The sequence below is a fragment of the Pseudoclavibacter sp. RFBI5 genome (assembly GCF_002931395.1).
GTDB lineage: Bacteria > Actinomycetota > Actinomycetes > Actinomycetales > Microbacteriaceae > Pseudoclavibacter.
In genome coordinates, this window is sequence record NZ_PSYA01000004.1 from 55,816 (window position 1) to 170,134 (window position 114,319).

97 protein-coding genes and 2 tRNA genes (1 of these 99 cut by a window edge) are annotated in these 114,319 nt (G+C 68.9%); 52 read left to right on the forward strand and 47 right to left on the reverse strand.

Translation table 11 applies throughout. From position 1 onward, the window contains the following. Positions 1-302 precede the first annotated feature (302 nt). The 5 genes from C5E06_RS03195 (at position 303) to C5E06_RS03220 (ending at position 8,883) form a co-directional block, all read left to right on the forward strand. Positions 303-3,239 (forward strand): DNA polymerase III subunit gamma and tau, encoded by a 2,937-nt coding sequence (locus tag C5E06_RS03195; RefSeq protein ID WP_104305974.1) that lies wholly within the window; start codon positions 303-305, stop codon positions 3,237-3,239. Between the two features lie 42 nt (positions 3,240-3,281). Continuing rightward, positions 3,282-3,878: a recombination mediator RecR gene (gene recR / locus C5E06_RS03200; RefSeq protein WP_068476612.1), complete on the forward strand. Its 597-nt coding sequence runs from the start codon at positions 3,282-3,284 to the stop codon at positions 3,876-3,878. 974 nt (positions 3,879-4,852) lie between these two features. Beyond that, complete coding sequence (locus C5E06_RS03210; RefSeq protein ID WP_104305975.1) at positions 4,853-6,124, forward strand: aspartate kinase; 1,272 nt, start codon at positions 4,853-4,855, stop codon at positions 6,122-6,124. A gap of 25 nt (positions 6,125-6,149) precedes the next feature. Then, entirely contained in the window at positions 6,150-7,202 is a 1,053-nt protein-coding gene (locus C5E06_RS03215; RefSeq protein ID WP_104305976.1) for an aspartate-semialdehyde dehydrogenase, read from the forward strand. Between the two features lie 190 nt (positions 7,203-7,392). After that, entirely contained in the window at positions 7,393-8,883 is a 1,491-nt protein-coding gene (locus C5E06_RS03220) for a malate:quinone oxidoreductase (RefSeq protein ID WP_104305977.1), read from the forward strand. Between the two features lie 79 nt (positions 8,884-8,962). On the opposite strand, the gene C5E06_RS03225 is transcribed toward C5E06_RS03220, so the two are convergent. Then, on the reverse strand, positions 8,963-10,207 hold the full coding sequence (locus C5E06_RS03225) for an APC family permease (protein WP_104305978.1): 1,245 nt from the start codon (positions 10,205-10,207) through the stop codon (positions 8,963-8,965). Positions 10,208-10,306: 99 nt separating this feature from the next. On the opposite strand from C5E06_RS03225, the gene C5E06_RS03230 reads away from it, so the two are divergent. Then, positions 10,307-10,816, forward strand: a complete 510-nt coding sequence (locus C5E06_RS03230; RefSeq protein WP_104305979.1) for a GNAT family N-acetyltransferase — start codon at positions 10,307-10,309, stop codon at positions 10,814-10,816. Between the two features lie 92 nt (positions 10,817-10,908). Further along, entirely contained in the window at positions 10,909-11,511 is a 603-nt protein-coding gene (locus C5E06_RS03235; protein WP_104305980.1) for a thymidine kinase, read from the forward strand. Between the two features lie 53 nt (positions 11,512-11,564). On the opposite strand, the gene C5E06_RS03240 is transcribed toward C5E06_RS03235, so the two are convergent. Together C5E06_RS03240 and C5E06_RS03245 are read right to left on the reverse strand one after the other, a co-directional pair. Next, entirely contained in the window at positions 11,565-12,590 is a 1,026-nt protein-coding gene (locus C5E06_RS03240; protein ID WP_104305981.1) for a methionine synthase, read from the reverse strand. A 19-nt stretch (positions 12,591-12,609) separates the two neighbouring features. After that, the gene (locus tag C5E06_RS03245; RefSeq protein WP_104305982.1) at positions 12,610-13,602 is read right to left on the reverse strand and encodes a DUF1852 domain-containing protein; all 993 of its coding nucleotides are present in this window, start codon (positions 13,600-13,602) and stop codon (positions 12,610-12,612) included. Positions 13,603-13,723: 121 nt separating this feature from the next. On the opposite strand from C5E06_RS03245, the gene C5E06_RS03250 reads away from it, so the two are divergent. The 3 genes from C5E06_RS03250 to C5E06_RS03260 all read left to right on the forward strand — a co-directional run bounded on the left by C5E06_RS03250 (position 13,724) and on the right by C5E06_RS03260 (position 15,275). Further along, a complete protein-coding gene (locus C5E06_RS03250) occupies positions 13,724-14,665 on the forward strand; it encodes a LysR family transcriptional regulator (RefSeq protein WP_104243205.1) in 942 nt (313 codons plus the stop codon). Positions 14,666-14,757: 92 nt separating this feature from the next. Further along, entirely contained in the window at positions 14,758-15,021 is a 264-nt protein-coding gene (locus C5E06_RS03255; RefSeq protein WP_104243203.1) for a type II toxin-antitoxin system Phd/YefM family antitoxin, read from the forward strand. Then, positions 15,018-15,275 carry a type II toxin-antitoxin system RelE/ParE family toxin gene (locus C5E06_RS03260; RefSeq protein WP_104299731.1) on the forward strand — a complete coding sequence of 86 codons (258 nt, stop codon included), beginning with the start codon at positions 15,018-15,020 and terminating at the stop codon, positions 15,273-15,275. The genes C5E06_RS03255 and C5E06_RS03260 overlap by 4 nt, the downstream gene beginning before the upstream one ends. 107 nt (positions 15,276-15,382) lie before the next feature. On the opposite strand, the gene C5E06_RS03265 is transcribed toward C5E06_RS03260, so the two are convergent. Both C5E06_RS03265 and C5E06_RS03270 read right to left on the reverse strand, forming a co-directional pair. Continuing rightward, positions 15,383-17,017: an amidohydrolase gene (locus C5E06_RS03265; protein ID WP_104305983.1), complete on the reverse strand. Its 1,635-nt coding sequence runs from the start codon at positions 17,015-17,017 to the stop codon at positions 15,383-15,385. Continuing rightward, positions 17,014-18,276 (reverse strand): MFS transporter, encoded by a 1,263-nt coding sequence (locus tag C5E06_RS03270; protein ID WP_146081289.1) that lies wholly within the window; start codon positions 18,274-18,276, stop codon positions 17,014-17,016. The genes C5E06_RS03265 and C5E06_RS03270 overlap by 4 nt, the downstream gene beginning before the upstream one ends. A gap of 207 nt (positions 18,277-18,483) precedes the next feature. Here C5E06_RS03270 and C5E06_RS03275 point away from each other — a divergent pair, with 207 nt between their 5' ends. The 3 genes from C5E06_RS03275 (at position 18,484) to C5E06_RS03285 (ending at position 21,559) form a co-directional block, all read left to right on the forward strand. Then, positions 18,484-19,095: a TetR/AcrR family transcriptional regulator gene (locus C5E06_RS03275; RefSeq protein ID WP_181062876.1), complete on the forward strand. Its 612-nt coding sequence runs from the start codon at positions 18,484-18,486 to the stop codon at positions 19,093-19,095. Positions 19,096-19,229: 134 nt separating this feature from the next. After that, entirely contained in the window at positions 19,230-19,892 is a 663-nt protein-coding gene (locus C5E06_RS03280) for a hypothetical protein (protein ID WP_104305986.1), read from the forward strand. A 47-nt stretch (positions 19,893-19,939) separates the two neighbouring features. Then, positions 19,940-21,559: a polysaccharide deacetylase family protein gene (locus tag C5E06_RS03285; RefSeq protein ID WP_104305987.1), complete on the forward strand. Its 1,620-nt coding sequence runs from the start codon at positions 19,940-19,942 to the stop codon at positions 21,557-21,559. A 52-nt stretch (positions 21,560-21,611) separates the two neighbouring features. On the opposite strand, the gene C5E06_RS03290 is transcribed toward C5E06_RS03285, so the two are convergent. Together C5E06_RS03290 and C5E06_RS03295 are read right to left on the reverse strand one after the other, a co-directional pair. Then, a complete protein-coding gene (locus tag C5E06_RS03290) occupies positions 21,612-22,004 on the reverse strand; it encodes a DUF1801 domain-containing protein (protein ID WP_104305988.1) in 393 nt (130 codons plus the stop codon). Between the two features lie 68 nt (positions 22,005-22,072). Then, positions 22,073-22,855 (reverse strand): glucose 1-dehydrogenase, encoded by a 783-nt coding sequence (locus C5E06_RS03295; protein ID WP_104305989.1) that lies wholly within the window; start codon positions 22,853-22,855, stop codon positions 22,073-22,075. Positions 22,856-23,004: 149 nt separating this feature from the next. Here C5E06_RS03295 and C5E06_RS03300 point away from each other — a divergent pair, with 149 nt between their 5' ends. Continuing rightward, positions 23,005-24,096 carry a glutathione S-transferase family protein gene (locus C5E06_RS03300; protein ID WP_104305990.1) on the forward strand — a complete coding sequence of 364 codons (1,092 nt, stop codon included), beginning with the start codon at positions 23,005-23,007 and terminating at the stop codon, positions 24,094-24,096. Next, the gene (locus C5E06_RS03305) at positions 24,093-24,605 is read left to right on the forward strand and encodes a DinB family protein (protein ID WP_104305991.1); all 513 of its coding nucleotides are present in this window, start codon (positions 24,093-24,095) and stop codon (positions 24,603-24,605) included. Before C5E06_RS03300 ends, C5E06_RS03305 begins: the two co-directional genes overlap by 4 nt. Before the next feature lie 24 nt (positions 24,606-24,629). Here the strand turns inward: C5E06_RS03305 and C5E06_RS03310 are convergent, their stop codons facing one another. The 8 genes from C5E06_RS03310 to C5E06_RS03345 all read right to left on the reverse strand — a co-directional run bounded on the left by C5E06_RS03310 (position 24,630) and on the right by C5E06_RS03345 (position 35,385). After that, the gene (locus C5E06_RS03310) at positions 24,630-26,024 is read right to left on the reverse strand and encodes a sodium/glutamate symporter (protein ID WP_258067474.1); all 1,395 of its coding nucleotides are present in this window, start codon (positions 26,022-26,024) and stop codon (positions 24,630-24,632) included. 67 nt (positions 26,025-26,091) lie between these two features. After that, complete coding sequence (locus C5E06_RS03315) at positions 26,092-26,994, reverse strand: LysR family transcriptional regulator (protein WP_104243181.1); 903 nt, start codon at positions 26,992-26,994, stop codon at positions 26,092-26,094. Continuing rightward, entirely contained in the window at positions 26,991-28,112 is a 1,122-nt protein-coding gene (gene solA / locus C5E06_RS03320) for an N-methyl-L-tryptophan oxidase (RefSeq protein ID WP_104305992.1), read from the reverse strand. The genes C5E06_RS03315 and solA overlap by 4 nt, the downstream gene beginning before the upstream one ends. Positions 28,113-28,205: 93 nt before the next feature. Further along, complete coding sequence (locus tag C5E06_RS03325; protein WP_181062877.1) at positions 28,206-29,093, reverse strand: aminoglycoside phosphotransferase family protein; 888 nt, start codon at positions 29,091-29,093, stop codon at positions 28,206-28,208. 147 nt (positions 29,094-29,240) lie between these two features. After that, positions 29,241-29,314 (reverse strand) — tRNA-Pro (locus C5E06_RS03330). An 85-nt stretch (positions 29,315-29,399) separates the two neighbouring features. Further along, positions 29,400-31,928: a transglycosylase domain-containing protein gene (locus tag C5E06_RS03335; RefSeq protein ID WP_181059513.1), complete on the reverse strand. Its 2,529-nt coding sequence runs from the start codon at positions 31,926-31,928 to the stop codon at positions 29,400-29,402. Positions 31,929-31,933: 5 nt separating this feature from the next. Then, positions 31,934-32,896 (reverse strand): metallophosphoesterase, encoded by a 963-nt coding sequence (locus tag C5E06_RS03340; RefSeq protein ID WP_104305995.1) that lies wholly within the window; start codon positions 32,894-32,896, stop codon positions 31,934-31,936. A gap of 32 nt (positions 32,897-32,928) precedes the next feature. Next, complete coding sequence (locus tag C5E06_RS03345) at positions 32,929-35,385, reverse strand: transglycosylase domain-containing protein (RefSeq protein ID WP_181062878.1); 2,457 nt, start codon at positions 35,383-35,385, stop codon at positions 32,929-32,931. Positions 35,386-35,549: 164 nt separating this feature from the next. Between C5E06_RS03345 and C5E06_RS19170 the strand changes: the two genes are divergently transcribed. Further along, complete coding sequence (locus tag C5E06_RS19170; RefSeq protein WP_181058021.1) at positions 35,550-35,708, forward strand: hypothetical protein; 159 nt, start codon at positions 35,550-35,552, stop codon at positions 35,706-35,708. Between the two features lie 2 nt (positions 35,709-35,710). Beyond that, entirely contained in the window at positions 35,711-36,172 is a 462-nt protein-coding gene (locus tag C5E06_RS03350; RefSeq protein WP_104243168.1) for a RidA family protein, read from the forward strand. A gap of 94 nt (positions 36,173-36,266) precedes the next feature. Here the strand turns inward: C5E06_RS03350 and acs are convergent, their stop codons facing one another. Beyond that, positions 36,267-38,234 (reverse strand): acetate--CoA ligase, encoded by a 1,968-nt coding sequence (acs, locus tag C5E06_RS03355; RefSeq protein WP_104306060.1) that lies wholly within the window; start codon positions 38,232-38,234, stop codon positions 36,267-36,269. Positions 38,235-38,786: 552 nt separating this feature from the next. Between acs and C5E06_RS03360 the strand changes: the two genes are divergently transcribed. From C5E06_RS03360 to C5E06_RS03425, 14 genes are all read left to right on the forward strand, one after another. Further along, positions 38,787-39,971 carry a TadA family conjugal transfer-associated ATPase gene (locus C5E06_RS03360; RefSeq protein ID WP_104305997.1) on the forward strand — a complete coding sequence of 395 codons (1,185 nt, stop codon included), beginning with the start codon at positions 38,787-38,789 and terminating at the stop codon, positions 39,969-39,971. Continuing rightward, the gene (locus tag C5E06_RS03365; RefSeq protein ID WP_104305998.1) at positions 39,968-41,017 is read left to right on the forward strand and encodes a type II secretion system F family protein; all 1,050 of its coding nucleotides are present in this window, start codon (positions 39,968-39,970) and stop codon (positions 41,015-41,017) included. The genes C5E06_RS03360 and C5E06_RS03365 overlap by 4 nt, the downstream gene beginning before the upstream one ends. A 109-nt stretch (positions 41,018-41,126) precedes the next feature. Beyond that, complete coding sequence (locus tag C5E06_RS03370) at positions 41,127-41,345, forward strand: DUF4244 domain-containing protein (protein ID WP_181058019.1); 219 nt, start codon at positions 41,127-41,129, stop codon at positions 41,343-41,345. After that, positions 41,342-41,710 carry a TadE family type IV pilus minor pilin gene (locus C5E06_RS03375; RefSeq protein WP_258063373.1) on the forward strand — a complete coding sequence of 123 codons (369 nt, stop codon included), beginning with the start codon at positions 41,342-41,344 and terminating at the stop codon, positions 41,708-41,710. The genes C5E06_RS03370 and C5E06_RS03375 overlap by 4 nt, the downstream gene beginning before the upstream one ends. Then, a complete protein-coding gene (locus tag C5E06_RS19775; RefSeq protein ID WP_181058017.1) occupies positions 41,707-42,276 on the forward strand; it encodes an Rv3654c family TadE-like protein in 570 nt (189 codons plus the stop codon). Before C5E06_RS03375 ends, C5E06_RS19775 begins: the two co-directional genes overlap by 4 nt. Continuing rightward, positions 42,228-45,122 (forward strand): type I DNA topoisomerase, encoded by a 2,895-nt coding sequence (gene topA / locus C5E06_RS03385; protein WP_104243158.1) that lies wholly within the window; start codon positions 42,228-42,230, stop codon positions 45,120-45,122. Before C5E06_RS19775 ends, topA begins: the two co-directional genes overlap by 49 nt. After that, on the forward strand, positions 45,119-45,757 hold the full coding sequence (tmk, locus tag C5E06_RS03390) for a dTMP kinase (protein WP_104306000.1): 639 nt from the start codon (positions 45,119-45,121) through the stop codon (positions 45,755-45,757). The genes topA and tmk overlap by 4 nt, the downstream gene beginning before the upstream one ends. Before the next feature lie 2 nt (positions 45,758-45,759). After that, on the forward strand, positions 45,760-46,929 hold the full coding sequence (locus tag C5E06_RS03395) for a DNA polymerase III subunit delta' (RefSeq protein WP_104243154.1): 1,170 nt from the start codon (positions 45,760-45,762) through the stop codon (positions 46,927-46,929). After that, positions 46,926-48,524 carry an alpha/beta hydrolase gene (locus C5E06_RS03400; RefSeq protein ID WP_104243152.1) on the forward strand — a complete coding sequence of 533 codons (1,599 nt, stop codon included), beginning with the start codon at positions 46,926-46,928 and terminating at the stop codon, positions 48,522-48,524. The genes C5E06_RS03395 and C5E06_RS03400 overlap by 4 nt, the downstream gene beginning before the upstream one ends. An 87-nt stretch (positions 48,525-48,611) precedes the next feature. Beyond that, a tRNA-Thr gene (locus C5E06_RS03405) sits at positions 48,612-48,687 on the forward strand. 95 nt (positions 48,688-48,782) lie between these two features. After that, positions 48,783-49,712 carry a dihydropteroate synthase gene (gene folP, locus C5E06_RS03410; protein WP_104299712.1) on the forward strand — a complete coding sequence of 310 codons (930 nt, stop codon included), beginning with the start codon at positions 48,783-48,785 and terminating at the stop codon, positions 49,710-49,712. Between the two features lie 63 nt (positions 49,713-49,775). Next, positions 49,776-50,558 carry a dihydrofolate reductase family protein gene (locus C5E06_RS03415; RefSeq protein WP_104306001.1) on the forward strand — a complete coding sequence of 261 codons (783 nt, stop codon included), beginning with the start codon at positions 49,776-49,778 and terminating at the stop codon, positions 50,556-50,558. Between the two features lie 156 nt (positions 50,559-50,714). After that, the gene (gene dacB / locus C5E06_RS03420) at positions 50,715-52,121 is read left to right on the forward strand and encodes a D-alanyl-D-alanine carboxypeptidase/D-alanyl-D-alanine-endopeptidase (RefSeq protein WP_104306002.1); all 1,407 of its coding nucleotides are present in this window, start codon (positions 50,715-50,717) and stop codon (positions 52,119-52,121) included. A 64-nt stretch (positions 52,122-52,185) separates the two neighbouring features. Next, the gene (locus C5E06_RS03425) at positions 52,186-52,752 is read left to right on the forward strand and encodes an isochorismatase family protein (protein WP_104306003.1); all 567 of its coding nucleotides are present in this window, start codon (positions 52,186-52,188) and stop codon (positions 52,750-52,752) included. A gap of 33 nt (positions 52,753-52,785) precedes the next feature. Here C5E06_RS03425 and C5E06_RS03430 read toward each other — a convergent pair whose 3' ends face one another. The 7 genes from C5E06_RS03430 to C5E06_RS03460 all read right to left on the reverse strand — a co-directional run bounded on the left by C5E06_RS03430 (position 52,786) and on the right by C5E06_RS03460 (position 61,241). Continuing rightward, positions 52,786-54,807 carry an ABC transporter ATP-binding protein gene (locus C5E06_RS03430; protein WP_228497213.1) on the reverse strand — a complete coding sequence of 674 codons (2,022 nt, stop codon included), beginning with the start codon at positions 54,805-54,807 and terminating at the stop codon, positions 52,786-52,788. 190 nt (positions 54,808-54,997) lie between these two features. Then, positions 54,998-56,407 carry an MFS transporter gene (locus C5E06_RS03435; protein ID WP_104306005.1) on the reverse strand — a complete coding sequence of 470 codons (1,410 nt, stop codon included), beginning with the start codon at positions 56,405-56,407 and terminating at the stop codon, positions 54,998-55,000. Positions 56,408-56,646: 239 nt separating this feature from the next. Further along, on the reverse strand, positions 56,647-57,282 hold the full coding sequence (ribA, locus tag C5E06_RS03440; protein ID WP_104243138.1) for a GTP cyclohydrolase II: 636 nt from the start codon (positions 57,280-57,282) through the stop codon (positions 56,647-56,649). 14 nt (positions 57,283-57,296) lie between these two features. After that, positions 57,297-58,034 (reverse strand): polyprenol monophosphomannose synthase, encoded by a 738-nt coding sequence (locus C5E06_RS03445; RefSeq protein ID WP_104243135.1) that lies wholly within the window; start codon positions 58,032-58,034, stop codon positions 57,297-57,299. Positions 58,035-58,125: 91 nt separating this feature from the next. Further along, complete coding sequence (trpS, locus tag C5E06_RS03450; protein WP_181059507.1) at positions 58,126-59,133, reverse strand: tryptophan--tRNA ligase; 1,008 nt, start codon at positions 59,131-59,133, stop codon at positions 58,126-58,128. Positions 59,134-59,215: 82 nt separating this feature from the next. Then, a complete protein-coding gene (locus tag C5E06_RS03455; protein WP_104306006.1) occupies positions 59,216-60,064 on the reverse strand; it encodes an exodeoxyribonuclease III in 849 nt (282 codons plus the stop codon). 88 nt (positions 60,065-60,152) lie between these two features. Further along, complete coding sequence (locus C5E06_RS03460) at positions 60,153-61,241, reverse strand: YihY/virulence factor BrkB family protein (protein ID WP_104243129.1); 1,089 nt, start codon at positions 61,239-61,241, stop codon at positions 60,153-60,155. A gap of 154 nt (positions 61,242-61,395) precedes the next feature. On the opposite strand from C5E06_RS03460, the gene ptsP reads away from it, so the two are divergent. From ptsP to C5E06_RS03480, 4 genes are all read left to right on the forward strand, one after another. Further along, complete coding sequence (gene ptsP / locus C5E06_RS03465; protein ID WP_104243127.1) at positions 61,396-63,087, forward strand: phosphoenolpyruvate--protein phosphotransferase; 1,692 nt, start codon at positions 61,396-61,398, stop codon at positions 63,085-63,087. Positions 63,088-63,249: 162 nt separating this feature from the next. Further along, complete coding sequence (locus C5E06_RS03470) at positions 63,250-63,990, forward strand: methionine ABC transporter ATP-binding protein (RefSeq protein ID WP_104306007.1); 741 nt, start codon at positions 63,250-63,252, stop codon at positions 63,988-63,990. Then, positions 63,990-64,670, forward strand: a complete 681-nt coding sequence (locus C5E06_RS03475; protein ID WP_104306008.1) for a methionine ABC transporter permease — start codon at positions 63,990-63,992, stop codon at positions 64,668-64,670. The genes C5E06_RS03470 and C5E06_RS03475 overlap by 1 nt, the downstream gene beginning before the upstream one ends. A 58-nt stretch (positions 64,671-64,728) precedes the next feature. Then, positions 64,729-65,538 carry a MetQ/NlpA family ABC transporter substrate-binding protein gene (locus tag C5E06_RS03480; protein WP_104306009.1) on the forward strand — a complete coding sequence of 270 codons (810 nt, stop codon included), beginning with the start codon at positions 64,729-64,731 and terminating at the stop codon, positions 65,536-65,538. Here the strand turns inward: C5E06_RS03480 and C5E06_RS03485 are convergent. The 3 genes from C5E06_RS03485 to C5E06_RS03495 all read right to left on the reverse strand — a co-directional run bounded on the left by C5E06_RS03485 (position 65,535) and on the right by C5E06_RS03495 (position 70,068). Beyond that, positions 65,535-66,800: a beta-ketoacyl synthase gene (locus C5E06_RS03485; RefSeq protein WP_104306010.1), complete on the reverse strand. Its 1,266-nt coding sequence runs from the start codon at positions 66,798-66,800 to the stop codon at positions 65,535-65,537. The genes C5E06_RS03480 and C5E06_RS03485 overlap by 4 nt on opposite strands. After that, a complete protein-coding gene (locus C5E06_RS03490; RefSeq protein ID WP_104306011.1) occupies positions 66,797-68,335 on the reverse strand; it encodes a class I adenylate-forming enzyme family protein in 1,539 nt (512 codons plus the stop codon). Before C5E06_RS03490 ends, C5E06_RS03485 begins: the two co-directional genes overlap by 4 nt. 68 nt (positions 68,336-68,403) lie before the next feature. After that, positions 68,404-70,068 (reverse strand): glycerol-3-phosphate dehydrogenase/oxidase, encoded by a 1,665-nt coding sequence (locus C5E06_RS03495; RefSeq protein ID WP_104306012.1) that lies wholly within the window; start codon positions 70,066-70,068, stop codon positions 68,404-68,406. Positions 70,069-70,207: 139 nt separating this feature from the next. On the opposite strand from C5E06_RS03495, the gene C5E06_RS03500 reads away from it, so the two are divergent. Both C5E06_RS03500 and C5E06_RS03505 read left to right on the forward strand, forming a co-directional pair. Beyond that, positions 70,208-71,011, forward strand: coding sequence for a triose-phosphate isomerase family protein (locus C5E06_RS03500; RefSeq protein ID WP_104306013.1), 804 nt, complete (start codon positions 70,208-70,210; stop codon positions 71,009-71,011). A 180-nt stretch (positions 71,012-71,191) separates the two neighbouring features. Further along, the gene (locus C5E06_RS03505) at positions 71,192-72,361 is read left to right on the forward strand and encodes a Cmx/CmrA family chloramphenicol efflux MFS transporter (RefSeq protein ID WP_104306014.1); all 1,170 of its coding nucleotides are present in this window, start codon (positions 71,192-71,194) and stop codon (positions 72,359-72,361) included. Positions 72,362-72,410: 49 nt separating this feature from the next. Here C5E06_RS03505 and C5E06_RS03510 read toward each other — a convergent pair whose 3' ends face one another. Genes C5E06_RS03510 through C5E06_RS03520 form a run of 3 tightly spaced genes read right to left on the reverse strand, consistent with a single transcriptional unit; the run spans position 72,411 to position 76,312 of the window. Then, complete coding sequence (locus tag C5E06_RS03510) at positions 72,411-73,223, reverse strand: maleylpyruvate isomerase family mycothiol-dependent enzyme (RefSeq protein ID WP_104306015.1); 813 nt, start codon at positions 73,221-73,223, stop codon at positions 72,411-72,413. Continuing rightward, complete coding sequence (locus tag C5E06_RS03515; protein ID WP_104306016.1) at positions 73,220-74,926, reverse strand: amidohydrolase; 1,707 nt, start codon at positions 74,924-74,926, stop codon at positions 73,220-73,222. Before C5E06_RS03515 ends, C5E06_RS03510 begins: the two co-directional genes overlap by 4 nt. Before the next feature lie 54 nt (positions 74,927-74,980). Then, complete coding sequence (locus C5E06_RS03520) at positions 74,981-76,312, reverse strand: MFS transporter (RefSeq protein WP_104243106.1); 1,332 nt, start codon at positions 76,310-76,312, stop codon at positions 74,981-74,983. Between the two features lie 143 nt (positions 76,313-76,455). Here C5E06_RS03520 and C5E06_RS03525 point away from each other — a divergent pair, with 143 nt between their 5' ends. Then, positions 76,456-77,631: a CdaR family transcriptional regulator gene (locus C5E06_RS03525; protein WP_104243104.1), complete on the forward strand. Its 1,176-nt coding sequence runs from the start codon at positions 76,456-76,458 to the stop codon at positions 77,629-77,631. A gap of 62 nt (positions 77,632-77,693) precedes the next feature. Here C5E06_RS03525 and C5E06_RS03530 read toward each other — a convergent pair whose 3' ends face one another. The 3 genes from C5E06_RS03530 to C5E06_RS03540 form a co-directional block, all read right to left on the reverse strand. Next, on the reverse strand, positions 77,694-78,965 hold the full coding sequence (locus C5E06_RS03530; RefSeq protein ID WP_104306017.1) for a RuBisCO large subunit C-terminal-like domain-containing protein: 1,272 nt from the start codon (positions 78,963-78,965) through the stop codon (positions 77,694-77,696). Next, positions 78,965-79,834 carry an HAD family hydrolase gene (locus C5E06_RS03535; protein WP_104341834.1) on the reverse strand — a complete coding sequence of 290 codons (870 nt, stop codon included), beginning with the start codon at positions 79,832-79,834 and terminating at the stop codon, positions 78,965-78,967. Before C5E06_RS03535 ends, C5E06_RS03530 begins: the two co-directional genes overlap by 1 nt. Positions 79,835-79,940: 106 nt before the next feature. Beyond that, the gene (locus C5E06_RS03540) at positions 79,941-80,885 is read right to left on the reverse strand and encodes a hypothetical protein (protein ID WP_104306019.1); all 945 of its coding nucleotides are present in this window, start codon (positions 80,883-80,885) and stop codon (positions 79,941-79,943) included. A gap of 158 nt (positions 80,886-81,043) precedes the next feature. Between C5E06_RS03540 and C5E06_RS03545 the strand changes: the two genes are divergently transcribed. Together C5E06_RS03545 and C5E06_RS03550 are read left to right on the forward strand one after the other, a co-directional pair. Further along, positions 81,044-82,537, forward strand: a complete 1,494-nt coding sequence (locus C5E06_RS03545) for a glycerol kinase GlpK (protein WP_104243095.1) — start codon at positions 81,044-81,046, stop codon at positions 82,535-82,537. 333 nt (positions 82,538-82,870) lie between these two features. Then, a complete protein-coding gene (locus C5E06_RS03550) occupies positions 82,871-83,557 on the forward strand; it encodes a hypothetical protein (RefSeq protein WP_146081292.1) in 687 nt (228 codons plus the stop codon). Between the two features lie 69 nt (positions 83,558-83,626). Here C5E06_RS03550 and C5E06_RS03555 read toward each other — a convergent pair whose 3' ends face one another. The 3 genes from C5E06_RS03555 to C5E06_RS03565 form a co-directional block, all read right to left on the reverse strand. After that, positions 83,627-84,136, reverse strand: a complete 510-nt coding sequence (locus C5E06_RS03555) for a hypothetical protein (protein WP_104243091.1) — start codon at positions 84,134-84,136, stop codon at positions 83,627-83,629. 180 nt (positions 84,137-84,316) lie between these two features. Further along, entirely contained in the window at positions 84,317-85,258 is a 942-nt protein-coding gene (locus tag C5E06_RS03560) for a helix-turn-helix domain-containing protein (protein WP_104243089.1), read from the reverse strand. Positions 85,259-85,439: 181 nt separating this feature from the next. Then, on the reverse strand, positions 85,440-86,471 hold the full coding sequence (locus C5E06_RS03565; RefSeq protein WP_181062879.1) for a zinc-binding dehydrogenase: 1,032 nt from the start codon (positions 86,469-86,471) through the stop codon (positions 85,440-85,442). Between the two features lie 135 nt (positions 86,472-86,606). Here C5E06_RS03565 and C5E06_RS03570 point away from each other — a divergent pair, with 135 nt between their 5' ends. Genes C5E06_RS03570 through C5E06_RS03580 form a run of 3 tightly spaced genes read left to right on the forward strand, consistent with a single transcriptional unit; the run spans position 86,607 to position 90,342 of the window. Continuing rightward, the gene (locus C5E06_RS03570; protein WP_104341829.1) at positions 86,607-88,151 is read left to right on the forward strand and encodes an FGGY-family carbohydrate kinase; all 1,545 of its coding nucleotides are present in this window, start codon (positions 86,607-86,609) and stop codon (positions 88,149-88,151) included. Continuing rightward, positions 88,148-89,011 (forward strand): HAD-IIA family hydrolase, encoded by an 864-nt coding sequence (locus C5E06_RS03575; RefSeq protein WP_104243083.1) that lies wholly within the window; start codon positions 88,148-88,150, stop codon positions 89,009-89,011. The genes C5E06_RS03570 and C5E06_RS03575 overlap by 4 nt, the downstream gene beginning before the upstream one ends. Further along, positions 89,008-90,342, forward strand: coding sequence for an iron-containing alcohol dehydrogenase (locus C5E06_RS03580; RefSeq protein WP_104306022.1), 1,335 nt, complete (start codon positions 89,008-89,010; stop codon positions 90,340-90,342). Before C5E06_RS03575 ends, C5E06_RS03580 begins: the two co-directional genes overlap by 4 nt. 271 nt (positions 90,343-90,613) lie before the next feature. On the opposite strand, the gene C5E06_RS03585 is transcribed toward C5E06_RS03580, so the two are convergent. Both C5E06_RS03585 and C5E06_RS03590 read right to left on the reverse strand, forming a co-directional pair. Further along, positions 90,614-92,002, reverse strand: coding sequence for a dihydrolipoamide acetyltransferase family protein (locus tag C5E06_RS03585; protein ID WP_104306023.1), 1,389 nt, complete (start codon positions 92,000-92,002; stop codon positions 90,614-90,616). Positions 92,003-92,021: 19 nt separating this feature from the next. Continuing rightward, positions 92,022-94,190 (reverse strand): thiamine pyrophosphate-dependent enzyme, encoded by a 2,169-nt coding sequence (locus C5E06_RS03590; RefSeq protein ID WP_104306024.1) that lies wholly within the window; start codon positions 94,188-94,190, stop codon positions 92,022-92,024. A gap of 194 nt (positions 94,191-94,384) precedes the next feature. Here C5E06_RS03590 and C5E06_RS03595 point away from each other — a divergent pair, with 194 nt between their 5' ends. After that, positions 94,385-95,137, forward strand: a complete 753-nt coding sequence (locus C5E06_RS03595) for a GntR family transcriptional regulator (protein WP_219819519.1) — start codon at positions 94,385-94,387, stop codon at positions 95,135-95,137. 146 nt (positions 95,138-95,283) lie between these two features. Here C5E06_RS03595 and C5E06_RS03600 read toward each other — a convergent pair whose 3' ends face one another. The 10 genes from C5E06_RS03600 to C5E06_RS03645 form a co-directional block, all read right to left on the reverse strand. Continuing rightward, positions 95,284-96,048, reverse strand: a complete 765-nt coding sequence (locus tag C5E06_RS03600; RefSeq protein ID WP_104299683.1) for an HAD-IA family hydrolase — start codon at positions 96,046-96,048, stop codon at positions 95,284-95,286. Further along, entirely contained in the window at positions 96,045-96,917 is an 873-nt protein-coding gene (locus C5E06_RS03605; RefSeq protein ID WP_104243070.1) for a class II fructose-bisphosphate aldolase, read from the reverse strand. Before C5E06_RS03605 ends, C5E06_RS03600 begins: the two co-directional genes overlap by 4 nt. 108 nt (positions 96,918-97,025) lie before the next feature. After that, a complete protein-coding gene (dhaL, locus tag C5E06_RS03610) occupies positions 97,026-97,664 on the reverse strand; it encodes a dihydroxyacetone kinase subunit DhaL (protein WP_104243383.1) in 639 nt (212 codons plus the stop codon). Further along, entirely contained in the window at positions 97,661-98,662 is a 1,002-nt protein-coding gene (gene dhaK, locus C5E06_RS03615) for a dihydroxyacetone kinase subunit DhaK (protein WP_104306025.1), read from the reverse strand. The genes dhaL and dhaK overlap by 4 nt, the downstream gene beginning before the upstream one ends. A gap of 178 nt (positions 98,663-98,840) precedes the next feature. Continuing rightward, a complete protein-coding gene (locus tag C5E06_RS03620) occupies positions 98,841-99,902 on the reverse strand; it encodes a YihY/virulence factor BrkB family protein (protein ID WP_104243066.1) in 1,062 nt (353 codons plus the stop codon). Positions 99,903-100,024: 122 nt separating this feature from the next. Beyond that, entirely contained in the window at positions 100,025-100,786 is a 762-nt protein-coding gene (locus C5E06_RS03625) for a succinate dehydrogenase iron-sulfur subunit (protein WP_104243064.1), read from the reverse strand. A 15-nt stretch (positions 100,787-100,801) separates the two neighbouring features. Further along, the gene (sdhA, locus tag C5E06_RS03630) at positions 100,802-102,604 is read right to left on the reverse strand and encodes a succinate dehydrogenase flavoprotein subunit (RefSeq protein ID WP_104243062.1); all 1,803 of its coding nucleotides are present in this window, start codon (positions 102,602-102,604) and stop codon (positions 100,802-100,804) included. 55 nt (positions 102,605-102,659) lie between these two features. Continuing rightward, positions 102,660-103,103, reverse strand: coding sequence for a succinate dehydrogenase, hydrophobic membrane anchor protein (gene sdhD / locus C5E06_RS03635; RefSeq protein ID WP_181058009.1), 444 nt, complete (start codon positions 103,101-103,103; stop codon positions 102,660-102,662). A 12-nt stretch (positions 103,104-103,115) separates the two neighbouring features. Beyond that, a complete protein-coding gene (gene sdhC, locus C5E06_RS03640) occupies positions 103,116-103,448 on the reverse strand; it encodes a succinate dehydrogenase, cytochrome b556 subunit (protein WP_104252310.1) in 333 nt (110 codons plus the stop codon). 303 nt (positions 103,449-103,751) lie between these two features. Further along, complete coding sequence (locus tag C5E06_RS03645) at positions 103,752-104,897, reverse strand: glycosyltransferase family 1 protein (protein ID WP_104306026.1); 1,146 nt, start codon at positions 104,895-104,897, stop codon at positions 103,752-103,754. A 124-nt stretch (positions 104,898-105,021) separates the two neighbouring features. Here C5E06_RS03645 and C5E06_RS03650 point away from each other — a divergent pair, with 124 nt between their 5' ends. The 8 genes from C5E06_RS03650 to C5E06_RS03685 form a co-directional block, all read left to right on the forward strand. Beyond that, positions 105,022-106,134 carry a mannose-1-phosphate guanylyltransferase gene (locus C5E06_RS03650; protein ID WP_104243055.1) on the forward strand — a complete coding sequence of 371 codons (1,113 nt, stop codon included), beginning with the start codon at positions 105,022-105,024 and terminating at the stop codon, positions 106,132-106,134. A gap of 95 nt (positions 106,135-106,229) precedes the next feature. Next, the gene (locus C5E06_RS03655; protein WP_104243053.1) at positions 106,230-107,315 is read left to right on the forward strand and encodes a BMP family protein; all 1,086 of its coding nucleotides are present in this window, start codon (positions 106,230-106,232) and stop codon (positions 107,313-107,315) included. Positions 107,316-107,555: 240 nt separating this feature from the next. After that, positions 107,556-108,641: a BMP family protein gene (locus tag C5E06_RS03660; protein WP_258063371.1), complete on the forward strand. Its 1,086-nt coding sequence runs from the start codon at positions 107,556-107,558 to the stop codon at positions 108,639-108,641. 185 nt (positions 108,642-108,826) lie between these two features. After that, positions 108,827-110,326, forward strand: a complete 1,500-nt coding sequence (locus C5E06_RS03665) for an ABC transporter ATP-binding protein (protein ID WP_104243049.1) — start codon at positions 108,827-108,829, stop codon at positions 110,324-110,326. Continuing rightward, positions 110,323-111,627: an ABC transporter permease gene (locus tag C5E06_RS03670; RefSeq protein ID WP_104243047.1), complete on the forward strand. Its 1,305-nt coding sequence runs from the start codon at positions 110,323-110,325 to the stop codon at positions 111,625-111,627. Before C5E06_RS03665 ends, C5E06_RS03670 begins: the two co-directional genes overlap by 4 nt. Further along, positions 111,624-112,934 (forward strand): ABC transporter permease, encoded by a 1,311-nt coding sequence (locus tag C5E06_RS03675; RefSeq protein ID WP_104243044.1) that lies wholly within the window; start codon positions 111,624-111,626, stop codon positions 112,932-112,934. Before C5E06_RS03670 ends, C5E06_RS03675 begins: the two co-directional genes overlap by 4 nt. A gap of 2 nt (positions 112,935-112,936) precedes the next feature. Continuing rightward, the gene (locus tag C5E06_RS03680) at positions 112,937-113,356 is read left to right on the forward strand and encodes a cytidine deaminase (protein ID WP_104243042.1); all 420 of its coding nucleotides are present in this window, start codon (positions 112,937-112,939) and stop codon (positions 113,354-113,356) included. After that, positions 113,353-114,319, forward strand: the 5' portion of a protein-coding gene (locus C5E06_RS03685; RefSeq protein ID WP_104306027.1) for a thymidine phosphorylase. 356 nt of this gene lie beyond the right edge of the window; the window shows 967 of its 1,323 coding nt (coding positions 1-967); its start codon is at positions 113,353-113,355; its stop codon lies off the right edge, out of view. Before C5E06_RS03680 ends, C5E06_RS03685 begins: the two co-directional genes overlap by 4 nt.

Sequence of the window (114,319 nt, forward strand, 5' to 3'; positions counted from 1 at the left end):
CTTGCCCTTGCCTCGGCCGATCACGGCTTTCCGCATCCGCATCCGCATCCGCATTTCGCGCCCTGCCTCCCACGCCCCCGCGTCGTCGGAGAGTGATCGCTGCCCGCCGATTTGCCGCTGAAGGGTGCCTCTGAAGGGTGCCTCTGAAGGGTCATTTGGCTGGCAGCGATTTCGGCAGGGGCGCTGCTTCGGGGCCACTTGGCTGGGAGGGAGAGAGTCTGCGCGCGCTGTGAGCCCCACGGTGCGGATAGGGACGGTCCGCGGCGCGCCCGATGTCGGTGGTGGCGTCTACGATGGTGCGCATGGCCACAGCCCTGTACCGCCGCTATCGGCCTGAGAACTTCGCCGAGATGATCGGGCAGTCGCAGGTCACCGAACCCCTCATGACCGCGCTGCGCACCGGTCGTGTCAATCACGCCTACCTGTTCTCCGGCCCGCGAGGGTGCGGGAAGACGAGCTCCGCGCGCATCCTCGCCCGCTGCCTGAACTGCGCGGAGGGGCCGACCGACACGCCATGCGGTGTCTGCCAGTCGTGCGTCGAGCTCGCGCGCGACGGCGGAGGCTCGCTCGACGTGTTCGAGATCGACGCCGCCAGTCACGGTGGCGTGGAAGACGCTCGCGAGCTGCGGGAGCGCGCCATCCTCGCGCCGAGCCGCGACCGCTACAAGATCTTCATCATCGACGAGGCGCACATGGTGACCTCGGCCGGCTTCAACGCCCTGCTCAAGGTCGTCGAGGAGCCGCCGGAGCACGTGCGCTTCGTGTTCGCGACGACCGAGCCCGAGAAGGTCATCGGCACGATCCGCTCGCGCACGCACCACTACCCGTTCCGGCTCATCCCGCCGGCCCTCATGCTCGAGTACGTCGAAGAGCTCTGCACCAGCGAGGGCGTCACCGCCGAGCCCGGCGTGCTGCCCCTCGTCGTGCGTGCCGGTGGCGGTTCTGCCCGAGACACGCTCTCGCTGCTCGACCAGATCATCGCTGGCTCCGAGACGGGTCTCCTCGGCTACCAGCGCGCCGCTGCCCTCCTCGGCTTCACCGGCCAGGAGCTGCTCGACGAGTCGATCGATGCCTTCGCCGACGCCGACCCTGCCGCTGCCTACACGGCGGTCGACCGCGTCATCCAGTCCGGCCAAGACCCTCGCCGCTACGTCGAGGACCTGCTCGAGCGCTTGCGTGACCTCATCGTCGCCAAGGCCACGGGTCCCGGTGCCGGCGCAGTGCTTCGCGGGCTCGGAGCGGACGAGGTCGAGGCGCTTCGCGTCCAGGCCGGTCGATTCTCGCCTGCCGCACTCACGGGCATCGCCGACCTCGTCAACGAGACCCTCACCGACATGAGCGGGGTGACCTCGCCGAAGCTGCACCTGGAGCTGCTCGTCGCGCGGATCCTCGTCGCGTCGCGGGCCGACTTCATCGACAGCGGCACGTTGCTCGCCGTCGCGGATGCGCCGGGCACGTCGCCGAAGCGTCTCGCCGCCCCTGCCGCCTCGGGTGCCACCGCGCCGGCCGCTGGTTCCGCCGCGTCGGCGCCAGCGGATGCGCCTGCCGCAGCTCCGCAGGCGGGCGCGCCTGCCTCAAGGTCCGAACCAGCCGCAGCCCACGCGACGCAGCCGTCGCAGTCGCAGTCGCTTGCCGACCGTGCGCCGAACGAGGCCGTGGTGCCACCGGTTCCCGCTGCCGCGCCTGCCGCCGGGGAGCCCGACACGGCGTCTGCGGCGCGTCTCGCCGCCGCGTCCTGGGCCGCCGCGACCCCAGGGTCTGGGGCGACCTCGAGCTCCGGCGCTCCCGCAGCCTCGGCAACGACTCCGGCGGAAGCTTCGGCCTCGCCGGCTCCAGCGGCGTCCGCACCTACACCTGCATCGGCTCCGGCTCCGGTGGTGCTGCCGCCGACCGAGCCCTCGGCCGAACCGGCCGTGGACGCGGGGCCTCCCTCCGCGCCCATCGAGGAGCAGACCACGCCGGCCCCCGTCGGTGAAGCGAGCAAGGACTCCGAGCCCGAGCCCGAGCCCGACGCGGGTCGCACGGCCGAGGCCGAAGCGCCCTTCGACGGCCAAGCGCCGGCGGACGCCGACGCCCCTGCCGAGGACGAGCCACCCGCTCCGCCCGTCGCGGAGTCTGCGCCTGAACCCGAGTCTGCGCCTGAAGCCCAAGCCGAGTCCACGCCGGCCCCCGTCTCCACGCCGGCCCCCGTCTCTGCACCGGACCTCACCGCCGCGCGGGAACCCGCACCCGGCGAGGCCCGCGAGCCGGCTCCGGTCCCGCACGCCACGGCCGCGCGAGCATCCGCTGAGCCGCCCGTATTCGCGCAACTGCGTGACGCCTGGCCGACGCTGCTCGAGCGCATGCGCGACCTCGGTGGCACACACGCCTGGAGCGTCGCCCAGTCGGTGCACCCGCGCGATCTCGTCGGCGACCTCCTGGTCTTCGAGGTGCCGTCGCGCGCCGTGCTCGATCAGTTCCGCGGCGAACGAGGCGCAGCCGACGCGCCGAGCGCCGTGCTGCGCACCGCCATCCAGGAGATGTTCGGCATCACCGTCAAGTTCCAGCCGCAGCGACCAGGCGGAGCGGGCGGCGCCGGCGCGCCAGGAGGAGGCCAGGCTCCCAGCCGCGGCGACGAGCCGGCGCCGGCACCAGCGGAGCCCGACCCGGCACCGGCTGCAGCTCCAGCCAAAGCTCGAGCGGCGGACACTCGCACCGCCGGCACCTCGCGAGAGCAGTCCACGGCTGCACCGACCGCGACAGCGACCGCAACGACCTCCGAGCGCTCATCCACGACCCCTCCGGCGAAGGCCTCGTCCTCGCCGAGCGGCCTCAACTGGACCGTCGCGAAGATCCCCGGGCAGGAGTCGGTTCCCGACGACGGCCCCGGTTCCGGATGGGCTACCGCGGCCATCCCCGGGTCTGGCCCTGCCTCGGGCGCGAGCTCGACGCCTCGCGTGCCCGCAGCATCCGCCCCGGGTGCGGTGGCGACCACGAGCGCAGCACCCGCGGTGCAGGCGGCACCTGTGGACGACGAGGTGTCAGCTCCCGTGGCAGCGCCAGCCCCGAAGCGCACCCAGCGCGTCGCGAGCGCACCCGTGATTCCCGGCGTCGAGCGCTACGGTGAGGCCATCGTTCGCGAGCGCCTCGGCGCACGCTTCATCGGCGAGGACATCATCGTGCCCGAACCCGAGGCCGCCGAGCTGCCGCCTGAGGACGACTTCTCCGCACCACCACCACCTGAAGACGGGGGCTATTGAGCCGTGCGTGCACCATCATCCGAAGGTCGGAGCAACTGAGCCATGTATGAAGGCATCATCCAGGACCTCATCGACGAGCTCGGGCGCCTGCCGGGCGTCGGTCCCAAGTCCGCGCAGCGCATCGCGTTCCACATCGTGCAGACGCAGTCCTTCGACGTGTCGCGGCTCGCGCAGATCCTCGCCACCGTTCGTGAGCGAGTGCAGTTCTGCACCGTCTGCGGCAACGTCAGCGAGGGGCCCGAGTGCAACGTGTGTCGCGACCCGCGTCGCGACCGCACCGTCATCTGCGTCGTCGAGGAGCCGAAGGACGTGGCCGCCATCGAGCGCACCCGCGAGTTCAGCGGCCTCTTCCACGTGCTGGGCGGCGCCATCAATCCGATGGAGGGCATCGGTCCGGATGACCTGAACATCCGCACCCTCCTGGCCAGGCTCGAATCGGGGGAGGTCAAGGAGGTCATCGTCGCGACCGACCCGAACCTCGAGGGAGACGCCACGGCGTCGTACCTGAGCCGGCTCCTCACAAGCATCGGCGTGCCCGTCTCCCGGCTCGCCTCCGGCCTCCCCGTCGGAGGAGACCTCGAGTACGCCGACGAGATCACCCTCGGTCGCGCCTTCTCCGGCCGCCGCGCCATCGACTGACCGTCGCGCGGCGGACTGGCGAGTTCCGCCGGTCCCGCCGTCAGTCGCGTCAGCGCCGGCCGCGCCGCCTGCTCCGCCGCTGATTGCCACCCCGCTCCGCCGCGCCCCTCCGCTTCGCCCTGCTGGCCTCACTTCTGCCGCCCCTGAACCTGCCACCTCCACCCGGGTGGCGCAGAGTTGTGGGCTGGTGCGGTTGCGCGCGTTGTCGAGCGCATCTGCCCACAACTCTCTCGAGGGGATGAGCGGGTGAGTGGGTCGGCGGGTCTGCGGGTCTGCGGGTGAGCGGACGAGTGGGTCGGCGGGTCGGTGGGGCCCTGCGTGGGGCGGTGCGACTCCGCGCGGCGCAGAGTTGTGGGTGGGTGCGGTTGCGCGTGTTGTTGACCGCATCCGCCCACAACTCTGTCGAGGGGATGGGTGGGTGAGTTGGTGAGCGGGTGAGTGGGTCTGCGGGTGACCGGGCGATTGGGTCTGCGGGTCGGTGGGGCCCTGAGTGGGGCGGTGCGACGCCGCGCGGTGAGGAGTTGTGGGTGGGTGCGGTTGCGCGTGTTGCTGACCGCATCTGCCCACAACTCTCTCGAGGGGATGGGTGGGTGAGTGGGTCTGCGGGTCTGCGGGTGAGCGGACGAGTGGGTCTGCGGGTCGGTGGGGCCCTGAGCGGGTCGGTGCGACTCCGCGCGGCGCAGAGTTGTGGGTAGGTGCGGTTGCGCGCGTTGTTGACCGCATCCGCCCACAACTCTCTCGACGGGATGAGCGGGCGAGTGGGTCGGCGGGTCTGTGGGTCCCTGAGCAGGTCGGCGCGACCGCGCGGCGCCAGCGACTTGCGCGAGCAGTGTCGTCAGTCGGTCACCGCCCCGCAATCAACGGAAACGAACGGCACCCGCGCTAGGAACCGCATGCCCCCGCCGGATAGGATGGGAGCTTGTGGCGCGCGAGCGAGGCTCGACGCGCATCCCGAACCGGAGGAGACACGACACGTGAGTCTGATCGTCCAGAAGTACGGCGGATCATCGGTCGCCGATGCCGAGAGCATCAAGCGAGTGGCCCGTCGAGTCGTCGAGACCCGCCGAGCAGGGAACGACGTCGTCGTGGCTGTCTCCGCCATGGGCGACACGACGGACGACCTCATCGACCTCGCCCACCAGATCGCGACGATCCCGGATGCGCGCGAGTTCGACATGCTCGTCACGACCGGAGAGCGCGTCTCGATGGCACTCCTCGCGATGGCGATCAAGGACCTCGGCATGGACGCCAGGAGCTACACGGGCAGCCAGGCGGGCATGATCACCGACTCCACGCACGGCGATGCCCGCATCGTCGACGTCACCCCGGTGCGCGTGCGCGAGGCGCTCGACGAGGGCGCCATCGCGATCGTCGCCGGTTTCCAGGGCTTCAACCGCGACTCCAAGGACATCACCACGCTCGGGCGCGGAGGATCGGACACGACCGCCGTCGCCCTCGCCGCGGCGCTCGGCGCCGACGTCTGCGAGATCTACACCGACGTCGACGGGGTCTTCTCCGCCGACCCGCGGATCGTGCCCAAGGCGCACAAGCTGAGCTACATCTCGAGCGAGGAGATGCTGGAGCTCGCCGCCTCGGGTGCGAAGGTCCTTCACATCCGCGCGGTCGAGTACGCACGCCGACAGGGAGTCACGCTCCACGTCCGCTCGTCGTTCTCCGACCACGAGGGCACCATCGTCTACAACCCAGACCGGGAAGAGGAGTACGAAGTGGAAGCAGCAATGATCGCGGGTGTCGCCCACGACCTGAGCCAGGCCAAGATCACCATCGCGGGGGTTCCGGATGTGCCAGGCAAGGCGGCTGCGATCTTCACGATCGTCGCCGAGCAGGGCGCGAACATCGACATGATCGTGCAGAACGTGTCCGAGCAGGACACGAAGGTCACCGACATCTCCTTCACGCTCCCCAAGGCCGACGCGCAGCGCGTGCTCGACGCCGTCGCCGCGGAGGGCGAGCAGATCGGCTACGCGTCGCTGCGTCTCACGGAGGACATCGGGAAGATCTCGCTGGTCGGATCCGGCATGCGCACCAACATCGGCGTGACGGCGAAGCTCTTCACGGCGCTGAAGGATGCTGGCATCAACATCGACATGATCTCCACGTCCGAGATCCGCATCTCGATCATCACGCAGGCCGACCTCGTCACCGAGGCCACCCGCGTCATCCACACCGCCTTCGACCTCGACGGCGACGCCGAGGCTGTCGTCTACGCAGGCACCGGCCGCTGACGCGGCTGAGCAGAAAAGAGCACTCATGAGCACCAAGTTGAACGTCGCCGTCGTCGGTGCGACCGGCCAGGTCGGCGCCGTCATGCGCACCCTCCTCGAGGAGCGCGACTTCCCCGTCGCGAGCATCCGCTTCTTCGCCTCCGCCCGCTCGGCGGGAACGACCCTCCCGTTCCGCGGCGAGGACATCACGGTCGAAGACGTCGCCGTCGCCGACGTGAGCGGCATCGACATCGCGCTCTTCTCCGCGGGGGCGACCACGTCGCGCGCGCAGGCCGAGCGCTTCGCCGCCGCCGGCGCGGTTGTCATCGACAACTCGAGCGCGTGGCGCCGCGACCCCAAGGTGCCGCTGGTCGTCTCCGAGGTCAACCCGGAGGCCATCGTCGCGCCGCCGAAGGGCATCATCGCGAACCCCAACTGCACGACCATGGCCGCGATGCCCGTCCTCAAGGTGCTGCACGAGGCGGCCGGTCTCGAGCGCCTCGTCGTCTCGACCTACCAGGCCACGTCTGGCTCCGGCCTCGCGGGTGCCCGTGAGCTGTCCGGCCAGGCCGTCGCCGCGGTCTCGCAGGGCGAGGAAGCGCTCCTCGGGCTCGTGCACGACGGTTCGTCCGTCGAGTTCCCGGCTCCGGACAAGTACGTCGCCCCCATCGCCTTCAACGTGATCCCCCTCGCCGGGTCGGTCGTCGACGACGGATCCGAGGAAACGGACGAAGAGCAGAAGCTGCGCAACGAGAGCCGCAAGATCCTCGGCCTCCCCGAGCTTCGCGTGAGCGGAACGTGCGTTCGCGTCCCCGTCTTCACGGGCCACTCGCTGTCGATCAACGCCGAGTTCGCCGACGCGCTCACGCCTGACCGTGCGCGCGAGCTGCTCGCTGCGGCGCCGGGCGTCGCGCTGGTGGACGTGCCCACGCCGCAGCAGGCTGCCGGCGCCGACCCGAGCCTCGTCGGCCGCATCCGCCAGGACCAGTCGGTCGACGGCAACCGCGGTCTCGCGCTGTTCATCTCGAACGACAACCTCCGCAAGGGCGCAGCGCTCAACGCGGTGCAGATCGCCGAGCTCGTCGCCGCCAAGGCCTGACGACCGCCTCTTCCGCACAGAACGGACGCCCTCTCGGGGGCGTCCGTTCTTGCGTCTGGCGCCGAGAATGCCGCGGCGGAACACGCCCGTGGTGGCCATTGCATTCGAAAACGGCAAAAAACTCAGAATGTGACGACTGACGTGCATCCTCGAAGCGGACGTGCATCTGCCTCGGACGTAGACTGTCTCGGTGACTGATTCACAGAAGATCTACGACGTCGTCCTGATCGGCGGGGGCATCATGAGTGCCACCCTCGGCTCGCTTCTCAACAAGCTTGAGCCGGAGTGGAGCATCAAGATCATCGAGCGACTCGACGGGCTCGCTCAGGAGAGCTCGAGCCCGTGGAACAACGCGGGAACTGGGCACGCGGCGCTCTGCGAGCTCAACTACACGCCTGAGAAGGACGGCGTCATCGACGCGTCCAAGGCGATCCAGATCAACGAGCAGTTCCAGGTGTCTCGTCAGTTCTGGGCCTCGCTCGTCGAGGCGGGCGAGCTGCCCGAGCCGTCCGGGTTCATCAACTCCGTGCCGCACATGACGTTCGTTCGAGGGGCCGAGAACGTCGAGTTCCTGCGTCGCCGCTTCGAGCTGCTCAAGAGCGAGCCGCTCTTCTCGACGATGGAGTTCTCCGACGATCTCGAGGTCATCAAGGCGTGGGCGCCGTCGCTCGTCGAGGGGCGCCCGTCGGGCGAGAAGGTCGCCGCGACGCGCGTCGCCGCCGGAACCGACGTCGACTTCGGTGCGCTGACGCACAAGCTCGTGCAGGGTCTTGTCGACCGGGGCGCCGTGCTGCGCCTCAATACGGAGGTCATCGCGCTCCGCCAGCAGCGCGACGGCATCTGGCAGATCGCGACGCAGCAGCGTGCCGGCGAGCAGAAGGGCCGCAAGAACGTCACCCGTGCGCGCTTCGTGTTCGTCGGGGCAGGCGGCGGCGCGCTTCCGCTGCTCCAGAAGTCTGGCATCGACGAGATCAAGGGCTACGGCGGCTTCCCCATCTCCGGCCAGTTCCTGCGCACCGACAACCCGGCGGTCGTCGAGAAGCACCTCGCGAAGGTCTACGGCAAGGCATCCGTCGGCGCCCCGCCCATGTCGGTGCCGCACCTCGACACGCGTGTCGTCGACGGCAAGCCGGCCCTCATGTTCGGGCCGTACGCGGGCTTCAGCCCCAAGTACCTGAAGACGGGCAGCTACCTCGACCTCGTCAAGTCGCTGCGCCCGCACAACCTCATCCCGATGCTCGCAGTCGCGAAGGACAACTTCGACCTCGTCACCTACCTCGTCGGCCAGGTGCTCGCGAGCAAGGACAAGAAGTTCGAGCAGCTGCAGGAGTTCTTCCCGGAGGCGAACCCCGCCGACTGGCGCCTCATCACGGCGGGGCAGCGCGTGCAGGTCATGAAGAAGGACCCGAAGCGCGGCGGCATCCTGCAGATGGGCACGGAAGTCGTGGCCAAGAAGGACGGTTCGATCGCCGGCCTGCTCGGGGCATCCCCCGGAGCATCCGTCGCCGTGCCGGTCATGATCGACCTGCTCGGTCGCTGCTACCCGCAGAAGAAGGCCGAATGGGCCCCGAAGCTCGAGGCGCTCGTACCGAGCCTCGGCACCGACGTCAACGATTCGGCCGAGCTCGCCGACTCAACGCAGGCGGCCAGCGCGAAGGCGCTTGAGCTCAACGCGCACTAGGCCACGCGCTCGGGCAGCCCCGAGGCGGCCAACGCACGCCACCGAAGCCGTTCCGCACCCGCGGGGCGGCTTCGCTGCGTCAGCCCTGGTCGGATCGGCGGCGCAGCGCGAGGCGCACGACGACGCCCACGAGGAGGACTCCGAGCGCCGACGCCAGCGCAAGCGGGGGCAGCGTCACGACGAGCACGACGCAGCCGAGGGCGCCGAGCGCGGAGACGGCGCGCGGAACGCTGCGGTACTCCCTCACCTGCGTGAGGGCACTGAGATTCGCGACCAGGTAGTAGACGAGCACTCCAGCGCTGGAGAACCCGATGACCTCGCGGATGTCACCGACGCAGATCAGCAGCGCGGCGCCGGCCGCGACGGCGAGCACCGCGACCCGGGGCACCGAGGTCGACGGATGCTGGCGCGCCAGCGGGCCGGGCAGCTCGTGTCGTCTGCCCATCGCCATCGCCGTCCGGGAGCTCCCCGCCAGCACGGCCGAGAGTGCCCCGATCGAGGCGACCGCGGCAAGGATGCCGACCGCGGCCCGGACGGCTGGCTGGGTCTCGACGAGGGCCGCTATCGGAACCGGTGTCAGCGCGAGCCTGCCCGGGCCGAGCGTTGTCAGGAGCGCCCATCCGAGCATCGCCAGGATGACGCTCACGATGAGGAAGGACAGCAGCATCGCCCTTGGCACGGTGCGCCGCGGATCGCGGACCTCCTCGGAGAGCGTCGCGACGCGGGCGTAGCCGGCGAAGGCGAAGAAGAGGATGCCTGCGCCCTGCAGGACGCCGCTGGCCGAGAACTGGGCATCGCTTCCGGACGCGGAGCCGAAGAGCGGCGGCGAGAGCTGCGCCGTGACCAGGACTGCGACGAGCCCGAGCATCACGACGCCGGCGATGATCGTCGCGATGGCCGCTGTCCGCGTGATGCCGAACATGCCGGCGGCGGTGACGGCGAGCAGCACGGCGAGTGCGACCGGCCGTGCGAACGGCTCAGGCACGAGGTACGCGGCGGCCGTGATGGCCATGGCCGCGACCGAAGCGGTCTTGCCGATCACGAAGCCCCAGCCGGCGAGGAAGCCTGGCCACTCGCCGAGATGCTCGCGCCCGTAGAGGTACACGCCACCCGCTCCTGGATGCTGACGCGCGAGTTGCGCGGTCGATGCTGCGTTGCTCGCGGCGACGACCAGCGCGACGCCGAGGCTCAGCAGCAGCCAGCTGCCGGCCGCCTGGGCCGCCGGAGCGAACGCGGAGAAGACGCCGGCGCCGAGCATGGCGGAGACGCCGATCGCCGTCGCGCCGACCGTGCCGACCTTCCTCGGCTCCGCCGTCTGCTGCATCCGCCCGCCTCCGCTCCTGTGCGCAGCGCCTGTTCGCCTGCTCGTCAGGCCGACGATAGGGGCCGTCGGTGAACGCCGCACGGCGGGTACGCTCAGGCGATGACCTCAGCTCCGTTCACGATTCGCGCGACGACGCCAGACGACTGGCACGAGGTGCGGGAGATCCGGCTCGAGATGCTTCAGGACACTCCGCTTGCCTACACGGAGACCCTCGAGGAGGCGCTCGGGCACGACGAGGCGGAGTGGCGGCGGAGGGGCGCGCGGGGCGATGCCGCCAACGGCATCTCGCTCGTCGCGGTGCTCGACGACGGCCGCTGGGTCGGCACCATGGGGTGCGTTTCCTTCCGAGACGAGCCGTGGCCGATGCTCGTCAGCGTGTACGTGGCGAGCGCCTTCCGCGGGGCGGCGGCCGGGGTGACGGATGCGCTGCTCGCCGAGGTCGAGGCGTGGGCCAGCTCGCGGGCGTCCGGGCTCATGCTGCACGTGCACGAGGACAACGCGCGGGCGAGGGCCGCGTACGAGCGGCGCGGTTTCGTCGCGACCGGCTCGACCATCCCCTACCCGCTCGATCGGCGGCAGCGGGAGCTGGAGATGGTCAAGCGGCTCTGAGCTGTCGTATCCCGCGAACGGTGTCACGAGGTGGGCGGATGCGCGCCGTGCGGGTACGATCGACCGGGCTCAGCCCTGAAACGAGGAGGACCATGGCCAAGCTGTACTTCCGCTACGGGGCGATGAACTCGGGCAAGTCGACGGCGCTGCTGCAGGCGGCGTTCAACTACGAGGAGCGCGGGCACCGGGTGGTGCTCGCGAAGCCGGCGATCGACACGAAGGTCGAGGGGGAGATCTCGTCGCGCCTCGGGATGACGAGAGGCGTCGAGATCCTCGTGGGTGTCGAGGACAGCCCCCGCGAGCAGCTGGCTGCGCTGGTCGCTGACGGTCAGCCGATCTCATGCCTGCTCGTCGACGAGGCCCAGTTCCTGACGACCTGGCAGGTCGATGAGCTGCTGCGCATCGCGGTGCTCGACGGCATCCCGGTGCTCGCGTACGGCATCCGCACCGACTTCCAGACCGTCGCGTTCCCCGGGAGCCAGCGGCTGCTCGAGATCGCGCACTCGCTCGAGGAGCTCAAGACGATCTGCCGCTGCGGGCGGAAGGCCATCTTCAACGGCCGCCGCGTCGCCGGTGAGTTCGTGTTCGACGGCGGCCAGGTCGCGATCGACCAGGGCGAGGTCAGCTACGAGTCGATGTGCGGCAACTGCTACCTCGAGGCGTCGCACGGACGACTCGGGGCGGGGCGCCTGTAAGTCGTCTCCGACCAGCGCACCCCGCCCCGAAAGTCCGGCTCAGGCGACGGTGGTCAGCTGAGCTCGGCGCGGAGGATGGCGGCTCCCGCCGACAGTGCGCTCAACTTGCCGTAGGCGACGTCTCGCGGCAGGGGAGCCATGCCGCAGTTCGTGCTCGCGATGAGCTTGTCCGCATCCACGAACTGGAGCGCCTTGCGGAGGGTGTCTGCGACCTCGTCCGGGGTCTCGATCTCTTCGCTCGCCACGTCGATTGCGCCGAGCATGACCTTCTTGCCGCGGATCAGCTCGATGAGGTCCATGGGCACGTGCGAGTGCTGGCTCTCGAGGGAGACGATGTCGATGGACGACTGCTGGATGAGCGGGAACGTCTTCTCGTACTGACGCCACTCCGCCCCGAGGGTGGCCTTCCAGTCGTTGTTCGCCTTGATGCCGTAGCCGTAGCAGATGTGCACGACGGTCTCAGCGCCAAGGCCCTCCGCGGCACGCTCGAGAGCTGCGACGCCCCAGTCCTGCACGTCGTCGAAGAAGACGTTGAAGGCGGGCTCGTCGAACTGGATGATGTCGACTCCGGCGGCCTCGAGCTCCTTGGCCTCCTGGTTGAGGATCGTCGCGAACTCCCACGCCAGCTTCTCGCGGCTCTTGTAGTGGCGGTCGGAGAGGGTGTCGATCATCGTCATGGGTCCGGGGAGCGCCCACTTGATCTTCTGGTCGGTCTGCTGGCGCAGGAACTTCGCGTCCTCGACGAAGACGGGCTGCTTGCGGCTCACGGCTCCGACGACGGTGGGCACGCTCGCGTCGTAGCGGTCGCGGATGCGGACCGTCTCGCGATTCTCGAAGTCGACGCCCTCGAGGTGCTCGATGAAGGTCGTGACGAAGTGCTGGCGGGTCTGCTCACCGTCGCTGATGATGTCGACGCCGCGATTGCGCTGTTCCTGGACGGCGATGCGAAGCGCATCCTGCTTGCCCTCGACAAGCGCCGCGCCTTCGAGCTCCCAGGGCGACCAGAGCACCTCTGGCTTCGCGAGCCAGGACGGCTTGGGCAGGCTGCCGACGCTTGCGACGGGGAGGAGGTTGTTCATATTCGTCGATCCTTCTGGGTCATCGAGCGGAGACGGCGTAGCCGGCGGCCCAGGCGTCGAGCACGTCGCCGTGCGGCTTCACGAAGTGCTCCTGGGTGTAGCGGCCCTGGGTGATGGCGAGCTGGCTGCGCTCTTCGCGGTCGTAGGCGATCTCGGTGCGGGAGAAGTCCTGCTGGTCGAGTGTTGGGCTGTAGATGTTCGCGGCGGCGGAGTTGGCGTTGTAGATCTCGGGTCGGTAGATCTTCTGGAACGCCTCCATCGTGCTGATCGTGCCGATGAGCTCGAGGGTGGAGTAGTCGCTGAGCAGGTCTCCGCGGAAGTAGAACGCGAGCGGGGCGACGCTGCCTGGGGGCATGAAGTAGCGGACCTGCAGCCCCATCTTGCCGAAGTACTGGTCGGTCAGGGAGTACTCGTCCTGCCGGTACTCGACGCCGAGGACGGGGTGGTGGTTGTCGGTGCGCGTGTACGTCTTGCTCGTCGAGACGCTGATGCAGATGACGGGCGACTTCGGGAACCGCGCCTGGTAGGCGGCCGAGTCGAGGAAGTGCTGGAACAGCTTGCCGTGGAGCTCGCCGAAGCCGTCGGGCAGGGAGAATCCGCCACCGCCCGCGTTTGCCGACGGCAGCAGCACGCTGAAGTCGTAGTCGCGGAGGTAGGAGGAGAAGTTGTTGCCGACGATGCCCTGGTGGTGCTCGCCCGTCGACCGGTCGACGATCCCGATGTCGAGGACCTCGAGCAGGGGGAACTCGCGGTCGTCGCCTTCGTCGTCGAACTGCAGCGACGCGGAGATGATGTCGAGCTCGAGCGTGTAGCGGTCGCCGGTCGGGTTGTCCCAGCGGGCGAGGTCGTTGAAGCGACGGTCGATCATCGTCAGGGCGTTGCGGAGGTTCTGCTGACGGTGCTCGCCGCGGGCCAGGTTGGCGAAGTTCGTGGTGATGCGGGAGCTCTCCGACGGCGCGTAGTGCTCGTCGAAGCGCGTGGTGGTGATGTTGAACGTGATGTCGTTCGCCATGTGAGGCCAATCCGGGAGTCGAGAGGCCGGTCGGCCTGTGGGCGTGGATGCGTCCATTGTGCAGGCGATTCGCGGCCATCGAGTAATTCGACGCAACTATGCGTCACTATAGGCTTCGGCTATGACTCGGCGATCGAACGGCGTGACTCTGCAGCAGCTGCACTACTTCGTCGAGGTCGCCGCCGAACGGTCGATCAGTGCCGCCGCCGACATGCTGTTCGTCGCGCAGCCGACGATGTCTGCGGCGATGAAGGACCTCGAGACCCGGGTGGGCCGCGCGCTCCTCGTCCGCTCTGCCCGCGGCGTCTCGCTCACGACCGACGGGACGGAGTTCCTGCGGTACGCGAAGCAGGTCGTCGAGCAGGTGGAGCTGCTCGAGCAGCGCTACCTCGGTCGCCCGCCTTCGCGTCGCCTGCTCGGGGTGTCCGCGCAGCACTACTCGTTCGCGGTCGACGCGTTCGTCCGCATGGTCAAGGGCACCGGGGCGGCCGAGTACGAGTTCTCGCTGCGCGAGACCCGCACGTGGGACATCATCGAGGACGTGCGCACGCTCCGCAGCGAGCTGGGCCTCCTCTACCGGAACGAGTTCAACCGGAACGTCATCGACAAGCTGCTGCGGGAGTCGGGCCTCGCGTTCCACACGCTGTTCCTCGCGGAGCCGCACATCTTCGTCTCCCGGAGGAACCCGCTCGCGTCGAAGGCGCGCGCGACGCTCGACGACCTCGCCGGCCTGCCTCGGCTCACCTTCGACCAGGGCGCGAACAACTCCTTCTACTTCGCCGAGGAGATCCTCTCCACGCTGTCGAGCAAGCAGGAGATCCGCGTCTCCGATCGCGCGACGATCTTCAACCTCATGATCGGCCTCGACGGCTACACGATCTCGACGGGCATCATCAGCGACGACCTCGACCCGGGCATCGTCGCCGTCCCGCTCGACGTGGACGAGCGCATCGAGATCGGCTGGATCGGCCACTCCGCGATCCCCCTCACCGCTCAGGCGCAGCGCTACCTCGACGAGGTGCGGGCGGTTGTCGCGGAGGCTGGGGTGGAGCTGCTCGGGTAGGGGAAGTTCGGATCCACTCGGGGATTTTCGCGCTACTTTGTAAGTAGCTGAGCATTCTGTACGTTTCAGTCGATGAGGCGTACCCTGTCGACATGAGTCAGATAGCTATCACCGATGCCCGTGCCCGCCTGGCCTCGATCATCGACGATGCGCGCCTCGAACCGGTGTACCTGACTCGGCGGAACCGGCCTGTCGCCGCGGTGATCGATGCCGCACAGCTTCAGCAGCTCCTCGAGGACGCCGAAGAGCTGGCCGATATTCGCGCAGTGGACGCTGCGTGGGAGGAGACCGAGGCGTTGGGTGAGGAGCCGGTCCCGTGGGAAGTCGTCAAGCGTGACCTCGGTCTCGCTCCGTGAGCTACCGGATCCTGGTCCTCCCGGCGGCGGCCAGAGTCATCAAGAAGCTCCCACCGGAAGCGAAGCGTCGCATCCAGGCAGCGGTTGAGCTGCTCGCAGAGGATCCACGACCACCTGCCGCCAAGAGACTCTCCGGACGCCCGGAGTGGCGAGTGCGAACGGGTGACTACCGAGTGCTGTATCGCATCCAGGATGACGTCTTGACCGTGGTGATCGTTCACGCTGGTCATCGGCGTGAGGTCTATATGGCCTAGGTGAGGTGAGCGTTTTGCCTGTGTGGTCTGCGCCGATGGTGGCCTAGTCCGCTCGCGCATGGCTGAGCGCTCGTCTCTGCGCCGCCACGTCCGGCGTCGGCGCAGCCTCACGCCTCGAACGTCACCCGCCCGCCGACGACCGTCAGCACCGTCCGCGCCGTGAGCAGACTCGCGGCGGGCTCGGTGAGCACGTCGGTGTCGACGACCGTGAAGTCGGCGGCGGAGCCCTCGCGGATCTCGCCGCGCCAGCTCGCGTCGCCGACGGAGGCGGCTGCGTCCCGCGTCGCGTGGAGCAGCGCGCGCTCGATCGGCACGGTGCGGTCGAGGCGAGCCGCCGAGTAGCTCGGGTCGAGGGCAGACTCGCGGGTCGCCGCGATGTAGAGGTTGGCGAGCGGACCGTACGGGGCGGTTGGCGCATCCGTCGAGAACGCCAGCGTCGCCTGGGCGTCCTCGTATTCGTGCCAGGCGAAGCCCCGCTCGACTCGATCGTCGTCGAGCTGCGCGATCCAGTTGCCGAGCACCGCCGGGTCAGCGTGCACGGGCTGCATGGATGCCGTCACCCCGAGGGCCGCCATGCGCTCGGCGGTGCCGGGCGCCGCGTACTCGAGGTGCTCGATCCGGTGTCGGCGCGGAAGCTCGCCGTTGGCCTCGAACGCGTGCTCGAGTGCATCCAGCGCCATGCTGCTCGCCGCGTCTCCGATGGCGTGCATCGCGATCTGCAGGCCGGCCGCATCCGCCGCCGCGACCACGGGGAACAGTCGGCCCGCCGGCCAGATGGCATCGGCGTTCGACCCGTCGGCGTACGGCGTGCTCATCGCCGCCGTGCAGGCGTCGATCGTTCCGTCGAGGATGAGCTTGATGCCGACCACGCGCAACCAGGGCGAGGCATGTTGGGCCGAGAGCTCCTCGGCACGCTCGACCTGCGAGAAGTTCTGGGCGTCGTCGTCGGTATTGGAGACGAGCCAGTGCGCCGCAACCCGCAGGGGGAGGGTGCCGCCCCGTCGGTCCGCCGCGCGCCGGAGTGCGTCGAGCGCGACCTCGTTGAGCGCCATATCGACGACCCCCGTCACGCCGACTGCGCTGTACGCGGCGAGCACGCGCTCGACGGCGACGTCTCGGTCGGCGTCGGTCATCGCGGCGTCACGCTGCGCCCAGGCGTACTCGACCGCGGCTGTCTCGAACAGCATGCCGTTCGGCTCCCCGTCCGCATCCCGCCCGATGCGGCCGCCGCTCGGGTCAGGGGTGTCGCGGGTGATGCCGAGCTCGCGCAGGGCCGCGCTGTTGACCCAGCAGGAGTGGTAGTCGTTCGCGTCGAGGTACACGGGCACATCGGCGACGACCTCATCGATCATCGCGGCCGTCGGGGCGCCGCCCGGGATCGAGTCGAACAGCCAGCCGCGACCCCGCAGGACGCGGGCATCAGGGTCCGCGGCGCGGGCCTCGGCCAGCAGGCGCTGGATCTCACCGAGGTTGCGGGCATCCGTGAGCCCCACCTGCCCGAGGGCCTCGCCCATCATCACGAGGTGCGTGTGCGCGTCGGTGATCCCGGGGAGCACAAGCTGCCCGCGCAGGTCGACCGTCTCATCCGGATGCGCGGCGAAAGCTCGTGCGCCGGCTTCGTCGCCGACGAACGCGAACACCTCGTCGCGCACCACGAACGCCGTCGGGGCGGGTGCATCCGCTGCGGTCCCGGATGCGGGGCCCTGGAAGACGTGGGCATTCGAGTACAGGGTGGTGGTCATGCGTTGGCCTCCGTGAGGATCGGGGTGGAACGTTCGGTGCGGGTCGAGATGGCGGCGATGATGCCGGTGGGGACGGCCAGGACGAAGCTCGTGATGCCGAGCGCGAGCGTGAAGCCCTGCGCGCCGAGCGTCTCGCTGAGGCTGGCCCCGACGAGGGGAGTGAGGGCCGAGCCGACGAGATAGACGGAGAGGAGCGGGCCGGACCAGCGGCCGCGAGCATCCAGCGCCGCCGCCGTCGAGAGGAAGTACATATACGCGACGGCGTAGATGGAGTTCCAGGCGATGAACGCCACGATGAGCGCCGCCTCGTCGGTGAGCGTGCCCTGCACGATCTTGAGGATGCCGCCGAGCACCAGCAGCACGATGAGGGGCACGGCCCGGCCGAGGCGGTTGCCGACGGCCATGAGCGCAAGCGAGCCGAGGAGCCCGCCCGCGGTGGCGCCGGAGAGCGCGATGCCGAGCCCCTCCGGGGTCAGGCCGCTCGTCTCGGCGCCGATGATGCCGATCATGGCCCAGAGCGAGTCCTCGCTGACCGCCCAGAGTGCGAAGACGACCAGCAGGCCGAAGCCGCTCACCGTGAGCAGGCGCGACGACGCGGCGCTCTGCGTGCGGATTGCGCCGGTCGGCGGGATCTCGATCGGCATCGCCTCGCCCGTCGCGGCGCCAGCTGTTCCGAGTGCGGCATCCGCGTCGAGCAGGGGAACGCGGGGGAGCCACTTCGTCATGACCAGGCCGATGGCCGAGAAGAGCGCGAGCGAGCCGAAAACGTTGAGCGGCGCGAGCCCGAGCAGGGGCAGGGTCGCGAGGACGATCGAGATGACGCCTCGGTTCGTGAAGCCGTTCCAGCCGGCCACGCGGTCCGGGTTCCGGAATGACGCCATCGCCGCTCCGGCCGAGGCAACCGCTCCGCCGGCGCCGATGCCGCCGACGAGGAGGCCGGGGATCGTGAGTGACGGCACGAGGGCCGCGGCGAGGAACCCGAGCGTCGCGACGGTGAGACCGATGCGGGCCACCTCATGGCGGCGCGCGCCCGCGCAGAGGCCGGCGGCGGCGAGGCCGGCGACCGCGGTCAGGAGGAGCGTGCCCGTGACGAGCCAGCTCGCGGCGAGCACGTCGAGGCCGACCGCCGTCTGTGCCGCGGTGATCATGTACGGCGACAGGTTCACGGCCAGGTAGCCGGCGATCGCGATGGCGAACGTCGCAGAGGCCGGCGCGAGGCGCAGGGGCACTCGCGTGCTGAGTTCGGCTGCAGTGGTCATGGGGCTCCATGGGTCTGGGTTCTCGGCGTGCGTCCTGCTGCTGTGAACAGGTTCCGGCGCGCCGTGCGTTTGGCGAACACCATTCGCCAGCGAATGGTGTTCGCTAGTATGCACGGAGACGGAGCCGAGCGGAAGGCATCCGGAGCATTTTCCTCGACCAACACGACGGGGAGGCCAACACACGTGCACGAGGTGAAGGGGCGAGCCATGGAGGGACGCAGGATCGTCGGGCTCACCCCGGCCCGCATCGCCGACGCCGGGCTGCAGCTCGTCGAAGCTGGCGAGCCGTTCGGCGTCAACGCCATCGCGCGCAAGCTCGAGGTGCGGCCGTCCTCGCTCTACAAGCACATCGCGGGACTCGACGACATCGTCGAGCTCATGCGCGGTCGGCTCGTCGATCGCTACCGGGCAACACCGGAGCAGCGGGCATGGGACCAGTACGTCGAGGAGGTCGTGCGGCTCCAGCGGCGCATGTACGCCGACCATCCGGCGCTGCTGCCGTTCCTCATCGGGAAGACCATCACGAGCTCCTCGGTGATCGAGGCCTACGATGACCTCGCCGTCGCGCTGCAGGCCGGGGGCTTCCCCGACGACGACATCGTCACGCTCATCGGCATGATCGACGCGTTCGCGATCGGCTTCGGCCTCGAGCTGGCGTCACCGGAACAGGTCTGGCAGCCGGATGCGCCGACTCGGCTCTTCGGAAGGCTCCTCGCCGACTCCGGGTCGGGCCCCGAGCGCATCGAGCGCTCGTTCGAGCTCGGGCTCGCAGTCCTGCTCGCGGCGCTGCGCGAACGCCTCCCGCGCGCCCAGGGCTGAGTTGTGGTCGTTCCCGCGCTTCGCAAGCAACCACAAGTCAGCCCTGGGCGGGGAGAGTCAGCCCTGGGCGGGGCGGAACGCGCGTCGAGTCAGTAGCCTGGTGACACCTGCCCGCCCCCAGCCCGGAGGCCACGATGACGTTCTCGCACGGTGCCGCTCCCGAGCGCACACGCAGCAGCCCTTGGCTGTACGTCGCGCTCGGCGTCGTTCTCGTGGCCGCGCTCGCGGTGCTCGGCTTCTTCTTCGGCGGCGCGCTGCTCACGCAGGCCACGAGCCGCGCCGCGGAGACCGACGAGACGGTCACCGTCGGCAGCGACGAGTCGGCCGTCGCGGTCGTCGCACCGGCAGGGTGGGTCATCCTGCCCCACTACTTCGGCACCGACGTCGTGACGCTCCGCAGTCCGGATGCGCGCCTCGAGATCACCCTCCAAGTGCCGTCCCAGCCCCAGTCGATGGTGGATGCGTCTGAAGCCGCAGCAGGTGAGGTGAGCGAGGCGCTTGCCGAGGACGGGCTGGTGCCAGAGGGCGCGATGGCCGCCGACGTCGGAAGCCTCTTCTGGATCGACGAGGTGCCGAAGGAGGGGCTCTCCGTGCGCCACGCGAGCTACGAGTACGGGCAGGCTGCCGCAGAAGGACAAGGGGCTCCCGGCGTGATGGTCGGCTCCGCGGCCGTTGCGAGCGCTGGTGCCACCTCGCCGAACGCTGCGGTACGGTTCAGCGCCAGTGCAGACGACCTCGACCGGTATCGCCCCGCCATCGCCCAGATCCTCGAGAGCATCGGCGGGTCGGCCGCGTGACGCGCAGTCGATGGCGCTCGCGGCAGCCCAGCACACAGCCGCGCCCTGTGCGGCGCCTGCTCGCGGTCGCGATGCTCACGGCCACGGCCCTCGCGCTCTCGGCGTGCGCCCCCGCTCCCGACCTGGCCTGGCAGCCGCCCGTTCGCGCGGCCGTGACGAGCTTCGACGAGGCGGTCGGTGACGTCGCCGGCGCGGAAGCCGGGGCCACGCCCCTGGACCACTACCGCATCCGCGACTCGGCACCCGCCGTCGACGCGAGGTGGACGGAAGTGCCAGGGCAGGCCGATCTGAACACGCGTGTCCGCTCGCTGGTCATCGACGCGGTCGGCACCTTCGCGACGAGGCTCGGCACCGTCTACGAGCCGGAGGCCGCGGCAGCGGGAGCTGGGCTCGGAAGTCGCGGCTGCGAGGCGGGCTCCAGCAGCATGCCGGCCGTTGAGGTGCTCGCCCAGGGCGGCGCCACGGCCGGTGAGGCGCTCGTCATCACGTGCGAGATCGTCGTCGCCAGCGGCAGCGAGTTCGGCGAGCGCGTCCGGGTCGTCGAGGGAACCGCGGGAGCAGCCCCAGCGGTCACCCGAGACGAGAGCTTCGTCTTCTTCGCCGACACCGCGACGGCGCAGCAAGCCGGTGGCGCCGACGTCATCACGGCGGACGCGGCACTGGCCATCTGGAACGAGCTCGTGCTCGCCGCGCGGCGAGAACTCGGCGCCCTCTGGGATACGCAGGTCGCGGCGCCGAGCGACACCAACGCGGCCGTGCTCGCACAGGGGTTCGCCGACGTCACGCCCACACCGGACGGTGGACTGCGCATCGGCATCCCCGCGGGTCTCCTCACCCCTGAGATGGACGTATCCGGCGGTGCGAACGCATCCCCTCCCGTCTCTCCTGACGGCGAGACCACGCTCGTCGTCGGCGAGCCGATCTCGCACCGCTTCCCGAGCATCCACATCGGCGCGGAACTGGCAGCCCCCATGCTCACCGACCTCGGCCGCGAGCTCGTCGCCGCCTCGGCGACCCCGCAGCCGCTCGTCGCGGGCCAGCGGCCGCTCGCCGGCGACCGCCAGGTCGACTGCACGCTGTTCCCGTGCGTCGCCCTGACCTTCGACGACGGCCCCGCGCCGATCACGGAGACGCTCCTCGGGCAGCTGCGGGAGCAGGACGCGACCGCGACCTTCTTCCTCGTCGGCCCGAACGTGCAGCGGCACCCAGAGATCGCGAGGCAGATCGACGACGACGGCCACCAGATCGGCAACCACTCGTGGACGCATCCGCGGCTCACGACCCTCGACGACAAGAAGATCGAGGAAGAGGTCAAGAAGACCAACGACGCCATCGCGGCCGCGACCGGCGAACGGCCGAGCGTCTTCAGGCCCCCGTATGGCGACCTCGACGCGCGGGTCCTCACGAAGCTCGGCATGCCGGCCATCCTGTGGGACATCGACACCCTCGACTGGGAGGGGCCGCCGCACGAGACGCTCGTCGACCGCGGCGCGAACGAGGCGGAGGCCGGGTCGATCATCCTCATGCACGACATCCACGACTCGACCGTCGACGCGGTGCCCGAGATCCTCACAGGCCTCCACGACCGGGGGTTCGTGCTCGTGACGATCGACCAGATCTTCGGCGGCGCCCCAGCCGCGGGCAACAGCTACACGTCGGCGCGGTAGCTCAGGGGTGCGAGACCAAGACGGCGAGGCCAGGACAGCTCCGCCAAGATAGCTAGGCCTCGACCTGCGCGGCCCAGGCCTTCACGAGCTCGGCGAGTGCGCCCCGCGCATCTTCGAACTCGGCCATGCTCGCGAACGAGACGACGGCGCGGCCCGGGCCCCGCCACGCGAGCAGCTTCGAGCGGTCGTCGACGACGACCTCCGGGTGCGCTGGCTTCACCTTCGCGCCCGTGTGCAGGACGAGCTGCACGGCCTTCGGGCGCCGGAGGTTGAGGGTCGCGAAGTCGTCGGCGACCTTGTAGTTCGGCGACTTCCACTTGATGCTCTCGACGACGTCGGGATGCGCGTCCAGCAGCAGCCCCCGCAGGCCGACCGCCGCATCCCGCAGTGGATGCTCGAGCTCGGCGAAGTAGGCGTCGACATCCGGCGACGGGGCAGCGGTCATGCCGCCAGCGTAGACCTGTGGTCCGCTGGCGGCTCGACTCGCAGCACTGCTCGGGCTCGGTGCGCCGATCAGTACTTCGCCGACTGGCCGCCATCGATGGGAACGACGGCCGCGTTGATGTAGCTCGCGTCGTCCGACAGGAGGAACGCGACGACCGCTGCGATCTCCTCGGGCTGCCCGTAGCGCTTCGTGGGGTTGATCTGGATGAACTGCTCTGCTGCCTGCTTCGGGTTCTCCGCGTCGAGCTGGCGCATCGAGTTCTCGACCATGGGCGTCCAGATCGCACCGGGCGCGATGGCGTTGACGCGCACGCCGAACTGGCCGTACTCGACGGCCGAGTTGCGGGTGAGGCCGACGACGCCGTGCTTCGCGGCAGCGTAGCCCGACTGGTTTCCGACGCCGCGGATGCCGCCGACGGAGGCCGTGTTCACCACGAAGCCGGAGCCCTGCTCGCGCATGACCTTGAGCACCTTCTCGAGGCCGAGGAACACCCCGCGGAGGTTGATGGAGACGACCCGCTCGAACTCGTCTGCGCCGAAGTCCTCGGTGAGGTTCTGGCGGCCTTCGATGCCGGCGTTGTTGAAGAAGCCGTCGATGCGGCCGAAGCGCTCGAGGGTGGCGGCGACGTAGGCGTCCGTGTCGGCCTCGCTGGAGACGTCCGCGGTCGTCGTGAAGACCTCGGCGTCAGGAGCGGTCTCGAGGATGGCCGCCTTGCTCGCTTCGAGGCCCTGCTCCGAGATGTCGACGAGTGCGAGCTTCCCGCCCTCGCTCGCGACGCGGACCGCGGTGGCGCGGCCGAGGCCGGATCCTCCGCCGGTGATCAGAACGACTTTGTCGGTGAACCGAGACATGCTTCTCCTTCGTTGCGGTGCATCGCCCGGCAGTCGCAGGACGACACTCTAGTTATGTCGTGGCCTAGTGAATTTATTCCCGAGAGGCCTCCGCGACGGGCCCGACTCGCCCCCAGCGAGCATCCACATCCGCTTCCTAGGATTGCGATATGACTCAGGCGACGCAGGACGCACGACCAGACGGCGAAGAAGCGGCAGAGCAGGGCGTGTACTCGAAGGCCGGGCAGCCCTTCGACCGCGACACCAACTACATCGGCGACCGCATCACGAAGGATGCGCGCTCGGTCGGCGAGGGCATCCAGACCTGGCCCGTCGAAGCCGGACGCTACCGGCTCGTCGTCGCTCGCGCCTGCCCATGGGCGCACCGCTCGACCATCGTCCGCCGGCTCCTCGGCCTCGAAGACACCATCTCGATGGGCATCTGCGGCCCCGTGCACGACAAGCGCTCGTGGACCTTCGACAAGGACCCGGGCGAGCTCGACCCGGTGCTCGGCATCCCGCGCATCCAGGACGCCTACCTGAAGCGCTTCCCGGACTACCCCCGCGGCATCACCGTGCCCGCCATCGTCGACGTGCCGAGCGGCGGCGTCGTGACGAACGACTACCCGTGGATCACCCTCGACTTCTCGACCGAGTGGACCGAGTTCCAACGCGACGGCGCCCCCGAGCTCTACCCGGAGGTGCTGCGCGACGAGATGGACGCCGTGATGAAGCACATCTACACCGAGATCAACAACGGCGTCTACCGGTGCGGCTTCGCGGGATCGCAGGAAGCCTACGACGAGGCCTACGACCGACTCTTCGCGGCACTCGACATCGTCTCGGAGCGCCTCGAGACACGTCGCTACCTCATGGGCGACACGATCACCGAGGCCGACGTGCGTCTCTACACGACACTCGCCCGCTTCGACGCCGTGTACCACGGCCACTTCAAGTGCAACCGGCAGAAGCTGAGCGAGATGCCGGTGCTCTGGGCCTACGCGCGCGACCTCTTCCAGACACCAGGCTTCGGCGACACGACCGACTTCGTCGACATCAAGCGCCACTACTACGAGGTGCACCGAGACATCAACCCGAGCGGCATCGTCCCCGCAGGCCCGGAGCTCCACAACTGGAAGCTGCCGCACTTCCGCGAGCAGCTCGGCGGGTCGCCGTTCGGCGACGGCACCCCTCCCGGCCCGAACCCAGAGCCCATCGAGGCTGCTCACGACCTCGTGCACCTCGGACGCTCGCGCGCATGAGCGGCGACGTGATCGCCGTGCTCGACGACTTCGCGAGCCGCCCCGTCGAGGCTGCCGAGCGCCTCGCGGGCGAGCTGACCGCAGATGCCCTCAACGCGCATCCGGGCGGCCACGACAACTCGATCGCCTGGCTGCTCTGGCACACGGCGCGCGAGATCGACGTGCAGCTCACGGCCCTCTCCGGTGTTCCCGAGGCCTGGTCAGCTGAGGGTTTCGACGCCCGCTTCGGCCTCGGCGAGCTCGGCGACTCGGTCGGCTACGGGCACTCGACGGCCCAGGCGCGCGCCGTCATCGTCGACGATGCCACGCTGCTGCTCGACTACCTGCGCGCGGCGACGGATGCACTGCGCACGTACATCCGCTCGCTCAGCCCGGATGCGCTCGGCGAGATCGTCGACGAGCAGTGGGACCCGCCCGTCACGCGCGCCGCCCGCATCGTCAGCATCATCGACGACGCGGCCCAGCACGTCGGCCAGGCCGCGTACGCCGCAGGCATCCTGCGAGGGTGATGCTCGACGGCTCGGGCTCGAGCCCTACTTCGAGCTCGAGCCGCGTCCGACCGCGGCGGCCCTGCCCGACTCCCCGCCGGGGCTTCGCTGCGCCTTCCGCCCCGTGAAGATCACGATGGCCCCGCCGATCGCCGCGACGATCGCGATCGCGCCCCAGATGCCGACAGCGGCCCACGCAGCACCGCCGATCACCAGCAACGGCACGAAGGTGATCGCCGCGACCTCGACGGGCACGACCGGCAGGTAGGCGATCGAGAAGTCCTCCAACGTGCGCGACTTCATGCGCGGGTCCACGATGCGAAGCAGGGCGATGCCGGTCGCGACGGCACCCGTCGCCCAGCCCCACGTGAACAGCTGGCGCTCGAACCACCCGTCCTGCATGAGTCGAGGCGCCGCGAAGAAGCCCAGGAACAGGCAGAACGCGAGACCGACGAGGAACAGGATGAGCAGGGCGAGCCAGTTGTCGGCCACGATGCTCGGCACGATGGAGACCATGCCGCACACGACGAGGACGTCGGTGGCTGCGCCGGAGATGGAGCGCAGCGAGTCGGGGTCGATGTACTTGCGCGTCTTCGAGACGGCCATGAGCCCCCGCAGGACGAGGCCGACGATGAACGCGATCGAGAAGAGGGGGAACGTCACGGCGGGCAGCAGCTCGCCCAGCATCAGGTTGATGCCGTAGGCGCCGGCGGACACCCCGGCGACGATCGCCGCCTGGAACGCGAGCGACTCGATCGTCCCACCGGAGAAGGTGTGCGTGCCGATCGAGGGCCGCGTCTTGATCTGATCGAGCACACCCGTGCGCAGGTCCTCCGGCATGCTCTTCATGCCAGCGAACTCCTTCGCGTGGCCACGCATCGCACCGATCTTCGCCTGGATGATGCCGCCGACCACGCCGACGAGCATGCCGACGGTCGCCGCCGTGAACGCGATCGACTGCACCTCCGGCTGGCCCGCATCCGCGAACACCGCCCCGATCGCCGCCGCCGAGCCGAAGCCGCCCGCCCAGCCCGCGAAGAGCATGAGGCCGATGCTGTCTGGAGCCCCGAGCAGAGGGCCGAGGAGCACGAGCACCAGCACGAGGCCGATGACGACCTGCAGCGAGTACATGAGCACGCCATAGGCGGCGAACCCCGCGACGTTGCGGCCGATCTTGAAGATGTTGAAGTCGTCGGTGAGCGCGAGGCACGCGAACACGAGGACGATGAGCAGCGAGCCGTATGTGCCCAGCTGGTCGGAGAAGGGAAGGAGCCCGAGCCCGTTCGGACCGAGCAGCAAGCCGAGCGCACCGGCGATGACCGACGCGGGGATCATCATCGTCTGCAGCGGTTTGATCTTCGCCCTCGCGAGGGTGCCGATGATGAGGAGCATGCCGATGAGGCCGGCATCGACGAGGAGAGCTTGAGGCGTGTACTCCACGAGAACTCTTTTCTGTGCGTTGGGGATCGTGAATCCGGTCGTCGCTGGCCGGGAGGAATGGGCGGGGTCAGCGGATGAGCGAGTTCTGAGCGGCCCAGCCGTGGAGCGCCGAGCTGATCGGCCCGAGCAGGCCGAGCGGGTCGCCCGCCGCGACGCGCACTGCCAGCGGATAGCTGTGCTCCGCGTCCTGCAGCTCACGGAACGCCACCCCCGGCCACGGGTGCAGCGCGAGCGACTGCGGCACGAGCGCGATGCCCAGCCTGGCGCTGACGAGACCGAGGATGGCCTGCTCGTTCGTGACGCGCGCGGCGATTCGGAGCGGGTGGCCGGAACGGAGGAACGCGCTCGCCGTCAGGTCGAAGGCGAGCGGCGCGCGCCCGCGATCGAAGAGCACGAGCGGGAAGTCGCGGAGCTGCTCGGCCGAGACGATCTGCTGCGCGGTCAGCTCATGGTCGGCCGCCACGGCGACGCAGAGGCGCTCGCGGAAGGCGACCGCGTGCCGGTCGCTGTCCGGCGAGAGGTCCCGGAGCAGCGCCACGTCGAGGTCGCCGTCGTCGACGGCCCTGCTCAGGTCCGTCGTGCCACCGTCGGAGACCGTGACGGCGTAGGGCGACAGCGGCTCGGCGCGGAGCAGAGTCGGCAGCGCGCTGGAGAACAGTGAGCTGATCGATCCGAGGCGCAGCACCCGTTTCGCGCGTTCCTCGGTGGCCGTCGACGCGAGGTGCTGGAGGCCCTCTGCTCGACGGCGGATCTCCACCGCCTCCGGGTACAGCGCCTCGGCGGCCGGCGTCGGGACGACGTCACGTCCGCCGCGTTCGAAGAGGGTGACGCCCAGCTGCGCCTCGAGGGCCGCGACCGCCTGGCTCACGGGCGACTGCGCGAGTCCGAGTCGCTTCGCGGCTCGGGTGAAGCTGCGCTCCGTGTAGACGGCCACGAAGCAGCGCAGCTGCTTCAGGCTGATCTCGCTCACGCGCTGAACCGCTGCGGCGCGAAGGGGGAGATGTCGAACTCCGGTGTGCGGCCCAAGGCGGTGTCGGCGAGGATGTCGCCGAAGACCGGGGTGAACTTGAAGCCATGGCCCGAGTATCCGGTGCCCACCGTGATGCGCTTGCTGATCCTCCCGATGATCGGGGTCTTGTCGAACGTGAAGAGGTCTGCGTGCACGGAGTGCTTGGCGATCGAGTCTGGCAGGCCCGGGATACGCGCATGGATGTCGTGCGAGATCTTGGCGCGCTCGGCGACGCTCAGGCGGCGTTCGAGCTGCTCGGGAGCGTCGATGTCTCCCCACTTCGCGTCGTAGCCGGCCTTCACGAGCGAGCCGTCGAGGGTCGGGACGCCGAAGATATGCACGTTGCCGTGGTCTCGGATGAACGCGGGAAACACCTCGGGTGCGAAGTCGTGGGGGTTCTCTGGCGCGAACCAGGTGAGCGCGATGGGCTTGATCGTCAGGTGCGGTGCGAGTTCCGGGAGGAGCTGTGGGGTCCAGATCCCTGCCGACACGATGACCTGCTTGGCGCTCAGCGTGCCGTCCGCTGTGGTGACGTGCACTGCGCCTGCGGTCTCCTCGATCGAGAGCACCGCCGTGCTTCCGCGCAGCTCGGCGCCCGCGGCGCTCGCGCGTCGTTGGATCTCGGTCACGGCCGATTCGGGTCTGAGCGCACCGCCGAGCTCGTCGAGGACGGCGATCTCGTCGGTCAGCTGCTCATGCTGCGGGTAGCGGCTCCGGAGCTCCGCCGTCGACAGGGCCGCGTGCGGGATATCGGCGTGGGCGAGGGAGCGGCGCACCTGCTCGAGGCGAGGGTCGTCGGGGGAGCCGATCGAGAGCACGCCCGTCGACTGGAAGATGGGTGCCCGGCTCTCCTCGGCCAGCTCGAGCCAGGCATGACGGGCCGCGAGCAGCAGGGGCACGTAGTGGGACCCCTCGTGGTAGGCCGCGCGGAAGAGGCGGCTCTCGCCCGAGTAGGCCCCGTCGTCATGGACGAGGGTCTGCGCCTCGAGGCCCAGCACGCTCGCGCCATTGCAGGCCAGATTCCAAGCCGCGTACGAGCCGGCGGCTCCGAGTCCGATGACGACGACGTCTGCATCCATCACATGATCATGCGTGGTCCGAAACCCAAACGCAAGACTTAAATCAGATTGAGGCAGTCATTCGGCAAACGAAAAACAGCTGATGTCGGTGTCTCAGAGGTCGGACAGCGCCTTCGCGATCGCGAGGTGCAGGGTCACGAGCGTGGGCCACCCCTCTTCCGAGACCTGGTGCGCGTTCAGAATGGCGTGCGCGATGCACCATTCCCTGGCGTCATCGAGATCGATGCCCGCCTCGCCACTGATCAGCTCGACCCGGCTGCGTACCTCCGCGTGCATGAGCGCACCGCCCCGGTAGTCCTCGACACGAGTTCGCAGCGCCGGGTACACCTCGAATCCGGCGGGACCCGCGACGGGCTTCGGGTCGATCGCAAGCCACGGCTCCCGCTCGGCGGCGAGCACGTTCCCGTAGTGCAGATCGAGGTGCAGCAGCCTCGGCTCGTAGGGACGCGAGTCGAACGTGTCGAGGGCGCGGTCGACCCACCGGCGAGGCACCGAAGGCGGATGCGCCCGCAGGGGCGCGATCCAGTCGCGCGCCTCGACGCGGAAATCGGGCACCGAATGCGGGGGAGCGACGTGGAGGCGCCGCAGGAGGCCGCCGATCACGAGGCACGCGTCGTCGGTCTCGACCGAATGCAGGTCGAGATCCGCGTCGAGGGGCTCGAGGAGCAGCGCGAAGTCAGCCGGATGCGCCGCCACGAGCCGCGCGATGCCCCCGCCGTTCCAGTGGCGAAGCCCGAGGTGCTCGACGGCTGCCTCCCGATGGGGCCAGCTGAGCTTCAGTACCTGCGGCTGCCCGTGACGAGCGACCGGCAGCACGATCGCGTTATGGCCGTTGTGAGCCGCACCGGTGATGGTCAGCTCCCACGCGTCGAGGCGCTCGTCGATGAGAGACGGCAGGCGGCGGAGCCACTCGTCGCCGTCCACCCCGAGGTCGGCGGGGCGACCCGCGACGCGGCGGACGAGGTCTTCTGGGATCAGCACGATGGCCACACTGACGGCATCCGCCGAAAGTACACCATCACGCGGGGCGCGTTCCTCTCGGAGCGAGGGCTGAAGGCGGGCCCGAACGCGGGCACGAAAAAGGCCTGAGCTTGCAAGCAAGCTCAGGCCTCTTCGATCACACAACTGTCGGGGTAGCGGGATTTGAACCCACGACCTCTTCGTCCCGAACGAAGCGCGCTACCAAACTGCGCCACACCCCGATCGCTCACCGCTGAGCGGCGAACTCCCCAAGAGTACCCGAAGGTTGCTCGCGCCGCCAACCGAGGGCGCGAGCAACGGAAACTCCTACGGCCCAGAGGAGACGAACAGCCTGATGTCGCCGGTCGGCTCGATGGGAGTGCCGGTCGCGGGGTCGGTGCGGATCACCTGCCCGCTCGGCACGCTCGCGCTCTTCTCGGCGATCACGGTGACAGTCCCGCTGAAGCCGGCGCCCGCGAGCAGCGTCGTCGCCTCATCCTGGGTCTTGCCCGCCACATCCGGTGCCAGGAGTCCGTTCGACGCGTCCTCCGACAGGGCCGAGGGGTGGATGGTGATCGTCGTCCCCTTGTCGACACGCGTGTTGGCGGTCGGCAGGGTGTTCGCGACGCTTCCCGGCGACTGGTCGGAGTCGGCCGATGGCCCGATGGACACGCCGAAGCCGAGCCCCTCGAGCACCTGGCGTGCCTCCTCCGTCGACCGGCCGGTCACGTCCGGCACGGTTGCGAGCACCAGCGCGTCCTCGTCCTCCACGTACTCGGGGAAGTCGCCTCCGCCGTACGTGGTCATCGCGTGCCCGATGATGTCGTTGAAGAGCACGTGACGCGTCTGGCTCCCCGCCGCGAGGGGCAGGTCGACGTCGTACATGGGCAGGAGGCCGTTGGCGTTGCCGACCCAGACGGCGAGTCCGACCCTGGTCGTCGCCCCGACCATCCACGTCTGCAGGCCGTTGTCGGTCGTGCCGGTCTTGCCGATGAGGGGAACGATGCCCGGGTTCGACCGCGAGCCGGTGCCGCCGTTGACGACGCCAGCGAGGGCTTCGTCGACGCCCGCCGCGACCTGCGGCGAGACGGCCTGGATGCAACGGGATTCGGGGCCCGAGACCTCGGTGCCGTCAGGTAGCGTCACGCGGTCGATGCCCGTCGGCGAGCAGGTCGTGCCATTGTTCGCGAGCCCTGACATGACAGTTGCCATCGAGAGCGGGGCCATCTCGTTGGCGGCGCCGAGGATGGCGGCGGGTACCGAGGAGTTGATCGCTCCGTCGGCGCGGTGACCGCCGAGGGCCATCGCGGTGTCGCGGATGCGGCACTGGTCGAGGCGCTCCGCCATCGTCACGTAGGCGGTGTTGATCGACGAGGCAGTCGCCGACTTGACCGAGACGGTCCCAACCCGCTGGCCGCTGTCGTTCGTCGGAGCCCACGGGCCGTCTGACTCGGCCTCGCACGTGTTGGAGAAGTTCTCGAGGTAGAAGGTGCGGTTCTGTCCTGGGACGGACGAGTAGAGCGACTTCCCCGACGAGAGCCATTCGGCGAGCGTGAAGATCTTGTACGTCGAGCCAGTCTGGAATCCGGTGGAGCCGCCGTACTCGTAATCGGCGTTGTAGTTCACCGAGGTCACACCGGGTTGGCCTTGGTTCTCGGCCACCTCGCTGAACTGGGTGTTCTGCACCATCGCGAGGATGCGACCGGTGCCGTTCTCGACCATGGAAGCGGCGGCGCCGAGCTCCGTGCCCGGGTAGCTGGACGGCACGGCGTTCTGCATCGACTGCGTCGCGACGCCCTGCATGTCGAGGTCGAGGGACGTGTAGATCTTGTAGCCCTTGCCGGCGAGGTTGAAGTTTCGCTCGGCCTCGGTCGCACCGAAGGCCTCGTCCTGCAGCACGGAGAGCTGCACGAACTTGCAGAAGTACTTCGCGTTTCCTTCCGCGAACTCGCACCCGTGGTTCGGCTCCGTGACGTTCGGCTCCACCGGCAGCGCGATGGTCGCCTCGTAGGTCGCCTGGTCGATCGCGCCCTCCTCCATCATGCGCATGAGGATGTAGTCGCGGCGCTCCTTGTTGCCCTCGATGTTCTCCTCGCGGTCGAGGCGGTAGGCGTTCGGCTCCTGCACGATCGCGATGAGGCTCGCGGACTCCTGCAGGTTCAGGTCGAGCGCGGATTTGCCGAAGTAGCGCTGCGCGGCCGACTCGATGCCGTAGGTGGTGCCGCCGAAGAGGGCGATGTTGAGGTAGCCCTGGAGGATCTCGTCCTTCGAGTACTGCTGCTCGACGCCGATGGCGAGGCGCATCTCCTGGAGCTTGCGGCCCGTGTTCGGGTCGGTCGCCTCGATGTAGGCCTTCTCGCTCTCGGCGGGGTCGAGGATCGCCTCGGCCTCCTGCACGCGCACGTTGCGGACCCACTGCATGGTGATGGTCGAGGCGCCAGCTGAGGCGTCGCCGATGACCGAGGTCACGAGGGCTCGCGCAGCGGAGATGACGTCGACGCCGTCGTGCTCCCGGAAACGCGGGTCCTCAACCGAGATGGCAGCAAGCGGCACCCACGGCGAGACCTGGTCGAGGGGTACCTCGATGCGGTTCTGGTTGTAGAACTGGGCGAACTTCACGTCCTGCCCGCCCTGCTTGGCGTAGAGCTCGGTGACCTGCTGGAGCTCGTTGATCTCCAGGTAGTCGGGGAGGCTCTCGAACAGGTTGATCGAGCTGTTGTCCGCGATGTTGGCGACGGAGATCAGCGGAGTCACGAGCGCGGTGATGAGGACGGCGGCCAGGCCGCTCACCCCGACCAGTCCGAGGACGCGCGTCAGAGGACCGCGCTTCCGGTTTCCACGTTGCTTTGTTGCCATGGCGGTCACGATACCCGGGGTAGGAAGGTCAGGAGGGTCGCCTCCGGTGGGCATGCGAAGCGCACCGGGGCGTAGATGGAGGTGCCGAGTCCGGCAGAGACGTGCAGGGCGGCGCTGCGGCCACGCGAGGTCCACGTGCTGAGGCCCTTCACCTGCTCACGCGGGATGTCGCAGTTGGTGACAAGTGCCCCGTAGCCGGGCACGCAGACCTGGCCACCGTGGGTGTGGCCGGCGAAGATCGCGTCTGCGCCCAGGTCGACGAGGCCGCTGAGCACACGCTGGTACGGGGCATGAGCGAGGCCGATCGTGAGGTCCCAGTCCTGGCCCTCCGACGCGTCTCGCAGCGCCTCGCCCGCCGCGGCGAAGTCGTCGGCGTCGATGTGCGGGTCGTTGACCCCGAAGAAGCGGATGCGCCTGCCGGCGACCTCGAGGACGGCGGCAGCGTTGTTGAGGGGCGTCCACCCGAGGCGGTCGAAGTGGGCGGTGAGGCCCTCCGTGTCGAGGTGCGGTGCCTTCTTCGCAACGTGGGTGGAGCTGCTGAAGTACGTGAAGGGGTTCTTGAGGACGGGGCCCAGGTAGTCGTTGGAGCCGTACACGTGCACCGAGGGGATCCCCTCGAACGGCTCGAGCATGCTGGCGACGGTCGGGACGGCATCGACGTGGCCGAGGTTGTCACCTGTGCCGATGACGAGGTCGGGCTGGAGGGCGGCGAGCCATCTGACGAAGTCCTGCTTCTTGCGCTGCCAGGGGGCGACGTGGAAGTCGCTGAGGTGCAGCACGCGCAGCGGGGCCGAGCCCGGGGGCAGGATGCGCGACTCGATGCGTCGCAGGCGGAACGCGCGGCGCTCGATCATCGTGCCGTAGATGGCGGTCGCCGCCCCCACCCCGAGGAGGGTGAGGGCGACGGCGCTTGCTGGTCCGAGGCCGGAAGAGGTTCCTTGGCCCGAGGTGGCGACGGAATTCGCCATGTGGAACTCGTTTCAGTTGGTGCGATGGCCTGCTAGGGGCCGGAAGAGACGTAGACCTGGATGGAACCGCTGCGCTCCAGCTCCGCGCCGGGCGCCGGGTCGGTGCGGATCACCTGTCCCTTCGGGACGGTCGAGCTCTCCTCGGTGAGGATCGCCATCGTGCCGCTGAAGCCGAGCTGGGAGAGCGTGGACTGCGCCTGCTCCTGTGTCTGGCCCGCCAGGTCCGGTGCGACGAGCGCCGCGGTGGTCGGTGTGGGGGCTGGCCCGCGCGACGGGCTGATCGTGATCGTCGTTCCCTGCGTCACGCGGGTGTTCGCGCTCGGCAGGGTGCTCGCCACGGTGCCTTCCGGCTGATCGGATGCGACGGCGTTGCCGACGGACACGGTGAAGCCGAGCCCCTCGAGCGAGGACTTCGCCTCAGCCGTCGTCTTTCCGGTCAGGTCGGGGACCGTCACCTGCTCGTTCTTGACGGCGCTGCCGGTCGGCTCGGGGAACGAGTCGCCGCCGTAGGTGCGCATCGCCTGGGCGATGACGTCGTTAAAGATGACGTGACGCGTCTGGCTTCCGACCGCACGGGGGAGGTCGACGCCGTACATGGGGACCTGGCCGCTGGCGTTGCCCACCCAGACGGCGAGGCCGACCTTCGTGGTGGCTCCGACCATCCAGGTCTGCAGGCCGCTGTCCGTCGTTCCGGTCTTGCCCATGAGCGGTGCGATGCCGGGGTTCGAGGCGCTGCCCGTGCCGCCGTTGGCCACGCCCTGGAGGGCGGAGGTCACACCGGCCGCGACCTCGGGGGTCACCGCCTGGTTGCACGTCGACTTCGGGGCCTCGATGGATGAGCCGTCGCGCAGCGTGATGCTGTCGATCGCGATGGGCGTGCAGGTGACGCCGCCGTTCGCGAATCCGGCCACGGCGGTTGCCATGGACAGGGGCGCGATCGTGTTGGTTCCGAGCACTGCGGCCGGGTTCGATTCGTTGATGGCCCCGTCGGCGCGGTGCGCGCCCATGGCCATCGCGGTGTCGCGGATGCGGCACTGGTCGAGCTGTTCGGCCATGGCCACGTACGCCGTGTTGATGGACTGCGACGTCGCCTGGCGGACCGACACGTTGCCGACCTTCGAGCCGCCGTCGTTCGTCGGCGACCAGGAGCCGCCGTCTGCCCCGAGGCAGGAGTTCTGGAAGTTCGCGAGGTTGAAGGCGCGGTCCTTGCCGTTGACCGAGGAGTTCAACGACTTCCCTGACGCCAGCCATTCGGCGAGGGTGAACATCTTGTAGGTCGACCCGACCTGGAAGCCCGTGGAGCCGCCGTACTCGTAGTCGGTGTTGTAGTTCACCGAGGTGTAGCCCGGTTGAGCGGCCAACTCCTCCGTGTCGCCGAAGGCGGTGTTCTGCACCATCATGAGCACGCGGCCCGTGCCCTCTTCGACCATGGAAGCGGCAGAGCCGATGTCCATGCCGTCGACGTAGGCGGGCACGGACGAGGCCATCGAGGCCTGGCCCTGAGCCTGCATGTCGAGGTCGAGGGTCGTGTGGATCTGGTAGCCCTTGGTCTGGAAGTTGAACTGCCGCTCCTCGTAGGTGTCGCCGAAGGCGGGATCCTGCACCATGACGAGCCGCACGTAGTCGCAGAAGTACTGCGCGTTGCCCTCGGCCGCGCCGCAGCCGTGCTTCGGCTCCGTCGGGCGGGGCTCGACGGGCAGCACGACGGTCGCGTCGTAGGTCGCCTGGTCGATCGCGCCCTCCTCCATCATGCGCATGAGGATGTAGTCGCGGCGCACCTTGTTCGGCTCGATGTTCTCGGGCACGTCGAGGCGGTAGGCGTTCGGCTCCTGCACGATCGCGATGAGGCTCGCGGACTCCTGCAGGTTCAGGTCGAGCGCGGACTTGCCGAAGTAGCGCTGGGCGGCCGACTCGATGCCGTAGGTGGTGCCTCCGAAGAGGGCGATGTTGAGGTAGCCCTGGAGGATCTCGTCCTTGGAGAACTGCTTCTCCACGCCGATCGCGAGACGCATCTCCTGGAGCTTGCGGCCCGTCGTGGTCTCGGTCGCCTCGAGGTAGGCCTTGTCGCGTTCCTCTTGATTGGGGATCGCTTCGGCCGTCTGCACGCGCACGTTGCGCACGTACTGCATGGTGATCGTGGATGCGCCTGCCGCGCCATCGCCGATGACGGACTGGGCGAGCGCACGCGCCGCCGAGATGACGTCGACGCCACCGTGCTCGCGGAACCTGGGGTCCTCCACCGAGATCGCCGCGGCGGCGACGTACGGGGAGATCTGGTCGAGTGGGACCTCTTCGCGGTTCTGGTTGTAGAACTCGGCGAACTTCTGTCCGTTGGCGGCGTACAGCTCGGTCTTCTGCTGCAGTGAGCCGATCTCGAGGTACGTCGGGAGGTTCTCGAACAGCGAGATGGTGCTGTTCGCGGCGACGCCGGTGACGGCGATGAGCGGGGTGATCATGGCCGTGACGAGCACGCCCGCGACTCCGCTCATACCAAGCAGCCCTAGGAGGCCACCCAGAATGTTGCGTTTGGGCGCCCCTGGATTCGTGACAGACATAGGATCAAGGGTAAGTCACACCCGCTCGTGGCGTCTTCAGGAGTGTTCAATGAGTACCCCATGAAGAGCCTGAGCGCTCATCGCACAGGAGGACGTCCATGCAGAAGTGGGAATATTTCATCACCCCGCTCCCGTTGCACACCCCCACCGTCATCCTCAACAACTGGGGTGCTCAGGGCTGGGAGCTGGTGCAGGTTTCCACGAATGCTGAGGGCGGGTCCGTCGCCTACATGAAGCGCCCGATCGCGGGGGAGTGAGCATGAGCCAGGTAGAAGAACGTCTCGGCGCGATGGGAATGGCGGTACCTCCGGTTGCCGCTCCGGTCGCCGCCTACGTGCCCGCAGTCGAGCACGGCGGCCTCGTGTACACGTCGGGGCAGCTCCCGTTCATCGAGGGAGCGCTCCCCGAGAAGGGCAAGGTCGGCGCTGAGGTGCCGCGCGACGATGCCATCGAGTTCGCGGCCTTCGCCGGGCTCAACGCGCTTGCGGCCATCAAGTCCGTCATCGGCGACCTCGATCGCGTGACGCGAGTCGTGAAGGTCACCGTCTACGTCGCATCCGCCCCCGACTTCACCGAGCAGCCGCTCGTCGCGAATGGCGTCTCCGAGATGCTGGGGCTCGCCTTCGGCGACGCGGGCACGCACGTCCGCGCCGCGGTGGGCGTCGCCGTGCTGCCGCTCGACTCACCGGTCGAGGTCGACCTCATCGTCGCGTACGAGTAACGGCCCGCCGCGCGGCGCGAGCAGCTCAACCGACGGAAGCCCTGCATCCCTCCTCCGAGGGGTGCAGGGCTTCCGTCATTCTGGCTGCGTCGGGTCAATCGTCGTCGGCGGCTCCGGATGCGACGCCGGAGGAGATCGCCGACATCACCGAGGCGTCGGTCAGGGTCGTCGTGTCGCCGACCGCCTTGCCGTCTGCCACATCGCGCAGCAGGCGCCGCATGATCTTGCCGGAACGGGTCTTGGGGAGCTCTGCGACGACATACACCTGACGGGGGCGAGCGATCGCGCCGATCTTCGTCGACACGTGCTCGCGCAGCACCTTCGGAGCGTCAGAGGCCTCGATCTCCGCCTTCTTGCTCTCCTTCAGGACGACGAAGGCGACGACCGCCTGCCCCGTCGTCTCGTCGCTCGCGCCGACCACCGCCGACTCGGCGACGAACGGGTGGTCGACGAGCGCCGACTCGATCTCGGTCGTCGAGAGCCTGTGGCCGGAGACGTTCATGACGTCGTCCACTCGGCCGAGCAGCCAGAGGTGCCCGTCCTTGTCGACGCCGGCACCGTCGCCGGCGAAGTAGCGGCCAGGGAACTGGGACCAGTACGTCTCGATGAACCGCTCCCGGTCGCCGTAGATGCCTCGAGTCATCGACGGCCACGGCTCCGTGATCGTGAGGAGCCCCATCTCGCCGGGGTTGACGCGCTCGCCCTTGTCGTTGACGACCTCGACGACCACCCCGGGAACAGGCACCTGCGCTGCGCCGGGCTTGAGCGCGACCTGGCTCGGGATCGCGGAGATCATGATGGCGCCCGTCTCGGTCTGCCACCAGGTGTCGACGACGGGCACGCGGTTGCCGCCGATGACCTCCCGGTACCAGGACCAGGCCTCAGGGTTGATCGGCTCCCCCACGGAGCCGAGGAGGCGGATCGAGGAGAGGTCGTACTTCGCGGGGATCTGCCTGCCTGACTTCATGTATCCGCGGATCGCCGTCGGCGCCGTGTAGAAGATCGTGACGCCGTAGCGCTCGATGATGTCGAACCAGCGGCCGAGGTCCGGGGTGTCGTGCGTGCCCTCGTACATGACCTGCGTCGCACCGTTCGCGAGCGGTCCGTAGACGAAGTAGCTGTGGCCGGTCACCCAGCCGACGTCGGCCGAGCACCAGTAGACGTCCTGCTCCGGCTTCAGGTCGAAGATGGTGCGGTGCGTGAACGACGTCTGGGTGAGGTAGCCGCCGGTCGTGTGCAGGAGGCCCTTCGGCTTCCCGGTCGTGCCCGACGTGTAGAGGATGAAGAGCGGGTGCTCGGCGGGGAACGGCTTCGCGACGTGCTCATCGCTCACCTGCGAGATCTCCTCGTGCCACCAGAGGTCACGCCCCGGGGTCAGCGACGGCTCGTTGTCGGCGCGACGGACGACGAGCACGTGCTCGACGGTGTGCCCGTCTGCCTCGAGCGCCGCATCCACGGTCTCCTTGAGGGGGAAGATCCGCCCCTTGCGGATGGAGCCGTCGCTCGTGATCACGAGCTTCGCGTTCGCATCCTCGACGCGGCTGCGGATGGAGTCGGCGCTGAAGCCGCCGAAGATGACCGAGTGGATGGCACCGATGCGCGCGCAGGCGAGCATCGCGACGACCGTCTCCGGGATCATCGGCATGTAGATGGCGACGACGTCTCCGGCCGCGACGCCGAGGCTCTCCAGGAGGTTCGCGGCCCGCTTCACCTCGCCGAGGAGGTCGGAGTACGTGATGGTGCGCTTGTCGCCGGGCTCGCCCTCCCAGTAGATCGCGACTCGGTCGCCGTTGCCGGCGAGCACGTGACGGTCGACGCAGTTGAAACTCGCGTTGAGCGTGCCATCGGCGAACCACTTCGCGAAGGGAGCATCGCTCCAGTCGAGGACCTCGGTGAACGGCGTCGACCAGTGCAACTCCTTGGCCTGCTCGGCCCAGAATCCGAGCCGGTCTTCTTCTGCCCGTGCGCCGAGGTCGGCCGGCACGGGGGAGGAGGACGTGAAGTCGTCGCTGGGCGGGAAGGTCTCGAGGTCTTCCAGGAGGTGTTCGATCTTGTCAGCCACCACAGGTCCTTTCGCGTCGTTGCGATGCCGCGCCACCTCATTGCGGCGCAGCCTCTGAGAAGTCTACGGAGCCAGCATGTGCTCCGACTCCCGCCTTTCGGGGGGAATGTCGGAGCGCTTCGGAGGATCCCTGCGGCGCCGGGTCCCGCGGAAGTGAACCGGCAGCAGTGCCAGCGGCGACGCGCTCGACGCTCGGTCTCTGAGCGCCGGAGCGCAGCCCACCGGCCTTTCAGCGTGCGGGATTTGTGCAGCCGTGCGGTCGTGAGAGCCCAGCCGAACATTTTTCGATTGTCTGGGAACCAGACGTGGTCTCGGGCGAAATATGCACTAGCATGGACTTCGATGGTTTCGCTCTCTGTCGCAACTGTCGTCGCTCTGCAGCAATCAACCCCCCTGAACGCTGCATGAGCTGAGGCGCTCGGATATCCCCCTGTCCGGGCGCCTCTTCAGTTAACCGCGCGACTCTGCGGCTCCTGGACCTGTGGAGAACGCTCCTCCCCAGTCGGCGCACCGTCGCCCGCGCTCGAGCGCGGCCGTTCGTACGCTTCCTGCATGTCCTTCACCTCAGGCTCCGGCGCAGCGCCCGCCCAGCGGTTCGTCGCTCGTCCAGCAGCCGACCGAGCCGCGTCGCTCACGTTGCCGCCACGCGCCGGTTTCGACGACTCCACACCGCGATCGGTGCGCTCGCTCACCCGAGGCCAAGCGGACGCGTTCGGCCCGCTCGCCGGGTACGTGGCAGACGGCGAGGTGACCGACCTCTTCGTCAACGGCTGCGACGGGCTGTACGTCGACCGGGGGAGCGGCGCCGAGCGGGAGGAGTCCTGGCTGGCCCCGAGCGAGCGGGCGCTGCGGGAACTCGCGGTCCGCATCGTCGCGGCCGGCGGACGGCACCTCGACGAATCCGCGCCATGCGTGGATGTGCGGATCGCCGACGGCATCCGCGTGCACGCCGTGCTCCCGCCCGTCTCGACCACGGGCACCCTGCTGTCGATCAGAGCCCCGAAGGTTCGTCAGCTCACGCTTGAGCAGCTCGACCGACAGGCGTTCTTCGCTCCCGGTGTCGAGGAACTCGTTCGCGAGGCGGTGCGGACCCGAGCGAACGTCCTCGTGACCGGTGCGGGCGGAAGCGGGAAGACGACCTTCCTGGCTGCCATGCTCTCGGAGGCCGATGCGCGGGACCGCATCATCCTGATCGAGGACGTGGCTGAGCTGCGTATCGCGCACCCGCACAGCGTCTCGCTGGAGGCGAGGCAGGCGAACATCGAAGGCGCGGGCAGCGTGCCCCTCGAGCGCCTCGTCCGCGAGTCCCTGCGGATGCGCCCTGACCGCCTCGTGCTCGGCGAGTGCCGTGGCGCGGAGCTGCGGGAGCTGCTGGCGGCCCTCAACACCGGCCACGACGGCGGCGCGGGCACGCTGCACGCGAACTCGCTCGCGGACGTGCCCTCCCGGCTGGAGGCCCTCGGTGCGCTCGCGGGGATGACACCGGACGCGGTTGCGCGGCAGACGGTGAGTGCCATCGACCTCGTCATGCACGTCGAGCGCACCCCGTCCGGGCATCGACGACTCGCGGAGATCGGCGAGTTCCGTCTCGATGCTGCTGGTCGATTGGCGATCGCCACGGTGACGCGCCCGCGGGGCGCGCCCGGCGTCGACGTCGCCGGGTCCACGTCCCTCCCTGAGGCGGGGACGGGGACCGGCGCGACCGGAACCCGTCACCGAGAGCCCAGGCGGTCATGACGAGGCAGGCCATCGACGAGGCCGAGCAGACGGCTGCGGTCGTCGAGCGCCTGGCCGCACTGCTCCTCGGCGGCGCCACGGCGGCCTCCGCCTGGCAGCACGTCGCGAGCTTCGCCGCAGCCGAGTCGGCGCACCCGGCGAGTCATCGCGCTCGGGCGGGAAGCACGCTCCGAGGCGAGCTGCGACGACGAGCGATCGCCGTGTTCCGCGTGAGGGTGGCGCCGCCGCGCGTCGACGTCGCCGAGCCCGTCGAGCTCCGGGTCGCGCGAGGCCTGCGTGCGGGCCAGCGCGTCGGCGCGATACTCCGAGAGCAGCAGGCGACGAGCTGGCGCTCCCTCGGCTGTGCGTGGTCGCTCGCCGAACGCACGGGTGCCCCGCTCGCCCGCGGCCTCGCCAACCTCGGGCAGTCCTTCCGAGATCATGCAGCAGCCGAGCGCGATGTGGAGCTCGCGCTCGCCGGCCCGAGCAGCGCCGCACGCCTCGTCATGGGTCTGCCGGCAGTGGGGGTGCTGCTCGGCCTCGCGCTCGGCTTCGACAGCCTCGCCGTGCTCTTCGGCACCCCCATCGGTCTGGCCTGCCTCGTCGGCGGCCTCGCGCTCATGACGACCGCGCACCTCTGGAACCGCGCCCTCATCGCGGCGGCCTCGAGACGAGACCCGGTGCCGGGCCTTGCACTCGACCTGACGGCGCTCGGCATGCTCGGCGGGGCATCCGCCGGCACCGTCCTGCATCAGGTCGAGCGTGTCCTCGAAGACGCCGACCTGGCCCACGGCGACCGGCCGATTCGGGAAGCCTCGCGCTCAGACGGTCGCATCGAGCGGGTCCTCGACCTCGCCAGAGACGCCGGAGTGCCCGCCGCCGAGCTCCTCCGGAGCGAGGCCGCACTGGAGCGCCGAGACGCCCGAGCCGCATCGAGCCGGAACGCCGCGCAGCTCGGAGTGCGCCTCATGCTGCCGCTCGGGCTCTGCGTGCTCCCCGCGTTCCTGCTCCTCGGCGTCGCGCCGCTCATCCTCGCGGTGCTCACCCAGACGATCTCGCGGCTGTGATGCGCGCCTCGAAGGCGCGCCGCCGCCGCCACTCCTTCGGCAGCCCAGACGGTTGCCCCTCGACGCTCGTGCCGACTCCGAACTGACAACCAATAAGAGAGGTACAACCTTGCTCACCAACGACCGCCTCAGCGCAGGCCCACGCGCCATCCTCACGAGACTCCGAGCCCGTCTCCACGACGAGGAGGGTGCGGCGACCGCCGAGTACGCGATCGCGACCATGGCCGCCGTCGCCTTCGCGGGACTCCTCGTCGTCATCATGCAGAGCGACGAGGTCCGCGAACTGCTCGAGAACATCATCCGGACCGCGCTCACGCTGGACGAATGATGCTCCGGGTGCCGCGGTGGCGACAGCTCGCCCGCTCGTGCCGGGGCTCCGCGACCGCGGAGTTCGCCATCGTCGCACCCGCCGTCGTCCTCCTGCTCGCGCTGTGCCTCGCCGGACTCCAAGGCGTCGTGGTGCAGGTGCGGCTGCAGGATGCGGTCGCCGACTCGGTCAGGCTCATCGCCAGGGGTGACGACGAGGCCATCGCGCGTGCCCGCATCCAGGCGCTCGTGCCCGACGCGAAGCTCGAGATCAGCCACGCGGATGGGCTCGTGTGCGCGCTCGCATCCGCGCCGCTCGAACTCGGCCAGCGGGAGCTGCCCGTCACGGTCGCCGCACGCGCCTGCGCTCTCGGTGGTGGCCGGTGATCGCCGCGAAGCTCGCCGGAGAGCGCGGCGCCGTCGGGGTCGTCGTGCTCGCCGTCGGGCTGCTCGTCCTCGCGATCTCCATCGGCGCGATCGGCATGCTGGCTGCCTTCCCCGCCAGGCAAGCTGCGCAGGCGGCCGCGGATGCCGGGGCGCTCGCGGCGGCGGACGTCGCCTCGGGGTATCTGGACGGAGAACCGTGTGCGGAAGCGGGTCGCGTCGTCGAGGCGAACGGCGCATCGCTGGAGGAGTGCGCGACCGATGGCCGGGAGGCCGTTGTGCGAGTTCGTGTAGAGTCCGGCCCGTTCGTCTTTTCGGAATCGTCGAGGGCAGGACCGCCGCCGGAACGAGAAGACGTGAGGCGGAGCCGCCAGCATTTGGAAGCCTTCCGTTTCAGCCAGCCCGTTCACAGACCAGCCCGTCCATATAATGGGCGCCGACGGGTGGCAACAGCCCCCACATCACTCCGGCCAGCCGGAATCGCCGTGCGAAAGCACGCAGACCCATCCAAGGAACGCTTGTGTCAGGCAGCAACACACTGGTCATCGTCGAGTCGCCGACCAAAGTGAAGAGCATCTCGCAGTATCTCGGTGATGACTACACCGTGCTCGCCTCCGTCGGACACATTCGCGACCTCATCGAGCCCAAGAACCTCCCGCCGGAACTCAAGAAGGGCTCCCTCGGCAAGTTCAGCGTCGACGTCGACAACGGCTTCGAGCCCTACTACGTGGTCTCCGAGCAGAAGAAGAAGACCGTCGCCGAGCTCAAGCGAGCTCTGAAGGACGCCGACGAGCTCATCCTCGCAACTGATGAGGACCGCGAAGGAGAGGCCATCGCCTGGCACCTCCTGCAGGTGCTCCAGCCGAAGGTCCCCGTCAAGCGCATGGTCTTCCATGAGATCACCCGCGAGGCGATCGAGGCGGCCAAGGACCGGACTCGCGACATCGACGTGCACCTCGTCGACGCCCAGGAGACCAGACGAATCCTCGACCGTCTCTACGGCTACGAGGTCTCCCCGGTCCTGTGGCGCAAGGTCGGCCCCGGGCTCTCCGCCGGCCGCGTGCAGTCAGCGGCGACACGCCTCATCGTCGACCGCGAACGCGAGCGCCTCGCCTTCGTCAAGGCCAGCTACTGGGGCGTCGAAGCACGCTTCGCGCCGGAGCCCGGCAAGGACGGCGCAGCCTTCGTCGCCCGCCTCACGAAGCTCGACGGCGAGCGCGTCGCCACCGGACGCGACTTCGACGATCACGGTGTGCTCAAGAACACCAGCGTGATCCTTGGCGAGGCCGAGGCGACCACGCTGACCGTGCAGCTCACCGCGGGCACCGTGCCCCTCACGGTCTCCTCCGTCGAGTCCAAGCCGTACACGCGCCGCCCCGCCGCGCCGTTCACGACCTCGACGCTCCAGCAGGAGGCTGCGCGCAAGCTGCGCTTCACCGCCCGCCAGACGATGAGCGTCGCCCAGTCGCTGTACGAAAACGGGTACATCACCTACATGCGTACCGACTCGTCGTCGCTCTCGTCGCAGGCCCTCAACGCGGCCCGCACGCAGGCGTCGAAGCTCTACGGCGCCGAGACGGTCCCCGCCGCTCCCCGCCTCTACGGCTCCAAGTCGAAGAACGCGCAGGAAGCGCACGAGGCGGTCAGGCCAGCAGGGTCCACCTTCGCGCTTCCCAGCGAGCTGCGCCCCAAGCTGAGCCCGAACGACTTCAAGCTCTACGACCTCATCTGGAAGCGGACCATCGCCTCGCAGATGGCCGACGCCAAGGGGCAGACGGCCACCGTCACGATCGACGCCTCGCCCGTCGACGTGTCCGATGCGCAGGGGACGGTCACCAGCCGCGCGGCGGAGTTCCAGGCATCCGGCACCGTCATCACCTTCCGCGGCTTCCTCGCCGCCTACGAGGAGGGAAAGGACGAAGCGCGCGACGACTCGACGACCGCGGAGGCCAAGCTGCCGCCGCTCGAGAAGGGCCAGAAGCTCGAGACCGAGACGGCAGACGCCAAGAGCCACGAGACGAGCCCACCCCCGCGCTACACGGAAGCCAGCCTCGTCAAGACCCTCGACGAGCTCGGCATCGGCCGTCCGTCCACCTACGCGTCGATCATCTCCACGATCATCGACCGCGGTTACGTCGCACCGCGCGGCAGCGCACTGGTCCCCAGCTGGACGGCCTTCTCCGTCGTCCGCCTCCTGGAGGAGCACTTCCACGACCTCGTCGAGTACAACTTCACGGCGCAGATGGAAGGCGACCTCGACCGGATCGCCGCAGGGTCCGAGCAGCGCAACGACTGGCTGCGTGGCTTCTACTTCGGCACCGAGGACCACAAGGGCCTGCGCGGCGTCATCGACAACCTCGGTGAGATCGACGCCCGTGAGATCAACTCCACCCCCCTCGCCGACGGCATCGTGCTCCGCATCGGACGCTACGGCCCGTACCTCGAGGTGGCGCCGGAGACGGAGGGCGACACTCCTCGCCGCGTGAACGTGCCTGAGGAGCTGGCCCCGGACGAGCTGACGGCCCAGAAGGCGATCGAGCTCGTCGAGGCACCGATCCAGACCGACCGCGTGCTCGGCGTCGTCCCCGAGACCGGCAAGCGCATCCTCGTCAAGGACGGCCGCTTCGGCCCCTACGTGACCGAAGGCCCCTCCGAAGCTGAAGAGGCCGCCGCGGAGGCGGACGCGAAGGCCAAGGCACTCGCGGAAGAGGCGGAGGCGAAAGCCGCTGCGGCCGAGGGGCGTCCCGTCAAGAAGCCGCGCGCCAAGAAGGCCGCCGCGGCAGACAAGCCGCGCACCGCATCGCTCTTCAAGTCCATGATCCCCGAGCAGGTCACCTACGAGCAGGCCATCGGGCTGCTCGAGCTGCCCAGGGTCGTCGGCGTCGACGCCGAGACAGGTGCGGAGATCACCGCGCAGAACGGCCGCTACGGCCCGTACCTGAAGAAGGGGACCGACACCCGCTCCCTCACGAGCGAGGACGAGATCTTCACGGTCACGCTCGAAGCGGCGCACGAGCTGTTCGCGCAGCCCAAGTACGGTGCTCGCACCACGAAGGCCGCGATCAAGGAGTTCGAAGCCGACCCGGTCAGCGGAAAGCCGATCAAGATCAAGGACGGCCGCTTCGGGCCGTACGTGACCGACGGCGAGACGAACGTGACCGTCACACGGGGCGCGAACCCCGAGGATGTCACCTTCGAAGAGGCCGTGCAGATGCTCGCCGACAAGCGCGCCAAGGGACCGGTGAAGCGCAAGACCACGGCCGCGAAGAAGCCTGCCGCCAAGAAGCCTGCCGCGAAGAAGCCGGCGGCCAAGTCGACGACGGCGAAGACGACCGCCGCGAAGAAGCCGGCCGCGAAGCGCGCACCCGCCAAGAAGCCGGCGGCCAAGGCCAGCGAAGCAGCAGCCACCGAATGACGGGCCTCTTCATCACGCTCGAGGGCGGCGACGGGGCAGGGAAGTCGACGCACTCGGGCCTGCTCGAGAACTGGCTGAACTCGCTCGGCCAGCAGGTCGTGCGCACCCGCGAACCAGGCGGCACCGACCTGGGCGCCGACATCCGAGAGCTCGTGCTCCACCGCAAGGGGCACATGGACGCGCGAGCCGAGGCGCTCCTGTACGCCGCCGACCGCGCACAGCACATCGCGACGGTCGTGCGGCCAGCCCTCGAGCGCGGCGACATCGTCGTGCAGGACCGGTACCTCGACTCCTCGATCGCGTACCAGGGGACCGGTCGTGAGCTCGGCGCCGACGAGGTCAGAGACCTCTCGCTCTGGGCCGCGCGCGGCCTCCTTCCCGACCTCACCGTGCTCTTCGACCTCGACCCGGAAGAGGGCCGCCGCCGCATCGGCGAGACCCGCGGCACCTACGATCGGCTCGAAGCGGAGTCCAAGGCGTTCCACGACTCCGTCCGCTCGGCGTTCCTCGCCCTCGCCGCAGCAGACCCCGGCAGGTTCCTCGTCATCGACGCGACCCAGCATCGAGAGCACGTGGCCGAGCTCATCCGCACCCGCGTCGCCGAGCTCCTCGAGCGGCAGTCGGCGGGCGAGTAGCCGTGACCGTCTGGGACGACCTGTCCGGTCAAGACGACGCGATAGCGCTGTTCTCCAACGCGGCGAAAGCCTCGAAGCGGGGAGCGATCGACCCGAGTGGCATGACCAACTCCTGGCTCATCACCGGCCCTCCGGGTTCCGGCCGAAGCAACATGGCCTACGCCTTCGCGGCCGCGCTCCTCTGCCCGGACGGCGGATGCGGGGTGTGCCCGTCGTGCGTGCAGGTGCGCGCCCGCTCACATCCCGACCTCACGGCGGTCGTGACCGAGACCGTGCAGCTGGACATCAAGACCGCCCGCGAGCTCGTCGAACGCGCCTCCATGTCCCCCATGACCGGGCGCTACAGGGTCATCATCGTCGAGGACGCCGACCGCATGGTCGCACGCACCTCCAACACCCTCCTCAAGGCGATCGAGGAGCCGCCGGAATCGACCGTCTGGGTGCTCTGCGCTCCGAGCGAGGCCGACCTGCTGCCGACCATCCGCTCGCGAGTGCGCAGCGTGCGCCTGCGCGTCCCCGCGGTTCGAGACGTCGCGGCCCTGCTCGTCCGGCGGGACGGGATCGAGCCCGACACCGCGCTGCGTGCCGCCCGCGAAGCGCAGAGCCACGTCGGCATGGCCAAGCGCCTTGCGACCAGCGAAGACGCCTGGGGGAGGCGCGACGCGTCGCTCGACGGGCTGCTCGACATCCGCACCACCGGCGAGGCCGTTCGCAAGGCTGCGCAGCTCGTCACCATCGCCGACGAAGATGCAACCGCCAACGCCGCCGATCGCGACGAGCACGAGCGCGCCGCGGCATTCCGCTCGCTCGGGCTCACACCGGGACAGGCGGTGCCACGGCAGTTGCGCGGCCAGATCCGCGAGCTCGAGGAGCACCAGAAGCGCCGGGCCAAGCGAGGGCAGGTCGACGCGATCGATCGCATCCTCACCGACTCCGTCTCCCTGCTGCGCGACCTGCTCATGCTGCAGCTCGAGCTGCCCGTCGAGCTCGTCAACGAGCACCGGAGGAGCGAGCTGGAAGCCGCAACGGGCTCCCGCAGCTCCGACGACGTGCTCACCAGCATCGACGCCGTCAGCAAGGCTCGCGCACGACTCGCCGCGAACGTGCCCGTGGCGCTCGTGCTGGAGGCATTCTTGATCAGCTGGACGCAGAAGCAGCAGGGAGCATCATGACCAGAACGACCACCCGCGCTCGAGCGACGGCGCGGGGCATCGGCGCCTCGCTCCTCACAGCCGCCGTCATCTTCGCGCTCAGCGGATGCACGCTCATCACGACCCTCTCGGGACCCGGAACGTCGGGAGACCGCGGGCCGCAGGAAGACGCGCAGCTCGTGCCCTCCGGGCTCGAGCCGAGCATCCAGGCGTACTACGAGCAGGACCTCGACTGGGGCGACTGCGGCAACGGGCGCGAGTGCGCCACCGCAGAAGCTCCCATGAACTGGGGCGACGGGGCGTCCGAGAAGATCGAGCTCGCCATGGTCAAGGTGCCAGCAGCGAGCGGCAACCCCCTCGGCACGATCTTCACGAACCCGGGTGGCCCCGGTGCCTCCGGCATCTCCTTCGTCCGCGACAGCGCCGAGTACGTCTTCACGCCCGAGCTCATGGACGACTTCGACATCGTGGGCTGGGACCCGCGCGGCGTCGGGGAATCGAGCGCCGTCGACTGCCGCGACGACGCAGGCATGGACGAATGGTTCTACGGCGTCGACGAGGAACTCGACGCCGAGACGGCGACCGACCAGCAGATCATCGACGCGGTGACCGCGAACTCCAAGGAGTTCGCCGACGACTGCCTCGAGAACACGGGGGCTCTCCTCGAGTTCGTCGACACGAAGAGCACCGTCAAGGACCTCGACATGATGCGAGCCCTCGTCGGCGACCCGAAGGTCAACTACTTCGGGTTCTCGTATGGCACCGACATCGGCGCGCAGTACATCGACATGTTCCCCGAGACCGTCGGACGCGTCGTGCTCGACGGCGCGACCGACCCCACGCTCTCGACCTTCGAGGTCGTGCTCGCCCAGCAGGGCGCGTTCGGCGAAGCGACCCGCACCTACCTCGAGGACTGCCTGACGACGACCAGCTGCCCATTCACGGGCAGCGTCGACGACGCGATCGCGAAGATCAACGCCCTCATGGCCGAGGCCGACGACACGCTCCCCAACAACGCCGACGGGCGGAAGCTCACCAGCAGCGTCATCGACACCGCCATCAGCTCGGCCCTGTACAACGACCAGAGCTGGCCGTACCTGAGCGAGGCGTTCGCCGCCTACGAGGCCACCGGCGACCCGGCAGGATTCTTCGCGCTCAGCGACTCCTATTACGGGCGCGAGCCCGACGGCACCTACGCGGACAACATGTTCGAGGCGTTCACGGCCATCAACTGCCTCGACTACCCGGTCGAGACCGATCCCGCGAAGATCGCCGACTTCAACCGGCAGATCGCGGAGTCGACCCCCATCGGCATCCCCGGCCCTGAAGCGCTCGGCGACACGACCTGCCAGCAGTGGGCGTTCCCATCCACCAACGAGCTCGCGCCCGTCACGGGAGCGGGTGCGGACCCCGTGCTGGTCATCGGCACCACGGGCGACCCGGCCACGCCATACGCGTGGGCGGAGGCAGTGACCGAGCAGCTCGAATCGGCCACGCTCGTCACCTTCGAGGGTGAAGGGCACCTCGCCTACACGCAGGGCGACAGCTGCGTCACGGGCGCGGTCGACGCGTACTTCATCGACGGGACGGTGCCCGCAGAGGGCCTCGTCTGCTGACTCCGACACCCCGATGTGCACTTGAGCTGAGTGTGCGTTATGCTTTGGTGTCGAGTTCAGCGCCCCAGGGAGTTGAGCTGCAGGCAGGCCGCCTTAGCTCAGTCGGCAGAGCGATTCACTCGTAATGAATAGGTCGCGAGTTCGATTCTCGCAGGCGGCCCCATCGCCCCTCCGCACTTCGGTGCGGAGGGGCTTTCGTCTTCTCCGGCGGCACCGAGTCGGCCGCGCTCCTCAGCGCGCCTCGCCTACGCTGATGAGATGCTCGAGCGCCGGCACCACCAAGACCCCGACCAGCACCCGCCCCTGGCATTCCCGGGCCTGCGCAGCCCGGTCCATCGCCTCGGCGAGGGGGAGGGGTTCGACTTCTCTCGCCGGGTGGCGGTCATGGCGATCGTGAACCGCACCCCCGACTCGTTCTACGACGATGGGGCGACTTTCGCGCTCGAGAGCGCCGTGGATGCGGTGCTCGCCGCCGAGCGGGCGGGAGCGGACATCGTGGACATCGGCGGTCAGCCCTTCGCGCCAGGTGAGGAGCTCTCCGAGCAGGACGAGATCAGCCGGGTGGTGCCCGTGATCCGTGCCGTGCGGGAGCGGACCAGCATCCCCATCTCCGCGGAGACCTACCGTGCACGCGTCGCCGAGGCGTGCCTCGAAGCGGGCGCAGGCATCATCAACGACACGAGCGGCCTCCGCGACGAAGACCTCGCGCGGGTCGTCGCGGGCTCGGGTGCTCAGCTCGTCATCACGCACAGCGTCGCGGCCCCGCGGGCGGAGCTCGCCCGGCCGCACTACGACGACGTGGTGGGAGAGGTGCGCTCGTTCCTGCAGGCACGGGCCGAGCGGGCCATCGAGCTGGGGGTCGGGGAGGACCAGCTCATCGTCGACCCGGGGCACGACCTCAACAAGAACACGCTGCACACGCTCGCACTGACACGGCACTTCGACGAGATCTCGTCGCTGGGCTTCCCTTCCCTCGCCGCGGTCTCCAACAAGGACTTCATCGGCGAGAGCCTCGACAGGCCGAAGCGGGAGCGGGTAGCCGGGTCGCTGGCGGCGGCCGTCGCGTGCATCCTGCTCGGCGCTCGCATCGTCCGAATGCACAACGTGCCAGAGGCGGTCGACGCGACCCGCATGACCGAGGCGATCCTCGGCCTCCGCGCGCCCGCGTACACGCGACACAACGTCTAGGGCGCCCCCAAGTTCGCACTCGACTCACCACTGCCGTCCACGTCTGCGTGGCATGCTCTCAGCATGAACGCTCCATTCTCGGCGATCCGCTCGCTGCTCGGTCCTGCGGGTGCCCGTGAGCAGCTCGACGACGAGCAGCTGCTCGCCCACTACGCCTACCCCGCGAACGGGGCGTTCCGGCTGAACTTCGTGGCGAGCGTCGACGGGGCTGCGATGGGCGGCGACGGCAGGTCGGGGAGCCTCGGCACCGCCGCGGACCATCGTGTGTTCGAGCTGCTGCGTCGCCTCGCGGACCTTGTGCTTGTGGGGGCTGGCACCCTTCGCGACGAAGGCTACGTGGGCCTTCGAGTCTCCGAGCCCTCCGTGGCCTGGCGCGAAGAGCGGGGGCGCCCCCCACATCCGACGCTGGGCATCGTCTCGAACCGTCTCGCGCTCGACCCGAAGCACGAGATGTTCGCGGATGCACCCGTACCGCCCATCGTGGTGACTCCCGTCTCCGATCCCGAGCGGCTCGCACCGTTCCGGGAGGTCGCGACCGTGCTCACCGTGCCGGAGCATCCGGAGCGCCCTGGAACCCTCGACGTCACCGAGCTCCGCGCCATGCTGCGCGAGCTTGGCCACACGGAGGTGCTCTGCGAGGGCGGGCCCTCGCTGTTCGGCGAGGTCAACGCTCAGGGCGCGTTCGACGAGCTCTGCCTGACGATCTCGCCGGCGTCGGTTGGTGGGCAGGGTGGGCGCATCACGCACTCGGAGACGCTTGCGCAGCACCCGCTCGCCCTTGCCGGTGTCCTGGAGTGCGACGACACGCTGCTGCTCCACTACCTCCGCTCTGCCGGCCTGAGCTGAGGGCTCGAGTCTCCCGCCTGCCCCGCCGAGCGCGCCAGCGGGCAGGAGGCCTCCCCGAATCCTCGGTCAGGCGCGGCGCCCGCATCGCTTGGCTAGACTTGCAGCTTGCCGTGCCGTCGAACGACGACGCGGCCCCTCGTTCCGCCCGGAGGTGACATGGCCAGGTCAGGAAAGTCCCCGCGCTCAGTCGCCAGTCGCCTCGTCGGCTTCGCGTTGGCGGGCGTCCTCGCACTCGGAGGGGGCTTCGCGGCCGGCGCGGCCGGGTTCGCAGCAGCAGCACCGGCGTTCGCCGGCACGTCCGAGGTCCTCCCCGCCAAGTCGCTCGGCGCGGTTCGTGTGGCACCCGTCGAGGCCACCGCCGCCGAGCCGATGCGAACCTGCTCCATCGAGGACGTGGCGAGCGCCGCAGGAGCCCTCGACTTCCACGGCGTGGTCGTCGACTCGCAGAGCGGCGAGGCGATCTACGAGCGCAAGGCGACGGACGCGGTGCCGACGGCATCCGTCATGAAGCTCCTCACCACGACCGCGGCCATGCAGGTGCTCGGCCCGGACTTCCGCATCCCGACACGCGTCTACGCAGGCAGCGAGCCGGGCTCGGTGGTCATCGTGGGAGGTGGGGACGTGACCCTCGCCTCCACCGACACCGGCGCGGGCAGCTACTACTCCGGCGCGACCGCGACGCTCGTCGACCTCGCCGCCCAGACCCGGACGGCCTGGGCGAGCGACCCGAGCCTCTCCGGCACGCCCCTCACCCAGGTGCTCGTCGACAAGTCGGCGTTCAGCGGGCCGGAGTGGCAGCCGTCGTGGTTGCAGGCGGACCGCACCGACGGCTACATCAGCCCGATCTCGGCGCTCATGGTCGACGGCGGACGCCAGAACCCGGCGAGCCTCGTCTCGCCCCGCACGGATGACCCGAGCGGCGCCGCCGCTGGCGCGTTCGCCACGAGGCTCGGAGCCGCGACGGCAGGCGCGAGCGGCACCGTGCCGGAGGGCGCGACGCTGCTCGCGGAGGTCTGGTCGCAGCCGGTCTCCGAACTCGTGCACTACGCCCTCATCGACAGCGACAACAACGTCGCCGAGATGCTCTCGCGGCTCGTCGCGATCGAGCAGGGTGTCGGCACCGACTTCGCCGCCATCCAAGCCTCGACCAGCCAGGCACTGTCGACCCTCGGCCTCGACGCCGACGGCCTCGTCCTCGCGGACGGCTCCGGTCTGTCCGCCGACAACCGAGTTCCGCCCGAACTCGTCGCCGAGCTGCTGCAAGCCATCTCGCAGCCGGACATCGCCGCGTCCCAGATGCTCGACGACCTGCCCGCATCCGGCCAGACCGGCACCCTCCAGACGAGGCTCACCTCCCTGGGCGTCCCCCCAGGCGCCATCACCGCGAAGACCGGGTGGATCAACGAGGTCTACGGACTCGCCGGCTACATGACCGCCGCGGACGGCAGCAGGCTGACCTTCGCGTTCTTCGTCGTCGGCGCCGTGACGCCCGCCAACCGCGACGCGCTCGACAGCATCGCCGCCCGCGCCTACTCGTGCGGCGCATCCCTCGCCAACTGGTGAGCGACGAGCTGAGCGGGCGCGGATGCGCCTGGCTCATCCAGGAACGCTGCGGCAGACTGGGGGCATGAGCCGCGCACTGCTGATCGTCGACGTCCAGAACGACTTCACCGAGGGTGGGGCCCTCGAGACAGCCGGTGGTGCCGCCGTGGCCGCTGGCATCACCGAGCACCTCGCGGAGCACGGCGAGGACTACGCGGTCGTCGTCGCCTCGCGCGACTGGCACGACGCCGACAGCGACAACGGTGGGCACTTCCACCCGCAGCCCGACTTCGTCGACAGCTGGCCGGAGCACTGCGTGGCCGGCACGCCGGGCGCCGACTACCACCCCGCGCTCGACACGAAGCTCGTCGACCTCCACATCTTCAAGGGGCAGGGCTCGCCGTCCTACTCGGCTTTCGACGGGGCCACCGCCGAGGGCGAGCCGCTCGCCGAGGCGCTGCGCGCTCGCGGCGTCGACCACCTCGACGTCGTGGGCATCGCGACCGACCACTGCGTGCGGGCATCCGCGCTCGACGCCCACCGGGAGGGGTTCGCGGTGCGTGTCGTCGACGGCCTCACCTCAGCCGTGGCCGCAGCGTCCCGCGCGGCGGCTCTCGACGAGCTGCGTGCCGCCGGCGTCACCGTCGAGTAGCGCTCCTGCCCGCGTGCGGGCCAGCTGGCCGGCTCAGCGGGGGAGGAGCAGCTGGTGCTGTGCGAGCTCCCGGTAGAGGGGGACCGTGTCGACGAGCTCGAGGTGCTTGCCGCGGCCGAGCACCTGACCGTGCTCGAGGACCACGATCTCGTCGCTGTCCACGACCGTCGACAGGCGGTGGGCGATGACGATGACGCTTCGACCTTCCGAGACCTTGTCCAGGGCGTCGCGCATGAGCCGCTCGTTGGCACCGTCGAGGGCTGACGTCGACTCGTCGAGCAGCAGGATGGGCGGGGCCGAGAGCAGGGCGCGGGCGATCGCGAGGCGCTGGCGCTCGCCGCCGGAGAGCATGACGCCGGACTCGCCGACCTGGGTGTCGAGCCGGTCGTCGCTGCGGTCGAGGACGTCCCCGAGGTTCACCTCGCGGAGCACCTCCTCGCAGGCGACGTCGTCGGCGTCCGGTCGGCCGAGGAGGAGGTTCTCGCGCAGGCTTCCGGCGAGCACGGGCGCGTCCTGCTGCACGTAGCCGAGCTGTGCGCGCAGCTGCTGTCGGTCGATGGAGCGGAGGTCCACGCCGCCGAGGCGGATACTGCCACCCGTGGGGTCGTAGAAGCGCTCGAGCAGGGCAAGGGCCGTCGACTTGCCCGAGCCGGAGGGGCCGACGAGGGCGAGGCGCTCGCCGCGGCGCAGCGCGAAGCTGACGCCGTCGAGCACCAGCGGCGCCTCGACGCGCGCCTGAGCCCCGTCCTCCGCGAAGAGTCGAGCATCGGGGTCGGACGCGGCGCCCGTCATGGCCGCTGCCATGCCGCCGCGCGACGACTCTCGGCGGATCGTCTCGAGCCGCGCGGCTGCCCGCTCGCGAGCTGCCCGCGCGCGCACGACGTCCTCCGGGTAGTGGAAGGTGACGTCCTCGAACTCCACGGCGGGCGCGTCCGGTGCCCCGCGCTCGTTGGCCGGCCCCTCGAGGACGACCAGCGCCGCCTCGTCGCGGTCGCCTGCCCCCTCTTCGGGGATCGCGATGATCTCCTCGATGCGCCCGAGCGCGCCGAGGGCGGTGTTCACCGCGGTGAGGGCGCCGAAGAAGAGGCCGAGCGGCATGATCATCATGAACAGGAACATGATGAAGGCGATGAGGTTCGCGATGCTCAGCTCGCCTGCCGCCACGCGCAGGCCGCCGACGCCGAGCACCGCGATGAGCGCGCCCTGCATGGCGAAGCCCGCGACGGGCACGATGAACGCGGAGATGCGGGCCACGTCGAGGCCACGCTGGTAGGCGCCGACCGCGTCGGTGTCGACGAGGCGCTCCTCGCGTTCGGTCGCGCCGAACGCCCGCACGGTCCTGACCGAGGAGATGGCGCGTTCGACGGAGGCGGTGAGGTCGCCCACCTTCTGCTGGGCCGCGGCGCTGGCCTCGCGGATGCGCATCGACATGCCTACGACAAGCAGCAGGGCCACGACGACGACGGCGAAGGTGATGAGGAACAGGACGCCATCGAGCACGATCATCGCGACGACGGCACCGATGAAGGTGAGGGCGCCACCGATGGCTTCGACGAGTCCCTGCGTGAGCACGGCCCGGAGCATGGTGGTGTCGCTGCCCACGCGGGAGACGAGGTCGCCCGTCCTGCGGGCGTCGAACTCGGCGACCGGCAGCCGCAGGAGCTTCGCGACGAGGCGGCGTCGCGTGTTGAGCACGATCGACTCGCCCGTGCGCTGCAGGAGGAAGTGCTGGACCCCGTTGGCGATAGCGCCGATGACCACGGCGCCCACGAGCACCCACACGACCCAGGCGGCGATGGTGCCGACCTCGACCTGGCCGATGAGCACGTTCACGAGCAGCGGCTGGGCGAGGCTCAACGCCGAGCTGAGCACGCTGATGGCGATGATGCCCGCCAGCAGCGGCTTGTTGACGAGGAGGTGCGGGAGGAGCTGCTTGAAGGTCGCCCTCGGTGCGCCCGACGCCTCACGAGCCGGTCGCCCGGGGAATCCCCTGCGCTTCTTCTGCGCCGTCTCCCCGCTGCCAACTGCTCCTGCATCCACTGGCTTGTCGCCCAAACTCCTGGCCTTTCGCCCGCAGCGCGCCGAGATGCGCGCACGCCGATGGCGCGCAGTCGTGTGCGCGCACCCGCCAAGGGTACCCGCCCCGACCTGGGGCATCCGCCCCTCCCGGCCCGCTGGGCAGGCAGACGACAAGGGGCCGTGCATCCGCAGTGGATGCACGGCCCCCGTCGATGAGGCGCGGCGACTACTTCGTGTTGGTCACGTATGCGATGTCGCGGGTCTCCTTGGAGATCAGCAGCGCCACGAAGGTGAGGACCGCGGCGCCGGCGAGGTACACGCCGACCCAGAACGGGCTGCCGTCGCCGAACGCCCAGAGCGCGATGAAGACGGTCGGCGCGAAGCCGGCGCCGAAGACGCTCGAGAGGTTGTAGGCGATGGCGCTTCCGGTGTAGCGCACGTTGGCGGGGAAGAGCTCGGGGAGGACGGCGCTCATGGGGCCGAAGGTGAGGCCCATGAGCGTCATGCCGATGACGAGCATTCCCTGCGTGCCGATGAATCCGCCAGCGAGTAGCGGCGTCATGGCGAAGCCGAAGATGAAGATCGCGCCGGTGGTCCAGAGCAGCATCTTGCGGCGGCCGTACTTCTCGGCGAGCGGGCCGGAGACGAGCGTGAAGATGCCGAAGAAGACGACGGAGACGATGAGCATGATGAGGAACTGCTCGCGCATGTAGCCGAGACCTGGCACCCAGGCTGCCGGGTCGAACGCCTCGCCGGCTGCTTCGGCCTTCGCGGCAGCCTGCTCGGTCGTGGCCTTCGTCCCGAAGGACAGAGTGAACGCGGTCATCATGTAGAAGAGCACGTAGGTGGCGAGCATGATGAACGTGCCCAGGATGATCTGGCGCCAGCTGGTCTTGAACGCTGCGAACAGCGGAACCTTGGAGACCTCGCCTGCGGCGACGACCTTCTCGAACGCGGGCGTCTCGAGGAGGCTGATGCGCACCCAGAGGCCGACGATGACGAGGATGGCGCTGAGGAGGAACGGCACTCGCCAGCCCCAGGCGAAGAAGGTCTCGTCGCTCATGAAGTGGGAGAGCAGCACGAACAGCAGGTTGCCGAGGATGAAGCCGATGGGGGCGCCGAGCTGCGGGAAGGTGCCGTAGATGGCGCGCTTGTTCGCCGGGGCGTTCTCCGTGGCGAGGAGGGCCGCGCCGCTCCACTCGCCGCCGAGGCCGAGGCCCTGGCAGAAGCGCATGATGACGAGCAGCGTCGGCGCGAGGATCTCCCAGCCGGGCGTGAGCGCCGTCGGGAGGAGCCCGATCGCGAAGGTGGCGATACCCATCGTGAGGAGCGTCGCGACGAGGGTGCCCTTGCGGCCGATGCGGTCGCCGAAGTGGCCGAAGAGGATCGACCCGATGGGGCGAGCGATGAAGGCGACGCCGAAGACGGCGAACGAGGCGAGGAGTGCCGTCGTCTCGTTGTCGTTCGGGAAGAAGAGGGCCGGGAAGACGAGGCTCGCGGCGGTCGCGTAGATGTAGAAGTCGTAGAACTCGATCGAGGTTCCGACGAGGCTCGCGGTGAGGACCTTGCCGCGGGAGTTCTTGACCTCAAACTCCTCGACGGACGCTCCGGTCTTGGTCTTGCTGGGGGATGACACGTTGCTCCTGAGACAGCTGGCTCGCTGGTGAGTCGCGGTTTCGGTGCGGGTTGCGCGGTGCTTGAGCTCAGAGCAGCGGTGGGTGGAACGCGTCGGACCGTGCGGATGCGAGGTGGATTGACGCGTGCTCGGTCGGATGCTTGTGGCTTCCGGCCGAGACGAGGTTACACGTCATTCGTCGCTTTCGCTGGCCCACTACCCAATCGTGGGCCGCATGAGGTATGCGGTTCCGGCTGTGCTCAGCTGGCGGCGTCGTCGTTCGGCAGCTGGGGAAGCTCGCTCATGATGTGACCCATGCGCTGGACCTTGGTGGTCAGGTAGGCGAGGTTCGCGTCTTCACGCCCCACCTCGAGGGGCACGCGCTCCTCGACCGTGATGCCGTGCGCTTCGAGGGCCTCGGCCTTGGCGGGGTTGTTCGTGAGCAGGCGGATGCGGGAGATCTGGAGGTCATCGAGCATCCGGGCGGCTGCCGTGTAGGCACGGCTGTCGGCGGGGAGGCCGAGCGCGAGGTTCGCATCCACCGTGTCGAGCCCCTGCTCCTGCAGGGCGTAGGCGCGGAGCTTGTTGAGGAGTCCGATGCCGCGGCCCTCGTGGCCGCGGAGGTACAGCACGATGCCGCCGTCGCGACCGATCGCCTCGAGGGAGGCGTCGAGCTGCGGCCCGCACTCGCACTTCAGCGAGCCGAAGGCCTCACCCGTGAGGCACTCGGAGTGAACGCGCACGATGGCGCCGTTCTCGGGCTCACCGGAGATGATCGCGAGGTGCAGCTGCCCGTCGGCGTCGTCGGTGTATGCGCGGAAGCGCAGGACCCCGTGGCGCGTGGGGATCGAGGTCTCGGCCTCGAAGGTGACGGAGGAGGTGGGTGCGTCGCTCATGGAATCGCCTTCGCTCAACGACCGGTCAGGCGCGAGAGCGCGCCGAGTCGGTAGCCGAGGCCCCAGGCGAACACGCGCCAGACGGCCTCGACGATGATGTCGCTCGACATCTTGGATGCGCCTTCCTGGCGTTCGACGAACGTGATGGGCACTTCGCTCACGCGAATGCCGGAGCGTTCGAAGAGCCAGGCCATCTCGATCTGGAAGCAGTAGCCGGCGCTCTTGATGCGGCCGAGGTCGAAGCCCTGGAGGAGGTCGACGCGGTAGCCGCGGTAGCCGGCGGTGATGTCGCGGATCTTGCTCTGCAGCAGCACGCGGGCGTAGATGGACGCGCCGCGGGAGAGGATCTGGCGCTGGAGGGGCCAGTTCTCGGTGCGCCCGCCGGGCATCCAGCGGGTTCCGATGACAAGGCCTGCGCCAGCATCGAGCGCGTCGATCATCTCCGGCAGTCGCTCGGGCGGGTGCGAGCCGTCGGCGTCGAACTCGAAGACGTAGGTGTAGCCGCGCTCGGCTGCGAGCGCGAAGCCCTCGAGGTAGGCGGTGCCGAGACCGAGCTTGCCGGCGCGGTGCAGCACGGTGACGCGCTCGTCGGCCGCGGCCATCTCGTCGGCCATGTCGCCGGTGCCGTCTGGGCTGTTGTCATCGACGACCAGCACGTGGATACGCGAGTCCGCCCCGAGAACACGGTCCACGATGGAGCGGACGTTTTCGCGTTCGTTGTAGGTGGGGATGATGACGAGCGTTTCGGGCATTGCGTCATCCTAGCGCGGAGATTCGGCAGAAATGGTGCGATCAGCTGGGGTGTGGGAAGTGCCCAGCTCGCCTCTCAGGGAACTGGCGAGGTCAGCGTCTCGGCTTGGGGAAGCCGACGCGGGCGTAGACCTCGTCGAGCGTCGTGAGGGCGAGTTCGCTTGCCCGCTCTGCGCCGCGCTCCAGGATGCGGTCGAGCTCGGCGGGGTCGGCCAGGAGTTCGTTGGTCCGTTCGCGGATGGGAGCGAACGTGGACTCGACGAGCTCGGCGAGGCCCTTCTTGAGGTCGCCGTAGCCGCCGCCCGCATACTGCGCCGTGATCTCGTCGATCGACGACCCTGAGAGCACGGAGGCGATGGTGAGGAGGTTCGACACCCCTGGCTTGGTCTCGCGGTCGAAGCGGATCTCGCCGTCGGCGTCGGTCACCGCGCGCATGATCTTCTTGCGCGTGACCTTCTCGTCGTCGAGCAGGCGGAGGAGGCCAGCGTCCGACTCCGCCGATTTCGACATCTTGGCGGTTGGGTTCTGGAGGTCGTAGACCTTCGCGGTCTCCTTCATGATGTGCGGTTCCGGCACGACGAAGGTGTCGCCGAAGCGCGAGTTGAACCGCTCGGCGAGGTTGCGGGTGAGCTCGATGTGCTGGCGCTGGTCTTCGCCGACGGGCACGGACGCGGCCTGGTAGAGCAGGATGTCTGCGGCCATGAGCACGGGGTAGGTGAAGAGGCCGACGGTCGTCGTGTCTGCGCCGTACCGCTGCGACTTGTCCTTGAACTGCGTCATGCGGCTGGCCTCGCCGAAGCCCGTGATGGTGGACAGCACCCACTGCAGCTGCGCGTGCGCGGGCACCGCCGACTGCACGAAGAGGATCGACTTCTCGGGGTCGATGCCTGCCGCGATGTACTGCGCCGCCGTCACCCGAGTGCGCTCGCGCAGCGAGCTCGGTTCGAAGGGCACGGTGATGGCGTGCTGGTCGACGACGCAGTAGATGGCCGTGAAGTCCTCCTGCATGGGCACCCAGTTGCTGAGCGCGCCGATGAAGTTGCCGAGGTGGAGCGAGTCGGCGGAGGGCTGCATGCCGGAGAAGAGCACTGGCTTGGTCATCAGGAGATCCTCGAGGTCGTGCGGTTGGTCGTGCGAGTGGGGTGGGCCGGTGCGGGCGGATGCGGGGCGACGACCCCGGAGGTCAGAACGTGTAGTCGACGACGACGGGCGCGTGGTCCGACCAGCGGGTGTCGTAGCTGGCGGCGCGGTCGACGGCGTAGGAGACGGCGCGCTTGGCGAGCTCGGGGGTCGCGACCTGGTAGTCGATGCGCCATCCGGTGTCGTTGTCGAACGCCTGGCCTCGCTGCGACCACCACGTGTATGGGCCTTCGACCTCGCCGGTGAGCGCGCGGCCCACGTCGACGTAGCCGAGCCCGGTTCCGGTGCTGCCGTCTGCGCCTTCGACGCTCGCGCCGTGCTCGCCGAAGATGCGGTCGAAGTAGGCGCGCTCGCGGGGGAGGAAGCCGGCCCGCTTCACGTTGCCCCTCCAGTTCTTGATGTCGAGCTTCGTGTGGCCGACGTTGAGGTCGCCGACGATCAGCGAGTGGGCGCTGTGCGCCTGCAGCTCGGGGAGCCTCGCGCTCATGGCGTCGAGGAACTTCCACTTCTCGTCCTGCTTCGGGGTGTCTGCCTCGCCGGAGTTGACGTAGCAGCTCACGACCGTGAGCGGGGTGCCGTCGATGTCGAAGTCGGCTTCGAGCCAGCGGCCCGCCGAGTCGAAATCGTCCGGGCCGAGCTCGGTGCGGACGGCGCTGATCGGAATGCGGGAGGCGATGGCGACGCCGGCGCGGCCCTTCGCGGTCGCCAGGTGGTCGTGCAGGTCCCAATCGGACGTGTCGATGAGCTTGTGCAGCTCCTCCGTGGGGGCGCGAACCTCCTGCAGTGCCAGGATGTCGACCTCGCGTTCGGCGAGCCACTCGCCCATGCCCTTCTTGTAGGCGGCACGGACTCCGTTGACGTTCACTGACGCGATGCGAATGGTTCTTGGCATGCGCTCGAGTCTAGACGGGACCACCGACACGGGCACTCGGCGTCGCCGGTCGCCTGTCCCCTGGCGCCCCTCATCTTGGGCGCGTCGTCTAGACGCGTCCGCCTTGGAATCGGCGTCGCTGCGCCTCGGCTTCGATCCTGCGCTGCTCACGCAGGAGAGCCCGGTACTCGGCCATGGCCTTCCACCGGAAGAACCGAGGTGCCGCGTTGAGTCGCTCCCGAGACTCGATCACCTGGGTCGCGATCTTCTCGCGCTCGGCACGGAGGATCGTGTCGGACGATTCCTCGCGGGCCTCCTTGGCGGTGAGGAGCCTCGGGGAGGCACCGATGTCATCCATCGTCACCTTGACCCACGCCGCGGTGAGCAGGAGCACGGTGCAGAGCAGGTTGAGGAAGATCATGAGGCCGAGGAGCACGGCGAAGGACGCGACGAGCGGATTGCTCGTGGCGCCGCCGATGAGGGCCGTCGAGACCTGCTTCAGGATGCCGATGATGATCGCCCCGAGGAAGGCGGCGAAGAACAGCGAGCGCGTGGGGATGCGCAGGCCCGCGAGGATGCGCAGGATGCCGGCCAAGACGACGGTGTCGAACGCGAGGAGGATGAGGATCGTCACGATGCGGATGACGACGAGCGCGAACCCGCTCGACTCGTCGATGCCGACCGTCTCGAGCAGCGACGAGAGGAAGGTCGAGGAGAGCACCGTGAGTGCGGTCGAGATCGCAAGGGCCACGGCGAACGCGAGGAGGAAGCCGAGGTCGATGAGCTTCTGGACGACGAAGCTCCGCTTGGTCGCGACGGGGACGTCGAAGATCGTCCGGATGCCCGTGCGCGCCTGCCCGAGCCAGCCGAGCGCGGTGCCGAGGGTACCGATGAGGGCGATGGCGCTCGCCCAGCCGAAGGCTCCCGTGCTCTCGAGGAGGCTCGGGTCGATCGCACCCTGCTCGCCGATGAGTCCGGGCAGGGATGAGTTGAGCACTCCGATGAGCCCGTCGCGGAGCTCGGTGTTCGTCGCGAGGAAGATGCCGGCGACAGAAAAGAGTAGCCAGATGCCCGCGAAGATGGAGAAGATAGCGGAGTAGGCCATGCCGCCGGCCAGCACCGAAGCACTTCTCGCCCCGAAATGGGCGAAGACTCGGGCGGGGCGGGTAGCTTGGGCCCAGGCGACCAGTGCTTGCATGCGCTCGCCGAACGGCGCCTCCGGGGGGAACTTCGGAAACGGCGGCGCGAAAGTGGAACTGCGCGAACTCTTGGTTGAGTCTTGCTCGGTCACGGTCGAAGCCTACGTTGCTGTGCCGATACGCTGTCTGAGTTACCAGCACGAAGGAGTTGCTATGAAATACACGGGGTTTGGCGTCGGGACCGGCGTCGCTTTCGGTGAAGTCCTGCGCATGCCTGATCCGCTCCCCGAACCGGCCGACGAGCGCGCCACCGGCGACGCCGCGACCGAGTACGAGCGTGCGATCGCCGCACTCCGTGAGACCGGCGAGGCGCTGACCGCTCGAGCAGCGACCGTCGACGGCGCGGCGAAGAACGTGCTGGAGTCGCAGGCCATGATGGCTGCCGACCCGTCGCTCGCCGACAGCATCAAGGCGGCCACCGAGGGTGGCAAGACCGCCGAGCGTGCCGTCTTCGAGTCATTCTCCTCGTTCGCCGAGATGCTCAAGAGCCTCGGCGGCTACCTCGCAGAGCGCGCCACCGACCTGGGTGACGTCTCGCAGCGCGTCATCGCCCTGCTCCGCGGCGTTCCTGCACCCGAGGTGCCGTCGAGCGACACCCCGTTCATCCTGGTCGCGCACGACCTCGCGCCCGCCGACACGGCCAAGCTCGACCTGTCGAAGGTGCTCGCGCTGGTCACCCGTGACGGCAGCCCGAAGGCGCACACCGGCATCCTGGCGGCCGAGAAGGGCCTCCCCGCGGTCGTCGCGGTCAAGGAGGCCGACAGCCTCCGCGACGGCGAGACCATCGTCGTCGACGCGGCCAAGGGCCAGGTCATCACCGAGCCGTCCGCCGAGCGCATCGCGGAGGCCCAGGCCGAGATCGACCGCGTCGCGGCGATGAAGGCCGCTCCGGTCGAGCCTGGCGAGCTCGCCGACGGCACGCCCGTGCAGATCCTCGCGAACATCGGCAAGCCCGTGGATGCGGAGCGCGCGGCAGCGCTCGGCGCCGAGGGTGTCGGCCTGTTCCGCACCGAGTTCCTCTTCCTCGACAGCGACACGGCCCCGTCGGTGGAGAAGCAGACCGCCGACTACACGGCGGCGCTCGCCCACTTCCCCGGCAAGAAGGTCGTCGTGCGCGTGCTCGACGCCGGTGCCGACAAGCCCCTCGCGTTCCTCACCGAGGCCGACGAGCCCAACCCGGCACTTGGCCTTCGCGGCATCCGCGTCCTCATGAAGAAGGAGCAGATCCTCCGCGACCAGCTCCAGGCGCTTGCCAACGCGCAGGCTGCGACCGAGGCGAAGGTCTGGGTCATGGCTCCCATGGTCTCCGACGCGCACGAGAGCGAGCACTTCACGGCGCTGGCTCGCGAGTACGGCCTCATGACGGCTGGCAGCATGATCGAGGTTCCCTCGGCTGCGCTCCTGGCCGAGCAGATCCTGGAGACGAGCGACTTCGTCTCCGTGGGCACCAACGACCTCACGCAGTACACGCTTGCGGCCGACCGTCTCCTCGGAAGCGTCGCGGCGTTCCAGGACCCGTGGCACCCTGCCGTGCTGCGCCTCATCGAGCGCATCGGCGAGGCGGGTGAGCACCACCAGAAGAACGTGGGTGTGTGCGGCGAGGCCGCGGCCGACCCGAACCTGGCGATCGTGCTCGTGGGTCTCGGCGTTCGCTCGCTCTCCATGGCTCCTCCCGCGTTCGTCGAGGTCCGCGCCGCGCTCAAGCGCGTCACGCTCGAGCAGGCGAAGGAGATCGCGCACCTCGCGATCTTCGCGAAGTCGGCCGAGGGTGCGAAGGGGCGCGTCGTCGACGCGCTCGCGACGCGTGGTGTCATCACGACGGCCGTGCCGGTCGTCGAGGCGTAGGCCTCACTCTGCAGGCGCTGCCGGTTCACCGGCGGGCGTCGCAGGTGTCGAGCGGGGCGCATCCGGATTCTTCCGGATGCGCCCCGCTTCTGCGTGCGCGGGGTTCCGCATCCGACGGCTCGGCGCTATAGTTGTACACAATCTAACAACGACGGAGCGTGCATGCCTGATCCCGGCCCCGTGGCCGCTCTCGAACGCGTCACGGTGCGATACGGGGCGGGTACGCCAGCGCTCGACGGCATCGACCTGCAGATCCGACGGGGCGAGATCCTCGGCATCGTGGGGGAGTCCGGCGCCGGGAAGTCGACGCTGCTGCGGCTCCTCGATGCCGACGAGACGCCGAGCGAGGGGACGGTGCTCATCGAGGGCGCCGACCCGTCTGCGATGCGCGAGCGCGAGCGTCGTGGCCTTCGCCGCCGAATCGGGATGGTCTTCCAGAGCTTCAACCTGCTCGCGAACCGGACGGCGCGGCAGAACGTCGAGCTCCCGCTGCGGCTCCAGCGGCGCAAGGATCCGGCGTTCGTCGACGAGCTGCTCGACTACGTGGGTCTCGGCGATCGCGGCGGCGACTACCCGGCTCAGCTCTCGGGCGGGCAGAAGCAGCGCGTCGCCATCGCACGCGCGCTCGTGACGCGGCCGCCGCTGCTGCTCTGCGACGAGCCGACCTCGGCGCTCGACGAGCGGACGACCAGCGACATCCTGCGGCTGCTCGCCTCGACGCGCGAGGATTTCGGCACGACCATCGCGCTCGTCACCCACGAGCTCGCCGCAGTCAAGGCCATCTGCGACCGGGCCGCGATCCTCGACCGGGGCCGCCTGCAGGGCATCGTCTCGGTCGAGCACAGCGCGCGCGACGACCGCGGCTCCTACGCCGAGCACGCGAAGCGGATGCTCGAGTCGTGATGGAGCTCATCGACAGCATCGTCTCCTCCCTGACCGGCAACGCCGACGCGATCGGCCAGGCCCTCGCCGAGACCGGGTACATGCTCGTGTTCTCGCTCGCGGCGGCGGTTGTGCTCGGGCTACCGCTCGGCGTCCTCATCTACCTGACGCGGCCGGGTGGGGTGCGCGAGCATCGTGGTCTGTGGCGGATCGCCAACCTCTACGTCACCGTCGTCCGGTCGTTCCCCTTCCTGCTGTTCGTGGTGTTCCTCATCCCGCTCACGCGCCTCGTGTTCGGCACGACGTTCGGCACGCAGGCGGCGACGTTCCCGCTGTGCTTCGTGGGCGTCGCGATCTACGCGCGCCTCGTCGAGCAGATCCTGCTGGAGGTGCCCTCCGGTGTGATCCACGCCGCCAGGTCCATGGGCGCCGGTACCGGGCAGATCATCACCCGCTTCCTGTTCGTGGAGGCGCGCAGCGGGCTCGTCTACGCGCTCACCTCGGCCGCCATCAGCCTGCTCTCGTACTCGACGGTGCTCGGTGTCGTCGGGGGCGGAGGGCTCGGCGACTTCGCCCTGCGCTACGGCTACCAGGAGTACGACTACCCGCTCATGTACACGACCATCGTCATCGTCATCGTCTGCGTGCAGCTCCTCCAGACCGGGGGCCACCGGCTCTCGGTCGCCCTCGACCGCCGCTGACTCCCCGTCGGACGACGCCCATCCGCCTCCTGTACGACCCGAAAAGGAACCAACCGCCATGAGACTCCGCCTCCGCTCGATCGGCGCCGCACTGGCTGTCGGCTCCCTCGCCCTCCTGACCGCAGGGTGCTCTCCGTCCGCCGGGGAAGCGGGTGGCGACGTCGTCACGATCAAGGTCGCCGCGACGGTCACGCCCATGACGGATGTCGTCGAGGCGGCGGCCGAGGTCATCGAGAAGGGCTACGAGATCGAGCTGGTGCCCGTCTCGGACTACGTGCAGCCGAACGTGCTCGTCGAGAACGGAGAGATCGATGCGAACTTCGTGCAGTTCGTGCCCTTCATGGAGGAGTTCAACACGAAGAACGACGCCTCGCTCGCCGGGGTGAAGCCGATCTACTCGACGGTCGTGGCGTTCTACTCGAAGACCCTCAGCTCGCTTGACGAGCTGCCGCAAGGCGGCAGCGTGGTCATCCCGAACGACAGCGCGAACGCGGCACGTGCCCTGCAGCTGCTCGCCGACCAGAGCATCATCACGCTCGACCCGAGCGTCGAGCGGTTCACCGCGAAGGTCGCCGACATCACGGAGAACCCGCGCGAGCTGACGATCACGCAGGTCGACCTGCTGCAGCTCAACACGGCGTACGAAGAGGCGGATGCCGTCTTCAACCTGCCCTCGTTCGCGCGCCAGCTGGGGCTGACGCCGGTCGACAACGGTCTCGCCGTCGAACAGGACCCTCAGTTCGCCGTGACGCTCGTCACGCGCGAGGACATGCTCGGAACGCCCGAGATCGCGGCGCTCGAGAAGGCGTTCACGAGCGACCACGTGCGGGAGACGCTCGAGTCGCTTGACGTGCCGCCGGCGTTCTAGATATCCCGCGAGCGGGCGGGCGCCACGAACTTGCGCAGCAGGATCGAGGCGTTGTGCCCGCCGAAGCCGAAGGAGTTCGAGAGCACGGTTCGGATGCGCGCGGGGCGGGCCTCGCGCGCCACGACGTCCAGCTCTGGGAACTCGGGGTCGTCGAGGTTGAGGGTCGGTGGAATCAGGGAATCGCGCATGGTGAGCAGCGAGATGACGGCCTCGAGCGCGCCCGCGGCGCCCAGCAGATGCCCGGTCGCGGACTTGTTCGCGGTGACGGGCACCTCTCCGAGGCGGGCGCCGAGCAGCTCGCGCAGGGCGGCGGTCTCCATGGCGTCGTTCAGCGGCGTGCTCGTGCCGTGCGCGTTGACGTGGTCGAGCTGGCCGGTGCTGAGCTTCGCGTCGTCGAGGGCGGAGCGCATGGCGGCGATCGCGCCGCTCCCGTCCGGCCTCGGCGCCGTCGGATGGTAGGCGTCCGACGTCGCACCGTATCCCGCGATCTCGCCCAGGATCTCCGCGCCCCGTGCAAGTGCGCTGGTCTCTGACTCGACGAGGAGGGCGGCCGCTCCGGCCGACATGACGAAGCCGTGGCGTCCGCGGTCGAAGGGCCTGCTGGCGGTCTCGGGCGCATCCTCGTGGCCGAGCGCGAGGGCGCCGAGCGTGGCGTTCACGGCCAGGTTGACGCGGTTGAGGCAGTCGTCGGCCGCGACCACGAGCACCGCGTCGGCGTAGCCGTGTCTGATGGTGCGCATCGCCTCGCCGAGCGCGACGGTGCCGCTGGCGCACGTCGCCGAGAGCCCGGAACTCGCCCCGCGCGCGCCGTAGCGTTCGCTGAGGTACGCGGCTGCCGCGTCGGGGCCGCCGTACACGACGACGCCAGGCGGCACCCGGCGAGGGCCTGAGGCATCCAGGACGCGCGCGGCATCCTGGGTGAGCGAGACGGGTCCCGAGCCGGTTGCGATGGTGACGGCGAATCGGCTGGCATCGAACGGCAGGGCGCCAGTGGCGATGCCCGTGGCGCGCATCGCCTCGTCCGCCGCCGCGACGGCGTAGTGCGCGTGCCGGTCGAGTCTCGCGATGTCCCGCTTGGGGAGGTGGGAGGCGGCGTCGAAGCCGCGCACCTCTCCGGCGACGCGCACGGCGAGGTCGGAGGCGTCGACGCCGGCGATGAGGCCGATGCCGCTCTTGCCGGAGACCAGCGACGACCAGGTGCTCGCCACGTCGAGCCCGTTCGGCGTGACGGCTCCCACGGCGGTGACGACGGCGCGGTTCACAGCCGGTCCGCGTCGCCCGAGTCGACGAGCTCGAGCACGGCGGCGCGGCGGATCTTCCCGCCGGCGGTCCTCGGGAGGACGCGGGCACGGTAGAGGCGGTGGGGGACGAACTGCGGCGCCAGGTGCGCACGCAGGTGCGCACGCATCCGCGCCTTGGCGGGCAGCGACTCCGCCTCGCCCTCGACGACGACCGCCACGATCGAGCCGAGCGTGGCGTCTGGGAGGGCGACGGCACAGCACTGCTCGCAGCCGGGCAGGGATGCGAGCGCGCGTTCGACCTGGGGCAGGGACACCTTGTGGCCGCCGGAGACCGCGACGTCACCTGCACGGCCGAGCAGCTGGATGCGCCCGCCCGCGAACGAGGCGAGGTCGCCGACGCTGGCCCAGCCGTCGGCATCCGTGATGCGCTCTGCGCTCGTCGCGGCGAGGTAGCGCTCGACGGCTGAGCCGACCCTGATGTTGAGCGTGCCCGTCTCGCCGGTGGGCACCTCCGCACCAGATTCGTCGCGCACGCTCACCTCGACGCCGCCGAAGGGAGTGAGGCTCGTGCCGTCGCCCGCGTCGCTGTACCCGATGAAGCCGATCTCGGAGGCGCCGTAGTAGCTGCGCAGGTGCGCCGTCGGGAGCGTCTCCGCGAAGCTGCGGCGGGTGTGCTCCGGCTGGTTCGCGCCGCCAGTGATGACCTCGAGCAGGGAGTCGAGCGGCTGCTCGGTGCGACGTGCGGCCTGTAGGATCGCGAGCAGCATCGCGGGCACGCCGACGAGGCGCTCGACGCGGTCGGTCGAGATGGTCCGCGCGGTGGCCTGCGCGTCGAAGCGGCTCTGCAGGAAGAGGGAGCCGCCGGTCGCGAGGACCTCGACGAGCGCGTAGAGCGTGAGGCTGTAGGAGAGCGGGCCTGGTGCGATCGTCGAGCGGCCGTCCTCGACGCCGAGGTACCTGCGGCTGATGTCCACGTTGTGGTCCCAGCTGCCCCGGGTTCGCAGGAAGCCCTTGGGGAGGTCGGTCGTGCCCGAGGTGAACAGCAGAAGGAACGGCTCGTCGCGGGGTCGGACCTCGGGGCCAGGCGCCGAGTCGCCTCGCCGAGCGAGGGCGTCCGCCGCCACCGAGTCGAACGTGGCGAGGGAGACGACGGTTCCGGCGAAGGGGGAGGCTCGGAGGCGCTCCTCGAAGCTGGGGTCGTCGGTGATCACCAGTGCGGGTTCGACGCGCTGCAGGATCTCGAGCCGGTGCTCGAGCGGCCACAGTGGGTCGAGGACAGCGGCGACGGCCCGGAAGCTGATGGCGCCGGTGAGGAGCCGCGCCGCGTCGATCGCGCGCGACAGCGAGACGGCCACGATCGGCACGCCTCGTGTCTCAGCCGACGAGGCGCCGAGCGCGACGGGTTCGGACGAGCCGAGGAGGGTCTCCACCCCCGCGCGCACCGCTGCGCACGAGCGGGAGAGCTGACGGTAGGTGAGCCGCTCGCCGTCGCCGGCGAGCGCGATGCGATCGGGCCTGCGGCCGGCGGTGTCGATGAGCGTGCGGGTGAGTGGCACCAGTCGAGTCTAGGACGTGCCCCTGGCCGGCTGCGTGGGGAGCCAGCCAGGGCACGTCTATCGGGTGGCTAGTCGAGCCCGCCGCGGAAGCGAGTGATGTACGCGGCGTGGTCGGCGAGCTCCTGGGTGACGCGCTCTGCCGACCAACCGGCCGCATCCGCCGCGACGGCCGCCGACTCCTCGGCGACGGAGACGGCGAGGTCGCCCTCGAGGCCGACCATCGTGCGCCGATGCAGGATGTCGCTGAGGTGCACGGCGCTCTCCTGCTCGATGGCGAACACGATCTCAGCGGCGACGATGGCGGAGGGGCCTTCGCCGATGACCGCCGCGAGCTGCGTCCTCTCCGCGGCGAGGGCGGCGATCTCGAGGGCGCGGGCGCCGTAGACGCGGACGAGGCGGTCGGAGATCGCCTCGTCCCACGGGAGGTCGCGTCTGAGGTTCGTGCGCCGCAGGGACGTGCTCGGCCACTTGCTCCAGGATGCGCCGGGCAGGGTGGCCTTGGCCGCGCCGGAGGCGGGCAGCTTCCGCCCGAGGAGCTTGTCGGCGATGAGGTCGACGGTCTCCTTCGCGAGGCTGAGGTGCGGCGTGAGCTTGCCGCCGACGATGCTCACGAGGCCCAGGCGGTCGTCGTGGGCGGTGATGATGTGGCTGCGCGAGATGGCACCGGTCTTGGCGGCGTCGACGAAGGGCAGGGGGCGGACTCCGGTGTAGCTGTAGAGCACGTCGGCCTTGGTGAGCTTCGCCTGTGGGATGACGAGGTTCGTCTCCTTGAGGATGTACTCGACCTCCGCCGCGGTGCCGCGCGCCTTGCCCGGGTCGCCGTCGAAGCGGTCGTCGGTCGTGCCGATGAGGTACTTGCCGTTCCAGGGGATGACGAGGATCGCGCGGTTGTCGGTGAACGCCTCGTAGTAGATGGTGGCGGTCGGGGCGCCCGGGAACTCGTCGACGACGAGGTGCGTGCCGGTGGTGCCGCCGATCTGCCGCTTCACTCCCGCGGGCAGGGAGAGCTCGTCGAGCCAGGGGCCTGCCGCGTTGACGACGGTCTGGCCGCGCACCGTGAAGCGCTCGCCGCTCGTCAGGTCGGTGGCCTCCACTCCGGTCACGGCGGTGCCGTCGCGGACGAGGCTGTCCACGCTCGTGTAGTTCGCGACGCGCGCGCCAGCGTCGCTTGCGCTCAGGATCGTCTCGAGCACGAGTCGCTCCGGGTACGCGATCTGCGCATCGTAATAGTGGAGTCCGCCGCCGAGGCCTCTGCGGCGGAGGCCGGGGAACTCGGTGGCGAGCTCCTTCACGCCGAGGTGCCGATGCGACGGCAGCGATTTCTGGAGGGAGAGCACGTCGTAGAGGATCATCCCGATCCGGAACATCCAGCCGGGGAGGTGATTGTGCTTGTAGAGCGGCACGATGAAGGGCATGGGCTCGATGAGGTGCGGCGCGATGTGGAGGAGGGCCTCGCGGTCGTGGAGCGACTCGTAGACGAGGGGGATCTCCCCGTGCTCCAGGTAGCGGAGGCCGCCGTGGATGAGGCGGGAGTTCCAGGCGGACGTGCCCTCGCCGAAGTCGCTGCGTTCGAGGAGGGCGACGCTCAGGCCGCGCATGGCGGCTTCGCGGGCGACGGCGGCGCCGTTGATGCCGGCGCCGACGACGATGACGTCGAAGGTGCGGCTCGCGAGTTCGCGTGGGCTCGCACGCGGGAGTCCGCGGTGGAGGGAAGTGCTCGGCGTCGTTGCCATGGTGCTCCTGACCCGGTCGTGCGGCCAGGCCGCGAAACGAAGTTGTACGTACATGTTCGCACAGGATTAGACTTGCGGCGAGTGCGCTGCTGAGAGTGTGCTCGACGACCCTGAACGCCACGACTACGGAGGAACAGCGATGACGCTGCCAGCCATGATGATCGGTCACAGCTCGAAGTCCTACGCGACCCTCGCCGACACGCGAGCCTGGGTCGCCGAGGTCGTGGGCGAGCTGAGGGGGAGTCCCCGCAGCGGCGACGGCATCTTCCTCTGCACGCCCGACCCGGTCATCTCGATCGCAGGCAACGGGCTCGACGAGATCGGAGCACAGGTCGGGGCGCAGGATGTCTCGCCCTTCGGTCTCGGGGCTTTCACCGGCGAGACGGCGGCCGAGGTGCTGTCGGAGGTCGGTGCGACGCTGGTCATGGTCGGGCACCCCGAGCGCGCGAAGCTCCTCGGCGAGACCCTCGCCGACGTGCGACAGAAGTGCCGTGCCGCGTCCGACGCGGGAGTGGTCCCCATCCTGATCGCCGGGGAGCCGGAACGGGGTGAGGCGGCCAGGTCGATCATCGACCGGCAGCTGACGGAGGCGTTCGCGGATGTTCCCGGCGACCGGCCGATCGTCGTCGCCTACGAGCCGAGCTGGGCGATCGGGCAGCCCGAGCCGGCCCCCGGCGACTACGTGGCGGCCACCATCGCGCATATCCGCGGGCAGCTCGCCGGTCGCTCGGGGGACGTGCGCATCCTCTACGGCGGCAGCGCCGGGCCGGGGACCTTCGCCGCCATCTGGGATGCCGCGGAAGAGCTCGGCGCGGGGCACCCCGATGGTGTCTTCCTCGGACGCTTCGGCCTCCGGGCGGCAGGCTTCCTGGAGACCGTCCGCGAGGTGCGAGCGGTGCAGGACCAGCTGGTGATCGATGCGCCGCGCATCGATCGCGGGTAGGGTGCTGGTCATGTCGAGTCCCGAGTCAGACAGGTCAGGGGCTGCCGGTCACACCGCCAGCCCCGCGAACCGCTAATCAGTCGTACCGCCCCGCACGCTGCGGGTGTGAGTCCGCTCTCTCGGGCAGCTGGCCGTGGTGACAGGAGTTCCCTCTCTTGATCGCTCACCTCGGAGTCCTCGATGCCCTTTGCCCTGTACCTGCTTGCCCTGGCCGTCTTCGTCATGGGCACATCCGAATTCATGCTCGCGGGTCTGCTTCCCGCGATAGCCGCAGACCTCGACGTCTCGGTCGGCACCGCGGGTCTCCTGACCTCGGCCTTCGCGATCGGCATGGTCGTCGGTGCGCCCGCTATGGCGGCGTTCGCTCGACGCTGGCCACCGCGGCTGACGCTCATCGTCTGTCTCTGCATGTTCGCGGGATGCCACGTCGTCGGCGCGGTGGCGACGTCGTTCCCGCCTCTGATCGTCACGCGGGTGCTCGGTGCGCTCGCGAACGCGGGGTTCCTCGCGGTAGCCCTCGGCGTCGCCACGACACTCGTTCCGCCGGACCGGAAGGGGCGTGCGCTGTCGATCCTGCTGTCCGGCACGACGATCGCCACCGTCGCTGGCGTGCCCGCGGGCGCTCTGCTCGGCACCGCGCTGGGGTGGCGCGCGACGTTCTGGGGGATCGCGATCCTCTGTGTCCCCGCACTCATCGGGATCGTCCGGGGCATCCCGCAGAGGAACGCTCGGGACGAGGCGAGCGGCGTCGCGCCGAGTCTGCGCGCCGAGCTCGCTCAGCTGGCGTCACCGAGGCTCCTGCGAGCGATGGGGCTCGGCGCGCTCATCAACGGCGGCACCTTCGCGGCGTTCACGTTCCTGGCACCCGTGGTGACCGACACTGCGGGGCTCGACGAAGGGTGGGTTCCCGTCGCGCTGGTGCTGTTCGGCGTCGGCTCGTTCCTCGGCGTCACGATCGCGGGTCGGATGTCCGATCAGCGCCCCGGCCTTGCCCTCGCCGTCGGCGGCCCACTGCTGCTGGCCGGATGGATCGCGATGGCCTGCGGCGCCACCCACCCTGCGTTGCTCCTCGCTCTGGTCCTCGTGCTCGGGGTGCTCTCGTTCGGAGTCGGCAGCACGCTCATCGCCCGAGTCCTGTACGAAGCCTCCGCAGCGCCCACGATGGCCGGCTCCTACGCGACCGCTGCCCTGAACATCGGGGCGGCCGCCGGACCGGTACTCGGTGCGCTCGGGCTAGCACTGTGGGTGGGGGCGCTCGCGCCAATCTGGGTCGCCGCGGCGCTCACCGCCGTCGCGCTCCTCGTCATGATGCTCTCGCGAGACTGGACGCCGCGGGCGAGCACGGCGTAAGCCGCCGTGACGGCGTCCGCCTCGGTCGCCTGGTGCTCCGAGAAGGCGCCTAGATCCAGGGTTTGGCGGGCGGCGCGGTGTCGAGTGGCCGGCCCTGGAAGTCTGCGGCCGCAACTCCCGACAGCGACCGACCAGTTGCCCATGCGAGCAGGTCGGAGAGCGTGCCGGAGACCCGCAGGTCCGTGTCTCGGACCCCTGGCCCGCATTCGGCCGAGGCCCACGGGTGGAACGCGCTCCGGTCATCCGTCGCCACGGCACTGACGAAGTGGTCGTGACGAGCCCAGGTGTCCAGGACCTCCTGCAGGATGCGTCGCTGGAGGACGGCGGGGACGTCGCTCGGGGTGACTCCGGCGTCGAGGTCGATGAGGTGCATCCACAGCTCGCGGGTTCTCAGCTCCAGCGTGTCCCTCACCGCGAGTGGCGACCCCCGTCCGTCCCGGACCTGGTAGTCCCAGCGGTCCTCGGGGAGCGCGGACCAGGCGGCCTCGAAGCTCCGCGCCTCCGCCGCCGAGAGTCGTGCCAGCTGCGCGGCGGTCAGCTGAGACCCGGCCTCGATCTCTGCATCGCGTGCCGCTCGGGATTCGTACATGGGGTTCCGAGACCCAGTCGCCGCCCAGTCCACGAGGCGAGCCAGCGCGCGTGCGTTGTAGGCCACGTGCGCGATGACATGGGCGCGCGTCCAACCGGGGAGGAGCGAGGCGTCCCGCAGCTCCCCGGCGTCCAGGTGAGAGAGGGCTTCGTCGAAGCGTGCTTGCGCATGGAGGACTTCTCGCAGACCCTCCGCTGTCTCGCCAGGAGTGCCGGGAGCTTGCCTTCCCCCGGTCGGGGGTGTGCTCTGGGCGGTCGCATCGGACACGTTCATCTTGCTCCTGCTCTCTTGTCTCTGATCGTCGTGGGAATCGGGGCCGGGCCGCCAACGGCGGAGCTCCGCGAGTCGTAGCTGAGCTCTCCGCCCAGTACTGTCGCGACGACCTCGATCGCCGAGATATCCGTCGCCGAGATCGGCGAGGACGCGAGCACGGTCATGTCGGCGAGCTTGCCGACCTCGAGGGTGCCCTTGTCTCGCAGCTGCCCCGTTGCCTTCGCGGCCCACTCCGTGTGCGTCCGCAGTGCTTCTTCCGGCGTGATTCCCTCGCGCGTCCCGAGGATCTCGCCGCCCGCGGTTAGGCGGTCCACGGCTGACTGCATGCCTCTCCTGAGATTGTTGTCTGCCACTGGCAGATCCGACGAGCCGGTGAGGATCCCCCCGGCATCGATGATCGACCGCCCACGGTAGAGCCAGTCGCGGCGTCCTGCCCCGACCCGCTTGAGGATCTGGTCGCCGAGGGGCCCGATGAACCCTGCTTGAGGGGTCACGGCGATTCGCAGGCGCCCGGCGCGTGTGACCTGGTCTGGTCGGGCGATCCCGAAATGCTCGATCCTGCACGGCGCCGGGAGGGGGCCGTAGAGCGAGTGCGCTTCCTCGATCAGGTCCAGAGCGAGGTCGATGGCGGCGTCGCCGATGGCGTGCAGCGCAAGCGGCCAGCCCGAGCGGTAGATGGCGAGCGCCTGCTCTCGGTAGTGCGCAGGCTCATCGAGCAGGTACCCGCGATTGTGGTCGTGCCCGCAGAAGTCCTCGGTCACGGCTGCCGTCGCGCCGAGCAGTGACCCGTCCAGGAACACCTTGACGTGCCCGAACCGCACCTCGTCGGTCCCGAAGCCGAAGCGCACGCCCAGATCGAGGCCCCTCCCCTCGCCATGGCCGTGGAAGTCGGCTGGGTGCGCGTGGAGCGGACGGAGGGCGTCTGCGGCCGGCATGAGCTGAGCGCGAGCGTGCAATGAGCCTCGCTCGGCCGCGGCCTGGTAGGCGGCCACCTCGACAGGGCTGTGCCCGATCCAGCCGCCGCCGACGCCGGCCTCGGAGAAGCTGGTGATGCCCTCGGCGGCGTACCTGGCGGTTGCAGCTTCGATCGCGTCCACGAGCACATCCTGCGAATAGGGCATGAGCAGTGCCTGGACAAGGCCTTGCGCTGCCTCTTCGAGCACACCGGTCGGTGCACCGCTCTCGTCCAGGAGGACAGCTCCGCCTGCTGGCGGTTCGAAGCCGTCCCGGAAGACGCCGATCCTTCGAAGCGTCTCGGTGTTGACGATGGAGGCGTGTCCAGAAGTGTGGCGCATGGAGAGCGGGTGATCACCGGTGATCTCGTCGAGCCGCTCGAGGCTGGGGTATCTGCCGTCATAGCGAGCCTGATTGAAGCCCGTCACGTGGATCCAGGCGCCAGGCTCGTCGTCGACCGCAGCGACAGCTGCCTCTATCGCGCCGTACAGGGATGCGTAGGTGGGGCTGTCGCCGGCGTCGACCGCCCCGAGGCTGAGCCCCCACCATGCTGTGTGGCAGTGCGCGTCGATGAATCCCGGGGTGATGCAGGCGTCGCCGAAGTCGATCTCCTCGCGAGCACTGATGCCGGTGAGGTCCTGGTCGAACCCGACGATGCGTCCGTTGAGGATTCCGACGCAGCTCGCCTTCGGTCGCGCCCGGTCCATGGTGAGGATCTCGTGGGCCCGGATCTTCACGTCGATGTGCATGGTGCTCTCTCTTCCCTGTTGCTCGTTGCTCGCCCTGATCCGCGCGACGAGGTGCTAGTGCTTGAACCCCGGAAGGCTGACGCTGAAGCGCGGCGCGATGGCACCGCAGACGGCAGTGATGATCGAGATGAGTGCCAGCATGAGGGCGGCGGGCCACCAGGAGTCATTCGCCGTCGCGACCAGTCCCGTGACGATGAGCGGCACGAAGCCGGCCACCATGGCGGCCGTGTTGTTCGCCACCGCCACGCCCGTGTACCGGGTTCTCGCGGGGAAGAGTCCGGTCAAGACGGCTCCCGTGCCGGCGTAGGGGAACGACAGAGTCGACACGGCCAGCACCATCGCGAGGATGACCAGGGTCGGGATACCTGAGGTGAGCAGCATGAAGGCGGGAATCGCCACGATCGCGGACGCGATTCCGCCCCAGAAGATGACGCGGCTGGAGCCGAACCGCGCCCCGAGCCTCCCGGCCCAGACGATCACGAAGATCTCCGCCGTGGCGGCGGCGATCGTCCCGAGAAGCATCAGCCACGGTTCATAGCCGAGCACGTTGACGCCGTACCAGACGCAGAAGGTGGTGACCAGGTAGAAGCCGCCCATGCCGAGGAGCGAGGCACCCAGTCCGACGAGGATCTGGCGCCAGCTGTGCTTGAACGTCGTCCGGACCGGCGTCGGCGCTGTCTCGCCGGCCGCCTCGAGCTGGCGGAAGACCGGTGATTCTTCGAGTCGGCTGCGGATGTAGATGGCGATGAGCAGCAGCGGAAGGGAGAGCAGGAACGGGATCCGCCAGGCCCACGAGTCGAAGTTCTCCTGCGTGAAGAAGAACGTGATGAGGAAGAACCCGCCTGACGACAGGATCGTTCCGATCGGAGAGCCGATGAGGGGGATGACCGCGTAGCGCGCCCGCAGGTGCAGGGGAGCGTTCTCGACGACGAGCGTGAGCGCTCCCGACCATTCACCTCCCACGAAGAGCCCCTGGACGACGCGGAGGAGCACGAGCAGGATCGGGGCTGCGATGCCGATCGCCGCGTAGGTGGGCAGGATGCCGATGAGCCCGGTGATGAGGCCGATGCCGATGATGGTGATCATCAGCGTCTTGCGTCTCCCGATCCGGTCGCCCATCGCCCCGAAGATGATGCCGCCGAGCGGGCGGGCGGCGACGCCCACACCGAACGTGGCGAACGAGGCGAGCGCTGCTGCGCTCGCGTTCTCGTTGGTGAAGTACTGCACGTTGAAGACGAGCGCTGCGGCTGCGCTGAAGAGGAAGAAGTCGTAGTACTCGAGTGCGGTGCCGACAAGTGCGCCGATGGCGACCTTGTTGGCGTCTCTTGAGCTCAGCTCTTGTACTGCGCTGTACTCGATCGTTGCTGTCGGTGCGTGGTGGCTCATGATGATCTCCAGTGAGGATCTGGCCGGCAACCGCCGTATGCGGGGGCCCACAGGAAGCCTCCCAGGAGGTTCGTCATCATTTCGGGGGCATCGGCTCCCATCTTGCTCCCCAAATCAGTGCATCTGCACATAATGTGGAGGTCATGACCTCACCCTCCCCTTCGGGGATCTCCCGACATCCCCGAACGGAGGACCGCGAGCGCTGGCTCGCGATCATCGACCTGATCGAGGTGCCGCAGCTTGTCGAAGCGTTCATGGACCTGATCTTCACCATTCCCGGCTACGCCTCGTCATTGGTGCCGCGATCCGAGATTCGCAGGACGGCGACCCAGGCGTTCGATGCGATGATCGACGGGCTCAGGGAGGGTGGCCTGCCGGACGTGGTCGAGGTGGCCAATCGTGTCGGTGTCTCACGCGCCCGTGCGGACGTTCCGCTCAGTTCCCTGATGTCGGCCATCCACGCCGATTTCCAGGTGCTCTGGGAGGCCGTGACTCGGACCGCGTCCCCCTCGGACGCGGGCCTCATCGTGCGGCACACGGCCGTCGTCATCCGAACCGTCGACGAGTACGCCCACCGGGCGCAGCGCGCGTACGTCGCCGAGCGTGAACGCATGCAGGGCGAGGCGTCGGCGGTGCTGCAAGGCCACATCGCAAGTCTCTTCGAAGGGGCTCCGGCGAACGATCGGCTCCAGGCTGTCGCCGCGCATCTCGGTGTGCAGGTCTCGGCGCCTCTGCTCGTGTGCGCCGCCGTGGGGTCGGACACGGAGGCGCTGCGTCTGCTGCTCGCGGACTTCGATCGGGTCGGCACGCGATTCTTCACGCATACGGTCGCCGACGGGATCATCGCCTTCGCGCCACGGAGTCCGTGGGGTGACCGGACTGCTGCATCCGCCGCCCAGCTCCAACGCCTGCGGGAGCAGCGGGTTGGCCTGGTGGAGGCTCGTCGCGGGCTCCCCGAGCTCGGTCAGACTGCTCAAGTCGCTCTGTCTCTCGCTCGTCTGCTCGGCCCAGACGAGGTCGATGCTCTGACGTGGGAGCGGGGGTGGGCGCGTTTCGCGAAGCGCGCAGTCGTCGATGCGGGGGTGCCGCTCCTGGCGGATGTCGATGCGGCGCTCGCTCGCTGCGGCCCCTCTGAGCAGACTCGTCTACGGGAAGCGGTCGTGAGCTATCTGCGGACCGGGAACATCAGCGCGTCGGCGGCAGAGCTCTTCTGCCACCGGAACACGCTCGGCAATCGCCTGCGGCGGTTCGCCGAGGTCACGGGCCTGGACCCGATGCTGCCCGGCGATGCCGCACGACTCGTCGTGGCCTGGAGCTAGGACTTCGTGCGAGAGACCTTGTCCGGAGCCGAAGGTGCCGGGCGATCAGCTCTGAGGCACGCCTAGTCGAGGGTGCCCCAGGCTGCGATGGCCGCGTCGAGCTCCGGTGTCTGCCCGTCGGAGTCGCGGACGTCGCGGCCCGCGAGCGCCGCGTCGATGGCCTGGTGCATGGCGAGGCCTCCCGACGCGGGTCCGCCCGGGTGCCCCTGGATGGCGCCGCCGACGCCCAGCACGATGTCGATGCCGAGATCGCCGACGTACGTCGCCACGGTGCCCGGGTGCACGCCGCCGCCGATGATGGGCGCCGTGCTGCGGAGGCCAGGGCGGGGCACCTTGAGCTGCTGCGCGGTCTGCAGGTACTGCAGCCGCGTGATCGGGTACCCGCCGTACGGAGTGTTCACGAGCGCGAGGTCGGCGCCCGCGAGGCGGGGGAGCAGGCCGCTCGCGATGGGCGAGGTCATGCCTGTCGTGGCGTTCTCGAAGTAGGGGGCTGAGCCGGCGAAGTGCCCGAGGATGGGAACGTCGACCGCGTCGGCGAGCGCCTCGACCGAGCCGTAGCCCACGTTGGCGTAGCAGACCATGACGGCGCGAGCTCCCGCATCCACGGCTCGTCTGGCAGTGTCGAGCATGCGGTCCGGCCGGTCGGAGACGTTCGGGATGTACATGGTGCGCCGACCGGTGACCTGCGCGGCGCGGTCGAGCGCCTCGTTGTAGGCGATGACACGGTCGACGACGGGCGAGAAGGTGGTGTTGCCGAGCAGCTCGTCGTCTTTGATCATGTCGATGCCGCCGAGTGCCGTCTCGTATGCGATCGCGGCGCCCTCGTCGGGGGTCAGGCCCGTGCATGGCTTCAGCATGTTGAGCAGCAGGGGGCGCGACTCGACGTCGAGCACCCGCCGGAGTCCCTCGATGCCGAAGCGGGGGCCAGCGAACGCGTCGAGGCGCGCTCGCGGGACCTCGAGGTCGACGAGCTTCGCCTCGAGCGACGTGGAGGCGTCGTTGCCGATGAGGGTCGTGAGCAGCTGCGGAATCGAATCCCCGATGTTCACTGCCGGCACGCCGATCGTGGCGAAGTACCAGCTCGCGTCGTCTGGCGCCGAGGTCGTCGTGTCGGCGGCCGGGATGGGCTGGATGCGCACGATGCGCGCCTCGTGCCTGTCGCGCAGCTCGCGCGTGAGGCCGGGGACGGGAAGCCAGGTGCCGGTGGTCTGGCCGACTGCGAAGCGCTGGACGACGGCGTGCGCGTCCTGGCTCGCCGGCAGCGTGAAGACGTAGCTCGCGAGGATCAGGTCGCGCTCGAGGGCGAGGTCGGCGGGGACGAATTCGATGTCCATCAGTGGTCCTCCTGCTGCTCGGCGAGCTCCTGCTGTTTGGCGGTCGGTGCCGGGGCATCGGCGCCGATGCTCCTGGCCAGCTCCTCGAGGATCTCGGCGGCACCGTCGTGGGCGTGGTGGCCGACGACGCCGATCGCGATGTCCTTGACCTCCTGGCGGGCGTTCTCCATCGCGAAGGGGAAGCCGATCTGGGTGAGCCAGGCGAGGTCGTTGCCGCCGTCGCCGAGGCCGAGGGTGTGCGCTGGGTCGACGCCGTGCTCCTCGAGCATGGTCTCGAGCGCATGCCACTTCGTCGCATCCGGCGCCACGAACTCGAAGAAGCAGTACATGGAGCGGGTGCCGGACGGCGCGGCGTCGAAGATGCGGTCGGCGACCTCGTCGAGTTCCGCCTCGCTGCCGAAGAGCATCACCTTGGTGATGTCGTCAGGCAGCTCGTCGGGATCGCCGACGATGATGTCCCGCTCGTTGAGCTCCCGCAGCATCCGCGAGCACTCGCCGTCCCGGTCGACGTAGATGTCGGTGACCGACCACCAGGTGCGTTCGAGCCCGAGGCGCGCGCCGAGGTCCAGGATGCGCCTGGCCTCGGCGTGCGTCATCGGCGTGATCGTCGTGTTGGTGTCCTCCACCGGGTCGAAGATGACCGCCCCGTTGTTGCTTGCGACCGTGTTGCGGATGCCCGCCTCTCGCGCCAGCTCGAGCACGTTCTGTCTCGCCCGTCCGGTGAGGAGGATCACCGGGATGCCGTGCTCGACGAGCGAGCGGAGGGCTGCTGTCGTGCGCGGGGTGAGCTGGTGGTCGGCTCCGGCGATGGTCCCGTCGACATCGAGCGCGACTGCGCGCACGGTGTCGAGGTTCACGGATGCTGGCACGAGGGGGTGCTCCTTCGGGTCGGGTCGGGTCGGGTCGGGTCGGATCGAGGTCAGGCGGTCGGGCGTCGAGCGGCTGCGTGGTGCGGCGGGTGCTTGGAGCCCGTCGTCAGCCGGCGGCTCCGAGGACGGCGCCGAGGCCGAGCACGATCGTCGTCGCCGGCCAGATGGCTGCTGCCGGCGGGTCGATGTGCGTGTCGCCGTGAGACTGCCACAGGCGGGCGAAGAGTTCCCCGAACCAGGCTCCCAGCACGCCGGCCGCGGCGCCGATGATGATCGCGAGGGCGGCGTTCTCGCCGACCAGGGGGTAGAAGGTCGCGGCCGCGATGGAGGCCGGCAGCGTGATGTGGTGCGTGACCGGCACTGGCTGGCCTGCGGAGAGGAGGATCAGGGAGAGCGCAGAGATGCCGAACACGAAGGTCGACGCGTTGGCGGCTTCCGGGAAGGCCTGCAGCAGTGTGATGGAGATGAAGGAGGCGAAGAGCCCCGCTCCGACGCCGAGCGCCGTGTTGATGCCGAAGCTCTCCTGGGCGCGGATCCAGGAGCCGGCGTCGTTGGGCTCGAAGGAGTCGAAGCCGCTCTTGCCTGAGTTGTTCCGGGCGAAGACCTTGGTGCGCCCGAAGAGGACGCGGGCGAGGATGGCGCTGATGACGACGGTCAGGGCGACGGAGTCGGTGATGGTGCCGAAGCCGGGGATGATCGCGATGAGCTTCTGCACGAAGTAGCCGAAGAGCCCGAAGACGGCTCCGACGGCGAGCACGTCCGGCTTGGCGAGTGCGGCGAGGGGCAGGACGATGTCCTTGCCGTTCTCCATGTAGCCGCGGCGTGCCGCGTACGCGGTCGCGGCGACACCGCCGGCGAACGCGATGTGGGGGCCGAAAGCGGGACCGAACGCGAGGCTGCTGATGATGGGTGCATCCGGGACCGCGACTTGTGCGACGAACCCGACGATGACGAGCACACCGGTGAAGACGAAGGCGTGCAGACTTCCGATCGCTGCTCCGAAGAAGCCACCTGCCAGTGCGGCGAGGATGGAGAACAGGTCGATTTCCATGGGCGAGGCCTTTCTCGACACGCGTCACCGTTGACGCGAACTCCCATGAGCATATACAAGTCTATACATGCATGTGCAAGCATTGACATGTTCGTACACCAATCGTACGCTCGGCTCTGGCGGAACACCGCCCCGTGATCACAAAGAAGTGGGACGAAATGGCAAAGTACATTCTCGGCATCGACGAGGGCACGACGAGTGCCCGCGCGTTCATCATCGATGAGGACTGCAACGTCGTGGGCTTCGCCCAGGCGGAGCTCACGCAGCTCTACCCTCGACCCGGCCTCATCGAGCACAACCCTCGCGAGATCCTCAACACCCAGCTCGAGGTGATTCGTGCCGCTCTGCGCGACGCGAACCTCGAGCCGAGCGACCTCAGCGCGGTCGGCATGACCAACCAGCGCGAGACCGGAGTGGTGTGGGACAAGGAGACGGGCGCGCCGATCTACAACGCCATCGTGTGGGCGTCCAGGCACTCGGTGGAAGTCGTCGAAGGCTGGGTCGAGCAGGGCATCGGCCCGCTCATCCAGGAGCGCACGGGCCTGATCCCGGATGCGTACTACACGGCCTCCAAGATCCGCTGGATCCTCGACCAGGTGCCGGGCGCCCAGGCCAGAGCTGAGGCGGGCGAGCTGCTCGCCGGAACGATCGACACGTGGCTCATCTGGAACCTGACGGGCCGCAAGGCCTTCGTGACCGATACCTCCAACGCCTCCCGCACCATGATGATGAACCTCGAGACGCTCCAGTGGGATGAAGAGCTGCTCGGTCACTACGGGATCCCTCGCAAGATGCTCGCCGACATCGTGCCGAGCGGCGAGATCGTCGGCGACCTCAGCGCGACGTTCGGGGCCCCAGTGCCGATCGGCGGCAACCTGGGCGACCAGCAGGCTGGCCTCTTCGGGCAGGCCGCCTTCAGGAAGGGGCTGAGCAAGATGACGTACGGCACCGCTGGCGTGCTGAACATCAACTCCGGTGACAAGCCGCAGCGCATCGAAGGGCTCACCCCGAGCGTGGCCTGGACTGTCGAGGGCAAGACCTCGTACGAGATCGAGGGCGTGCTCTTCGCCATGGGCAAGACCATGCAGTGGCTGCGCGACGACCTGCAGCTCATCCACGCCGCCCCCGACAGCGAGTGGTACGCCGGTCAGGTGGCCAGCACCGAAGGGGTCTACCTGATTCCCGCCTTCACCGGTCTTGCGGCACCGACATGGGACCCCCACGCTCGCGCGGCCATCATCGGCATGAGCAACGCGACCACCCGACTGCACATCATCCGCGCCGCCGTGGAATCGATGGTGTTCCAGACCCGCGACGTCGTCGAGGCCGCGACGCAGAGTGGCGAGATCTCCATCTCTGAGCTGCGCGTCGACGGCGGCGCCGTCAAGAACAACCTGCTCTGCCAGTTGCAGGCCGATGTGCTCGGCATTCCCGTCGTGCGCCCCAAGATCGCGGAGGCCACCATCTTCGGCGCCATGCTGCTCGGCGGAATGTCGGCGGGTATCTTTGCGGACCTCGAGGAGGTCGAGAGCAAGTGGAAGGTCGACCGGGTCTTCGAGCCGCAGCGCTCGCGGGATGAGGCCGACTCGATGTACGCCGGCTGGCGCGCTGCTCGGGAGCTCACCATGGGGTGGGCCAAGAAGGTGGCGTAGCGACTCCCTTTCCGCGAGATCGGAGGTGCCCTCTGGAACATCCAGAGGGTACCTTTGTGCTTGATCGGAGAGGTTTTGGCGACGATTACACGGCTTCGGACCATCCAAGTCCCAGGCGGTCCCGCATAGTCTGCTGGTTGGCAGTGCCGGGCACGTGCGCCGATCAGGCGCAGTGGTGGTCATTTGGGCAAGTTTTCACGGTTCTCGAGGAGACGCCGTGCTGCAGAAGAATGCAGGGAGTTCCAGCCCGCACCCCACCCTGGGCGGCGCTGAACCCTCGCCCTCTTCGAGCGTTCGCGCGCCATCACAACCGTCAATGAAAGCGTTCCACCGTTGCCTGCATCGAATACCGGCCCTCGCGCCGGGGAAGAACTGCCCCCGAAGCTCCGGCGAGCCCTGCAGCGCGGGCCCTCTTCGTCGACGTCGCCCGTCAGCCTGGTGTCCTGGCGTCGCTACCGTGTCGGCGCGCCCGTCGGCACGGTCCTCACCTCCACGTCCAACGGTCCGCTCGATCTTCAGTTCGACGCCACAACCGACTCCAGCGTCGGTGTTCAGCAGCGGGCGACGATCACCGCGCTGAAGGGGGTCGGGAGGCATCTTGCTGTGTCGCCGGCTCGGGGGAGCAGGGCGACGCGGTTGAGCATCGCCTTCAGCCGAGCGGTGCAGGGCGTCTCGTTCTCCCTGCTGAAGATCCCGGACGTCGATGACGAGGATGCGCGGATCGTCGTCACCTCCTCCGGTCTGACCTTCGAGCGTGAACGCGGCCTCGGGGGTGATGGCTCGGAAGCCGACCCGTTCCGCAACCTGGGGTCGCGCCAGCGCAGTCTCCGCCTCTCCTGGAGGGGGCCCGTGTCGAGGCTCGTGGTGCAGCTCGTCCACGGCCAGCAGGACGATGATGCCCGTGTACTCCTCCGGCTGAGCGACCTCGTGCTGCTCGACGCCGTGACCTCGAGCTCGGACTCAGACTCGGAAGCGGAATCGGGGCCCAGGCCGACGGCGTGGGGAAAGAGCGAGGACTGAACTCCTCGTCGAGTTCGGTCCCTCCGTCACTCGTTCGCGGAGGGACCGAATCTCCAGGGGTGGTTCGAATCAGGTCCCGCTGCAGAGGATGAGCGTCGAGCTGACCGCGCCGCTCGGCTTCGCGGTGGACCCGGCCGTGAAGCCGGTCGGGAGCGTCGCGGTGGCGTTGAGCGTGAACGCGACGGAAATCGACAGCGTGGTGCGCAGCTCGAGCGCCGCGTTCGCGGGCAGCGCCGACGTGAGCGTGATCCGGCGCGTGTTTCCGCTGAGGACGTTGACGTTGGCGGTGGCGCCCGTGACGGAGAAGACGCCGATGTTGGCGATACCCGAGCCGACGATGTCGATCTGGGTGCCGATCGGCAGGGGCTGCGCACCCGCCGTGACCACGAACCCGGGGCCGATGAGGGCGAGGACTCCGCAGTCGCCGACCACGCGGAAGTTGCCGACGTTGACGAGCTGGGACGAGGAAGCGAAGGGTGCGGCGGTCGCCAGCGCGATGACGGGAACCGACCACGCGGCACCCTTCACGAGGTTGCGGCGATCGATGGTCTTCGGTGCTTTGGGGGAAGATTCGGTCATGGGGGGAGACCTCTCGCGAGTGACGACGTTGTTCGAGCAAGTGCTCCCCGCTATTGAATGAAGAATCGCTTTTGCGCACGGAATGAGCGCTTATCCCGTCGCGTTCTGCCGGATAGACGGCGCGAATCGTTCAGCCTGCCCGGGTCGAGGGCGAGAGAATGCAGAATGCAGTGAGAAGTGCTAGGCGCTCTGGGGCGAAGCGGATACTGCGTTGAATTGATACCGCTTCAGAACGCGGTGCATGACTTGCGATGAGGAGAATCCGGAGAGCTCCGCGAGCTGGGTGACCGGCACCTGCGCGTAGCGCTCGTCGTTGAGCAGCTGGTGCGCCAGCTCGGCTCGAGCGCGTCGCAGCGCGGAGGCCGGAGCGTCCCCGTGCGTGTGGAACTCCCTCTGGAGCTGCCGCAGAGAGACACTCAGATCCCGCGCGATGGTCGACGGCGAGACGTCGGGGTCCGCGCGTCGCACGATCATGAGCTCCAGCGCGCGGGGGTAGAGGCCCTGGGTGCCGACCTGCACGTCGGCGTGGAAGCCCTCGCTGCTCAGCAGGAGCGCACCCGACTGCTCGTGGAGCAGCTGCTGGAGGAAGTAGGAGGACAGGACCGTCGGATCCTCGTCCAGCCGCGCGAGCACCTCGAGGAACGAGGTCACAGGGCGTGCGAGCGCCGTATCGGAGCGCAACACGCCGCTGTGGTTCGAGACCCGCACGCCGAGGTCGGCCGCGACCTGGGCGGGAACCGACGCGAGGATCACGGCGGAGGCTTCCTCGAATCTCATCGAGGACTGCGCTCCCGGCCCCAGGAAGAAGCCCCCGCTGGCCGTGATCGTGTGCGACGCACCCGTGGGGTCGATGGTGAGTCGTCCTTGGCGGACCAGCCCGAGGACGATGCGCTGTCGCGCTGACTCGTTCTCGATCCGCACCGGTCCCGTGCGGACCTCGGCCCGGAACACGCAGCCGTTCTCGAAGACCACGCCGGCGGCGGACAGGTGCCAGTTGCGGTCGTCGCTCGAGAATCGACCGACCCCCGTCTCCACATCCGCGCTCGCCGAGACTCCGTCCACGACGGAACGTTGAGAGCTCAGGATCAGCGAGGATCGGTGAGCGCCGGGGGGAGCGGCCATGCAACAAGTGTTCTGAATCCAGAGGTTTATTGCAAGATAGGTCGCCTTCGGTGGCGTGTCGCGGGCTTCATAATGAGACTTTTTTGTGGGTGATTGCAGCTTTCAGAGGATGCAATTCAATTCACCTAATTCCCCGGGTCGATTGTCGGAGAATTCCCCAAGCTTGGTGAATGGCGTTCACTTAGTCGTTGATGCGGAAGACGACCTTGACACCTTTCGCGACGAGATCCATCCCTGCCCGCCAGTCCTCCAGGGCGAGCTCGCGCCCGATCACGGCTTCCGTGTCGATGCGCCCCTGGCCCATGAGCCGAAGTGCCGTGCGGTAGCTTGACGGGCGCTTCCCTCGTGATCCCTTGAGGGTCAGCTCTCGGTTCACGACGGCGCCGATGTCGAAGTCCGGATTGCGCGTGTAGAACGCCACCATGATGAGCTCACCGCCCTTCGCGAGCAGCTCGAGTGCGCTCTCTGCAACCTCCGGGCTGCCGGAGCATTCGAACACGGCGGCCGCGCCGAGTCCGCCCGTGAGTGACCTCACGAGCTCGACGACCGATTCGCGCTCGCTGTCCACGACGTACGGGATCCCCATCTCCAGTGCGCGGTCGAGCGTCTCCCGGTGTCGGCTGCGCCCCACGAGGATGGGCGTCGCACCCACGGCGAGGGCGACAAGTGCTGTCAGCTGCCCGACCGCCCCAGGCCCGGTCACGACGACGACCTCGCCGGCGAGTGGTGCGGAGCGCTCGACGACGGCGTGCACGGACACGGCGAGGGGCTCTGTCAGCGCGGCCGCTCGGAGGCCCACCCCCGGTGGCAGTGCGTGCACGGCGCGTTCGGGCATCGCGATGCGGTCCGCCAGTGCGCCGTCGGTCGTCGTGCCGATGCCCGTGCGCTTCGAGCAGCGGTTGTACTGCTCGGACCTGCAGTAGGTGCACTGCATGCAGAGCACGGCATCCGTCTCGAAGGTGACCGGAGTGCCGATCTGCAGGTCGGCACGCACGACCCCGTCGCCGAGGGCGGCGATGGTGCCGGATGCTTCATGGCCCAGGATGCGCGGGGTGTGCTGGTCGCCGACGCTGTCGATCGCGTGCCGGTCGGTGCCGCAGACGGCGCCGTAGGCCACGTCGATGAGCACGGCATCGTCGGCGATGCTCGGCTCCTTCACGTCGCGCAGTTCGACAGCCCCGGCTGCTGGCGAGAACTTGAGGAGAGCTTTCATGCTCCGATCCTGGCAAGGACCGAGTGAAAGTACAAGCATGTACAAGACTGTGCATGGCTAGACAAGTTCGGTCAGGTGTATTACTGTCACGAGCGATAAGCCAGCACTGGCACCTCAATGGAGAGGAACACCCCAATGACCTCGTACCTTCTCGGCATCGACGCGGGAACATCCGTCATCAAGGCCGCCGTCTTCGACGAACGCGGCACGGAGCTCAGCAGAGGTGCCGCGAACGTGCCCATCTCGAACCCGAAGTCCTACGAGGCCGAAGAGGACATGGAGACCGTCTGGATCGCCGCCACCACGGCCATCCGCGACGCCATCACCGGCAGCGCGGTGCGGCCCCGCGAGATCATCGCGATCTCCGTCACCGGCCAAGGCGACGGCAGCTGGCTCATCGACAAGAACGGCAAGCCGGCCGGTCCCGCCATCCTCTGGACGGACGGCCGCACGGGCAGCATCATCGACGAGTGGTACACCGACGGCACCGTCACGAAGCAGTTCGACATCAGCGGCACCGGCCCATACGCCGGCACCGCCTCCGCCATCCTCCGCTGGCGCCGCGACAACCAGCGCGAGCTCCTCGAAGGCGCCACGCAGCTGTGGTGCAAGGACTGGATCGAGTACCGCCTCACCGGCGACATCTCCACCGATGCCTCCGACGCCAGCCTCTCCGGCATCGACGCACGCACCCGCCAATGGTCAGACGAGGTCCTGCGCACGTGGGGCATCGAAGACATCAAGCACGTCCTGCCCAAGATCAAGTCCTCCACCGACCTCGCTGGCGAGATCACCGAGGAGGCTGCTGGCGTCACCGGACTCATCGCGGGTACCCCCGTCTACAAGGGCCAGATGGACATCACCGCGTCCTCGCTCGGCGTCGGCGTCGCCCGCCCAGGCGACTGCATGGCCGTGATCGGCACCGCCGGCATCGTCACCGTCGCGACCGACACGCTCGAGCACGGCTTCGAGCCCGCAGACTCCGGCTGGGTCATCCCGCACAGCCCCGACACGTGGATTCGCGCCATGGGCATGAACTTCTGCACGCCCAACCTCGACTGGTTCCTCGCCGAGCTCGGCGCCGCCTTCTCGCTCGAAGCCCGCGGCAAGAACATCGACATCTTCGATTACCTCGACGAGGTCGTCACCGAGACCCCCGTCGGAGCCGAGGGCGTGCTGTACCACGGCTACCTCGCGCCGGGCGGCGAACGCGCGCCCTTCGTGAAGCCCAGCGCCCGCGGCTCCTTCAATGGCATCACTGGCTCCCACACGCGCCGCCACATGCTGCGCGCCGTCTACGAGGGTGTCGCCTACGGCATCCGTGACTGCCTCGACTCCATCCCGACCGAGGTCAAGACCGTGCGCATGGCCGGGGGCGGTGCGAACAGCGCCGTCTGGTGCCAGATCTTCGCGGACGTGCTCGGTCGGACGATCATCGTCCCGGCGGGCACCGAGTTCGGCGCGAAGGGCGCCGCCATCGTCGCGGGCGTCGGAGCCGGCGTCTTCGCGTCCTACGCCCAGGGCGCCGACGCGACCGTCAACATCGTCCGCACGTACGAGCCCAACCGCGACAACACGAAGATCTACGACCGCTTCTTCCCCGTCTACCGCAGCATCCGCACCGCGATGCTGCCCATCTGGGACGAGCTGCAGGCGGCGACCAGGGCCGACGAGCAGTGAGAGCCGACGTCCCAGACGCGTACCTCTTCGACCTCGATGGCACGATCTACCTCGGCGGTGGTCTGCTCCCCGGGGCCCGAGACACCGTCATCGAGCTCCGGGAGGCGGGAGCCACGGTGCTGTTCTGCAGCAACAACCCCACCAAGACGCCGGGCGACTACGCAGAGAAGCTCACCGCCCTCGGCATCCCCACCGACGAGCGCGACGTGTACACGAGCCTCGTGGCCACCGTCGAATGGATCACCCGTCACCGGCCGGGCGCGACGGTGTTCCCCATCGGCGAGCAGCCGCTCCTCGGCGCGCTCATCGCTGCGGGCATCACCGTGAGCGAGGACCCGGAGGCGATCGACCTCGTGGTCGCCTCCTACGATCGCCACTTCGACTACCGAAAGCTGCAGATCGCGTTCGACGCCATCTGGATGCACAAGCGCGCGGAGCTCGTGGCCACCAACCCCGACCGGTACTGCCCGTTCCCGGGCGGCAGAGGGGAGCCGGACGCGGCCTGCGTGACGGCGGCCATCGAGGCCGGCACGGGCACCCGCTGCGTCGCGGTCTTCGGGAAGCCGAGCGTCGACTTCTTCGACGTCATCGCGGGCGCTCGTGGGCTCGACCCGCAGCGCACCGTGATGGTCGGCGACCGACTCGCGACCGACATGGCGTTCGGCAGGGCCTGGGGTGCCGGCACGGCGCTCGTGCTCACCGGCGAGGCGCAGCCCGGCGATGCCGAGCTCGCGCCGGGAGCCGAACGGCCGCACGTGGTGCTGTCCGGCATCGACCAACTCGTGGACCTGCACCGCTCAGGTGCCTGGAGCAGGCTCGAACGCGACCTGACCACAACCGAACGGGAGGCCGCCGCATGACGGCAGCGCTGCAGGCATACGCATTCGAGGCCTCCGGCGGCAAGCTCCGGGTGCTGCGCTACGAAGCGGATGTGCGCCTCGCGGTCGGTCGCGTGCTGCGAGACCTCGGCGTGCCCGACGGTGCCGACGTCGCGCTGCTCGCGGACGGCGCGCAGAAGCTCACCTCGACGGGCGAGCTCGGAGAGGAGGTCACGGCCGCGCTCGCCGCGGGGGGATACCTCGTGCGCCGCCCGGCCCTGGAGATCGGCGGGCACGGGCTGGTCCTCGACGAGGCGACCGTCGCGAGCGCAGCGTCCGCAGTCGATGGAGCGCGGGCGGTGGTCACCGTCGGCTCCGGCACCGTCACCGATCTCGGCAAGGCGGTCGCCCCGGCTGGGGTGCTGCTCGTCGCGGTGCAGAGCGCGCCCTCCGTCAACGGCTTCGCTGACTCGCTCAGCGTGCTCGTGCGCGGCGGGGCGAAGTCCACGACGCCCACGAGGTGGCCGGACGCGCTCCTCATCGACGCGGATGCCCTCGACCGTTCACCGGCCCGCCTCGTGGCCGCCGGTGTCGGCGACGCGGTTGCCATCGGCTGCTCCGGCGCCGACTGGCTGCTCGCGTCCGCCCTGCAGGGCACGCAGGCAGACGCGGCGGCGCTCGTGCCGATCCGTGACGCCGTCGCTCGCCTCGCCGCTGGGGCGCACGCCCCCGGCGCCATGCCCGCGCTGGTCGACGCGCTCACCGTCGGCGGCCTCATTATCGGCGCACTCGGCACGACCGCGCCGCTCTCGGGCAACGAGCATCTCCTCAGCCACATCCTCGACATGTCCGCCATGGCACAGGACCAGCCGCACGACCTGCACGGCGCGCAGGTCGGGGTCGCGACGGTGCTCAGCGCGGCGCTGTGGGATGTCGCGCTGAGCGAGGGGCTCGTGCGCCTCGCACCCGGCTCCGCGTATCCCGACGACCTCGAGGAGCGGGTGAGCGAGGTCTGGTCGCGGGTCGATGCGAGCGGCTGCCTGGGCGCCACGTGCGCCGCCAACGTCGAGCGCAAGCGCGCGCTCTGGCAGGGCGGCGACGGGCTGGCACCAGGCGTGCTCGCCGAGGTGCGGGCGCAGCTCGTCACGCCGGAGGCGGTCGTCGGCACGCTGCGCGCATGGGGTGCGCCGACTCGCCTCCGCGAGCTGACGCCGCCCGTCGACGCCGAGACGGCGAGGTGGGCGCTGTCCGCGCTGCCGTTCATGCGCGATCGGCTGACGCTGGCAGACCTCCTCGTCGTCGGCGGAGCCTGGACCGACGAGTTCCTGGACAAGGTCATCGCCAGGGCAGACGCGGCCGGCGGCGGGCTGTAGAGACTCCGCGCCGACTTTCTCGAGGGAAAGGGCCACGCGGCGCGTAGGGACGAAGGGCCGGACATCCCACGGTGTCCGGCCCTTCGTCGCGCCCGGGCTGCATTTTCGGGGCGCGAGCTGGCTGCTTGGGTGCAGGGGAAGTGAGCCGACGGGACTGTCGTCCACGAGTGTGCGCGCACAGCAGGAGGGGCGGACACCGCGTGGTGTCCGCCCCTCCTGTTCGGCCGGTTCCCTGGCGGGGTGTGGCCTCGCCCGGGGAAGGAGCCCCGGGCTAGATGAGGAGACCCAGCGGCTTCTCGATGAGCTCGCGGAGCCTGGCCAGCCATCTGGCCGCGATGATGCCGTCGACGGGCCTGTGGTCGACGGACAGCGTCACGGTGACGACGGTGCCGACTCCGAGCGTGTCGTCGTCGAGCACAACCGGCACCTTGCGCGCCGCGCCCACGGCGAGGATCGCGGAGTGCGGCGGATTGATGATGGCCGAGAACGCGTCGACGCCGAACATGCCGAGGTTGGTCACCGAGATGGCGCCGCCTTGCAGCTCGCTCTGCTGGAGCCGGCCCTCGTTGGCGCGCGCCACCGCGTCCTTCACCTTCGCCGCGAGGGCCCCGATGCTGAGCGCCCCGGCGTTCGCGATGACGGGCGTCACGAGGCCGCGCTCGCTGGCCACCGCGACCGCCACATCCTGGGTCGCGAAGGACACCACGGCGTCCGGCGTCCAGATCACGTTGAGCTCGGGCACGTCCCGGAGTGCGAGGGCGGCGGCCTTCACGAAGAGGTCGTTGACGGAGATTCGGATCTCGCTCGCCTCGTTGAGCTGTGTGCGCAGGGCAAGCAGCTCGTCGACGCGCAGCGTCGCCTCGAGGTAGAAGTGCGGGGCGTCGCGCTTCGAGGTCTGGAGGCGGTTCGCGATGAGCCTGCGCAGCTTGCTGTGCGGCGTTGCCTCCCCTCCCTCCGGGAGGTCGATGTCGGCAGCCGGGGTGGGGGCCGACTGTGCGGCAGCGGGCTGTGGTGCGGGAGCGGCTGCGGCCGGGGTGGTGGCGGATGCGCGTGCCCGTTCGACGTCGTCGCGCACGATCCGCCCGTTCGGCCCCGTGCCGTCGAGGTCCTCGATCGACAGCCCGTACTCCTTCGCGAGGCGACGAGCGAGGGGGCTCGCGAAGATGCGACCGCCCTTCGGCCCCGGGTCGCACGACCTGCCGGTCGAGCCGGTGGCGCACGACGCGTCGGCGGTTGAGCCCGTGGAGGCATCGTCCTGCGCCGCCTCGGCCGACACCGGATCCGGGTTCACGGGGGCGGCCTCGTCTTCGGCGACGGACGCAGACGCTGCGGTTGCAGCCGGCGCGCTCGGCACGACCTCGGCGCTGGCCGGGGTTCCGCTGAGCTGGGCGGCGAGCTCGGCGGCTGCAGAGGGGTCCTCGCCGACGGCGAGCACGATCGCGATGGGGTCCCCGACGGGAACCATGTCGCCGACGTCGGCGAGGAGCGTGTGCACGACGCCGTCGAGCTCTGCGACGATGTCGACGACCGCCTTCTCCGTCTCCACGGCGGCGACGGCTTCGCCCTTCTTGACCGAGGCGCCGGCTGCGACGAGCCAGTTCTCGAGTGCGGCCTCATCGGAGTCGGCGGAGACTCCGGGCATCCTGAGGAATGTTGCCATGTCAGGTTCTCTCTCTCGCTCAGAAGGCCTTGAGGGCCGCGACGATGTCGGCCGTCGTGGCGTTCGCGGCCTCTTCGAGCGCCTTGGAAATGCTCGGGGATGCCTCGCCGCCGTGGACTCGCGCGACGGGGGCGTCGAGCCAGTCGAAGAGGCGCTGCTGGATGGCGTCTGCGAGCCAAGCGCCGTAGGAGGTGCCCTGCGCGCCCTGCTCGACGATGACGACGCGGTTCGTCTTCTTGATGGAGGCCTCGAGCGTGTCCCAGTCGATGCTGGCGCGGTCGAGCCAGCGGAGGTCGATGACCTCGCCGTCGACGCCGGACTCCTCGACGGCGTCCAGCGCGCGCTTCACCATCGAGAGGTACGAGATGACCGTCACGCCGGAACCCTCGCGCCGCACAGCGGCCTTGCCGAGGGGGAGCTCGTAGTCGAGATCCTTCGGCGCGAGGCCCTCCGTCTTGTACAGGTCGGCGTCGTGCTCGAGCACGGCGACCGGGTCCTTCGTGCGCATGGCCGTGTTCAGGAGGCCGACGTAGTCGACGGCCGTGGATGGGGCGATGATGCGCCATCCCACGGAAGTGGCGAGGATGCCCGCCGGGTCCATGGAGTGCTGCGAGCCGTATCCGGTCGACGTGCCGATCTTGATGCGCAGGATGAGCGGCATGTCGTGCTCGCCGCCGAACATGTGGCGGGCCTTGCCGATCTGGTTGAAGAGCTGGTCTGCGGCCACCCAGAGGAAGTCGGCGTACATGAGCTCGATGACGGGGTAGTAGCGGCCGTCGAGCGCGATGCCCCCGCCGAGGCCAGTGAACGCGGCCTCGCTGATCGGGGTGCCGAGCACGCGGCCCGGGTACTTCTCCGCGAGCCCCTTCGTGGCGCCGCGGGAACCGCCGCTGAGCTTGTGCACGTCCTCGCCGAGCACGATGACGCTGTCGTCCGTCTCCATGCGGCGATCCATGACGGCCGCGACGACGTCGACGAACTTGCGCTTCTCGAGCTCGTCATCGGCGAAGTCGCCCCACTCCTTGACGTCGCCCGTGAACTCCGGGGCCTCGCCGCGGATGCCGATGTCGATGAAGTCCGTCGACGGCCACAGGCTCTGCTTGATCTGCAGCTTGCCCGGGCGCCCGGAGGCGTCGGGTTCGACGATGCGCGAGCCCACCTCGGTCATGACCTCCTTGATGCGGCCGGCCAGGCTGTCGAGCTGTTCACGCGTCGCGATGCCCCGCCGCTCGAGGTGCGCCTCGACGAGCGCGATGGGGTCGCGGTCGCGCCAGCCCTGCTCCTCGTCTTTCGAGCGGTAGCCGAACGCGCTGCCCGGGAATGGGCCGTTCTGGTGGAAGTACCGGTAGGTGTCCGCTTCGATGATCGCGGGGCCCTCGCCTGCTCGCATGTGCTCGAGGGCCTGCTGCGTGGCGAGGTAGACGGCGAGCGTGTCCTGTCCGTCGACGCGCCAGCTGCGGATGCCGAACCCCTGGCCGCGGCCGGAGAGTCTGGATTCGCCTGTCGCTTCCTCGACGGTCGTCGAGACCGCGTACTGGTTGTTCTCGATGAAGAAGAGCGTCGGCAGCTTCCAGGCGGCGGCGAGGTTGAACGCCTCCAGCACTGAGCCGATGTTCGCCGCGCCGTCACCGAAGTACGTGACGGCGGCCGCGTCGGTTCCGGCGTGCTTGTCGGCCCACGCGAAGCCGGTCGCGAAGGGCACCGCGCCGCCGACGATGGCGTTCGTGCCCATAGCGCCGGCTTCCTTCCACTGCAGGTGCATGGAGCCACCGCGGCCCTTGCAGTAGCCGTCCTTGAGGCCGGCGATCTCCGCGAGGCTGCGGTAGAGCACGTCGACCACTTCGGGGCTCAGCTCGTCGTCGACGGAGAAGCCCGTCGGCTGCACGTACCCGAAGACCTTGGCGAGGAACTGGTGGTGGCCTCGGTGCGAGCCGTTGACCTGGTCGGCGGGGGTGAGGGGGACGCAGGAGCCGACGGCGCCGCCTTCCTGGCCGATCGAGGAGTGCGCGGGGCCGTTGATGAGCTTCTGGCCGGCGAGGTTGAGGACTTCCTCCTCGAAGGCCCGCACGAGGTGCAGCTGCACCGCGAAGTTCTGCAGGAGCTCCGGGGCTGCGTCGTCCCAGTCCTCCTGGGTGGTCTCCAGCTGGACCCAACTCACGTTCGGCTTGAGGTTCTTGATGGTAGACATCGAGTGTGTGATCCTCCGCTCGTGAGCTCCCTGGTGGGGAGCTCATCTGTCTGGGCGACAGCGCTGCACTGCGCTTCCCAGTTGTCTGTACATGCACGGTCCTGGCTTCACATAGGATTGGCCGGGCGAGCCATGAACAGAGCCTACTGTACATGGCTAGACATGTATATGCATCTAAGGACGTTGGTGAAACCGTGGCCGATCAAGGACTCAGCGGAGAGACGCTCGACAGAAATGCGGCAGTCCCGCTCTACGTGCAGCTCGCTGACGTGCTGCGCTCGAAGATCCAGAGCGGAGAATGGAAGCCTGATCAGCGCATTCCCTCCGAGAACGAGCTGAACCAGATCTACGGCATCAGCCGGATGACGGCGCGCAACGTGCTCTCCAAGCTCGTCGACGAGGGGCTCCTGTTCAGGGTCCACGGCAAGGGCACGTTCGTCGCCCACCAGAAGATCAGCACGAAGTCGCCGTCGTATCAGGGCATCCGCGAGCAACTCGAGCAGCAGGGATTCGCGACCCGCACCGAGATGCTCGAGCTCGAGCGCATCGCTGGGGGAGGCCGCATCGGCCAGATCCTCGGCATCGGCGAGACCGAGAGCCTCTTCATGGTGCGCAGGCTCCGATACGCGGAAGACGAGCCCATCAGCATCCACGAGTCGTACGTGCCAGAGCGACTCGCGCCCAAGCTGCTCGAAGCCGACCTCGTCACCCGCCAGCTGTGCACGGTGCTGGAGGAGAACCACCAGCTGCGGATGGCGAACGTCATCGAGACCCTCGAGTCGTCGGTGCCGTCGAAGTCCACACTCACGACCCTCAAGGCGCGAACCGGCACCCCGGTGCTCCTGCTCGAGCAGCGCATCTCGAACGACGACGGCACGCCCTTCGAATTCACGCGCATCCTGTTCCGCGGCGACAAGGTCCGGCTGGAGTTCTCCTACTCGCTCTGACGCAGCGGATGCGGCAGCCGCGAGCGACACGAACGGGCCCCGACCGGGGAGGAGCATCCATCCTCGGTCGGGGCCCGTTCTTCTTCGTGCGGGTCTCTGCGGGCACCGCCTGTCGGAGAGTCAGGTCTCGTGCACCTCGCACGGCATCACGCCGCCAGCGCTGCCTCCAGCGAGGCGACGGTGATGGTTCCGTCGGCGCGAGTGAGGTCAGCGCCGCGCAGCGTGGTCGACGGGGCGCCGGCCTCGCCGAGATGGGAGACGACACTCGTCGCGGCGGGGAAGTCGTCGTCCGCCGTGAAGTGGCTGACCGTGACGATGTGCGCCAGGCCCGCAGCGGCGGCAGCCTGCGCGCCGCCCCACGAGTCCTCGATGACGACCGCCTCGTCCTTCGCGAGCCCGAGCGTGTCGAGCGTGAGGAGGTAGATGTCCGGAGCCGGCTTCTTTGCGGGCACGACGTCGCCGGCGAAGACTCCGGCAAGACGGGACCGCAGGTCCGCACCGATCACGGTGTCGAGCACGGCCTCCACGCTGCCGAGTGCCGACGTGGACGCGACGGCGACGACCCAGCCGGCGTCCAGCGCCTCCGCGATGAGGCGGCGAACGCCGGGGCGGCCAGGCACGCTGCCTGAGCCCATGATCTCCACGTACGCCGCCGACTTCCGCTGGTGCACGTCCGCGACGAGTGCGTCCAGCTCGGCCGAATCGGCGGGGGCGAACTCGGGATGCTCACCCAGGTAGGCCTTGAAGCGCTCCTTGCCCCCACCCACCCGCAGCAGCTCGCCGTACTCGTCGGCGCTCCACTGGAAGCCCAGCCCGAGCTCGTCGAAGACCCGGTTGAAGGCGACGAGGTGACCGTCGAGCTCCGTGTCGGCCAGGACTCCATCGCAGTCGAGGATCAGTGCGCGCGTCATGCCGCTGCCCCGTTCGCAGTGTCGCGGCTTCCGAAGAGGTCGATGTGCTCGGTGACGGTCGCCGTGACTGCCTCGACCTGTTCCGCGAAGAGCTTCACCGGCTCCCATTTCCCGCTTGCCTCTGCGGCGACGAGGTGGCGGTGCGCCGAGTGCAGGTAGGCGAGCTTGAGCGCCGTGGAGATGTTGATCTTCGAGGTGCCGGAGGCGATGAAGCGCGCGAAGTCCTCTGCCGAGAGGCCGGTGCCGCCGTGCAGGACGATCGGGATATCGGTGCGGCTCGAGAACTCGGCCGCCCGGTCGAAGAGCAGCGTCGGGTTCGCGGTGTAGAGGCCGTGCGCCGTGCCCAGCTGCGGGGCCAACAGGTCCGTGCCCGTGTCGTTCGCCACCTCGAGCAGGGTGTCGACCGAGTAGGCGTGCGTGGCCTCGTCCGAGCCGACGCCGTCTTCCACGCCGACGATGTTCTCGATCTCCGACTCGACGTCGACTCCTGCTGCGTGCGCCTCCTGGACGACCTCGCGGGTCTCTGCCCACGCCTGGTCGAGACCCCGGTCGGAGGCGTCGAAGAGCACGGAGCTCCAGCCCTGCGCGATCGCCTCGGTGATGACGGCACGGTCGGGGCAGTGGTCGAGGTGCAGTGCGACCGGCACGTCGACGGCATCAGCGGCGATGCGCGCGGCGGCGGCGAGCTGCGCGGCGCCGACGACCTTGAGGGTCTTGACGGACGTCTGCAGGATGATCGGCGAGTTCGCGGCCTGCGCCGCGGCGACGGTGGCCTGCAGCGACAGCTGGTCGACGATGTTGACGGCGGGGATCGCATACCCGCCAGCCCGGGCGGCGGCAGCGAGCCGCCGCGTGCTTGCGAAGGTCATGGTGTTCTCCTACGTGGTTGGGTCGGCGCGTGAAGCCGCTGGGTTCGGTCGTGGAGCGGGTGGATGCGGAAGGTCACGGGTGAGGGGCCTGCGTTGGTCCGTCACTCGTCAGCTCCTGGATGCCGCCGTGCTGGCGGCGGTCGCGAGGATGATCGCCGTGGACTGGGCGCCGGGGTCTCGGTGCCCTCGCGAGCGCTCGCCCAGGTAGCTGGCACGCCCCTTCGTCGCGATGAGCGGCTCCGTGGCGACCGCGCCTGCTGCGGCTGCCTCCGCGGCGGCCGCCAGCGTCTCCGCCGGGCCCGCACCTGCGGCGGCGGCCGCCTTCGCCGCCTCGACCGCCGGGGTCCAGGCGTCCACCATCGTCTTCTCGCCGGCGTGCGCCTTGCCGCGTTTCATGAGGCTCTCGAGCGCGCTCTCGAGCATCGTCGCGACCCCGGCGCCGTCGAGTGGGAGCGTCGAGCACTTCGCCGCTCCGATGAAGACCGAGCCGTACAGGGGGCCGGATGCGCCGCCGACCGTCGACATGAGCGTCTTGGCGGTGACGGCGAACACCTCCTTGACGCTGATGGGGGTGCCTTCCCCGACGGCTGTCGCCGCGGCTGCGAGACCCCGACTCAGATTCTCGCCGTGGTCGCCGTCGCCGATGGCCCTGTCGAGCTCGATGAGCTCCGTGCGTGCCGTCAGGACGTCGGCGGCCGCTGCCTGCACCCAGGCGATCGCCCAGCCGGTGTCGAGTTCGTCGGTCATGCGCCCGCCCGCCATCCGCTCGTGTGGACGGGGGCATCGAACAGCTCGGTGAGTTCGTCGTCGAGGCGCAGGAGGGTGATGGAGGCGCCCTTCATCTCGAGCGAGGTGAAGTAGTTGCCCACCAGGCTGCGCTCGATGGTCACCCCAAGGTCGTCGAGGACATCGGCGGCGTGGTTGAAGAGGATGAACTGCTCTGAGAGGGGGGTCCCGCCGAGGCCGTTCACGAACAGCAGGACCCGGTCTCCCGAGGTGATCTCGAGGTCGCCGATCACACGCTCGAGGAGGATGTCGGTGATCTCGTCGGCCGTCGTCATCTCGCCGCGTCGAACCCCGGGCTCACCGTGCACGCCGATGCCGATCTCGATCTCGTTGGGCCCGAGATCGAACGAAGGCCTGCCGACGGTGGGGACGGTGCACGCTTCGAGCGCGAGGCCCATCGTGCCCATGTTCGTGTTGGCCTTCTTGGCGATGCGGACCACGTCGGCGAGGTCGTCACCGCGTTCGGCTGCGGCACCGGCCAGCTTCATCGTGACGATCGTGCCAGCGACGCCGCGGCGCCCTGCCGTGTAGGTCGAGTCCTCGACCGCGACGTCATCGTCGAGCACGACCGTCTCGACCTCGATGCCCTCGAGGTCGGCGAGCTCTGCCGCGGCCTCGAAGTTGAGGATGTCACCCGTGTAGTTGAGGACGAGGTGGACGACGCCGCGGCCCTGATCGGCGGAGCTCGTCGCCGCGAGGATCTGGTCGGGGGTGGGGGAGCTGAAGAACGCTCCGGGTGCGGCTGCGTCGAGCATCCCGGCGCCGACGTAGCCTCCGCCGAGCGGCTCGTGCCCGGAACCGCCGCCCGAGATGACGCCCACCTTGGGGGAGGCGGCGGGCGCCGCCCTCGAGAAGTGCACGGGATCGGTGTGCAGCGTGACGAGCGACGAGTTGGCACGCGCGAACCCGCGCATGAACTCGTCGAGGACGGTCGCGGGTGTGTTGATCAGTTTCTTCACCGAATGCTCCTTTGCATCGTGGCGTACAGCTCGATCGTGACTACAAGTACATACAAGCATATTCAAGTATGTACATGTTGTTGATCTCGCCGGATCACGAGATCAGCATACATGTCTATACAAGTATGTCCAACTCGTGCCCGGAAGTACGCGCACGCGGTGCGCCGGAGGGTGTCGGCTACTCTGCGCGATGCCTCAGCTCGCGCCCCCGAACGACGTCCTTCTCGATCTGTTCCAGGCGCTTGGCGCTGGCCTTGGTGTCGCGCGGAGGCAGCTGGATGCTCTGCTCCGCCGCGATGCCGCCCCGCAGCTGCCGGACACGCTCGATCTCCGCATCGCACTGCGCACCGAAGAGCAGGGCGAGGTTCACGATCCACAGCCACAGGAGCCCGACGATGACACCGGCAACGCTGCCGTAGAGGCGCTCGTAGCTGCTGAAGTTCGCCACGTAGAAGAAGAAGCCAGCGCTCGCGATGCCCGTCACGAAGAGTGCGATGAACGCGCCGAGCGTCATCCACTTGAACTTCGGCAGCTTGACGTTCGGCGTGCCGTAGAACAGGACGGCGATCATCACGATCACCACGAGCAGCACGATCGGCCACCTCGCGAAGCTCCATACGGTCAGCGACGCGTCGCCCAGACCGATGATGCCGCCGATGGCCGAGGCCACCGGTCCCGAGAGGGCGAGGATGGCGAAGATCACCAGCATGAGCAGCAGGAGCACGATCGTCCACAGCATCATGGTGGGGCGCAGCTTCCAGAACGGCCGCCCCTCGTCGATCTCGTACACCGTGTTCATTGCGTGCGAGAAGCAGTTCACGTAGCCCGACGCAGACCACAGTGCGCCGAGCAGACCGACGATGAACGCCGTGCCTGCGCCCTGCGACTCGCCCAGCTGCAGCACCGTGCTCCGCAGCGTCTCCGCGAACGTCGGGTCGGCGAGGTGCGTCGACATCTCGTCGATGAAGGACACCGCCGTGTCGGTCAGCCCGAACAGGCCGATGACCGACATCAGCGCCAGGAGCGCGGGGAACAGGCCGAGCAGCATGAAGAAGGTGAGCGCCGCGGCCAGGACCGTGCAGCGGTCGCGGAGGAACTCCCGGATGGCGCGCATGAGGATGTACCGCCAGGCCGGGCCGACCACGTTCCTCAGCCCGTCTGGCTTACGGGGGTCTCGCGCATCCGGAGCCGTCCGTTCCTTGACGACGCTGGTCTCATGGGCTGCCCCGGGGGTGGTCATAGAGGCAGGCTAGGCGCGCGCGATGCCCTCGGCGGGGAGGGCGCGCGCTCGGCCACCACCTCCACGCGAGAAAGGGAGCAGCCGAGTACGGCTGCTCCCTTTCGCTGGTGCTGACGTCGTGGCTAGACGCGGCCCTTCAGCATTGCCTGCTTGACCTCGGCGATCGCCTTCGTCACCTGGATGCCACGCGGGCAGGCCTCGGTGCAGTTGAAGGTCGTGCGGCAGCGCCAGACGCCCTCGCGGTCGTTGAGGATGTCGAGGCGGACCTTCGCGTCCTCGTCACGGGAGTCGAAGATGAAGCGGTGCGCGTTCACGATGGCGGCAGGTCCGAAGTACTGGCCGTCGGTCCAGAACACGGGGCACGACGTGGTGCACGCGGCGCACAGGATGCACTTGGTGGTGTCGTCGAAGCGCTCGCGGTCGGCGATCGACTGGAAGCGCTCCTTGCCCTTCTCCGGCTCGGCCTGAGCCTTCAGGAAGGGCTGCACCTCGCGGTACGCCTCGAAGAACGGCTCCATGTCGACGATGAGGTCCTTCTCGAGGGGGAGCCCCTTGATGGCCTCGACGTAGATGGGCTTCGAGATGTCGAGGTCCTTGACCAGCGTCTTGCACGCGAGGCGGTTGCGGCCGTTGATGCGCATCGCATCGGAGCCGCAGATGCCGTGTGCGCAGGAGCGACGGAACGCGAGCGAGCCGTCCTGGTCCCACTTGATGCGGTGCAGGGCGTCGAGGATGCGGTCGGTCGGGTACATCTCGACATCGAACGCCTCCCAGTACGGCTCGGTGTCCGTCTCGGGGCTGTAGCGGCGCACGTTGAGCGTCACCGTGAACGGCTTGGGAGCCTCGATGGGCGCCTCGGGTGCTTCAGTCGTTGCAGCAGTCATTCTGTGAAGCCCTTCCTAGTACTTGCGCTCGGTCGGCTCGTAGCGCGTCACGCGCACGGGCTTCTTGTCGAGACGGATGTGGTCTGCGGGGTCGGGAGACTTCCGGTCGCCCGTGAGGTACGCCATGGTGTGGTGCATCCAGTTGACGTCGTCGCGCTTCGGGAAGTCGTCGCGCATGTGGCCGCCGCGGCTCTCCTCGCGGTTGAGGGCGCAGTACACGAGCACCTCGGCGAGGTCGAGCAGGAAGCCGAGCTCGATGCCCTCGAGCAGTTCCGTGTTGTAGCGCTTGCCCTTGTCGAAGACCGAGATCTCGGTGTACCGCTCGCGGAGGGAGTGGATGACCTTCGTCGCCTCGGTCAGCGTCTCCGAGGTGCGGAAGACCTGGGCGTTCTTGTCCATCGTCTCCTGCAGCTCACGACGCAGGCCGGCGACCGACTCGGTGCCGGTCGATGCCTGCAGGTCGTCGACCATGCCCTTGACGAACGCCGCTGCGTCGTCGGGCAGGGGAGCGAACTCGGCGGTCTTGACGTACTCGACGGCGTTGCGGCCGCTGCGCTTGCCGAAGACGTTGATGTCGAGCAGCGAGTTGGTGCCGAGACGGTTCGAGCCGTGCACCGAGACGCAGGCGCACTCGCCGGCGGCGTAGAGGCCGGGGATGACGGTCTCGTTGTCGGAGAGCACCTCGCCGGCGTTGTTCGTCGGGATGCCGCCCATCGCGTAGTGCGCGGTCGGGTACACGGGGACCGGCTCGGTGACGGGGTCGACGCCGAGGTAGGTGCGCGCGAACTCGGTGATGTCGGGCAGCTTCGTCTCGAGCACCTCGGCACCGAGGTGGGTGCAGTCGAGGTACACGTAGTCCTTGTGCGGGCCGGCGCCGCGGCCGTCGAGCACTTCCTGCACCATGGAACGAGCCACGATGTCGCGGGGCGCGAGGTCCTTGATGGTCGGCGCGTAGCGCTCCATGAAGCGCTCGCCGGAGGCGTTGCGGAGGATGGCGCCCTCGCCGCGCGCACCCTCGGTGAGGAGGATGCCGAGGCCGGCCAGGCCGGTGGGATGGAACTGGTAGAACTCCATGTCCTCGAGCGGGAGGCCACGGCGCCAGACGATGCCCATGCCGTCACCCGTGAGGGTGTGCGCGTTCGAGGTCGTCTTGAAGACCTTGCCGAAGCCGCCGGTCGCGAAGATGAAGGCCTTGCCCTGGAAGACGTGCAGCTCGCCCGTCTTGAGCTCGAGTGCCACGATGGCCGCAGGGACCTCCTGGCCGTCGACCTCGGTCATGACGATGTCGAGCGCGTAGAACTCGTTGAAGAACTTGACGTTGTGCTTGACGCAGTTCTGGTAGAGCGTCTGGAGGATCATGTGACCCGTGCGGTCAGCCGCGTAGCAGGCGCGGCGAACCGGCGCCTTGCCGTGGTCGCGCGTGTGTCCGCCGAAGCGACGCTGGTCGATCTTGCCCTCCGGGGTGCGGTTGAAGGGCAGGCCCATGTTCTCGAGGTCGATGACCGCCTCGATGGCCTCCTTCGCGAGGATCTCGGCAGAGTCCTGGTCGACGATGTAGTCGCCGCCCTTGACGGTGTCGTACGTGTGCCACTCCCAGTTGTCGTCCTCGACGTTCGCGAGAGCCGCCGCCATGCCGCCCTGCGCCGCACCGGTGTGCGAGCGAGTCGGGTAGAGCTTCGTGACGACAGCCGTGTCAGCGCCCTGCGCGGCCTCGATGGCCGCGCGCATCCCGGCGCCGCCGGCACCCACGATGACGATCTCGTGCTGGTGGTAGTGGACGCCGTCGACGGTGCGCGTCGGAGCGAGCTTCTCTGCCATATGTCTGTGGCTCTTCTTTCTGAGGTGGTGGAAGTCGTGTGGCCGAGCGGGTCGGCTAGGCCGGGCAGAAGCTCGGCAGGTTCTCGGCTGCGCCGTTCGCGGGGCACGGGTCGAACGTGTAGATCACGAGGAGGCCGAGGACGATGAGCACCGTCGTGACGAGGAACAGCGTGACCTGCAGTGCGCGACGCGTGCTCGCCTTCGACACGTAGTCGTTGATGATCGTGCGCATGCCGTTGGCGCCGTGGATGAACGCGAGGACCAGCATGAGCGTGTCCCAGACCACCCAGAAGGGGTCTGCCATCTTGCCGGCGACGAACGCGAAGTCGATGGCGGCGACGCCCTGGCCGACCATGAGGTTCGTGAAGAGGTGGCCGAAGATGAGGATGACCAGCAGCACACCGGACACGCGCATGAACGCCCAGCCGATGCGCTCCCAGTTGGTGCTGTTCTTGGCGGCAGCTGCTGAACGGGGGTACTCGATGGTTTCGATAGTCATGGCAGCTCCCTCCTAGTGGCTGAACACGTTGATGAGGTGGCGGGGCGTGAAGCCGATCATCGTGACGACGCAGAGGCCGATGACGATCCAGAACATGAGCTTCTGGTACTTCGCGCCGCCGGGCAGGAAGTCGATGAGGATGATGCGGATTCCGTTGAACGCGTGGTAGCAGATGGCTGCCACGAGTCCGACCTCGCCGATGCCCATGATGGGCGTCTGGTAGGTGTGGATGGCCGCGTTGTAGGCCTCAGGACTGACGCGCACGAGCGACGTGTCGAGCACGTGCACGATCAGGAAGAAGAAGATGGAGACGCCGGTGATGCGGTGGAGGACCCAGGACCACATGCCCTCGTTCCCCCGGTACAGCGTGCCGCCGCGTCGCGGCTTCTTCGCTGTGTTCTTTGGGGCTGTCGAGCCCGCCGGAGCTGGTGTCTGTACGGCTGACACGGGATTGCCCTTCTGTCGCGTTGCGTTCTTCCGCTCAGGACTCTTGCGCCGAGAAGGTGAAGACTGAGCGGCAGCTCCCAACCACACTGCGTTGGGCATGTTGATACCCGCCTAGACTACGCCTCCCGCCGTTTCCGGCTGGCAAGGTTAACCTTCCTTGGCGGCCTTGTCTGCGTGAGGCCGAGGCATGGACCGGGCCGTTCAGGCGAGCGGCAGCGTGACGGGGCGCCGCGCCTCCGCCAACACGTCGGCATAGTGGCTGAGCAGCTCGTCGCAGACGCTCTCCCACGAGCGCGAGAGCACTCGGCGGCGGCCGGCCTCGCCCATCCTGGCACGCAGCTCGGGAGCGTCGACGAGCTTCTCGAGCATGACCCGCAGATCGAGGTCGCCTGCTCGGTCGGGGTCGAAGTGGAATCCGTCGACGCCGTGCTCGATGAGGTCGATGGGCCCGCCCGCGTAGGGGGCGACGACGGGCAGGCCACTGGCGTGGGCCTCCTGGATCGTCTGCCCGAAGGTCTCCTCCGTCCCCGTGTGCACGAAGACGTCGAAACTCGCGTAGGCCATGGCCAGGTCTCGGCCGCCGAGTCGCCCGGCGAAATGAACCGGGACCCCCTTGAGGGCCTTCCGGATGCTCGGCTCCGACGGCCCATCGCCCACGACGACCAGCTGCACGTCGTCGAGCCCCCTGAGCGAGGCGAGGCGCTCGACCTGCTTCTCGGGCGCGAGCCTGCCCACGTAGCCGATGATGGTGCGCGAGTCGGCGCCCAGGCGCTTGCGGCTGCCGCGCACGCTCTGCTCGTGCTTGTTGCGCGGATGGTAGGTCTCGAGGTCGACGCCTCGGCCCCAGCGGGTGGCGTTCGTGATCTTGGCGCGCCGCAGGTCGCCGAGCGCCGCGCTCGACGGCGCCAGCGTCAGGTCTGCGTTGTTGTGCAGCCAGCGGATGAACCACCAGGCGAAGCCCTCCATGGCGCTCAGCTTGTTGCGCTTCGTGTACCCGGCGACGTCGGTCTGGAAGACGGCCACGCTCGGTATGCCGCGTCGTTTCGCGGCTGCGATCGCCTGCGATCCCAGAAAGAGTGGACTCGCGGCGTGTACGACGTCTGGCGCGAACTCGGCGAGGAACCGATCGACCCTGGGGGAGGGGAGTCCGACGGGGAACTGGCGGTAGTCGAGAGCAGGCACCTCGACGACGCGGAACCCCCTGTAGTCCTTCGGCGAGCCGGCTGCCGGAGTGACGACGATGGCCTCGTGTCCGCGCAGTGCGAGGTGGTCGAGCACCTTGCAGACGCTGTTCGTCACGCCGTTGACGGTGGGGAGGAAGCTCTCGGTGACGACCGCGATGCGCATAGGGCGAACGTAGGTGCTGGGAGTGGCACGGAGGTGAACTCGCGGCGACGCCCGCACGACGACTTCTCCACAGCTTCGTCCCGCCGAAACCAGCGCGTGACAGTGTTCCCCTAGGGTGTTGCGCATGGCAGATGCGATCGATCGGTTCTATGGCGTGATTCCAGCGGGAGGCGTCGGCTCCCGACTGTGGCCCCTCTCGCGGGCCGAAGCCCCGAAATTCCTCCACGACGTCGTCGGGAACGGCTCGACCCTCCTGCGGGCGACCTGGGACCGCCTCGCGCCGCTGTGCGCGGAGGACCGGCTCCTCGTCGTGACGGGAGAGGCGCACGCCAAGGAGGTGCGCGCGCAGCTCCCAGAGCTCATCGAGGAGAACATCGTCCTCGAGAGCGAGGGTCGCGAGTCGACGGCGGCCATCGGCCTCGCCGCGGCCATCCTGCAGCGGCGTGTGCCCGACGCCATCATCGGCTCGTTCGCCGCTGACCACCTCATCGGTGCGACCGACCGCTTCGCAGCGGCGGTGCGCGAGGCCGTCGAGGCGGCCGACGCCGGAGCCATCGTCACGATCGGCATCCAGCCCATCGAGCCGTCCACCGCCTTCGGCTACATCCGAGCGGGCAAGCCGCTGAAGATCCCCGCCGCCCCGAGTGCGCGGAAGGTCGACGCGTTCGTCGAGAAGCCCAAGGAGGCGACAGCTCGCCGCTACCTCGCCTCCGGCGAGTACCTCTGGAACGCCGGCATGTTCTTCGCCCGCGTCGACCGCCTCATGGAGGCGCTGGCCGAGTCGAACCCGCCACTGGCCGCTGGCATCAACGAGATCGCGGATGCCTGGGGCACCGATCAGCAGGCGGAGGTCACCGCTCGCGTCTGGCCGAACCTCGAGAAGATCGCCATCGACTACACCGTCGCCGAGCCGGCGGCCGCCCGCGGCGAGCTGGCCGTCATCCCCGGCTACTTCCAGTGGGACGACGTGGGAGACTTCGCGGCCGTGAGCCGGCTCCGCAAGAGCACCAACGGGAACGGCGTGACCGTGCACGGCGACGAGAGCAACGTCGTGGTCGTCGACGGCTCCGGCCTCATCGTCAACCACACCGACCGCGTCGTCGCGATCGCCGGCATCAAGGACATCGTCGTGGTCGACACCCCGGATGCGCTGCTCGTCACGACCGCGGCGAACGCGCAGAAGGTCAAGCAGCTCGTCGCCGAGATCAAGGCGTCGAAGCGGCCGGAAGTCCTCTAGCCCGCCTTCCACTCATTCATCTGCGCGCGTGCACGGTCACAACGATCCGTGCACGCGCGTAGCGGTCTGCGCCCGGCTCCCACTACTCTTCCGGCATGTCACGCTCTCGTATTCCAGGCGCCGTCGGCGCGCTCGCTGTCGCTGCCCTCGCTCTCACTGCCTGCCAGGCGCCGCCAGAGGCGCCGGGGTCGACGGGCGCAGCGGCTGCGGGAAGCGACTACCTGGCGTGCATGGTCGCGAACAGCGGCAACATCCAGGACCGCTCCTTCAACCAGGCCGTCTTCGAGTCGCTCGAGGCGGCCAAGGCGGAGTACGGCGTCGACATGCGCGAGACGGTCTCGCAGTCGCAGGCTGACTACGAGACGAACCTCGAGACCATGGTCGGCGAGGGCTGCGACTACATCGTCACGGTCGGCTGGGAGCTGGCCGACGCGACCCGCGCTTCCGCGGAGGCGAACCCGGACATCACGTACTCGATCGTCGACGAGGTCGTGGATGGTCCCAACGTCGCGTCCATCGTGCACGACACGGCCCAGGCGGCGTTCCTCGCCGGCTACCTGGCGGCGGGGGTCAGCAAGACCGGGGTCGTCGGGACGTTCGGCGGCGGCAACCAGCCGCCCGTGACGGTCTTCATGGACGGCTTCGCGGCGGGGGTCGAGCAGTACAACACGACGAAGGGCGCCTCGGTGCGGGTCGTCGGCTGGGACCCCGAGTCGCAGCAGGGGTCCTTCACCGACGACTTCACGAACACGAACGCCGCGCAGACCACGGCGCAGGGGCTCATCTCGCAGGGGGCCGACATCATCATGCCCGTCGCGGCTCAGGCGGGCGAGGGTGCTGCTGCGGCGGCACTGGCCGCGGGCGATGTCGGCATCATCTGGGTCGACTCCGACGGGTACGAGCTTCTGGGCGAGGAGTACCGGCCGCTCCTGGTCACGACGGTAGAGAAGCGGATGGAGCCGGCCATCCTCGGCGTCATCGGCTCCGACATCGCGGGAACCTTCGAGGCGGGCAACAACGTCGGCACGCTCGAGAACGACGGCGTCGGGCTCTCGTCCTTCCACGACTGGGATGCGAAGATCCCCGCCGAGCTGAAGGCGGAGGTCGAGGCGCTCAAGGCCAAGATCATCTCCGGCGAGATCGTCGTCGAGTCGCCGTCATCGCCGACGGGAGCGAACTGACGGACCCCCGGAGCGGGCATCCACACGTCCGCACCGACCGATCGGCCTGCGACGATGCGGTGCCGTGAGCGTCGCCGGGCGACGCGCCGAGAAACACACTCGTAACTGTGCAACGGTCGGGTTTCGATTCCGATTTCGGCCGAATTGTGACGCAGCGCTACGGCTATGCTCGGGCAATCACCAGCTTCGTCGTGTTCGCGTTCTGCGGCCCGACGGACATCCAACTCAGGAGGATCGAGAGTGGCTATCTCTTCGAAGCAGCGTTTCGCTGCACTTGGCACGGTGGGCGTTGCAGCCCTCGTGCTCGCCGGTTGTGCCCCCGCGCCAGAAGCAGGCGATGGGGCCGCTGAAGGCGCATCCGACTTCACCGCGTGCATGGTGTCTGACGAGGGCGGGTTCGACGACCGCTCCTTCAACCAGCTTGCGCACACGGGGCTCGAGAACGCGGAGTCCGAGCTCGGAGTCAACGTGCTCGAGGCGGAGTCGGCAACACCGGACGACTACGCGGCAAACCTGACGACCATGGTCGACCAGGGCTGCAAGATCATCGTTCCCGTCGGCTTCAAGCTGGCAGACGCGACGGCCGCAGCGGCCGAGGCGAACCCAGACGTCGACTTCGCGATCGTCGACGTCGAGGGCCTCGGCATCCCGAACGTGCTCGAGCTCAACTACGACACGGCGCAGGCCGCGTTCCTCGCGGGCTACGCCTCGGCTGCGTACTCCAAGACGGGCACCGTCGCCACCTACGGCGGCGCCGCCATCCCGACCGTCACGATCTTCATGGACGGCTTCGCCAACGGCGTCAAGCACTTCAACGAGGTCAAGGGCAAGGACGTCAAGGTCATCGGCTGGGACGTCGACTCGCAGCAGGGCTCGTTCGTGGACGACTTCACGAACGTCTCCCGCGCCAAGGAGATCTCCACCGGCTTCCTCAGCCAGGGTGCAGACGTCATCCTCCCCGTCGGCGGCCCCCTCTACCAGGGTGCAGCTGAGGCGATCCGCGAAGGCGGCCAGGACGCCGTCATCCTCGGCGTCGACTCCGACCTCGCGGTCGCAGACGAGCAGTACGCGGACATCATCCTCGTGTCGATCATGAAGGGCCTCGACGTCACGGTTCTCGACGCGATCTCCCAGAGCGTCGACGGCACCTTCGAGGGTGGCACGACCTACACGGGCGTCCTCGAGAACGAGGGCGTCGGCCTCTCCGGCTTCGGCGCCTTCGAGTCCGAGCTGCCCTCCGGCACGCTCGACGAGATCGACACCCTGAAGCAGGAAGTCATCGACGGCAAGTACCCGGAACTGTCGCCTTCCTCACCCAAGGTCTGATCCTCTGCTGTCCAGATTGACGTCTGGGCACAACATGATGCGGGGCCGTCGCGCAAACTCGCGGCGGCCCCGTAGCATGCCTACGCATGCATCTCGAGCTGGCGGCGGTCACCACCGCGACCGGCTCGCGTATCACCGGCCCACCAGGCCGTATTCCGCACTACTGCACAGCGAAGTGGACCGCTATGAAACTCGAGCTTCGAGGCATCACCAAGCGATTTGGTGCCTTCACGGCCAACGACAACATCAACCTCACGATCGAGGAGGGCGAGATCCATGCGCTCCTCGGCGAGAACGGTGCTGGCAAGTCGACCCTGATGAACGTGCTCTACGGCCTCTATCAGGCCGATGAGGGCGAGATCCTGCTGGACGACGACGTCCGGCACTTCTCCGGTCCTGGCGATGCCATGGCCGCCGGCATCGGAATGGTCCACCAGCACTTCATGCTCATCCCCGTCTTCACCGTGGCGGAGAACCTCATGCTCGGGCACGAGCCGGCCAGTGGGCTCGGCGTGCTCGACATCGACAGCGCGCGCCAGAAGGTGCGCGACCTGTCGGCGCAGTTCGGCTTCAACATCGACCCCGATGCGCTGGTCGAGCACCTGCCCGTCGGCGCGCAGCAGCGCGTCGAGATCATCAAGGCCCTCTCGCGCGACGCGAAGATCCTGGTCCTGGACGAGCCCACCGCCGTGCTCACGCCCCAGGAGACCGACGAGCTCATCGTCATCATGGATCAGCTGCGCAAGGCCGGCACCTCCATCGTCTTCATCACGCACAAGCTGCGAGAGGTCCGCAAGGTGGCGGACCGCATCACGGTCATCCGGCGAGGCAAGGTCGTCGGCACGGCGCTCCCGAGCGAGTCCAACGAAGAGCTCGCGGCGAAGATGGTGGGCCGAGCGGTCGACCTCGACGTCGACAAGGAGGCCCCGAAGCTGGGCGAGACGACGTTCGTCGTCTCCGAGCTGACGGTCTTCGACGAAGTCGGCGCCAAGCAGGTCGACGAGCTGAGCTTCGAGGTGCGCGAGGGCGAGATCCTCGTGATCGCCGGCGTGCAGGGCAACGGTCAGACCGAGCTCACGGAGGCCATCCTCGGCCTCCACAAGAAGGCGCTCGGCTCGATCAGCCTCGACGGCAACGAGCTCATCGGGCAGTCGGTCAAGAAGACGCTGGATGCGGGACTCGGCTTCGTGCCGGAAGACCGCACCGAAGACGGCATCGTCGGCGACTTCACGATCGCGGAGAACCTCGTGCTCGACCGGGCGGACCGCCCGCCGTTCTCGAACGGCATCGCGCTCAACCTGCGGGAGATCACCGCCTTCGCGGAGAAGAACGTCAAGGACTTCGATGTCCGGGCACCGTCCATCGAGACGGCCGTGGGTCGTCTCTCCGGCGGAAACCAGCAGAAGGTCGTCCTCGCGCGCGAGCTCGGCCGCGACCTGCGGATGTTCATCGCCTCGCAGCCGACCCGAGGTCTCGACGTCGGATCGATCGAGTTCGTGCACGAGCAGATCGTGCGCGTCCGCGACTCGGGCATCCCGGTCATCATCGTGTCGACGGAGCTCGACGAAGTCGTCCAGCTGGCAGATCGGATCATGGTCATGTACCAGGGCAAGAGCATGGGAATCGTTGGACCGGAGACGTCGCGAGACGTGCTCGGCCAGATGATGGCGGGGGTAGAGGTATGAGCCAGCTGCAGAACGTGACAGCGGAGACCCCGCCGCCACCCGGCACCCAGGTGCCGGCCGCCGCGAGCGAGCAGTCGCCGTGGCACGGCCTCTGGCGCGACATCCTCGGCGGAGGGCCGCTGCGCTCGATCCTCGCGATCGTGCTGGCGCTGCTCATCGGCTCCCTCCTCGTCGTCTTCACGAGCGACGACGTGCTCGAGACCACCGGCTACTTCTTCTCGCGGCCGATGGACCTCTTCACGGCGGCGGGCGGCGTCATCGGCGGTGCGTTCCGCGCGCTGTGGGAAGGCGCGATCTACTCGCCCCGCAACGGCTTCGTGCCGCTGACCAACACGCTCATGTGGGCGACCCCGCTCATCACGGCGGGCCTCGGCGTCGCGTTCGCGTTCCGTGCCGGCCTCTTCAACATCGGTGGTCAGGGTCAGATCCTCATCGCCGCGCTCTTCACGGGCTTCATCGGCGCGAGCCTGCAGCTGCCGTTCGTCGTGCACGTCCTCGTGGCGGCGTTCGCCGGCATCGTCGGCGGCTCGCTCTGGGCCGGCATCGCCGGCTGGCTGAAGGCGCAGACCGGCGCCCACGAGGTGATCGTCACGATCATGCTCAACTGGATCGCCTTCTGGGGCATCACCTACCTGCTGAAGACCCCGGTCTTCCAGGCCGAGGGTGCTGGCGGCAACGCCAAGGCCAAGCCCATCGTCGAGTCCGCGCAGCTGCCTGACCTCGTCGGTGCCGCCGACTGGGGCTTCATCCTCGCCATCGCCGCCGCATTCGTCTACTGGTGGATCATGGAGCGCACCACGGTCGGCTTCAAGGTGCGCGCGGTCGGTCTCAACCCGAGCGCCGCTCGAACGGCCGGCATCAACGTCGCCTTCATCACCTTCCTCACGATGGCCATCGCCGGCGCCTTCATCGGCCTCGCCGGTGCCACGCAGGTGCTCGGTCGCGCGACAGCGGGCTACGACCCCGGAGTGCACGCGGGTATCGGCTTCGATGCCATCACCGTCGCGCTGCTCGGCGCCGGTCACCCGGTCGGCATCATCCTCGCCGGCCTCCTCTTCGGAGCGCTCAAGGCGGGCTCCTTCCCCATGCAGGTCGTCGAGGGCATCCCCATCGACATCGTCGCCGTCATCCAGGGCCTCATCGTGCTCTTCATCGCAGCGCCGCCGCTCATCCGGGCGATCTTCCGCCTCCCGCGGCCGTCCGGCATCCGACTCCTCGACCGCATTCGCGCGTCGCGCGAGGGCCGGGAAGACAGCAGCGACAAGGGCAGCAACGGCAAGAAGAACGAGGTGAACGCATGACCGCAGTGACGCCGAGCACCGAGGAGCAGATCCCGGTAGGGGCAAGCACCAAGGCGGAGGTCCGCTCGACCCGCAGCTGGAAGGCGCCGATCGCGTACGCGTTCTTCAGCGCGCTCGTCCTGATCGTCTTCGGGCTGCTCGCACCTGCGGGCGCCTCGAGCACGATCGACCTGAACTCGGATGGCGTCCCCATCAAGTTCGCCCCCCTGGTCCTGCCGACCATGATGACGAACCTCATCATCGGCGTGATCCTCGCCGGAATCACCGTCGTCGCCTTCCTCCGCACAGCGGCGGGCGAGAAGCTGCCCATGTGGGTCATGGTCGTCTTCGGCATCCTCTGGGTGTGGGCGCTCATCGTCTTCATCGGCGCCAACGCCAACGTCCCGCTCACCTGGCTCCTCACCGGAACGCTCGCCATCTCGACCCCGCTGATCTTCGGATCCATGGCGGGGCTCGTCTCGGAGCGCGTCGGCGTCGTGAACATCGCCATCGAGGGCCAGCTCCTCGCCGGCGCGTTCACCTCGGCGCTCATCGGCTCTATGACTGGCAACCCGTTCCTCGGCCTCCTCGGAGCGATCCTCGCGGGCATGCTCGTCTCGCTCATCCTCGCGGTCTTCTCGATCCGCTACCTCGTCGAGCAGGTGGTCGTCGGCGTGGTCATCAACATGCTGGTCATCGGCCTGACGAACTTCCTCTACTCGGGCGTCATGACCCGCGACAGCGGGTTCCTCAACACGATCGCGCAGAACGAGAAGTACCCGCGCTTCGCGATCCCACTGCTGAGCGACATCCCCGTCATCGGGCCGCTGCTCTTCGACAACACCTTCATCGTGTACCTCATGTTCCTCACGGTGCCGGCGCTCACCTTCGCGCTCTTCAAGACCCGCTGGGGCCTGCGCCTCCGCGCCGTCGGCGAGCACCCGAAGGCTGCCGACACGGTCGGCATCAAGGTCAACAAGACCCGGTTCTGGAACGTCCTCCTCTCGGGTGCCATCGCCGGCGCGGGCGGGAGCTTCTTCACGCTCGGCAGCGTCGGCTCGTTCAGCCAGGAGATGACAAGCGGCCAGGGCTACATCGCCCTCGCCGCACTGATCTTCGGGCGCTGGCACCCCGTCTACGCCACCCTCGCGGCGCTGCTCTTCGGCTTCGCCTCGAACCTGAAGACCCTCGTGAGCCAGGTCGGCGCGAACATCCCACCCGAGTTCATGGCGATGATCCCCTACATCGTCACGATCCTCGCCGTGGCCGGATTCGTCGGCCAGTCGCGCGGACCCGCCGCGGCGGGCAAACCCTACGTGAAGGCATAGCGATGACAGCACCGGACACCGAAGCGCTCGCACCCGACTGGGAAGCCCTGCGTCAGGCCGCACGCGACATCATGGCGAAGGCCTACGCGCCGTACTCGAACTACTCGGTCGGCGCCGCCGCGCTCGTCGACGACGGACGCATCGTCGTCGGCTGCAACGTCGAGAACGCCAGCTACGGAGTCGGCCTGTGCGCCGAGTGCGGGCTCGTGTCGGCGCTCCAGGCGAGCGGCGGCGGCAAGCTCGTCGCGTTCTCCTGCTGCAACGGTGCCGGCGACATCATCATGCCGTGCGGCCGCTGCCGTCAGCTGCTGTACGAGTTCTCAGCACCAGGGATGCTCCTCGACACCGTCTCGGGCATCCGCACCATCGACCAGGTACTGCCGGATGCGTTCGGCCCCAGAGATCTCGAAGGGATCGCATGAGCTCCACCCCCGCCCTCTCCGCAATCGAGGCGTTCGACGCCGTCGACCTCATCAAGGCGAAGCGCGACGGGCGATCCCTGTCGACGCCGGAGATCGACTGGCTCATCTCGCGGTACGCGAACGGCTTCGTGGGCGACGAGCAGATGGCCGCGATGGCGATGGCGATCTTCCTCAACGGCATGGAGCGCACCGAGATCCGCGACATGACCCTCGCGATGATCGCATCCGGTGAGCGGATGAACTTCGACGGGCTCGGCAAGGTCACGGTCGACAAGCACTCCACCGGGGGCGTCGGCGACAAGATCACGCTTCCGCTCATGCCGCTCGTCGCCTCCTTCGGTGTCGCGGTGCCGCAGCTCTCCGGCCGCGGGCTCGGCCACACGGGAGGAACCCTCGACAAGCTCGAGGCCATCCCCGGCTGGCGGGCCGACCTCAGCAACGAGGAGATGTTCCGCCTCCTCAAGGAGATCGGCGGCGTCATCTGCGCCGCTGGAGCCGGCCTGGCGCCAGCCGACAAGAAGCTGTACGCGCTCCGCGACATCACCGGCACGGTCGAGTGCATCCCGCTCATCGCGTCGAGCATCATGTCGAAGAAGATCGCGGAGGGCACCGACTCGCTCGTGCTCGACGTGAAGTTCGGCTCCGGATCCTTCATGGGCGACATCGAGCGCTCCCGCGCGCTCGCCGAGACCATGGTGGCGCTCGGCGAAGACGCCGGCGTGCGCACGTCGGCGCTGCTCACGAACATGAACGTCCCGCTCGGGCTCGCGATCGGCAACGCCAACGAGGTTCGCGAGTCGGTCGAGGTGCTCGCTGGTGGGGGGCCGGCCGACGTCGTCGAGCTCACGGTCGAGCTCGCCCGCGAGATGCTCCGTCTGGCGGGCCAGCCGGACGCCGACGTCGAGGGTGCGCTGAAGAACGGCGCGGCGATGGACGTGTGGCGGCGCTGGGTCGCGGCGCAGG

Coding starts and splice junctions, on each gene's coding strand:
- C5E06_RS03425 (WP_104306003.1), top strand. CDS start 52,186: ATGAGCCGCGCACTGCTGATCGTCGACGTCCAGAACGACTTCACCGAG.
- ribA (WP_104243138.1), bottom strand. CDS start 57,282: ATGAGCGACGCACCCACCTCCTCCGTCACCTTCGAGGCCGAGACCTCG.
- C5E06_RS03650 (WP_104243055.1), top strand. CDS start 105,022: ATGGCAGATGCGATCGATCGGTTCTATGGCGTGATTCCAGCGGGAGGC.
- C5E06_RS03195 (WP_104305974.1), top strand. CDS start 303: ATGGCCACAGCCCTGTACCGCCGCTATCGGCCTGAGAACTTCGCCGAG.
- C5E06_RS03620 (WP_104243066.1), bottom strand. CDS start 99,902: ATGACCACCCCCGGGGCAGCCCATGAGACCAGCGTCGTCAAGGAACGG.
- C5E06_RS03290 (WP_104305988.1), bottom strand. CDS start 22,004: ATGACCGCTGCCCCGTCGCCGGATGTCGACGCCTACTTCGCCGAGCTC.
- C5E06_RS03265 (WP_104305983.1), bottom strand. CDS start 17,017: ATGACCACCACCCTGTACTCGAATGCCCACGTCTTCCAGGGCCCCGCA.
- C5E06_RS03305 (WP_104305991.1), top strand. CDS start 24,093: ATGAGCGGCGACGTGATCGCCGTGCTCGACGACTTCGCGAGCCGCCCC.
- C5E06_RS03350 (WP_104243168.1), top strand. CDS start 35,711: ATGAGCCAGGTAGAAGAACGTCTCGGCGCGATGGGAATGGCGGTACCT.
- C5E06_RS03520 (WP_104243106.1), bottom strand. CDS start 76,312: ATGAGCCACCACGCACCGACAGCAACGATCGAGTACAGCGCAGTACAA.
- C5E06_RS19170 (WP_181058021.1), top strand. CDS start 35,550: ATGCAGAAGTGGGAATATTTCATCACCCCGCTCCCGTTGCACACCCCC.
- C5E06_RS03500 (WP_104306013.1), top strand. CDS start 70,208: ATGACGCTGCCAGCCATGATGATCGGTCACAGCTCGAAGTCCTACGCG.
- trpS (WP_181059507.1), bottom strand. CDS start 59,133: ATGACCAAGCCAGTGCTCTTCTCCGGCATGCAGCCCTCCGCCGACTCG.
- C5E06_RS03605 (WP_104243070.1), bottom strand. CDS start 96,917: ATGACCTTCGCAAGCACGCGGCGGCTCGCTGCCGCCGCCCGGGCTGGC.
- C5E06_RS03540 (WP_104306019.1), bottom strand. CDS start 80,885: ATGGAAATCGACCTGTTCTCCATCCTCGCCGCACTGGCAGGTGGCTTC.
- C5E06_RS03580 (WP_104306022.1), top strand. CDS start 89,008: ATGACGGCAGCGCTGCAGGCATACGCATTCGAGGCCTCCGGCGGCAAG.
- C5E06_RS03295 (WP_104305989.1), bottom strand. CDS start 22,855: ATGTCTCGGTTCACCGACAAAGTCGTTCTGATCACCGGCGGAGGATCC.
- C5E06_RS03360 (WP_104305997.1), top strand. CDS start 38,787: ATGTCCTTCACCTCAGGCTCCGGCGCAGCGCCCGCCCAGCGGTTCGTC.
- C5E06_RS03460 (WP_104243129.1), bottom strand. CDS start 61,241: ATGCAAGCACTGGTCGCCTGGGCCCAAGCTACCCGCCCCGCCCGAGTC.
- folP (WP_104299712.1), top strand. CDS start 48,783: ATGCTCGAGCGCCGGCACCACCAAGACCCCGACCAGCACCCGCCCCTG.
- C5E06_RS03495 (WP_104306012.1), bottom strand. CDS start 70,068: ATGGCAACGACGCCGAGCACTTCCCTCCACCGCGGACTCCCGCGTGCG.
- C5E06_RS03585 (WP_104306023.1), bottom strand. CDS start 92,002: ATGGCAACATTCCTCAGGATGCCCGGAGTCTCCGCCGACTCCGATGAG.
- C5E06_RS03555 (WP_104243091.1), bottom strand. CDS start 84,136: ATGACCGAATCTTCCCCCAAAGCACCGAAGACCATCGATCGCCGCAAC.
- C5E06_RS03675 (WP_104243044.1), top strand. CDS start 111,624: ATGACCGCAGTGACGCCGAGCACCGAGGAGCAGATCCCGGTAGGGGCA.
- C5E06_RS03245 (WP_104305982.1), bottom strand. CDS start 13,602: ATGGCGAACGACATCACGTTCAACATCACCACCACGCGCTTCGACGAG.
- C5E06_RS03570 (WP_104341829.1), top strand. CDS start 86,607: ATGACCTCGTACCTTCTCGGCATCGACGCGGGAACATCCGTCATCAAG.
- C5E06_RS03255 (WP_104243203.1), top strand. CDS start 14,758: ATGAGTCAGATAGCTATCACCGATGCCCGTGCCCGCCTGGCCTCGATC.
- C5E06_RS03445 (WP_104243135.1), bottom strand. CDS start 58,034: ATGCCCGAAACGCTCGTCATCATCCCCACCTACAACGAACGCGAAAAC.
- C5E06_RS03345 (WP_181062878.1), bottom strand. CDS start 35,385: ATGAGCGGAGTCGCGGGCGTGCTCGTCACGGCCATGATCACCCCGCTC.
- C5E06_RS03250 (WP_104243205.1), top strand. CDS start 13,724: ATGACTCGGCGATCGAACGGCGTGACTCTGCAGCAGCTGCACTACTTC.
- C5E06_RS03455 (WP_104306006.1), bottom strand. CDS start 60,064: ATGCCAAGAACCATTCGCATCGCGTCAGTGAACGTCAACGGAGTCCGT.
- C5E06_RS03475 (WP_104306008.1), top strand. CDS start 63,990: ATGGAGCTCATCGACAGCATCGTCTCCTCCCTGACCGGCAACGCCGAC.
- C5E06_RS03565 (WP_181062879.1), bottom strand. CDS start 86,471: ATGAAAGCTCTCCTCAAGTTCTCGCCAGCAGCCGGGGCTGTCGAACTG.
- C5E06_RS03375 (WP_258063373.1), top strand. CDS start 41,342: ATGATGCTCCGGGTGCCGCGGTGGCGACAGCTCGCCCGCTCGTGCCGG.
- C5E06_RS03530 (WP_104306017.1), bottom strand. CDS start 78,965: ATGGACATCGAATTCGTCCCCGCCGACCTCGCCCTCGAGCGCGACCTG.
- C5E06_RS03545 (WP_104243095.1), top strand. CDS start 81,044: ATGGCAAAGTACATTCTCGGCATCGACGAGGGCACGACGAGTGCCCGC.
- C5E06_RS03655 (WP_104243053.1), top strand. CDS start 106,230: ATGTCACGCTCTCGTATTCCAGGCGCCGTCGGCGCGCTCGCTGTCGCT.
- C5E06_RS03240 (WP_104305981.1), bottom strand. CDS start 12,590: ATGAACAACCTCCTCCCCGTCGCAAGCGTCGGCAGCCTGCCCAAGCCG.
- C5E06_RS03235 (WP_104305980.1), top strand. CDS start 10,909: ATGGCCAAGCTGTACTTCCGCTACGGGGCGATGAACTCGGGCAAGTCG.
- C5E06_RS03340 (WP_104305995.1), bottom strand. CDS start 32,896: ATGGCGAATTCCGTCGCCACCTCGGGCCAAGGAACCTCTTCCGGCCTC.
- sdhC (WP_104252310.1), bottom strand. CDS start 103,448: ATGTGGTCCTGGGTCCTCCACCGCATCACCGGCGTCTCCATCTTCTTC.
- C5E06_RS03470 (WP_104306007.1), top strand. CDS start 63,250: ATGCCTGATCCCGGCCCCGTGGCCGCTCTCGAACGCGTCACGGTGCGA.
- solA (WP_104305992.1), bottom strand. CDS start 28,112: ATGGATGCAGACGTCGTCGTCATCGGACTCGGAGCCGCCGGCTCGTAC.
- C5E06_RS03225 (WP_104305978.1), bottom strand. CDS start 10,207: ATGCAGCAGACGGCGGAGCCGAGGAAGGTCGGCACGGTCGGCGCGACG.
- C5E06_RS03505 (WP_104306014.1), top strand. CDS start 71,192: ATGCCCTTTGCCCTGTACCTGCTTGCCCTGGCCGTCTTCGTCATGGGC.
- C5E06_RS03365 (WP_104305998.1), top strand. CDS start 39,968: ATGACGAGGCAGGCCATCGACGAGGCCGAGCAGACGGCTGCGGTCGTC.
- C5E06_RS03560 (WP_104243089.1), bottom strand. CDS start 85,258: ATGGCCGCTCCCCCCGGCGCTCACCGATCCTCGCTGATCCTGAGCTCT.
- C5E06_RS03270 (WP_146081289.1), bottom strand. CDS start 18,276: ATGACCACTGCAGCCGAACTCAGCACGCGAGTGCCCCTGCGCCTCGCG.
- C5E06_RS03525 (WP_104243104.1), top strand. CDS start 76,456: ATGACCTCACCCTCCCCTTCGGGGATCTCCCGACATCCCCGAACGGAG.
- C5E06_RS03275 (WP_181062876.1), top strand. CDS start 18,484: ATGGAGGGACGCAGGATCGTCGGGCTCACCCCGGCCCGCATCGCCGAC.
- C5E06_RS03510 (WP_104306015.1), bottom strand. CDS start 73,223: ATGAACGTGTCCGATGCGACCGCCCAGAGCACACCCCCGACCGGGGGA.
- C5E06_RS03645 (WP_104306026.1), bottom strand. CDS start 104,897: ATGCGCATCGCGGTCGTCACCGAGAGCTTCCTCCCCACCGTCAACGGC.
- C5E06_RS03335 (WP_181059513.1), bottom strand. CDS start 31,928: ATGGCAACAAAGCAACGTGGAAACCGGAAGCGCGGTCCTCTGACGCGC.
- C5E06_RS03415 (WP_104306001.1), top strand. CDS start 49,776: ATGAACGCTCCATTCTCGGCGATCCGCTCGCTGCTCGGTCCTGCGGGT.
- recR (WP_068476612.1), top strand. CDS start 3,282: ATGTATGAAGGCATCATCCAGGACCTCATCGACGAGCTCGGGCGCCTG.
- C5E06_RS03600 (WP_104299683.1), bottom strand. CDS start 96,048: ATGACGCGCGCACTGATCCTCGACTGCGATGGAGTCCTGGCCGACACG.
- C5E06_RS03300 (WP_104305990.1), top strand. CDS start 23,005: ATGACTCAGGCGACGCAGGACGCACGACCAGACGGCGAAGAAGCGGCA.
- C5E06_RS03400 (WP_104243152.1), top strand. CDS start 46,926: ATGACCAGAACGACCACCCGCGCTCGAGCGACGGCGCGGGGCATCGGC.
- C5E06_RS03625 (WP_104243064.1), bottom strand. CDS start 100,786: ATGACTGCTGCAACGACTGAAGCACCCGAGGCGCCCATCGAGGCTCCC.
- dhaL (WP_104243383.1), bottom strand. CDS start 97,664: ATGACCGACGAACTCGACACCGGCTGGGCGATCGCCTGGGTGCAGGCA.
- C5E06_RS03680 (WP_104243042.1), top strand. CDS start 112,937: ATGACAGCACCGGACACCGAAGCGCTCGCACCCGACTGGGAAGCCCTG.
- C5E06_RS03230 (WP_104305979.1), top strand. CDS start 10,307: ATGACCTCAGCTCCGTTCACGATTCGCGCGACGACGCCAGACGACTGG.
- C5E06_RS03215 (WP_104305976.1), top strand. CDS start 6,150: ATGAGCACCAAGTTGAACGTCGCCGTCGTCGGTGCGACCGGCCAGGTC.
- sdhA (WP_104243062.1), bottom strand. CDS start 102,604: ATGGCAGAGAAGCTCGCTCCGACGCGCACCGTCGACGGCGTCCACTAC.
- C5E06_RS03590 (WP_104306024.1), bottom strand. CDS start 94,190: ATGTCTACCATCAAGAACCTCAAGCCGAACGTGAGTTGGGTCCAGCTG.
- C5E06_RS03280 (WP_104305986.1), top strand. CDS start 19,230: ATGACGTTCTCGCACGGTGCCGCTCCCGAGCGCACACGCAGCAGCCCT.
- C5E06_RS03665 (WP_104243049.1), top strand. CDS start 108,827: ATGAAACTCGAGCTTCGAGGCATCACCAAGCGATTTGGTGCCTTCACG.
- C5E06_RS03480 (WP_104306009.1), top strand. CDS start 64,729: ATGAGACTCCGCCTCCGCTCGATCGGCGCCGCACTGGCTGTCGGCTCC.
- dacB (WP_104306002.1), top strand. CDS start 50,715: ATGGCCAGGTCAGGAAAGTCCCCGCGCTCAGTCGCCAGTCGCCTCGTC.
- C5E06_RS03515 (WP_104306016.1), bottom strand. CDS start 74,926: ATGCACATCGACGTGAAGATCCGGGCCCACGAGATCCTCACCATGGAC.
- tmk (WP_104306000.1), top strand. CDS start 45,119: ATGACGGGCCTCTTCATCACGCTCGAGGGCGGCGACGGGGCAGGGAAG.
- C5E06_RS03670 (WP_104243047.1), top strand. CDS start 110,323: ATGAGCCAGCTGCAGAACGTGACAGCGGAGACCCCGCCGCCACCCGGC.
- sdhD (WP_181058009.1), bottom strand. CDS start 103,103: ATGACTATCGAAACCATCGAGTACCCCCGTTCAGCAGCTGCCGCCAAG.
- ptsP (WP_104243127.1), top strand. CDS start 61,396: ATGAAATACACGGGGTTTGGCGTCGGGACCGGCGTCGCTTTCGGTGAA.